This is a genomic window from Streptomyces sp. NPDC048258 (assembly GCF_043201995.1).
Classification (GTDB): domain Bacteria; phylum Actinomycetota; class Actinomycetes; order Streptomycetales; family Streptomycetaceae; genus Streptomyces.
The window spans coordinates 244784-355230 of the sequence record NZ_JBICZH010000006.1; the positions used below are offsets into that span (position 1 = coordinate 244784).

The 110447-nt window shown below is 71.3% G+C and carries 113 protein-coding genes, 12 tRNA genes, 1 other RNA gene and 1 pseudogene (2 of these 127 running past the window's edge); 82 read left to right on the forward strand and 45 right to left on the reverse strand.

From position 1 onward, the window contains the following. The 15 genes from ACGFYQ_RS16875 to ACGFYQ_RS16945 all read left to right on the forward strand — a co-directional run. Window positions 1-74, forward strand: partial view of a S1C family serine protease gene (locus tag ACGFYQ_RS16875; protein ID WP_393744468.1) — the 3' portion only. The gene continues 1477 nt to the left of window position 1, outside the view; the window shows 74 of its 1551 coding nt (coding positions 1478-1551); its start codon lies off the left edge, out of view; the stop codon is at window positions 72-74. A 93-nt stretch (window positions 75-167) separates the two neighbouring features. Then, on the forward strand, window positions 168-1073 hold the full coding sequence (locus ACGFYQ_RS16880) for a LysR substrate-binding domain-containing protein (RefSeq protein ID WP_393744470.1): 906 nt from the start codon (window positions 168-170) through the stop codon (window positions 1071-1073). A 79-nt stretch (window positions 1074-1152) separates the two neighbouring features. Then, window positions 1153-1701 (forward strand): cysteine dioxygenase, encoded by a 549-nt coding sequence (locus ACGFYQ_RS16885; protein WP_393744472.1) that lies wholly within the window; start codon window positions 1153-1155, stop codon window positions 1699-1701. Beyond that, window positions 1701-2747 (forward strand): YeiH family protein, encoded by a 1047-nt coding sequence (locus ACGFYQ_RS16890; protein WP_393744474.1) that lies wholly within the window; start codon window positions 1701-1703, stop codon window positions 2745-2747. The genes ACGFYQ_RS16885 and ACGFYQ_RS16890 overlap by 1 nt, the downstream gene beginning before the upstream one ends. 253 nt (window positions 2748-3000) lie before the next feature. Further along, window positions 3001-3963, forward strand: coding sequence for a trypsin-like serine peptidase (locus ACGFYQ_RS16895; RefSeq protein WP_393744476.1), 963 nt, complete (start codon window positions 3001-3003; stop codon window positions 3961-3963). Between the two features lie 50 nt (window positions 3964-4013). After that, window positions 4014-4098: transfer RNA gene (locus tag ACGFYQ_RS16900), tRNA-Ser, on the forward strand. A 448-nt stretch (window positions 4099-4546) separates the two neighbouring features. Next, the gene (locus tag ACGFYQ_RS16905) at window positions 4547-4984 is read left to right on the forward strand and encodes a DUF6344 domain-containing protein (RefSeq protein ID WP_393744478.1); all 438 of its coding nucleotides are present in this window, start codon (window positions 4547-4549) and stop codon (window positions 4982-4984) included. A gap of 560 nt (window positions 4985-5544) precedes the next feature. Next, on the forward strand, window positions 5545-5856 hold the full coding sequence (locus ACGFYQ_RS16910; RefSeq protein ID WP_393744480.1) for a hypothetical protein: 312 nt from the start codon (window positions 5545-5547) through the stop codon (window positions 5854-5856). A 203-nt stretch (window positions 5857-6059) separates the two neighbouring features. Continuing rightward, window positions 6060-7238 carry an acyl-CoA dehydrogenase family protein gene (locus tag ACGFYQ_RS16915; protein WP_393744482.1) on the forward strand — a complete coding sequence of 393 codons (1179 nt, stop codon included), beginning with the start codon at window positions 6060-6062 and terminating at the stop codon, window positions 7236-7238. Further along, window positions 7235-8161: a bifunctional MaoC family dehydratase N-terminal/OB-fold nucleic acid binding domain-containing protein gene (locus ACGFYQ_RS16920; protein ID WP_393744484.1), complete on the forward strand. Its 927-nt coding sequence runs from the start codon at window positions 7235-7237 to the stop codon at window positions 8159-8161. Before ACGFYQ_RS16915 ends, ACGFYQ_RS16920 begins: the two co-directional genes overlap by 4 nt. Then, window positions 8161-9198, forward strand: coding sequence for an acyl-CoA dehydrogenase family protein (locus tag ACGFYQ_RS16925; RefSeq protein ID WP_393744486.1), 1038 nt, complete (start codon window positions 8161-8163; stop codon window positions 9196-9198). The genes ACGFYQ_RS16920 and ACGFYQ_RS16925 overlap by 1 nt, the downstream gene beginning before the upstream one ends. 15 nt (window positions 9199-9213) lie before the next feature. Continuing rightward, on the forward strand, window positions 9214-9597 hold the full coding sequence (locus ACGFYQ_RS16930) for a MaoC family dehydratase (protein ID WP_393744704.1): 384 nt from the start codon (window positions 9214-9216) through the stop codon (window positions 9595-9597). Beyond that, complete coding sequence (locus ACGFYQ_RS16935; protein WP_393744488.1) at window positions 9594-10760, forward strand: lipid-transfer protein; 1167 nt, start codon at window positions 9594-9596, stop codon at window positions 10758-10760. The genes ACGFYQ_RS16930 and ACGFYQ_RS16935 overlap by 4 nt, the downstream gene beginning before the upstream one ends. Before the next feature lie 135 nt (window positions 10761-10895). Continuing rightward, window positions 10896-11429: a SigE family RNA polymerase sigma factor gene (locus ACGFYQ_RS16940; RefSeq protein WP_393744490.1), complete on the forward strand. Its 534-nt coding sequence runs from the start codon at window positions 10896-10898 to the stop codon at window positions 11427-11429. A 152-nt stretch (window positions 11430-11581) separates the two neighbouring features. Further along, window positions 11582-13231 (forward strand): long-chain fatty acid--CoA ligase, encoded by a 1650-nt coding sequence (locus ACGFYQ_RS16945; protein ID WP_393744492.1) that lies wholly within the window; start codon window positions 11582-11584, stop codon window positions 13229-13231. Here the strand turns inward: ACGFYQ_RS16945 and ACGFYQ_RS16950 are convergent. The 3 genes from ACGFYQ_RS16950 to ACGFYQ_RS16960 form a co-directional block, all read right to left on the reverse strand. Beyond that, a complete protein-coding gene (locus ACGFYQ_RS16950; RefSeq protein ID WP_393744494.1) occupies window positions 13228-13803 on the reverse strand; it encodes an antibiotic biosynthesis monooxygenase in 576 nt (191 codons plus the stop codon). The two genes, ACGFYQ_RS16945 and ACGFYQ_RS16950, sit on opposite strands and share 4 nt — an antisense overlap. Before the next feature lie 13 nt (window positions 13804-13816). Then, window positions 13817-17125, reverse strand: a complete 3309-nt coding sequence (locus ACGFYQ_RS16955) for a PAS domain-containing protein (protein WP_393744496.1) — start codon at window positions 17123-17125, stop codon at window positions 13817-13819. 119 nt (window positions 17126-17244) lie between these two features. Continuing rightward, the gene (locus ACGFYQ_RS16960) at window positions 17245-17670 is read right to left on the reverse strand and encodes an SSI family serine proteinase inhibitor (protein ID WP_393744498.1); all 426 of its coding nucleotides are present in this window, start codon (window positions 17668-17670) and stop codon (window positions 17245-17247) included. Between the two features lie 185 nt (window positions 17671-17855). Here ACGFYQ_RS16960 and ACGFYQ_RS16965 point away from each other — a divergent pair. The 3 genes from ACGFYQ_RS16965 to ACGFYQ_RS16975 all read left to right on the forward strand — a co-directional run bounded on the left by ACGFYQ_RS16965 (window position 17856) and on the right by ACGFYQ_RS16975 (window position 18796). Then, window positions 17856-17946: transfer RNA gene (locus ACGFYQ_RS16965), tRNA-Ser, on the forward strand. A gap of 218 nt (window positions 17947-18164) precedes the next feature. Continuing rightward, window positions 18165-18237: transfer RNA gene (locus ACGFYQ_RS16970), tRNA-Arg, on the forward strand. Window positions 18238-18430: 193 nt separating this feature from the next. After that, complete coding sequence (locus ACGFYQ_RS16975; protein ID WP_393744500.1) at window positions 18431-18796, forward strand: PH domain-containing protein; 366 nt, start codon at window positions 18431-18433, stop codon at window positions 18794-18796. 99 nt (window positions 18797-18895) lie between these two features. On the opposite strand, the pseudogene ACGFYQ_RS16980 reads toward ACGFYQ_RS16975, so the two are convergent. Beyond that, window positions 18896-19166: pseudogene (locus ACGFYQ_RS16980) on the reverse strand (SMP-30/gluconolactonase/LRE family protein); the annotation flags it as partial. A 107-nt stretch (window positions 19167-19273) separates the two neighbouring features. Here ACGFYQ_RS16980 and ACGFYQ_RS16985 point away from each other — a divergent pair. The 9 genes from ACGFYQ_RS16985 to ACGFYQ_RS17025 all read left to right on the forward strand — a co-directional run bounded on the left by ACGFYQ_RS16985 (window position 19274) and on the right by ACGFYQ_RS17025 (window position 28630). Beyond that, complete coding sequence (locus ACGFYQ_RS16985; RefSeq protein WP_393744502.1) at window positions 19274-19708, forward strand: Lrp/AsnC family transcriptional regulator; 435 nt, start codon at window positions 19274-19276, stop codon at window positions 19706-19708. Next, window positions 19705-20592 (forward strand): DUF2797 domain-containing protein, encoded by an 888-nt coding sequence (locus tag ACGFYQ_RS16990; RefSeq protein WP_393744504.1) that lies wholly within the window; start codon window positions 19705-19707, stop codon window positions 20590-20592. The genes ACGFYQ_RS16985 and ACGFYQ_RS16990 overlap by 4 nt, the downstream gene beginning before the upstream one ends. A 169-nt stretch (window positions 20593-20761) precedes the next feature. Beyond that, complete coding sequence (locus ACGFYQ_RS16995; RefSeq protein ID WP_393744506.1) at window positions 20762-21100, forward strand: antibiotic biosynthesis monooxygenase family protein; 339 nt, start codon at window positions 20762-20764, stop codon at window positions 21098-21100. Next, a complete protein-coding gene (locus tag ACGFYQ_RS17000; RefSeq protein ID WP_393744508.1) occupies window positions 21084-21965 on the forward strand; it encodes an amidohydrolase family protein in 882 nt (293 codons plus the stop codon). The genes ACGFYQ_RS16995 and ACGFYQ_RS17000 overlap by 17 nt, the downstream gene beginning before the upstream one ends. A 69-nt stretch (window positions 21966-22034) precedes the next feature. Continuing rightward, the gene (locus ACGFYQ_RS17005; RefSeq protein WP_393744510.1) at window positions 22035-22802 is read left to right on the forward strand and encodes a response regulator transcription factor; all 768 of its coding nucleotides are present in this window, start codon (window positions 22035-22037) and stop codon (window positions 22800-22802) included. Continuing rightward, entirely contained in the window at window positions 22802-24403 is a 1602-nt protein-coding gene (locus tag ACGFYQ_RS17010; protein ID WP_393744512.1) for a sensor histidine kinase, read from the forward strand. The genes ACGFYQ_RS17005 and ACGFYQ_RS17010 overlap by 1 nt, the downstream gene beginning before the upstream one ends. Before the next feature lie 25 nt (window positions 24404-24428). Continuing rightward, the gene (locus ACGFYQ_RS17015; protein ID WP_393744514.1) at window positions 24429-25697 is read left to right on the forward strand and encodes a glycosyltransferase; all 1269 of its coding nucleotides are present in this window, start codon (window positions 24429-24431) and stop codon (window positions 25695-25697) included. Next, window positions 25694-27886, forward strand: a complete 2193-nt coding sequence (locus ACGFYQ_RS17020; RefSeq protein WP_393744516.1) for a glycosyltransferase family 39 protein — start codon at window positions 25694-25696, stop codon at window positions 27884-27886. Before ACGFYQ_RS17015 ends, ACGFYQ_RS17020 begins: the two co-directional genes overlap by 4 nt. Window positions 27887-28009: 123 nt before the next feature. Beyond that, window positions 28010-28630: a TetR/AcrR family transcriptional regulator gene (locus tag ACGFYQ_RS17025; protein WP_393744518.1), complete on the forward strand. Its 621-nt coding sequence runs from the start codon at window positions 28010-28012 to the stop codon at window positions 28628-28630. 7 nt (window positions 28631-28637) lie between these two features. Here the strand turns inward: ACGFYQ_RS17025 and ACGFYQ_RS17030 are convergent, their stop codons facing one another. Both ACGFYQ_RS17030 and ACGFYQ_RS17035 read right to left on the reverse strand, forming a co-directional pair. Beyond that, window positions 28638-30272, reverse strand: coding sequence for an MDR family MFS transporter (locus ACGFYQ_RS17030; protein WP_393744706.1), 1635 nt, complete (start codon window positions 30270-30272; stop codon window positions 28638-28640). Between the two features lie 109 nt (window positions 30273-30381). Next, window positions 30382-30810 carry a MarR family winged helix-turn-helix transcriptional regulator gene (locus ACGFYQ_RS17035; protein WP_393744708.1) on the reverse strand — a complete coding sequence of 143 codons (429 nt, stop codon included), beginning with the start codon at window positions 30808-30810 and terminating at the stop codon, window positions 30382-30384. A gap of 103 nt (window positions 30811-30913) precedes the next feature. Between ACGFYQ_RS17035 and ACGFYQ_RS17040 the strand changes: the two genes are divergently transcribed. Continuing rightward, complete coding sequence (locus ACGFYQ_RS17040) at window positions 30914-31156, forward strand: hypothetical protein (protein WP_393744520.1); 243 nt, start codon at window positions 30914-30916, stop codon at window positions 31154-31156. 122 nt (window positions 31157-31278) lie between these two features. Here the strand turns inward: ACGFYQ_RS17040 and ACGFYQ_RS17045 are convergent, their stop codons facing one another. The 10 genes from ACGFYQ_RS17045 to ACGFYQ_RS17090 form a co-directional block, all read right to left on the reverse strand. After that, window positions 31279-32055 (reverse strand): hypothetical protein, encoded by a 777-nt coding sequence (locus tag ACGFYQ_RS17045; RefSeq protein WP_393744522.1) that lies wholly within the window; start codon window positions 32053-32055, stop codon window positions 31279-31281. Window positions 32056-32105: 50 nt separating this feature from the next. After that, a complete protein-coding gene (locus ACGFYQ_RS17050; RefSeq protein ID WP_362389641.1) occupies window positions 32106-32945 on the reverse strand; it encodes an RNA polymerase sigma factor SigF in 840 nt (279 codons plus the stop codon). Between the two features lie 231 nt (window positions 32946-33176). Continuing rightward, the gene (locus ACGFYQ_RS17055) at window positions 33177-34163 is read right to left on the reverse strand and encodes an RNA polymerase sigma factor SigF (protein ID WP_393744525.1); all 987 of its coding nucleotides are present in this window, start codon (window positions 34161-34163) and stop codon (window positions 33177-33179) included. A 207-nt stretch (window positions 34164-34370) separates the two neighbouring features. Beyond that, entirely contained in the window at window positions 34371-34532 is a 162-nt protein-coding gene (locus ACGFYQ_RS17060; protein ID WP_215014193.1) for a hypothetical protein, read from the reverse strand. Between the two features lie 375 nt (window positions 34533-34907). Then, window positions 34908-35198 (reverse strand): hypothetical protein, encoded by a 291-nt coding sequence (locus ACGFYQ_RS17065; RefSeq protein WP_393744527.1) that lies wholly within the window; start codon window positions 35196-35198, stop codon window positions 34908-34910. A gap of 174 nt (window positions 35199-35372) precedes the next feature. Continuing rightward, window positions 35373-35457: transfer RNA gene (locus ACGFYQ_RS17070), tRNA-Ser, on the reverse strand. 81 nt (window positions 35458-35538) lie between these two features. Continuing rightward, the gene (tadA, locus tag ACGFYQ_RS17075) at window positions 35539-35967 is read right to left on the reverse strand and encodes a tRNA adenosine(34) deaminase TadA (RefSeq protein WP_393744710.1); all 429 of its coding nucleotides are present in this window, start codon (window positions 35965-35967) and stop codon (window positions 35539-35541) included. A gap of 59 nt (window positions 35968-36026) precedes the next feature. Beyond that, entirely contained in the window at window positions 36027-36575 is a 549-nt protein-coding gene (locus ACGFYQ_RS17080; protein ID WP_393744529.1) for a hypothetical protein, read from the reverse strand. 423 nt (window positions 36576-36998) lie between these two features. Beyond that, window positions 36999-37217: a hypothetical protein gene (locus tag ACGFYQ_RS17085; protein ID WP_393744531.1), complete on the reverse strand. Its 219-nt coding sequence runs from the start codon at window positions 37215-37217 to the stop codon at window positions 36999-37001. Window positions 37218-37261: 44 nt separating this feature from the next. Further along, window positions 37262-38203: a universal stress protein gene (locus ACGFYQ_RS17090; protein ID WP_393744533.1), complete on the reverse strand. Its 942-nt coding sequence runs from the start codon at window positions 38201-38203 to the stop codon at window positions 37262-37264. 163 nt (window positions 38204-38366) lie between these two features. Here ACGFYQ_RS17090 and upp point away from each other — a divergent pair, with 163 nt between their 5' ends. Further along, window positions 38367-39002, forward strand: coding sequence for a uracil phosphoribosyltransferase (upp, locus tag ACGFYQ_RS17095; protein ID WP_393744535.1), 636 nt, complete (start codon window positions 38367-38369; stop codon window positions 39000-39002). A 13-nt stretch (window positions 39003-39015) separates the two neighbouring features. Here upp and ACGFYQ_RS17100 read toward each other — a convergent pair whose 3' ends face one another. Beyond that, complete coding sequence (locus ACGFYQ_RS17100; RefSeq protein ID WP_393744537.1) at window positions 39016-39690, reverse strand: LytR C-terminal domain-containing protein; 675 nt, start codon at window positions 39688-39690, stop codon at window positions 39016-39018. A gap of 198 nt (window positions 39691-39888) precedes the next feature. Beyond that, window positions 39889-40185 carry a type II toxin-antitoxin system VapB family antitoxin gene (locus ACGFYQ_RS17105; RefSeq protein ID WP_017240525.1) on the reverse strand — a complete coding sequence of 99 codons (297 nt, stop codon included), beginning with the start codon at window positions 40183-40185 and terminating at the stop codon, window positions 39889-39891. Between the two features lie 88 nt (window positions 40186-40273). Between ACGFYQ_RS17105 and ACGFYQ_RS17110 the strand changes: the two genes are divergently transcribed. Then, window positions 40274-41872, forward strand: a complete 1599-nt coding sequence (locus ACGFYQ_RS17110; RefSeq protein WP_393744539.1) for a helicase HerA-like domain-containing protein — start codon at window positions 40274-40276, stop codon at window positions 41870-41872. 97 nt (window positions 41873-41969) lie between these two features. Beyond that, entirely contained in the window at window positions 41970-42902 is a 933-nt protein-coding gene (gene opcA / locus ACGFYQ_RS17115) for a glucose-6-phosphate dehydrogenase assembly protein OpcA (RefSeq protein ID WP_393744541.1), read from the forward strand. Here opcA and ACGFYQ_RS17120 read toward each other — a convergent pair. Both ACGFYQ_RS17120 and ACGFYQ_RS17125 read right to left on the reverse strand, forming a co-directional pair. After that, entirely contained in the window at window positions 42851-43324 is a 474-nt protein-coding gene (locus tag ACGFYQ_RS17120) for a cupin domain-containing protein (RefSeq protein ID WP_393744543.1), read from the reverse strand. The genes opcA and ACGFYQ_RS17120 overlap by 52 nt on opposite strands. An 89-nt stretch (window positions 43325-43413) precedes the next feature. Further along, window positions 43414-44016, reverse strand: coding sequence for an HhH-GPD-type base excision DNA repair protein (locus ACGFYQ_RS17125; RefSeq protein WP_393744545.1), 603 nt, complete (start codon window positions 44014-44016; stop codon window positions 43414-43416). 107 nt (window positions 44017-44123) lie between these two features. Here ACGFYQ_RS17125 and ACGFYQ_RS17130 point away from each other — a divergent pair, with 107 nt between their 5' ends. Together ACGFYQ_RS17130 and ACGFYQ_RS17135 are read left to right on the forward strand one after the other, a co-directional pair. After that, window positions 44124-44936 (forward strand): VOC family protein, encoded by an 813-nt coding sequence (locus ACGFYQ_RS17130; RefSeq protein WP_393744547.1) that lies wholly within the window; start codon window positions 44124-44126, stop codon window positions 44934-44936. 37 nt (window positions 44937-44973) lie between these two features. Beyond that, a complete protein-coding gene (locus tag ACGFYQ_RS17135) occupies window positions 44974-45393 on the forward strand; it encodes a molybdopterin-binding protein (protein ID WP_393744549.1) in 420 nt (139 codons plus the stop codon). A 12-nt stretch (window positions 45394-45405) separates the two neighbouring features. Here ACGFYQ_RS17135 and ACGFYQ_RS17140 read toward each other — a convergent pair whose 3' ends face one another. Continuing rightward, a complete protein-coding gene (locus ACGFYQ_RS17140; RefSeq protein ID WP_393744551.1) occupies window positions 45406-45852 on the reverse strand; it encodes a molybdopterin-dependent oxidoreductase in 447 nt (148 codons plus the stop codon). 470 nt (window positions 45853-46322) lie between these two features. On the opposite strand from ACGFYQ_RS17140, the gene ACGFYQ_RS17145 reads away from it, so the two are divergent. The 4 genes from ACGFYQ_RS17145 to ACGFYQ_RS17160 all read left to right on the forward strand — a co-directional run bounded on the left by ACGFYQ_RS17145 (window position 46323) and on the right by ACGFYQ_RS17160 (window position 48911). Next, window positions 46323-47177 carry a hypothetical protein gene (locus ACGFYQ_RS17145; protein ID WP_393744553.1) on the forward strand — a complete coding sequence of 285 codons (855 nt, stop codon included), beginning with the start codon at window positions 46323-46325 and terminating at the stop codon, window positions 47175-47177. Continuing rightward, on the forward strand, window positions 47162-47281 hold the full coding sequence (locus ACGFYQ_RS17150) for a helix-turn-helix domain-containing protein (RefSeq protein WP_393744555.1): 120 nt from the start codon (window positions 47162-47164) through the stop codon (window positions 47279-47281). Before ACGFYQ_RS17145 ends, ACGFYQ_RS17150 begins: the two co-directional genes overlap by 16 nt. Before the next feature lie 149 nt (window positions 47282-47430). After that, complete coding sequence (locus ACGFYQ_RS17155; protein WP_393744557.1) at window positions 47431-47772, forward strand: DoxX family protein; 342 nt, start codon at window positions 47431-47433, stop codon at window positions 47770-47772. Window positions 47773-47945: 173 nt separating this feature from the next. After that, window positions 47946-48911 carry a hypothetical protein gene (locus ACGFYQ_RS17160; protein WP_393744559.1) on the forward strand — a complete coding sequence of 322 codons (966 nt, stop codon included), beginning with the start codon at window positions 47946-47948 and terminating at the stop codon, window positions 48909-48911. A gap of 62 nt (window positions 48912-48973) precedes the next feature. On the opposite strand, the gene ACGFYQ_RS17165 is transcribed toward ACGFYQ_RS17160, so the two are convergent. The 5 genes from ACGFYQ_RS17165 to ACGFYQ_RS17185 all read right to left on the reverse strand — a co-directional run bounded on the left by ACGFYQ_RS17165 (window position 48974) and on the right by ACGFYQ_RS17185 (window position 53922). Next, entirely contained in the window at window positions 48974-49750 is a 777-nt protein-coding gene (locus tag ACGFYQ_RS17165) for an SDR family oxidoreductase (RefSeq protein WP_393744561.1), read from the reverse strand. Window positions 49751-49806: 56 nt separating this feature from the next. Next, window positions 49807-50700 carry an RNA polymerase sigma-70 factor gene (locus ACGFYQ_RS17170; protein ID WP_393744563.1) on the reverse strand — a complete coding sequence of 298 codons (894 nt, stop codon included), beginning with the start codon at window positions 50698-50700 and terminating at the stop codon, window positions 49807-49809. 79 nt (window positions 50701-50779) lie between these two features. Beyond that, on the reverse strand, window positions 50780-51202 hold the full coding sequence (locus ACGFYQ_RS17175; RefSeq protein WP_393744565.1) for a PIN domain nuclease: 423 nt from the start codon (window positions 51200-51202) through the stop codon (window positions 50780-50782). Beyond that, entirely contained in the window at window positions 51199-51414 is a 216-nt protein-coding gene (locus ACGFYQ_RS17180) for a type II toxin-antitoxin system VapB family antitoxin (RefSeq protein ID WP_183066302.1), read from the reverse strand. Before ACGFYQ_RS17180 ends, ACGFYQ_RS17175 begins: the two co-directional genes overlap by 4 nt. 78 nt (window positions 51415-51492) lie before the next feature. Then, window positions 51493-53922: a helicase C-terminal domain-containing protein gene (locus tag ACGFYQ_RS17185; protein ID WP_393744568.1), complete on the reverse strand. Its 2430-nt coding sequence runs from the start codon at window positions 53920-53922 to the stop codon at window positions 51493-51495. A gap of 627 nt (window positions 53923-54549) precedes the next feature. On the opposite strand from ACGFYQ_RS17185, the gene ACGFYQ_RS17190 reads away from it, so the two are divergent. The 4 genes from ACGFYQ_RS17190 to ACGFYQ_RS17205 all read left to right on the forward strand — a co-directional run bounded on the left by ACGFYQ_RS17190 (window position 54550) and on the right by ACGFYQ_RS17205 (window position 59244). Next, the gene (locus tag ACGFYQ_RS17190) at window positions 54550-55707 is read left to right on the forward strand and encodes an ImmA/IrrE family metallo-endopeptidase (RefSeq protein ID WP_393744570.1); all 1158 of its coding nucleotides are present in this window, start codon (window positions 54550-54552) and stop codon (window positions 55705-55707) included. Further along, complete coding sequence (locus ACGFYQ_RS17195; protein ID WP_393744572.1) at window positions 55708-56208, forward strand: DUF4411 family protein; 501 nt, start codon at window positions 55708-55710, stop codon at window positions 56206-56208. It begins immediately after the preceding gene. A gap of 679 nt (window positions 56209-56887) precedes the next feature. Further along, complete coding sequence (locus ACGFYQ_RS17200) at window positions 56888-58291, forward strand: helix-turn-helix transcriptional regulator (RefSeq protein ID WP_393744574.1); 1404 nt, start codon at window positions 56888-56890, stop codon at window positions 58289-58291. Window positions 58292-58314: 23 nt separating this feature from the next. Continuing rightward, window positions 58315-59244, forward strand: a complete 930-nt coding sequence (locus tag ACGFYQ_RS17205) for an NAD-dependent epimerase/dehydratase family protein (protein ID WP_393744712.1) — start codon at window positions 58315-58317, stop codon at window positions 59242-59244. On the opposite strand, the gene ACGFYQ_RS17210 is transcribed toward ACGFYQ_RS17205, so the two are convergent. Then, entirely contained in the window at window positions 59241-59669 is a 429-nt protein-coding gene (locus ACGFYQ_RS17210) for a winged helix-turn-helix domain-containing protein (protein WP_266663754.1), read from the reverse strand. The genes ACGFYQ_RS17205 and ACGFYQ_RS17210 overlap by 4 nt on opposite strands. Window positions 59670-60476: 807 nt before the next feature. On the opposite strand from ACGFYQ_RS17210, the gene ACGFYQ_RS17215 reads away from it, so the two are divergent. The 17 genes from ACGFYQ_RS17215 (at window position 60477) to ACGFYQ_RS17295 (ending at window position 71776) form a co-directional block, all read left to right on the forward strand. After that, window positions 60477-60725 (forward strand): hypothetical protein, encoded by a 249-nt coding sequence (locus ACGFYQ_RS17215; RefSeq protein WP_393744576.1) that lies wholly within the window; start codon window positions 60477-60479, stop codon window positions 60723-60725. A gap of 66 nt (window positions 60726-60791) precedes the next feature. Beyond that, window positions 60792-61262, forward strand: a complete 471-nt coding sequence (locus tag ACGFYQ_RS17220) for a transcriptional regulator (protein WP_393744578.1) — start codon at window positions 60792-60794, stop codon at window positions 61260-61262. An 85-nt stretch (window positions 61263-61347) separates the two neighbouring features. Then, window positions 61348-61644, forward strand: a complete 297-nt coding sequence (locus ACGFYQ_RS17225; protein WP_393744714.1) for a hypothetical protein — start codon at window positions 61348-61350, stop codon at window positions 61642-61644. Next, the gene (locus tag ACGFYQ_RS17230) at window positions 61641-61829 is read left to right on the forward strand and encodes a hypothetical protein (protein WP_393744580.1); all 189 of its coding nucleotides are present in this window, start codon (window positions 61641-61643) and stop codon (window positions 61827-61829) included. The genes ACGFYQ_RS17225 and ACGFYQ_RS17230 overlap by 4 nt, the downstream gene beginning before the upstream one ends. Beyond that, entirely contained in the window at window positions 61826-62686 is an 861-nt protein-coding gene (locus ACGFYQ_RS17235; protein ID WP_393744582.1) for a DUF2637 domain-containing protein, read from the forward strand. The genes ACGFYQ_RS17230 and ACGFYQ_RS17235 overlap by 4 nt, the downstream gene beginning before the upstream one ends. Next, entirely contained in the window at window positions 62683-63063 is a 381-nt protein-coding gene (locus tag ACGFYQ_RS17240) for an RRQRL motif-containing zinc-binding protein (RefSeq protein ID WP_393744584.1), read from the forward strand. The genes ACGFYQ_RS17235 and ACGFYQ_RS17240 overlap by 4 nt, the downstream gene beginning before the upstream one ends. After that, window positions 63060-65270 carry a cell division protein FtsK gene (locus ACGFYQ_RS17245; RefSeq protein WP_393744586.1) on the forward strand — a complete coding sequence of 737 codons (2211 nt, stop codon included), beginning with the start codon at window positions 63060-63062 and terminating at the stop codon, window positions 65268-65270. Before ACGFYQ_RS17240 ends, ACGFYQ_RS17245 begins: the two co-directional genes overlap by 4 nt. Window positions 65271-65409: 139 nt before the next feature. Then, window positions 65410-65661: a hypothetical protein gene (locus ACGFYQ_RS17250; protein ID WP_393744588.1), complete on the forward strand. Its 252-nt coding sequence runs from the start codon at window positions 65410-65412 to the stop codon at window positions 65659-65661. Window positions 65662-65685: 24 nt separating this feature from the next. Then, window positions 65686-65883, forward strand: coding sequence for a hypothetical protein (locus ACGFYQ_RS17255; RefSeq protein ID WP_393744590.1), 198 nt, complete (start codon window positions 65686-65688; stop codon window positions 65881-65883). Between the two features lie 33 nt (window positions 65884-65916). Further along, the gene (locus ACGFYQ_RS17260; RefSeq protein ID WP_271244202.1) at window positions 65917-66105 is read left to right on the forward strand and encodes a hypothetical protein; all 189 of its coding nucleotides are present in this window, start codon (window positions 65917-65919) and stop codon (window positions 66103-66105) included. Window positions 66106-66173: 68 nt separating this feature from the next. Further along, window positions 66174-66566, forward strand: a complete 393-nt coding sequence (locus ACGFYQ_RS17265; protein WP_393744716.1) for a hypothetical protein — start codon at window positions 66174-66176, stop codon at window positions 66564-66566. Continuing rightward, the gene (locus tag ACGFYQ_RS17270; RefSeq protein WP_393744592.1) at window positions 66563-66925 is read left to right on the forward strand and encodes a hypothetical protein; all 363 of its coding nucleotides are present in this window, start codon (window positions 66563-66565) and stop codon (window positions 66923-66925) included. The genes ACGFYQ_RS17265 and ACGFYQ_RS17270 overlap by 4 nt, the downstream gene beginning before the upstream one ends. Window positions 66926-66938: 13 nt before the next feature. Next, entirely contained in the window at window positions 66939-67229 is a 291-nt protein-coding gene (locus tag ACGFYQ_RS17275) for a hypothetical protein (RefSeq protein WP_393744594.1), read from the forward strand. Between the two features lie 179 nt (window positions 67230-67408). After that, window positions 67409-68260, forward strand: a complete 852-nt coding sequence (locus ACGFYQ_RS17280; protein ID WP_393744596.1) for a bifunctional DNA primase/polymerase — start codon at window positions 67409-67411, stop codon at window positions 68258-68260. A gap of 3 nt (window positions 68261-68263) precedes the next feature. Beyond that, a complete protein-coding gene (locus tag ACGFYQ_RS17285) occupies window positions 68264-69736 on the forward strand; it encodes an ATP-binding protein (RefSeq protein ID WP_393744598.1) in 1473 nt (490 codons plus the stop codon). 450 nt (window positions 69737-70186) lie between these two features. Then, window positions 70187-70411 carry a helix-turn-helix domain-containing protein gene (locus ACGFYQ_RS17290; protein WP_393744600.1) on the forward strand — a complete coding sequence of 75 codons (225 nt, stop codon included), beginning with the start codon at window positions 70187-70189 and terminating at the stop codon, window positions 70409-70411. 81 nt (window positions 70412-70492) lie between these two features. Next, window positions 70493-71776, forward strand: coding sequence for a tyrosine-type recombinase/integrase (locus ACGFYQ_RS17295; protein ID WP_393744602.1), 1284 nt, complete (start codon window positions 70493-70495; stop codon window positions 71774-71776). Between the two features lie 63 nt (window positions 71777-71839). Here ACGFYQ_RS17295 and ACGFYQ_RS17300 read toward each other — a convergent pair. Next, a tRNA-Ser gene (locus tag ACGFYQ_RS17300) sits at window positions 71840-71927 on the reverse strand. A gap of 107 nt (window positions 71928-72034) precedes the next feature. Here ACGFYQ_RS17300 and ffs point away from each other — a divergent pair. The 6 genes from ffs to ACGFYQ_RS17330 all read left to right on the forward strand — a co-directional run bounded on the left by ffs (window position 72035) and on the right by ACGFYQ_RS17330 (window position 80418). Continuing rightward, window positions 72035-72133, forward strand: an RNA gene (gene ffs / locus ACGFYQ_RS17305) — signal recognition particle sRNA small type. 63 nt (window positions 72134-72196) lie between these two features. After that, window positions 72197-74434 (forward strand): DNA polymerase III subunit gamma and tau, encoded by a 2238-nt coding sequence (locus ACGFYQ_RS17310; protein ID WP_393744604.1) that lies wholly within the window; start codon window positions 72197-72199, stop codon window positions 74432-74434. A 61-nt stretch (window positions 74435-74495) separates the two neighbouring features. Continuing rightward, window positions 74496-75749, forward strand: coding sequence for a phosphoribosylamine--glycine ligase (gene purD, locus ACGFYQ_RS17315; RefSeq protein ID WP_393744606.1), 1254 nt, complete (start codon window positions 74496-74498; stop codon window positions 75747-75749). Between the two features lie 298 nt (window positions 75750-76047). Further along, window positions 76048-77685 (forward strand): hypothetical protein, encoded by a 1638-nt coding sequence (locus ACGFYQ_RS17320; RefSeq protein WP_393744608.1) that lies wholly within the window; start codon window positions 76048-76050, stop codon window positions 77683-77685. A 224-nt stretch (window positions 77686-77909) separates the two neighbouring features. Continuing rightward, window positions 77910-79397 carry a N,N-dimethylformamidase beta subunit family domain-containing protein gene (locus tag ACGFYQ_RS17325; RefSeq protein ID WP_393744610.1) on the forward strand — a complete coding sequence of 496 codons (1488 nt, stop codon included), beginning with the start codon at window positions 77910-77912 and terminating at the stop codon, window positions 79395-79397. 91 nt (window positions 79398-79488) lie between these two features. Continuing rightward, a complete protein-coding gene (locus ACGFYQ_RS17330; protein ID WP_393744612.1) occupies window positions 79489-80418 on the forward strand; it encodes a phosphoribosylaminoimidazolesuccinocarboxamide synthase in 930 nt (309 codons plus the stop codon). Between the two features lie 47 nt (window positions 80419-80465). On the opposite strand, the gene ACGFYQ_RS17335 is transcribed toward ACGFYQ_RS17330, so the two are convergent. The 8 genes from ACGFYQ_RS17335 to ACGFYQ_RS17370 all read right to left on the reverse strand — a co-directional run bounded on the left by ACGFYQ_RS17335 (window position 80466) and on the right by ACGFYQ_RS17370 (window position 84907). After that, window positions 80466-80538 (reverse strand) — tRNA-Gly (locus ACGFYQ_RS17335). Window positions 80539-80560: 22 nt separating this feature from the next. Continuing rightward, window positions 80561-81172 carry a response regulator gene (locus ACGFYQ_RS17340; protein WP_393744614.1) on the reverse strand — a complete coding sequence of 204 codons (612 nt, stop codon included), beginning with the start codon at window positions 81170-81172 and terminating at the stop codon, window positions 80561-80563. Beyond that, entirely contained in the window at window positions 81169-82407 is a 1239-nt protein-coding gene (locus ACGFYQ_RS17345) for a sensor histidine kinase (protein ID WP_393744616.1), read from the reverse strand. Before ACGFYQ_RS17345 ends, ACGFYQ_RS17340 begins: the two co-directional genes overlap by 4 nt. Window positions 82408-82442: 35 nt before the next feature. Next, window positions 82443-83207 carry an ABC transporter permease gene (locus tag ACGFYQ_RS17350; protein WP_393744618.1) on the reverse strand — a complete coding sequence of 255 codons (765 nt, stop codon included), beginning with the start codon at window positions 83205-83207 and terminating at the stop codon, window positions 82443-82445. Next, a complete protein-coding gene (locus tag ACGFYQ_RS17355) occupies window positions 83204-84124 on the reverse strand; it encodes an ABC transporter ATP-binding protein (RefSeq protein ID WP_393744620.1) in 921 nt (306 codons plus the stop codon). The genes ACGFYQ_RS17350 and ACGFYQ_RS17355 overlap by 4 nt, the downstream gene beginning before the upstream one ends. Before the next feature lie 152 nt (window positions 84125-84276). Continuing rightward, window positions 84277-84352, reverse strand: a tRNA-Gly gene (locus ACGFYQ_RS17360). Between the two features lie 77 nt (window positions 84353-84429). Further along, a tRNA-Gly gene (locus ACGFYQ_RS17365) sits at window positions 84430-84501 on the reverse strand. A gap of 88 nt (window positions 84502-84589) precedes the next feature. Continuing rightward, a complete protein-coding gene (locus ACGFYQ_RS17370; RefSeq protein WP_393744622.1) occupies window positions 84590-84907 on the reverse strand; it encodes an Lsr2 family protein in 318 nt (105 codons plus the stop codon). 349 nt (window positions 84908-85256) lie between these two features. Between ACGFYQ_RS17370 and purS the strand changes: the two genes are divergently transcribed. The 6 genes from purS (at window position 85257) to ACGFYQ_RS17400 (ending at window position 91442) form a co-directional block, all read left to right on the forward strand. Next, window positions 85257-85502, forward strand: a complete 246-nt coding sequence (gene purS, locus ACGFYQ_RS17375; RefSeq protein WP_030009438.1) for a phosphoribosylformylglycinamidine synthase subunit PurS — start codon at window positions 85257-85259, stop codon at window positions 85500-85502. A 2-nt stretch (window positions 85503-85504) separates the two neighbouring features. Next, window positions 85505-86185: a phosphoribosylformylglycinamidine synthase subunit PurQ gene (gene purQ / locus ACGFYQ_RS17380; protein WP_393744624.1), complete on the forward strand. Its 681-nt coding sequence runs from the start codon at window positions 85505-85507 to the stop codon at window positions 86183-86185. After that, the gene (gene purL / locus ACGFYQ_RS17385; protein ID WP_393744626.1) at window positions 86182-88431 is read left to right on the forward strand and encodes a phosphoribosylformylglycinamidine synthase subunit PurL; all 2250 of its coding nucleotides are present in this window, start codon (window positions 86182-86184) and stop codon (window positions 88429-88431) included. The genes purQ and purL overlap by 4 nt, the downstream gene beginning before the upstream one ends. A gap of 116 nt (window positions 88432-88547) precedes the next feature. Further along, a complete protein-coding gene (locus tag ACGFYQ_RS17390) occupies window positions 88548-89804 on the forward strand; it encodes a hypothetical protein (RefSeq protein WP_393744628.1) in 1257 nt (418 codons plus the stop codon). Between the two features lie 9 nt (window positions 89805-89813). Further along, window positions 89814-90608 carry a sterol carrier family protein gene (locus ACGFYQ_RS17395; protein WP_393744630.1) on the forward strand — a complete coding sequence of 265 codons (795 nt, stop codon included), beginning with the start codon at window positions 89814-89816 and terminating at the stop codon, window positions 90606-90608. A 36-nt stretch (window positions 90609-90644) separates the two neighbouring features. Further along, the gene (locus tag ACGFYQ_RS17400) at window positions 90645-91442 is read left to right on the forward strand and encodes an META domain-containing protein (RefSeq protein ID WP_393744632.1); all 798 of its coding nucleotides are present in this window, start codon (window positions 90645-90647) and stop codon (window positions 91440-91442) included. 60 nt (window positions 91443-91502) lie between these two features. Here the strand turns inward: ACGFYQ_RS17400 and ACGFYQ_RS17405 are convergent, their stop codons facing one another. Then, window positions 91503-92927: a sulfatase-like hydrolase/transferase gene (locus tag ACGFYQ_RS17405; protein WP_393744634.1), complete on the reverse strand. Its 1425-nt coding sequence runs from the start codon at window positions 92925-92927 to the stop codon at window positions 91503-91505. Window positions 92928-93043: 116 nt separating this feature from the next. Next, a complete protein-coding gene (locus tag ACGFYQ_RS17410) occupies window positions 93044-93139 on the reverse strand; it encodes a putative leader peptide (protein WP_350325720.1) in 96 nt (31 codons plus the stop codon). Window positions 93140-93285: 146 nt separating this feature from the next. Between ACGFYQ_RS17410 and purF the strand changes: the two genes are divergently transcribed. Further along, window positions 93286-94803 (forward strand): amidophosphoribosyltransferase, encoded by a 1518-nt coding sequence (gene purF, locus ACGFYQ_RS17415; protein WP_393744637.1) that lies wholly within the window; start codon window positions 93286-93288, stop codon window positions 94801-94803. Between the two features lie 100 nt (window positions 94804-94903). After that, window positions 94904-95974 (forward strand): phosphoribosylformylglycinamidine cyclo-ligase, encoded by a 1071-nt coding sequence (purM, locus tag ACGFYQ_RS17420; RefSeq protein WP_393744639.1) that lies wholly within the window; start codon window positions 94904-94906, stop codon window positions 95972-95974. A gap of 84 nt (window positions 95975-96058) precedes the next feature. Here the strand turns inward: purM and ACGFYQ_RS17425 are convergent, their stop codons facing one another. Both ACGFYQ_RS17425 and ACGFYQ_RS17430 read right to left on the reverse strand, forming a co-directional pair. After that, window positions 96059-96319, reverse strand: coding sequence for a DUF3073 domain-containing protein (locus ACGFYQ_RS17425; RefSeq protein ID WP_328926452.1), 261 nt, complete (start codon window positions 96317-96319; stop codon window positions 96059-96061). A gap of 290 nt (window positions 96320-96609) precedes the next feature. Next, window positions 96610-97704, reverse strand: coding sequence for a Leu/Phe/Val dehydrogenase (locus ACGFYQ_RS17430; protein WP_393744641.1), 1095 nt, complete (start codon window positions 97702-97704; stop codon window positions 96610-96612). A 207-nt stretch (window positions 97705-97911) separates the two neighbouring features. Here ACGFYQ_RS17430 and ACGFYQ_RS17435 point away from each other — a divergent pair, with 207 nt between their 5' ends. Together ACGFYQ_RS17435 and bldC are read left to right on the forward strand one after the other, a co-directional pair. After that, entirely contained in the window at window positions 97912-98742 is an 831-nt protein-coding gene (locus tag ACGFYQ_RS17435; protein WP_393744718.1) for a hypothetical protein, read from the forward strand. Window positions 98743-99309: 567 nt separating this feature from the next. Further along, window positions 99310-99516, forward strand: a complete 207-nt coding sequence (bldC, locus tag ACGFYQ_RS17440) for a developmental transcriptional regulator BldC (protein WP_003949541.1) — start codon at window positions 99310-99312, stop codon at window positions 99514-99516. 633 nt (window positions 99517-100149) lie between these two features. Here bldC and ACGFYQ_RS17445 read toward each other — a convergent pair. Beyond that, window positions 100150-100223: transfer RNA gene (locus ACGFYQ_RS17445), tRNA-Asp, on the reverse strand. Window positions 100224-100292: 69 nt separating this feature from the next. Further along, a complete protein-coding gene (gene hrpA, locus ACGFYQ_RS17450) occupies window positions 100293-104228 on the reverse strand; it encodes an ATP-dependent RNA helicase HrpA (protein ID WP_393744643.1) in 3936 nt (1311 codons plus the stop codon). Between the two features lie 121 nt (window positions 104229-104349). Between hrpA and ACGFYQ_RS17455 the strand changes: the two genes are divergently transcribed. From ACGFYQ_RS17455 to ACGFYQ_RS17465, 3 genes are all read left to right on the forward strand, one after another. After that, entirely contained in the window at window positions 104350-104763 is a 414-nt protein-coding gene (locus ACGFYQ_RS17455; RefSeq protein WP_393744645.1) for a hypothetical protein, read from the forward strand. A gap of 62 nt (window positions 104764-104825) precedes the next feature. Then, entirely contained in the window at window positions 104826-105533 is a 708-nt protein-coding gene (locus ACGFYQ_RS17460; RefSeq protein ID WP_393744647.1) for a DsbA family protein, read from the forward strand. Next, on the forward strand, window positions 105530-106369 hold the full coding sequence (locus ACGFYQ_RS17465; protein ID WP_393744649.1) for a cytochrome c biogenesis CcdA family protein: 840 nt from the start codon (window positions 105530-105532) through the stop codon (window positions 106367-106369). Before ACGFYQ_RS17460 ends, ACGFYQ_RS17465 begins: the two co-directional genes overlap by 4 nt. 38 nt (window positions 106370-106407) lie before the next feature. Here ACGFYQ_RS17465 and ACGFYQ_RS17470 read toward each other — a convergent pair. From ACGFYQ_RS17470 to ACGFYQ_RS17480, 3 genes are all read right to left on the reverse strand, one after another. Continuing rightward, window positions 106408-106484 (reverse strand) — tRNA-Phe (locus ACGFYQ_RS17470). Between the two features lie 22 nt (window positions 106485-106506). After that, window positions 106507-106580 (reverse strand) — tRNA-Asp (locus tag ACGFYQ_RS17475). A 39-nt stretch (window positions 106581-106619) separates the two neighbouring features. Further along, a tRNA-Glu gene (locus ACGFYQ_RS17480) sits at window positions 106620-106692 on the reverse strand. A gap of 127 nt (window positions 106693-106819) precedes the next feature. Here ACGFYQ_RS17480 and ACGFYQ_RS17485 point away from each other — a divergent pair. The 5 genes from ACGFYQ_RS17485 to ACGFYQ_RS17505 all read left to right on the forward strand — a co-directional run. Next, a complete protein-coding gene (locus ACGFYQ_RS17485; protein ID WP_376657960.1) occupies window positions 106820-107170 on the forward strand; it encodes a metallopeptidase family protein in 351 nt (116 codons plus the stop codon). Further along, on the forward strand, window positions 107167-107646 hold the full coding sequence (locus tag ACGFYQ_RS17490) for a CrcB family protein (RefSeq protein ID WP_393744651.1): 480 nt from the start codon (window positions 107167-107169) through the stop codon (window positions 107644-107646). The genes ACGFYQ_RS17485 and ACGFYQ_RS17490 overlap by 4 nt, the downstream gene beginning before the upstream one ends. Further along, complete coding sequence (locus ACGFYQ_RS17495; RefSeq protein WP_393744653.1) at window positions 107643-108017, forward strand: fluoride efflux transporter FluC; 375 nt, start codon at window positions 107643-107645, stop codon at window positions 108015-108017. The genes ACGFYQ_RS17490 and ACGFYQ_RS17495 overlap by 4 nt, the downstream gene beginning before the upstream one ends. Window positions 108018-108111: 94 nt before the next feature. Beyond that, complete coding sequence (locus ACGFYQ_RS17500) at window positions 108112-108696, forward strand: hypothetical protein (RefSeq protein WP_393744655.1); 585 nt, start codon at window positions 108112-108114, stop codon at window positions 108694-108696. Window positions 108697-108953: 257 nt separating this feature from the next. Next, the coding region annotated (locus tag ACGFYQ_RS17505; protein ID WP_393744657.1) for a DEAD/DEAH box helicase crosses the window boundary (this coding region is incomplete at its 3' end): on the forward strand, window positions 108954-110447 show 1494 of its 2004 nt. Its footprint extends 510 nt past the window's final position.

A 110447-nucleotide genomic window follows, 5' to 3' on the forward strand; every position in this document is an offset into this window, starting at 1 on the left:
AGCTGACCTACCTGCGCGGCGGCAAGCCGACCACGGTCGACATCACCCTCGGCTCGCGCGTCGGGGACAAGTAGCCGCCACGCGGCCGGGACCACTGGCTTGATGCGGAGGGGCCGTGGGCGTAATACCGCCTACGGCCCCTCCCAACGTCCGCTTATGCTTCAGGGGTGTTCGATTCCCGGCACATCCGGACGTTCCACGCGGTTGTCGCCGCCGGGTCCTACTCGGCGGCCGCCAGAGTGCTGGGCTACACCCAGCCCGCCATCACCCAGCAGATGAAGGCGCTCGAACGCGCCGTGGGAACCCCGCTGTTCACCCGGGTGGGTCGAAAGATGCAGCTCACCGAGGCCGGGGAATCCCTCTCCCGGCACGCCGAGACGATCCTCGGCAGCCTCTCCGCAGCCGAGGCCCAGTTGAAGGCGTACGCGCGCCTGCGCACGGGCCGGGTCCGGCTGTGCGGCTTTCCCAGCGGCAATGTCACCCTCGTCCCGGAGGCCCTGAGCGGTCTCGCCAAGGAGCACCCCGGCGTACAGGTGGAACTGCTGGAGGGGGAGCCTCCGGAGTCGCTGCGCCGACTGGAGCGCGGGGAGTGCGACATCACCCTGGCCTTCACCTATCCCGGGCTGCACGAGGAGGTCCCGGAGGAGGTCGCCGAGGTCAGGCTGCTGGAGGACCAGCTGACGGTGCTGCTGCCGACCGGGCACCCGCTGGCCCGGCGCCGCGCCGTGCACCTCGCCGACCTCGCCGAGGAGCGCTGGATCGCGGGCTGCCCGCGCTGCCGGGCCAACCTGCTGCACGAGTGCGCGGAGCTGGGTTTCGTGCCCGACATCCGCTTCTCGAGCGACGACAACCTGGTGGTGCAGAGCCTGGTCGCACAGGGGCTGGGCGTGGCGATGATGCCCGCGCTGGTACTTCCCTCCCTCTCGCTGAACCGGGTCTGCGGGCGGGCGCTCCAGCCCGCCGCACGCCGGCACATCGCCGCCTACGTCTACCGGGACCACCTGCGCATCCCGGCGACGGCCGTGGTTCTCGACGCGCTGAAGCGAGTGGCGGCGAACCGGGTCGGCTGCTGACCGATCCATAAGCGGTGGTTGGGATTTCGGGTCATAACTGTCGTTGGACGTGATGGAACGGCGGCAGCACGCTGCCGATATGACCACCACCACGCCGGCCCGTACGACCACGAGGATGGCCGCCCTCGTCAGTGAGATCCGCAGGGTCGTGGACCGGGGTCTGGCTCCGGACCTGACCGCGTACCTGGTGGGCGAACGCCTCGCCCCGTACCTGGGCGCGCCCGACCTGCTGACCCCGGCGCAGCAGGAAGGCGACCCGGAGCGGTACCGGCAGCACATCCTGCACGCCGAGTCCGACGGCAGCTTCTCGGTGGTGGCGCTGGTCTGGCTGCCCGGCCAGGAGACCTGCATCCACGACCACGTGTCGTGGTGCGTGGCCGGGGTGCACCAGGGCGAGGAGAGCGAACGCCGCTACCGGCTCGCACCGGGAACCGATGCCGCCCGGCTGGTCGTCACCGAGGACGTCGTCAACGGCCAGGGGGAGGTCTGCGGATTCGCCCCGCCCGGTGACATCCACAAGGTGCGCAATTCCTGTCGCACGAAGGCGATATCCCTGCACGTGTACGGAGCGGACGTCTCCCGGCTGGGCACCAGCATCCGTCGTGTCTACACGCTCCCTGTCGACTGATGGCCCTCCTCCACCGCCCTCAGGGTGTGGCGGTCCCGCGTGTTTCACGTGAAACATCCACTCCCTGGCGGGGGTTGGCGGCAGCCGCGGGCGGGGCGCTGGCGGCCTGGTGCATCCACCGGGCGGTGCCGGCCGTCCCCATGCTGACCGCGTCGGTGGTGCTCGGCATCGCGGCGGCGCACCTTCCCGGCCTACGGACGTTCGTACGCGGTAGCGCCCGCCCGGGCCTCTCCCTGGCGGCCCGGCGGCTGATGCGGATCGGCATCGTCCTGCTGGGCCTCGGCCTGGGGCTGGACCAGGTCCTCCGGCTCGGCTGGGCGACGGTGGCCATGGTGGCCGGGGTGGTCGCGGCCACCTTCTTCGGGACCCTCTGGCTGGGCCGCCGCCTCGGACTCCCGGGCGACCAGCCGCTGTTGATCGCCACCGGGTACTCGATCTGCGGGGCCTCGGCGATCGGCGCGGTGAGCGAGGTGTCCGGCAGTGACGAGGAGGACGTGGCGGCCTCGGTGGCCCTGGTGACCCTGTGCGGGACGCTCGCCATCGCGGTTCTTCCCCTGCTGCAAGGGCCGTTGGGGCTCTCCGACCCCGCCTTCGGGCGGTGGGTCGGTGCGAGCGTCCACGACGTCGGCCAGGTGGTGGCCACCGCGCAGACCGCCGGACCGGGCGCGCTCGGCGAGGCGGTGCTGGTCAAGCTGATGCGGGTGGCCCTGCTCGCCCCGCTGGTGGCGGCCGTGGCCTTCGCCGTACGGGCCCGGCGGCGCGGGGTACGCACGGCGTCGGGACGCCGCCCTGCCCCGGTCCCGCTGTTCGTGGCCGGATTCCTGGCAGCGGCGGGCCTGCGCGCCACGGGGACGCTGCCGGACGTGGCGCTGGAGTGGGCGCACACCGCTCAGGAGGCGCTGCTCGCGGCGGCCCTGTTCGGCCTGGGGAGCGCGGTGCACCTGCCGACGCTGGCCCGGACCGGCGGGCGGGCCGCCGTGCTCGGGCTCGGGGCCTGGGTGGTGGTCGCGGGGGTCTCGTACGTGGGCGTGCTGCTCACCGTATGACGCCGGGACGGAAGGGAGTTGGCCAAATCGTGGCCGGAACCGACCGAACGTTCTGACTGCCCGCTGACAATGACGCGCGGCTGTGCCACTCTGCCCGGCAAGCCGCACGGCGCGCACTGCACGGCACAGCGCACACGGCACGGCACACACACAACACGGACAGCACAGCCGATCCGCACCGACCGTTCTTCACCCCCACCCTGCCCTGGTCCGACCGACAGGACCGGACCGGGCACGGCAGAAGGAGTCATGCGTGAATCGTCATCGCACCGCCGCATCCATCCTCTTGGCGGCAGGCGCCCTGATCGCGGGCACTCTGACGGCGGCCACCCCCTCGATCGCGGCGGACGCCCCCGCGTCCTTCCGGCAGCAGCACGCCCAGGACTTCTGGACCGCCGAGCGCATGAGGAGCGCCACCCCGCTCGACGTCACGGCGGCCCCCGGCGCGACCCGGACGCCGGTCGCCACCTCGGCCGCGCCCACCAGCATTCCCCCGACGGCGTCCTCGTCGGCCCTGACGGCCTCCCCCACGGCCTTCCCGCAGGCGGGCGGCGCCTGGACGGGCGCCGGCGCGGTCGTGAAGACCTCGGGTCGGGTCTTCTTCACCATGGGAGACCGGACCGCCTCCTGCTCCGGTGACTCGATCACCAGTGCCAACGGCAGCACGGTCATCACGGCCGGCCACTGCGTGAAGTACCAGGGCGCCTGGCACACCAACTGGGTCTTCGTCCCCGGCTACAACAACGGCAACGCGCCCTATGGCCAGTGGTCGGCCACCAAGACCTTCGCCACCGACCAGTGGGCGGCCAGCGAGGACATGAACATGGACGTCGGCCTCGCCGTTGTCGCCCCGCTGAACGGACAGACCCTCAGCCAGGCCGTCGGAGCCCAGGGCATCCTCTTCAACGGCGGATACAACAAGAAGATGTACTCCTTCGGCTTCCCCGCGGCGGCCCCGTACGACGGCACCAAGCTCGTCTACTGCAGCGGCAACAGCGGCAAGGACTTCCTGCTCACGAAGGACCACAGCCTGGCCTGCAACATGACCGGCGGCTCCAGCGGCGGCCCCTGGTTCCAGGACTTCAACGAGGCCACCGGCCTCGGCACCCAGGTCTCGGTGAACAGCTTCGGCTACACCTTCCTGCCGAACCGTATGTACGGCCCGTACTTCGGCAACGAGGCGAAGGCGGCCTACGACAAGGCGCAGACCGCCTGATCCACAGCCGCCCCCGCCATCCCCACCTGGCCGGTACTCTGTACCGGCCAGGTGGGTTGCCCGAGCGGCCTAAGGGAACGGTCTTGAAAACCGTCGTGGCGCGAGTCACCGTGGGTTCAAATCCCACACCCACCGCACTCAGCCGGGCTCAGGCCCAGCTCAGAAGGGGTGCCACCGATCCGGTGGTACCCCTTCTGGCTTAGCGGTCCCGAGATCGCGTCGGGCGCGCGCAGAGAGCGTCCGTGGCGGTCCCGCCACCGTCCGCGCGCACTGGGCCGGTCGCCGCCCTGGCGGCTGTTGTCCTCCGTCGCAGTAAGGCGGGCGACAACTTTTTCCGGTTGCCGGTCGGTTCCGAGCGTGCACCGCAGGGTGCCCGGGCTGGGCTTGTGTTCCTGACGTCCCTGGGCCCCGGCGATCAAGGGGGCACCGCTGTTTTCGGGGGTGTCGGTTTCGCTCTTTGGGCCTTCCGAGTGGTGTTTGTCGGAAGATCGGCGCGGGTCGTGGGGGCGGTGCGGTTGCGGCCACATCATGACGAATGTATTCAGATCCGCCCGTCGGAACATCTCGAAACGAGGCACCCGTCATGGCTCACCGCAGCATCGTCACGTCGATCTGGACCTCCGTCCTCGCCGCTCTCGTGGCCCTCCTCTCCTCTCTCGGTCTCGCTGGGAAGGCCGCTCCGGCCGCCGCCTCCGTCCCGGCTCCCGCCGGCCCGGCCGCAGCGGTGCGGCGCCCGGCCTTCACGGCCCGGCGGACCTGGCGGGCGATGATGCGGGGAGGTTCGCTCCCGCCGACCATCAAGCAGCGGATCCGCGCCGAGGCGCACGGCAAGACCCCGTCCGTCCGCCGCTCCACCACCGCCGCGGCCATGGGCGCCGGGCCGGGAGCCACTGCCCGAGCCCTGACCCCCGTCGGATCCCCGGTCGGAACCCACGTCGCAGCCACGAACGCACCCACGACCGGAGTCGCCGCCCCGGCCTCCGCCGACGCCGCCCGGGAAGTGCTCGCGCTCGCCGCGTAGGTCCGTACGGCAGTCGCAGGACCCGGTTTCGCCGGCGTACGCGCCGCCACCGGACAGGAACACGTACGCGAGCAGGACCAGGAGCAGGAGCAGGACCAGGAGTGGGAACAGGCGCTTGAGCCCGGTCATGCGTGACCGCGGATCGCGCCGCGCAGCGCCCCCGGAGCGGGGCGCGGATGGATTGCCCCGGCGGACGCATGAGCGCGCAGGGGGCGCGAAGCTTGGCATTGCAGGGCCGCAGGCCCGGGAGACGGTGGGGTTCCCGGACGGCGCGGTCCTTTTCGGCATGTCCGGGACACGTAAGTCTGGTGAAACGGTTCATCGCGTGTGTGGCAGGGATTTCAGCGGGTTCCCAGGGGCCTGACCTGGGGCTCGGGGGCGCGAATGACGTTTATCCGCTGTTGGTCATGCTTGCGGGGGAATCGTCGAGTCCGGGGTGGTTCGCCGGGGATTCGGTGGGCAACTCTGGTCTCGCGACGTCGTCACCACACGGAACGACCGAGGCGGTCGGCCAACTGCCTTGGAGCAATTCCCACTTCGGTTTTCTGGAGGATTCAGACATGGCAAGCATCCGTACCGCCCGCGTCATCGCCGCCGTCGCCGCTTTCCCCCTCGCCGTTGCGCTCTTCGGCGGGGTGGCATCGGCTGACAACGGCTCCTTCGCGAACGACGGATCGAATGCGAGCGTCGCCAGCATCATCGGCAGCGGCGTGGGCGGCAACAACCACGGCAACTCCTCCACTTCGCAGCAGGTGGCGACCGGCTCCGGCGCCTCCAACCAGAACAACACCGCGCAGGTCAACGGCTCGGCCTTCACCGCGATCGACCAGTCCAACTCGAATGTGGCGGTCAACTTCCACCCCTGGTGGTAGCGGCGGCCTGAGTCGCTCCGACTGTTGAGGGCGCCCGTGCGACCGGACCGGCTGGGGTCCGGTAGCGCGGGCGTCCTCGCGCATGCCCGTGCTCCCGCCGAGGTGCCTCCGCGGCGCCCTCCGCCTTCGCGACCTTGACACCACGGGTGAATCTGACGGACAGTCAGGTTTACTCGATGATGTGATGCCGGGAGGCCAGCGCCGTGCACCTCGCCCCGACCGAAGGCCAGTTGCGGCTCCGCGCCGAACTGCGGGAGTACTTCCAGGACCTGCTGCCGGACGGCGTCCCCGAGGACCCGGTCCGCCAGCGCGAACTGTTGCGCCGCATCGGCGCCGACGACCTTCTCGGCCTCGGCTGGCCCGTCGAGTACGGTGGCCAAGGGCGCGGCCCTGACGAGCAGTTCGTCTTCTTCGACGAGGCGTACCGGGCCGGCGCCCCCGTCTCCATGGTCACGCTCAACACCGTCGGTCCGACTCTGATGAAGTACGGGACCCAGGAGCAGAAGGACTACTTCCTGCCCCGGATCCTCAAGGGCGACATCGTCTTCGCCATCGGCTACTCCGAGCCCGAGGCCGGTACCGACCTCGCCTCGCTGCGTACCCGCGCCGTCCGAGAGGCCGGAGAGGGCGGAGACGGCGGCGAGGGAGGCGACTGGCTGATCGACGGGCAGAAGATCTTCACCTCCAACGCCCAGAACGCGGACTGGATCTGGCTCGCCTGCCGTACCGACCCGCAGGCCCCCAAGCACAAGGGCATCTCGATCATCCTGGTGCCCACCGAGGCCGCCGGTTTCTCCTGGACTCCGATCGCCACCGTCGGTGGGCTCACCACCACGGCGACGTACTACGACTCCGTCCGCGTCCCCGCCGGCAACCTCGTCGGCCCCGAGCACGGCGGCTGGGGCCTGATCGCCAACCAGCTCAACCACGAGCGCGTCGCCCTCGCCGCCATCGGCATGCAGGCCGAGGACTTCTGCGAAGCCGCCCTCGCCCACGCCCGCACCCCCGACCCGGTCACCGGAGAGCGCCCCGCCGACCTGCCCTGGGTGCGGTCCCGGCTGGCGGAGGCGCACGCCCGGCTGGCGGCCGTACGCCTCCTCAACTGGCGCCTCGTCCAGGACGTGGGCGGCGGCACCCTCGCCCCCGGCGACGCCAGCGGCGTGAAGTTCCTCGGCACCGAATCCACCGTCGAGGTGTACCGGATGTGCCAGGAGGTGGTGGGCGAGGAGGCCCTGATCCGGGGGCCCGCGGCTTTCGCGGGCGGCGAGCTGGAGCGGATGAACCGGGCCGCGCAGATCAACACCTTCGGAGGCGGCGTCAGCGAGGTCCAGCGGGAGATCGTCGCCATGATGCGGCTCGGCATGAAGGGGAGAAAGCGATGACGGCGTACGCAACGGGCGCAGCCGAGGAAGCAGCCCGCTTCCACGAGCTGCTCAAGGCCTTCGAAGGGCAGCCCGCGGCGACCGCCGGCCGGGGCAAGGACGCGGTCAACGAACCGATGATCCGCCACTGGTGCGAGGCGATGGGCGATGCGAACCCCGCCTACACCGGTCCGGACGCCGTCGCGCCGCCCACCATGCTCCAGGCCTGGACGATGGGCGGCCTCTCCGGCCACACCGACCGGTCGTCCGCCTACGACGAGCTGTTCGCGCTCCTCGACGACGCGGGCTGTACCTCCGTGGTCGCCACCGACTGCGAGCAGGAGTACCTGCGCCCGCTGCGGCCCGGCGACGCCGTCACCTTCGACGCCGTCATCGAGTCCGTGTCCCCGCGCAAGACGACCAAGCTGGGCACCGGCCACTTCGTGACCACCCGCACGGACGTCCGCGTGGACGGTGAGCTCGCCGGCACCCACCGCTTCCGGATCCTCAAGTACGCGCCCGCGGCCCGACGGGAGAAGCCCACCGCCCGGCGGCCCCGCCCGGTGATCAACCGCGACAACCAGGGCTTCTGGGACGGGGTCCGGGACCACAAGCTCCTGATCCAGCGCTGCACCGCCTGCGCCACCCTCCGCTTCCCGTGGCTGCCCGGCTGCAATGCCTGCGCCTCCCCCGACTGGGACACCGTCGAGGCGTCGGGCACCGGCACGGTGTTCAGCTACGTCGTCATGCACCACCCGCCCTTCCCGGCTTTCGCCCCTCCCTACGCGGTCGCGCTCGTCGAGCTCGCCGAGGGCGTCCGGATGATCAGCAACATCACCGGCGTCCCCTACGACAAGGTGCGCATAGGCATGCCCGTCCAGCTGGAGTTCCTGCGCGTCGACGACGAGCTCGAACTCCCCGTCTTCCGCGGGAGTGAGGGCTGATGGACTTCCACCCCTCCGAGGAGCAGGCCGTCGCGGCCGGCCTCGCCGCCCAGATCTTCCGCGACCTCGCCACCCACGAACGCCTGGCCGCCGCGGGCACCGGCAGCGACGCCGAGCTGTGGAAGGCCCTCGCCACCTCCGGGCTGATCGCCGCCGTCCAGGACATCGGCCTGCTGGGCCTGGTCCTGCTGCTGGAGGAACAGGGACGTACCACCGCCCAGGTCCCCTACGCCGCCACCTGCGTGTACGGCATGCTCCCCCTGGTATCGCACGGCAGCGCCGAGCAGCGCGCCCGCCTGCTGCCCGCCATCGGCACGGGCGAGGCGGTGGCCACCGGGGTCTTCCCGGCCCGCGGCCGGATCACCGCCGAGGACGGCCGGCTCACCGGGACCGCCCCCGCGGTGCCCTGGCTGCGCGAGGCCACGCACGTACTGGTCCCGGACGCGGACCGCGCGCTGTGGCTCGTACGGACGGACGCCCCGGGCGTACGGACGTCCCCGGTGGAGACCACCGCCCCCTGGTCGGCGGGCCGGCTGACCCTGACCGGAGCCGAGGCCGAACGCGTCGGGAGCGACAGCGCCCACCAGGATGCCTACGAGGACACGCTCGCCGCCGCCCGTACCGCCTTCGCCGGGCTCCAGGCGGGCGTCTGCGCCGGTTCGCTCGCCCGGGCAGTGGAGTACACCTCCACGCGCGAGCAGTTCGGCCGGCCGCTCTCCACCAACCAGGGGGTCATGCTGCGTGCGGCCGACGCGTACATGGACACCGAGGCGATCCGGGTGACCGCGTACGAGGCGGCCTGGCGCATCGACCAAGGGCTCGCGGCGCGCGAACACGCGCTGACGGCGGCCTGGTGGGCCTCGGAGGCGGGCAAGCGGGTCGTGCACGCGGGCCAGCACCTGCACGGCGGCATGGGCGCCGATCTGGACTACCCCGTGCACCGGCACTTCCTGTGGGGGCGCCAGCTGGACGCGTATCTGGGCTGCGGCAGCGAGCTGCTGGCCGAACTGGGCGCCGTACTGGCGCAGGAGGGCTGAATCATGCTCGGCGCGCTGAGAGTCGGCGAGGAGCTCCCGCCGCTGGAGATACCGGTCACCCGCACCCTGATCGTCGCGGGCGCGATCGCCTCCCGCGACTACCAGGACGTGCACCACGACGCGTCGCTCGCGCGGGAGAAGGGCTCCCCGGACATCTTCATGAACATCCTGACCACGAACGGCCTGGTCGGCCGGTACATCACGGATCACCTCGGGCCGCGGGGCGTCCTGCGCAAGGTGGCCATCCGCCTCGGCGCCCCCAACTACCCGGGCGACACGATGACCCTGACCGGCACCGTCACCGCGGTGGACGGGAACACCGTCGAGATCCGGGTCATCGGCGCCAACGGGATCGGACACCACGTCACGGGGACGGTCACCGCGGAGGTGCCGGCATGAGCGTCCGTACCCGCGACGAGCTCGGCGGCCGCGCCGCCATCGCCGGAATCGGCGCGACCGAGTTCTCCAAGGACTCCGGCCGCAGCGAGCTCAAGCTCGCCGTCGAGGCCGTGCACGCCGCGCTCGACGACGCCGGGCTGACCCCGGCCGATGTCGACGGCATGGTCACCTTCACGATGGACACCAGCCCGGAGATCACCGTCGCCCAGGCGGCTGGCATAGGGGACCTGTCCTTCTTCTCCCGCATCCATTACGGCGGTGGCGCGGCCTGCGCCACCGTCCAGCAGGCCGCCCTCGCCGTCGCCACCGGGGTGGCGGAGGTCGTGGTCTGCTATCGCGCCTTCAACGAGCGCTCCGGGCGCCGCTTCGGCTCCGGCGTCCAGCAGCGCGAGCCCTCGGCGGAGGGCGCGGCGCTCGGCTGGTCGCTGCCCTGGGGGCTGCTGACCCCGGCCTCCTGGGTGGCCATGTCCGCCCAGCGCTACCTGCACACCTACAGCCTCACCCCCGAGGCCTTCGGGCACGTCGCGGTCACCGACCGCCGGCACGCCGCGAACAACCCCGCCGCGTACTTCCACGGCAAGCCCATCACCCTCGCCGACCATGCCGCCTCGCGCTGGATCGTGGAGCCGCTGCGGCTGCTGGACTGCTGTCAGGAGACCGACGGCGGCCAGGCCCTCGTCGTCACCACGGCCGAGCGGGCGCGCGACCTGAGGCACGCGCCCGCCGTGATCACCGCTGCCGCGCAGGGCGCAGGCCGCCGCCAGGAGGCCATGACCTCCTTCTACCGGGACGGTCTCAGCGGGCTGCCGGAGATGGACGTGGTCGCGCGCCAGCTGTGGCGGACCAGCGGGCTGCGGCCCTCGGACATCGACGTCGGCATCCTCTACGACCACTTCACCCCCTTCGTGCTCATGCAGCTGGAGGAGTTCGGCTTCTGCGGGCCCGGCGAGGCCGCCGATTTCGTCGCCGCGGACGCGCTGCCGCTCAACACCCACGGCGGCCAGCTCGGGGAGGCCTACCTGCACGGCATGAACGGCATCGCGGAGGCCGTCCGCCAGCTGCGCGGTACTTCCGTCAACCAGGCCGCGGGGGCCGAGCACGTTCTGGTCACAGCGGGCACCGGGGTACCGACGTCCGGGCTGATCCTCGGCGCCGACGGCTGAGATCCGCAAGCCGCCGGGCTCCGCCTCCTCCACCTTCAGGAGGTGGAGCCCGTACCGGCCCTACAACCTGAGGTGGACCCCCCTTCGGCACTTGCGGCCGATCCCAGGACGTGCGGGCGCTCCTAGCGTGGAGCCATGACCACGCCTGTGTGCACGCTCGCCTCGAATCCGACGCCGTACCCGTCGTTCTCGGCGTACGTCAGGACCCGCGGCACGGTCCTCATGCGCACCGCGCGCTCCCTCACCGCCAACCCGTGCGACGCCGAGGACCTGCTCCAGACGGCCCTCGCGAAGACGTACATGGCCTGGGACCGCATCGAGGACCACCGCGCCCTCGACGGTTATGTCCGGCGGGCCCTGGTCAACACCCGCACCTCCCAGTGGCGCAAGCGCAAGGTCGATGAGTTCGCCTGCGACGAGCTCCCGGAGAACGAGGAGTACCCCGCCGCGGACCCCGCGGAGGCGCAGGCCCTGCGCGACGCGATGTGGCGCGCGGTGACCCGGCTCCCCGACCGGCAGCGGGCCATGGTCGTCCTGCGCTACTACGAGGACCTCAGCGAGGCGCAGACCGCCGAGCTGCTGGGAGTCTCCATCGGCACGGTCAAGAGCGCCGTCTCCCGCGCGCTGGTCAAGCTCCGCGACGACCCGGAGCTGACCCCCGTCAGGTGAGCCGGGAGATGTTTCACGTGAAACCAGAGGATGTTTCACGTGAAACACAGCGTGGTTTCTACCCCTGGGTAGTGACATGCCGACCGGTACGTGCGCAGAATCGGCAGCATCCGTAGCCGCCGCAGCGCCGCAGCGCTCACCGGGAGGACGCTTTGCTGAGCACCATGCAGGACGTACCACTCCTCGTCACCCGCATACTCCGACACGGGATGACGATCCACGGGAAGTCCCAGGTCACGACCTGGACCGGGGAGGCCGAGCCGCATCGCCGCAGCTTCGCCGAGATCGGTACCCGCGCCACCCGCCTTGCGAACGCCTTGCGCGACGAGCTCGGTGTGCAACAGGACGACCGGGTCGCCACGCTCATGTGGAACAACGCCGAGCACGTCGAGGCGTACTTCGCGATCCCCTCCATGGGCGCGGTCCTGCACACGCTGAACCTGCGGCTCCCTCCCGAGCAGCTGGTCTTCATCGTCAACCACGCCGCCGACCGGGTCGTCCTGGTCAACGGCACGCTCCTGCCCCTGCTGGCGCCGCTGCTGCCGCACCTGCCGACCATCGAGCACGTCGTGGTCTCCGGCATCGGCGACCGCTCCGCGCTCGACGGCCTGGACGTGCGCGTGCACGAGTACGAGGAGCTCCTCGCGGGCCGCTCCGACAGCTACGACTGGCCCGAGCTGGACGAGCGCCAGGCCGCCGCCATGTGCTACACCTCCGGCACCACTGGGGACCCCAAGGGCGTCGTCTACTCCCACCGCTCGATCTACCTGCACTCCATGCAGGTCAACATGGCCGAGTCGATGGGGCTGACCGACAAGGACACCTCCCTCGTCGTGGTCCCGCAGTTCCACGTGAACGCCTGGGGGCTGCCGCACGCCACCTTCATGACCGGCATCAACATGCTGATGCCGGACCGTTTCCTGCAGCCCGCCCCGCTCGCGGAGATGATCGAGCGGGAGAAGCCCACGCACGCTGCGGCCGTTCCCACCATCTGGCAGGGGCTGCTGGCCGAGGTCACCGCCAACCCGCGCGACCTGAGCTCGATGAAGCACGTCACCATCGGCGGCTCGGCCTGTCCGCCCTCCCTGATGGAGGCCTACGACAAGCTCGGCGTCCGCGTCTGCCACGCCTGGGGCATGACCGAGACCTCCCCGCTGGGCACGATGGCGCACCCGCCGGCCGGCCTGAGCGCCGAGGAGGAGTGGCCGTACCGGCTCACCCAGGGCCGCTTCCCGGCGGGCGTCGAGGCCCGCCTGGTCGGCCCCGGCGGTGACCACCTGCCCTGGGACGGCGAGTCGGCGGGCGAGCTGGAGGTGCGCGGCACCTGGATCGCGGGCGCCTACTACGGCGGCGCGTCCGGCGAACCCTTCCGCCCCGAGGACAAGTTCAGTGCGGACGGCTGGCTCAAGACCGGGGACGTCGGCGTCATCAGCCCCGACGGCTACCTGACCCTCACCGACCGGGCCAAGGACGTCATCAAGTCCGGCGGCGAATGGATCTCCAGCGTGGAACTGGAGAACGCGCTGATGGCGCACCCCGAGGTCGCCGAGGCGGCGGTCGTGGCCGTCCCCGACGACAAGTGGGGCGAGCGCCCGCTGGCCACCGTGGTCCTCAAGGAGGGCGCGACCGTGGACTACGCGGGACTGCGCGTGTTCCTCAGCCAGTCGATCGCCAAGTGGCAGCTGCCCGAGCGCTGGGCGGTCATCAAGGAGGTGCCGAAGACCAGCGTCGGCAAGTTCGACAAGAAGGTGATCCGCAAGCAGTACGCGGACGGCGCGTTGGAAGTCACCAAGCTGGACTAGCCGCGCGTGAGCCATGGCCGCAGCAGCTTGCTGACTGCGGGCATGGCCACGTAGGTCATCAGGGTGCTGAAGACGACGGCGAAGGCCGCCGTCCGCACCACGAAGTGCAGATCCACCAGGTACGGCCCGAGCACCGCGTTGCCGATCAGCGAGATCGGGAAGATGGCCAGCCCCGAGCTGATCGCCATCTTCCACCGCGGCGGCGCGGGCCGGGTCGTACCCGGCTTGGCGAACCACGTCTCCATGCCGTGCAGTTCACGGCGCACTATCTCCGTGTGGTGGTGGCCTAGGCAGTTGGAGAACCACTGGGCCCGCTCCGCGGAGTCCTGCCAGCGCTGGAACGCCGCCTGGTCGCGGAAGCGGTGGACCAGGAACCATGGCCCGCCCTCGACCGTCGGGCGGAACAGCCCGTATCCGAGGTGGCCCGGGAAGCCCGCGGCCGTCTCCAGGATCCCGTGGGCCCAGGCCTCGAAGGTCTCCTCGTGCCCCGGCTCCACCTGTCGCGCGATCAGCAGGTTCACCTCCCCGTTGTCGGCGGGGACGGTCTGCTCGGTGGTGTTGATGGTGGCCATCGGGCCAGGATCGCTAGTTGGTGCCGATCTTGGCCAGCAGGTCCACGATGCGGCCCTGTACGTCCGCCGTCGTGGCCCGCTCGGCGAGGAAGAGCACGCTCTCGCCCGAGGCCAGCCGCGGCAGTTCGGACGAGTCGATGCCGGCCGTCGTGTAGACGACCAGCGGGGTGCGGTTCAGCTGCCCGTTGGCGCGCAGCCAGTCCACGATCCCGGCCCGCCGGCGACGCACCTGCATGAGGTCCATGACGACCAGGTTGGGCCGCATCCGCGTCGCGAGTTCCACGGCGTCGGTGTCGGCGCCCGCCCGGGCGACCTGGAGGCCGCGCCGCTCCAGCGCCGCGGTAAGGGCGGTAGCGATCTCGTCGTGCTCCTCGATCAGCAGCACCCGTGAGGGGTGCTGCTCGCTGTCGCGCGGAGCGAGCGCCTTCAGCAGGACGGCCGGATCGGCGCCGTATGCCGCTTCGCGCGTGGCATGCCCGAGACCGGCCGTGACCAGTACGGGCACCTCGGCGGCCACCGCGGCCTGGCGCAGGGACTGCAGGGCGGTACGGGTGATCGGCCCGGTCAGCGGGTCCACGAACAGCGCTGCGGGAAACGCGGCGATCTGCGCGTCCACCTCCTCGCGAGAGTGCACGATCACCGGGCGGTAGCCGCGGTCGCTGAGCGCCTGCTGCGTCTGTACGTCGGGTGCGGGCCACACCAGGAGCCGCCGCGGGTTGTCCAGCGGCTCCGGCGGGAGCTCGTCGTCGACGGGCCGCGGTACGGGACTGTTGACGACCTCGACGGCGCCGCCGGGCCCGTCCAGCGGCTCGGGGCCCTCGTCGGAGCCCGCCTCGGGGGCTTCTATGGCGAAGGCCCGGCCCTGGGGGGCGGGCTCGGAGAGCCGGCGCCGACGGCCGGAGCCGGAGCCGGTGGGGTCCACGGAGATGCCCTGGCCGAGGGTGCCGAGGGCGCGCACGCTGATCGGCTGCGCGGCCTGGCCCTCCGCGGGGGTGTCCTGCGGCTGCCGAGCCCCGGGCACCGCGACCTGGCCGGAGGCCTCGTCGGCCTCGGGAGCGGTCCGGGCCGCCGGAACCGGCCATGCCGGGGTGGCGGGCAGCGCGCGACGCCGCCCGGTGGGATGTACGGGGTCCCCTTCGGCCGCTGCCGGAGGCGCGGCGGGGGCTTCGGCCTCGGCGACAGGTGCGCTCAGCGTCCGGCGGCCACGCCGTCCGCCGGGGGCTTCGGCTTCGGCCTCGGCGGGAGCGGAGGCCGAACCGGCCATCGCGGGGGCCTGCGGAGCGGGCGGGGCCGGGGGCGCCGGGGTCGGGCCGGCGGGCAGCGCGAAGCCGCCTTCGGGGGCGATGGGCCGTGCGGGAACCTGGGCGGGAGCGGGCGTCGGCCCGAGCCCGGTCGCCGGCACGGGACCGCCGGGCTGCGCGGGCCCGGCCGCACCCAGGGCCCGCCGCCGTCCGGCGGGATGTTCCGTCAGCGGAACCGGGGGCACCGCGGGTACGGGCGGGAGCGCGGGCATGGCGGTGCCCTGCGGGGGCACGGGCTGCCCGGGGCCGCCCGCACCGCCTCGGCCGCTGCCGTCACCGTCGCGGCCACGGCGCCGCCCGGTCCCGAGCCCCGCCGGATTCACCGGGGACTGCGCGAGCTCCGGACCCGTCTCGCCTTCGCCACCGGCCTCGCCCGCCCGCCGCCGCCCGGACGGCAGTGCCAGTGCGCCGCCCTCGGCGGCCCTGTCGGCGCCGGCCGCGCCGGAACGGTCCTCGTCCTCCAGGAAGGCGTCCACCCCGCGCCGGGCCCGCCGTCCGCCGGAGACCCGGCCCGCCGCGCCCGTGTCGGCCGGGGGCTCCTCCGCCGGCTCCGGCAGGGTGACGGTCCCCGCGCCCGAGCCCAGCGGCAGCTCCAGTACGAACGCGCCGCCGGGCGCGCCCGGGACCTCCACCGTCTGCAGCACGCCTCCGTGCGCGGCCACGATCCCCCGGACGATCGGCTCGTGGACCGGGTCGCCGCCCTCGTACGGCCCGCGCACCTCGATCCGTACGACATCGCCGCGCTGGGCGGCCGCCACCACGATCGTCGAGTCGCTGTACCCACTGCCCTGACGGGTCTTGCCGGTGGCGTCCACCCCTGCGACGTCCGCGATCAGGTGCGCGAGCGCGGTCGCGATCCGGCCCGCGTCCACCTCTGCCTCGATCGTCGGCGCGTGGACGGCGAACTGCGCGCGGCCCGGGCCGATCAGCTCGACGGCGCCGTCGACACCGGCCGCCACCACGCCGTTGATCAGGGTCTTCTTCTTCGTGAGCCGGTCGGCGCCGGAGTCCAGGCGCTGGAAGCCGAGCACGTTGTCCACGAGCGTGGTCATCCGGGAGTAGCCGGCGGCCAGATGGTGCAGCAGCTGATTGGCCTCGGGCCACAACTGCCCCGCGTCGTCGGCGGCCAGCGTGGCCAGCTCCCCGCGCAGCTCGTCCAGCGGGCCGCGCAGCGAGTCGCCGAGGACGGCCACCAGCTGCGCGTGGCGCGCGGCGAGGGCGTCGTAGGGCCGCCGGTCGGTGAAGGTCATGACGGCGCCGACGAGCTGCTCCCCGTCCCGTACGGGCGAGGTGGTCAGGTCGACGGCGACCGGCTGCCCGGCCTTGTTCCACAGCACCTGCCCGCGCACGCGGTGCTTGCGTCCGCTGCGCAGGGTGTCGGCGAGCGGGGACTCCTCGAAGGGGAAGGGCGAGCCGTCGGCGCGCGAGTGCAGGACCAGGTCGTGCAGTTCGCGGTTGCCGAGGTCGGTGGCGCGGTACCCGAGGATCTGGGCGGCGGCCGGATTGACCAGCACCACTCGTCCGTCGGTGTCGGTGCCGACGACGCCCTCGGCGGCGGCCCGCAGGATCATCTCGGTCTGCCGCTGGGAGCGGGCCAGCTCGGCCTCGGTGTCCACCGTTTGCGAGAGGTCCCGTACGACGAGCATCAGCAGCTCGTCGCCTGTGTAGGCGGGCTGCGGCTCGCGGTAGGCGTCGCGTCCGTCGAGATGGGCGCTGGTGACCTCGACGGGGAACTCGCTGCCGTCGGTGCGGCGCGCGATCATCCGCGCGGGCTTGGTCCGGCCGCCCTCGTCCTCGCCGGGCCGGCGCATGGAGCCGGGGATCAGCTTGGAGTCGAACTCGGGCAGGAGATCGAGTACGCCCCGGCCGACGAGCCCGGTACCCGGGCTCTCCATGACCTCGAGAGCGATCGAATTGGCGTTGACGACAGTGCCGTTGGCGTTGACGAGCAACAGCGCGTCCGGAAGAGCGTCGAGTATTGCTGCGAGGCGAGCAGCGCCTCGGGATGGCCTGCTGCTCACGACGAGCTTCCTCCCTGACCACAACTACCGGCATGTCACGGGAGGAGTCTAAGGCCACACTCCCCCGCCGGGGTGGCCGATGTGCGGTGGATACCACTCATCCCGCGCATCCTCCCAGGTCAGGAACGCCCAGGTGGAAGCAGAGGTTCCAACTCGTCCCAGCGGCTGATTTCGCACCCGTTCGTCCGGCGGAAGGTCGAGTCCACGCGCTGCCCGTGCCAGGTCCCGGTGATCTGGGCGGTGGCCGGGCCCCCGTACTGCACGGAGCAGACCTCGTTCGGGGAGACGGGCGCGAAGGGGTCCTTCCCCTTCTTGGCGAGCTGGTCCAGCCGGGCGCAGGACTGCTCCTTCCAGGGGTGGTCGCCGCCCACGGGGTCGCATTCGAGCCGGAACTCGCGGTCCAGCCGGTGGCTGCCGGTGTCGGCCATGGCGATGGTGAGCCGGTCGGGTGTCGCCAGCAGCCGGCCCAGGGGCAGTGGGGGCAGCGGCCCCGCGGCCGCGGCGGCCAGGGCGGAGGTGACGGCGAGGGCGGCGAGACGCAGCATGGGGCACTCCAGGTCGTCCGTACGTCGTACGCCTGACCAACGACGCGGGGCCGCCGATGTTGCGTACCGCGCGGCTTTAAGGCTTTGCCCTCCGCCCGTCCCTCCTAGTACCGTGGGAGCGGATTGGTGAGGGGCCCTGCGCCTGTGTCATCATCTGCACGCACCCTCGTACGCGGGGGTGTGCTGGAGGCGTCGCCTAGTCCGGTCTATGGCGCCGCACTGCTAATGCGGTTTGGGCTTTACGGTCCATCGAGGGTTCAAATCCCTCCGCCTCCGCACCTCATCGAAGCCCCGGTCCTGACGGACCGGGGCTTCGATGCGTTCCGGGGCAATCCGGTCCGATCCGACCTCTGTGCGAACCCATCCGGACGATCTTCATCCGGCTCGTTTCCGCAGGTCAGCGGTGGTTTGGCTAATGGATTTCGCGTCCCGGCGAGGTCCATGTATTGTTGTTCTCGCAAGGCCAACGGGGCGCAAAACCCCGGGAAGCCCAAGCACTCGTAGCTTAACGGATAGAGCATCTGACTACGGATCAGAAGGTTGCAGGTTCGAATCCTGCCGAGTGCACAGCAGGACAGAGGCCCTCAGGAGAAATCCTGAGGGCCTCTGTCGTATGCCCTGACGGGCTGGTCTCCTCCTTCGTGGGGAGGGGGTACCCCGGAAGTAGTCGGGGGTGAGATGGCTCTGGCGGGGGACGCGGGTTACGTCCTGCCCTCGGTACGGTTTTGAAGATCGTTCGAACCGGAAAACGGGGGCTCTCATGGGACTGTTCGGAAACGCGCACAGCGTCGACCCGGCGTCGGCGCAGCGGGACTACGCGCGACTGCTGGGGCAGGGGGAGCAGGTGCATGCCGCGTATCTGCTGATCCGGGACACGATCCTGTTCACCGACCGGCGGCTGGTGCTCGTCGACAAGCAGGGGCTCACGGGGAAGAAGGTGGAGTACCACTCCATCCCGTACCGGAGCATCACGCACTTCTCCGTGGAGACCGCCGGCCACTTCGATCTCGACGCCGAGCTCAAGATCTGGATATCCGGGAGCTCGGCGCCGATCGAGAAGACGTTCACCAAGGGAGTCGACATCTACGAGGTGCAGGCGATCCTGACGCAGTTCGTCGCCCGGTAGCCGGACGCGCCACGGTCCTCAGAGGACCCGGGGAAGGCCGGTCACGGACATCACCAGGCAGTAGAGGGAGGTGGTGGCGGTGATGAAGGGGCGGCTGTCCACCGCGTCGTTGGGGTTGTTGAGCCGCTTTCCGTCAAAACGGTCGGCGATGACGGAGATGCCGCCGTTGGGTTCGGTGCGGGTGGCGCGCCGGCCGCCCTGCTCACAGGTGATCAGGCGGCCTTGGCGGTCCGGGGGGTTGCTGTTGAGGTGTCCGGCCGGGGAGCGGAAGACGGAGACCGCCGGTCGCCTCGTCCCAGCGCAGCATCCGGCCGGTCTTGAAGCGATCGTCCAGGATGTCGTACATGGTGAGGTCGGCTATGGCAGACATTATTCCCCATGGGAGGGTATTGCCGAATTCTGTTCGGTGCGATGGGGGGATTGCAGGATCAGGTACCGTCTTCGCAAGGGCCGACCGGCCCATGGGAGGAAGATCGAGTGGACGACATCGACCGGGCGCTCGTCCTGCGCCTGCAGGAGGACGCCGGCCAGTCGTACGCCGCCCTCGGCGCGGCCGTGGGGCTCTCGGCCGGGGCCACGCACGAACGCGTCCGCAAACTGCGCGAGCGCGGGGTGATCCGGCGGACCACCGTCGAGGTCGACCCGGCGGCCGTCGGCAGCGGGGTGCTCGCCTACGTGATGGTCGACTCCAATGCCTGGATGGGTGAGTCCGCCGCAGCTTTCGCCGCCATCCCCGAGATCCAAGAGGCGCACATCATCGCGGGCAGCGCGTCCGTCATGGTCAAGGTGCGCACGGCCTCGACCGAGCAGTTGCAGGACGTCCTGCGGCGGCTCTACGCGATCGACGGGGTCAGCGGTACGCACGCCACCGTCGTCCTGGACACCTTCTTCGAGCGGCCGCTCCCGCTGTGAGCTGGTGGTGCACCGGGATCCGGTGGAACGACGGCCGCCCCGCCATCGGCTGGTACGGGGAGGGGCGCGGCGAGCGGGCCAGCGTGCTCGCGTACGGGCAGCGGCTGGCCTTCGTCGCCCGGGCGGAGCGGCGCTGCCTCGGCGTGCGGCGGGCCGGGAAGCGGACGCCCTGCCCCACCGGCGCCACCGTGCCCGGTCGCGCCGGGAACGCGCAGTGCCCCGAATGCGCGCGCCTCGACCGGTCGTTCTCGGTGGCCGCCGACACCAATGCCGCCGATCCGCGCACCTACCGCGTCTACCTGGCGTGGTTCGGGCCTGGGATGGTCAAGGTCGGCATCACCGCCGAGGAGCGTGGCTCGGCCCGGCTGCTGGAGCAGGGGGCCGTGGCCTGGGCCTGGCTGGGGCGCGGGCCGCTCATGGCCACCCGGCGCACCGAGGAGCTGTTGCGGGCGGCCCTCGGGGTGCCCGACCGGATTCCGTACGCCCGAAAGCGCGCCGTACGGGCGCAGCTGCCGGCCGCGCCCGACCGGGCCCGGGAGGTCGCCGAGCTGCACGCCCTGGCCGCCGCGCTCCCCGGGTGGCCGGAGTCGCTGGAGCGGGTGGAGTGCGAAGTCGCCGACCACGCAGGACCGTTCGGGCTGGACGGGCTGCCCGCGCCCGCGCGGGTGATCACCGAGATGGTGCCCGGCGGGGCCGTCGTGGGCCGGCTGGCGGGCGCGGCCGGCCCCGATCTGCACCTCGCGGACGGGCTGGTGGTGGACACCCGGCTGCTGGCCGGGTGGGAACTCGCCGCCCCGGGGGACGAGGCCGTGACGACCGTGCCGGTGGCGGTGGTCCCACCCGTCGCCGCGCAGCCGCCGGCCGAGCAGGACGGGCTGTTCTGAGGAGTCTCACCTGGGGCGGTCCCGGGCGGTCCCGGGCGGTGCCGGGCGGTGCCGGGCGGTGCCGGGCGGTGCCGGGCAGGGCCCGTCATGGTCAAAACTTGGATCCCGTTGACCTTCCGGGGCCGATTCCGGTGGACATGCCAGGGGCTCGCCGCCGAGGGTGGTGGGCATGAGCATCCAGCCGGTACCGGCCTTCGAACCGCCGTATGTCATGGCCGTTTTCAGCAATGTCCGCTCCTCCGACGACCGCGGATACCCGGAGACCCTCGCCCGGATGAACGAGATCGTCGCGGAGAATCCCGGCTTCCTGGGCTACGAGTCCGCCCGCACCCCGGGAGGTCTCGGCATCACCGTCGCCTACTTCCGTGACCACGAGTCCCTTGCCGTATGGCGGGAGGACCTGGAGCACCAGGCGGCCATGAAGCAGGGCCGCGACGACTGGTACGAGAGCTACACCCTGCACGTCGCGACCGTCGAGCGGAGCCACGGCTTTGCACGCAACGGCTGAGGCGGTCCGCGCCTTCCGGGAGCGGCTCGGGCTGCCCGGACTGGTGGACGTCCACACGCACTTCATGCCCGAGCGGGTCCTGGACAAGGTCTGGGACTACTTCGACGCGATCGGCCCGCTGACCGGTGTCGAGTGGCCCATCACCTACCGGCACGAGGAGGGGCAGCGCGTCGCGCTCCTGCGGGAGTTCGGGGTCCGGGCCTTCACCGCCATGCTCTACCCGCACAAGCCGGCGATGGCCGCCTGGCTCAACGCCTGGTCCGCCGACTTCGCCGCCCGGACACCTGACTGCCTGCACACGGCGACCTTCTTCCCGGAGGAGGGCGTGGCCGCGTACGTCGGCAGGGCCCTCGACGCCGGGGCCCGGGTCTTCAAATCGCACCTCCAGGTCGGTGGCTACGACCCGAACGACGACCGGCTCGACCCCGTCTGGGGGCTGCTCGCCGAGGCGGGCGTCCCGACCGTGGTCCACTGCGGGTCCGGGCCCGCCCCGGGCAAGTACACCGGGCCCGAGCCGATCGCCCGGCTGCTGGCCCGCCACCCGCGATTGCCGTTGATCGTCGCCCACATGGGCATGCCCGAGTACGCCGATTTCCTCGACCTCGCCGACCGCTACGCAGAGGTGCGCCTCGACACCACCATGGCGTTCACCGACTTCTCCGAGAGGATCCGCGGCTTCCCGCCCGGGGATCGGGGGCGGCTCGCCGACCTGGGCGACCGGATCCTGTTCGGCACCGACTTCCCGAACATTCCCTACCCCTACGAGCACCAGCTCGTCGCCCTCGAACGGCTCGGCCTCGGCGACGACTGGCTGCGGGCCGTCTGCCACGACAACGGAGCCCGCCTGTTCCGGCTCGACGGCTGAGCGGCGTTTCTCAGGAAATTCACAGGTAGGGACAAGATCGCTCTCAGAGGCGCCGTACAGCGTGGCCGTATGACTGCGACGACCACCTCTCACGCGTCCACGTCCACCAGCAACCCCACGGCCCTGGTGCGGCCCGACGGCGGAGCTTGCCGGGTCCTCGTCGTCGACGACGAGGCCTCACTCTCCGAGCTGCTGTCCATGGCCCTGCGCTACGAGGGCTGCGAGGTCCGCAGCGCCGGTGACGGGGCCGGTGCGGTGCGGGCGGCGCGCGAGTTCCGGCCGGACGTCGTCGTCCTCGACATCATGCTCCCCGACATGGACGGGCTCGCCGTCCTGGGGCAGCTGCGCCGGGAGATCCCCCAGGTCCCCGTGCTCTTCCTGACCGCCAAGGACTCCGTGGAGGACCGCATCGCGGGCCTGACGGCGGGCGGCGACGACTACGTCACCAAGCCGTTCAGCCTGGAGGAGGTCGTGGCCCGGCTGCGCGGCCTGGTCCGGCGTTCGGGCGCGGCGCAGGCCGCGCGCGGCGGCTCGGTACTCGCCGTCGGCGACCTGCGGCTCGACGAGGACAGCCACGAGGTGGTCCGCGGCGGCCGGGAGATCCACCTGACCGCCACCGAGTTCGAGCTGCTGCGCTACCTGATGCGCAACCCGCGCCGCGTGCTGAGCAAGGCGCAGATCCTGGACCGGGTGTGGTCCTACGACTTCGGCGGCCAGGCCAATGTGGTCGAGCTGTACATCTCCTACCTGCGGCGGAAGCTGGAGAGCGGGCCGGGGATGGCGCCGATGATCCACACCCGGCGAGGCGCCGGCTATCTGATCAAGCCGGCCGAGTAGTGGCCCTCCGCCTGAAGCGGCCACGCCGCCCCTGGTCCCTGCGGACCCGGCTCGTCGTCTCGGCGGTGGCACTGATCGCCGTGGTGGGCACGGCCATCGGGGCCGTCACCACACTCGCCCTGCGTTCGTACCTGGTCGACAAGCTCGACGAGCAGCTGCGGATCTCGGTCGACATGGCCGCCTCGCCTCCCGGCATGCAGAAGGCGATCAGGGACGGGAAGTCCGTCCTGGGCCCCGGCACCCCGCTGGGTGCCGTCGGCTTCCGCATCGACTCCGACGGCAAGGTGTTCGGGGCCGACCGCAACGTGCGCGCAGAAGACCCCGAGCCCAGCAAGCGCCAGGCTCTCACCGCGGCCCAGACCGCGGTCCTCGCCAAGGCCGTCGGCACGGCCGGGCAGGGCCGCGGCGCACCCGTGAACCTGAGCCTGCCGGGACTCGGGGCGTACAGGGTGCAGTCCGCGCCCGACGGAAGCCTCGTCCTCGGTTTCCCGCTGCACGAGGTCGACTCCACCGTGAACACCCTGATCGCGGTGGAGGTCTGCGTCACCCTCGCCGGGCTGATCGCGGCCTCCCTCGCCGGGCAGGCACTGGTCGGGGTCGCCCTGCGCCCGCTGCGCCGGGTGGCCGCCACCGCCACCCGGGTCTCCGAGCTCCCCCTGCACAGCGGCGAGCCCGCGCTCCACGAGCGGGTCCGGGATGCCGAGGCCGACCCCCGCACCGAGGTGGGCCAGGTCGGCGCGGCCCTCAACCGGATGCTGGGCCACGTCTCGTCCGCACTCACCGCCCGTCAGCAGAGCGAGATGCGGGTCCGGCAGTTCGTCGCCGACGCCAGCCACGAGCTGCGCACCCCGCTGGCCTCCATCCGCGGCTACGCCGAACTGACCCGCCGGGGACGGGAGGAGCCGGGTCCCGACACCCGGCACGCCCTGGGCCGGATCGAGTCCGAGGCCACCCGCATGACCGGCCTGGTCGAGGACCTGCTGCTGCTGGCCAGGCTCGACGCGGGCCGCCCCCTCTCCACCGGCGACACCGACACCGACCTGGCCCCGCTCGTCGTCGACGCCGTCAGCGACGCCCGGGCCGCCGGCCCCGAGCACCACTGGCGGCTGCGCCTGCCCGACGAACCCGCGCCCGTGCGCGGCGACCCGGCCCGTATCCAGCAGGTCCTCGTCAACCTCCTCGCCAACGCCCGGACCCACACCCCGCCCGGCACCACCGTCACCGCGCATGTTTCACGTGAAACTTCCGCCGTCCGGCTACGGGTCGAGGACGACGGGCCCGGCATTCCGCCCGACCTGCTCCCCCATGTCTTCGAGCGGTTCGCCCGCGGTGATGCCTCCCGCTCCCGGGCAGCGGGCTCCACCGGACTGGGGCTCGCCATCGTCCAGGCCGTGGTCACCGCGCACGGCGGACGGGTCGGCGTGCGCAGCGAGCCCGGACGGACCTGCTTCGAGGTCCTGCTGCCCCATGCGCAGACGGACTCACGGGCGCACTCCCGGACGGACGCGCAAGCGCACTCCCGGACGGACGCGAAGGCGCACTCACGGACAGATTCACAGACGGACTCACAGACGGGGCACAGGCTCATCACACAGCGGTGACAGGCCGCCCGGCGAGTGTCGGTACATGCCAATCGACGCCTCTCCCGGGGCCCTTCCGGCCCGCGCGCCCCTCGCGCCCGTGCCCGGCGAGCCCGTCCTCGACGTGGTGATCCCGGTCTTCAACGAGGAGAAAGACCTCGGACCGTGCGTGCGCAGGCTGCACGAGCACCTCACCCGCACCTTCCCCTATCCCTTCCGGATCACCGTCGCCGACAACGCGAGCACCGACCGCACCCCCGAGGTCGCGCGTGGGCTCGCCGCGGCCCTGGACGGCGTACGCAGCACCCGGCTGGAGGAGAAGGGCCGGGGCAGGGCCCTGCGCACCGTCTGGTCCGGCTCCGACGCACCGGTCCTGGCGTACATGGACGTGGACCTCTCCACCGACCTCAACGCCCTGCTGCCGTTGGTCGCCCCGCTGATCTCCGGCCACTCCGACCTCGCCATCGGCACCCGGCTCGCCCGGTCCTCCCGGGTGGTGCGGGGAGCGAAGCGGGAGTTCGTCTCCCGCGCCTACAACCTCCTGCTGCGCTCCTCGCTCGCCGCCCGCTTCAGCGACGCCCAGTGCGGGTTCAAGGCCATCCGGCGGGAGGTCGCCGAGCGTCTGCTGCCCCTGGTGCAGGACACCGGCTGGTTCTTCGACACCGAAATGCTCGTGCTCGCCGAGCGGGCCGGGCTGCGGATCCACGAGGTGCCGGTGGACTGGGTCGACGACCCCGACTCCACCGTCCACATCGTCAAGACCGCCACCGAGGACCTCAAGGGCGTGTGGCGGGTGGGCCGGGCGCTGGCAGTCGGCGCGCTCCCCCTCGACCGGTTCGCCCGCCCCTTCGGCGACGACCCGCGCGACCGCACCGCGCTGCCCGGCGTGGACGGCGGGCTGGCCCGCCAGCTCCTCGGCTTCTGCGCCGTCGGTGCCCTGTCCACCCTGCTCTACCTGCTGCTGTACTCCGCCTTCCGCACCGGAGCGGGCCCGCAGGTCGCCAACGGCGCGGCCCTGCTGCTCTCCGCCGTCGCCAACACCGCCGCCAACCGCCGGCTCACCTTCGGAGTGCGCGGCCGGGACCGGGCCGTGCGTCACCAGGCCCAGGGGCTGGTGGTGTTCGCCATCGGGCTCGCTCTGACCAGCGGCTCCCTCGCCGCCCTCGGTGCGGCCGCGGCCGCACCCGCGCACAGCACCGAACTGGCCGTCCTGATCACCGCCAACCTCGCCGCCACCGTGCTGCGGTTCCTGCTCTTCCGCGCCTGGGTCTTCCCCGAGCGGCGCGACACTCCCGTGAAGGACGACAACCGATGACCACCGCAGCGACTCCGCTCTTCCCGGTCCCCGAGGCCCGGGCCCGTACCGGCCGCCATGCCGCCGACCGGCCCCTCTGGGAACGGCCCGCCCTCGCCGGGCTGCTGGTCGCCACGGCCGTCCTGCTGCTGTGGAACCTGGGTTCCTCCGGCTACGCCAACTCCTTCTACTCCGCCGCCGTACAGGCGGGCAGCGAGAGCTGGAAGGCCTTCTTCTTCGGCTCCTCCGACGCCGGGAACTCCATCACCGTCGACAAGCCCCCGGCCGCCCTGTGGCCGATGATGCTGTCGGTCCGGCTGTTCGGGCTCGGCTCCTGGCAGATCCTCGTCCCGCAGGCCCTGATGGGCGTCGCGACGACCGGTGTGCTGTACGCCGCCGTACGGCGGCAGTTCGGGCCGGCGGCCGCGCTGCTGAGCGGCGCCGCCTTCGCGCTCACGCCCGTCGCCGCGCTGATGTTCCGCTTCAACAACCCCGACGCGCTGCTGACCCTGCTGCTCACGGTCACCGTGTACTGCGTCCTGCGCGCCCTCGACGGGGCACGCACCGACTGGCTGCTCTGGGCCGGTGTCGCGGTCGGCTTCGCCTTCCTCACCAAGACCCTCCAGGCCTTCGTCATCCTGCCGCCGCTCGCCGTCCTGTACGCCGTCTGCGCGCCCACCCGGCTGCGCAGGCGCCTGGGACAGCTGCTGCTCGCCGGGCTCGCGATGGTGGTGGCCGGCGGCTGGTGGGTGGCCGTCGTCGAACTGTGGCCCGCCTCCTCGCGCCCCTACATCGGCGGCTCGCAGAACAACTCCTTCCTGGAACTCACGCTCGGCTACAACGGCCTGGGGCGGATCAACGGCAACGAGACGGGCAGCGTCGGCGGTGGCGGACGCGCCGGCGGTGGCGGCGGTGGCGGCGGTGGCGGCGGCTGGGGTGAGACGGGCATCGACCGGCTCTTCTCGGCCAACATCGGCGGTCAGATCTCCTGGCTGCTGCCCGCCGCCCTGGTCCTGCTCGTGGCCGGACTGGTGGTCACCTGGCGGGCCCGCCGGGCCACCGACTCGCTGGAGGGCATGGCCCGTGCGGCCTTCCTGGCCTGGGGCGGCTCGCTGCTGATCACCGCCGTGGTCTTCAGCTACATGCAGGGCATCTTCCACGAGTACTACACCGTGGCGCTGGCGCCGTTCGTGGCCGCGCTGATCGGTATGGGCGTCGCCGTGCTGTGGGAGGAGCGGGGCTCCCGGGCCGCGCTGTTCACCCTGTCCGGGACGCTCGCGCTGACCGCCGTCTGGTCGTACGTCCTGCTCGGCCGCGCCACCGGCTATCTTCCGTGGCTGCGCTGGGCGGTCCTGGTGGGCGGTCTGCTCGCCGCGGCCGTGCTGCCGTTCGTCGCGCGGGCCGGGCGACGGGTGCTGCTGGCCACCGCGGCGCTGGGGCTGGGCGCTGCGCTGGCGGGCCCGTTCGCGTACTGCCTGACCACCGTGGACACCGGGCACGCGGGCTCGATCGTGACCGCCGGACCGGCGGTGGCGGGCGGCCGGGGCGGACCCGGCGGGATGATGCGGGGCGCCGGCGCGGCCGGTGAGATGCCGCAGGGCGGCCCCGGTGGTGCGCAGCAGGGCGGCCCGCAGGGCGGCAACACCCCGCCGCAGGGCGGCATGCCGCCCGGTCAGGGCGGCCAGGGCGGCGTCCCGGGTGGTGCGGGAGCCCCGGCCGGTCAGGACGGGCGCGGCACGGAGCGCGCCGGTGGTGGCCAGGGCGGGCCCGGTGGCCTGCTGGGCGGCACCCAGGTCGGCGCCGAGGCCAAGGCGGCCCTGCGGGCCGATGCCGGAAAGTACACCTGGGCGGCGGCAGCCGTCGGCTCGCAGAACGCGGCGAGCTACCAACTCGCCTCCGGTGTGCCCGTGATGCCCATCGGTGGCTTCAACGGCAGTGATCCCTCGCCCACTCTGGAGCAGTTCAAGCAGTACGTGAAGGACGGCCGGATCCACTGGTTCATCAGCCAGGGAAGCGGCGAGGGAGGCGGCCAGGCCGGTGGCCAGGCCGGTGGCCAAGGCGGAACATCCGCCGAGGCCGTCGGCGGGATGAGGCAGGGCGGCCCGGGCGGCGGCACCAGCAGCGCCATCGAAAGCTGGGTGAAGGCCACGTTCAAGGCGTCCACGCTGGGCGGAGCCACCGTCTACGACCTCACGGCTCCCACGCCCTGATCCGGCGTCGCACGCGGCGGACGTGACGTCCTGATCCGGCCCGATCGGCAAGGCACCCCCTAGCATCAAGAGGGCGGACCGGGCATTCCGGGCTGATCCACCTGGCGTGAGGAGGGTGCCTCCATGGCGACCGCGGCTGATTCCGGTGATCCGCTCCCGGTCGAGTCCAGCGTGTGGCTGGCCGCCAGGCCCGCCGCACCCGCCAGACGCCGCAGCGAGGCGCCCTCCGGGCTGGACCGGGAGCGGATCACCGCCGCCACCGTGCGGATGCTCGACGCCGAGGGACTGGCCCGGTTCTCGATGCGGCGGCTCGCCGCCGGGCTCGGGGTCACCGCGATGTCCCTGTACTGGTACGTGGACACCAAGCACGATCTGCTCGAACTCGCCCTGGACCGGGCCCTGGGCGAGCTGGCCCTGTCGGCCGGACCGGCGCCGGAGGGCTGGCCCGGCCGGCTGCGGGCGCTGGCCCGGGGCTACCGGCGGCTGCTGGCGGACCACCCCTGGGTGGCCCCGCTCACCGCCGCCTATCCGAACATCGGCCCGCACGCCCGGGCCTTCGACGCCGCCCTCCAGCGGCTGTTGGACGCCACGGGCCTCACCGACCCCGCCCGGACCGGCGCCCACCTGGCCGTCTCGCAGTTCCTGCACGGCTGCGGGGGTACGGCCCGGCGGGCGCCCGAGGGCGACTTCTGTCTCGCCCTCGACGTCCTGATCGCGGGCATCGAGGCGAAGGCCACCGCTTAGGAGGTGACTAGGCCTTGGCCGGCGCCTTGGCGGGCGCGGGGGCGGGCTCGACGGCGGGAGCCTCGGTGGACGCCGCCGCCGGGGCGTGGGCCGCGGGCTTCGACTTCAGCGCGACCTCCTTGATGAACAGGCAGAGCAGCAGCGCCAGCAGCGCGGTGGGGGCCGCGTAGAGGAAGACGTCGCCGACGCCGTGCCCGTACGCCGACTCGATGACCGTACGGAACGGGGCCGGCAGTTTGTCGAGGTCCGGGATGGCGCCGCCGCCCGTGCCGCCGTGGCCGAGCGCCGCGGCCTTCGGGCCGAGAGCGGCCAGGCCGTCCTTCACGTACCCGGTGACCTGGTGCGCCATCACCGCGCCGAGCGCCGAGACGCCCATGGCGCCGCCGAGCGAGCGGAAGAAGGTGACGACCGAGCTGGCCGCGCCCAGGTCCTCGGGGGCCACCTGGTTCTGGGTGGCGAGGACCAGGTTCTGCATCATCATGCCGAGGCCGAGGCCGGTCAGCGCCATGTAGACCGCGATGTGCCAGTACGGGGTGTCGTACCGCAGGGTGCCCAGCAGCCCCAGGCCTGCCGTCAGCAGCACACCGCCGGAGACGAGCCAGGCCTTCCACCTACCGGTCTTGGTGATCACCAGACCGGAAACGGTGGAGGAGACGAAGAGTCCGCCGATCATCGGAATCGTGAGGACTCCGGACATCGTGGGGGACTCGCCCCGGGCCAGCTGGAAGAACTGGCTGAAAAACACGGTGCCCGAGAACATCGCGATGCCCACGAACAGCGAGGCCGCCGAGGCGAGGGTGATGGTCTTGTTGCGGAACAGCCGCAGCGGGATGATCGGGTCGCTCGCCCGGGACTCGACGAGGACGAAGAGCACGCCGAGCGCGACGGCACCGCCGGTCATGGCCAGGGTCGTCCAGGAGATCCAGTCGTACGAGTCACCGGCCTGCGTGACCCAGATCAGCAGCAGCGAGACGGCGCCGCTGATCAGGAAGGCGCCCAGCCAGTCGACCTTGACGTCGCGGCGCACCACCGGGAGCCGCAGCGTCTTCTGCAGGACGATCAGCGCGATGACCGCGAAGGGCACGCCGACGTAGAAGCACCAGCGCCAGCCCAGCCACTCGGTGTCGGTGATGACGCCGCCCAGCAGCGGACCGCCGACGGTGGCGACGGCGAACACCGCGCCGAGGTATCCGCTGTACCGGCCGCGCTCGCGCGGGGAGATCATCGCGGCCATCACGATCTGCGCGAGGGCGGACAGGCCGCCGACGCCGATGCCCTGGACCACACGGCAGGCGATCAGCATGCCGGTGTTCTGGGACATGCCGGCGACCACGGAGCCGAGGACGTAGATCACCAGGGATATCTGGACCAGCAGCTTCTTGCTGAAGAGGTCGGAGAGCTTGCCCCACAGCGGGGTGGCCGCCGTCATCGACAGCAGGGCCGCGGTCACCACCCACGTGTACGACGACTGGGTGCCGCCGAGGTCGCTGATGATCTGGGGCAGGGCGTTGGAGACGATCGTGGACGACAGGATCGCCACGAACATGCCGAGCATCAGCCCGGACAGCGCCTTCATGATCTGCGGGTGGGTCATGGGCGGGGGCATGGGCGGGGGCATGGGCGGGGTTACGGACGGGGGCATGGGCGGGGTCACGGACAGGGGCACGGATGGGGGCGCGGACGGCGTGGTGGGCGTCGCGGTGGACGTGCCGTCGGGCGTCGTCTCCGACTTGGCCATGTCTTTCCTTTGTCTAGAAGCTCGATCGGAGTCGGGCCAGCAGGGTGTTGAGCACGTCGATGTCCTGGGCGGACCAGTCGGCCAGCGCCGTTTCCAGCGCGGCCGTGTACCGGGCGCCCAGCTCGGCGAGGAGCGCGTGCCCGGCCGGGGTGAGCCGCAGGATCCGGCAGCGGCCGTCCCCCGGGTCGGTCTCCCGCCCGATCCAGCCGCGCTCGGCGACGTGGGCGACGTGCCGGCTGGTCACCGAGATGTCGACGGCCATGAGCTCGGCCAGCCGGCTCAGCCGCATCTCCCCGTGCCGGTCGAGCACGGTGAGGACGGCGGCCGCGCCGGGCGGACAGTCCGAAGGCAGGGCGCGGGCGAGCTCGCGCTTGACCGCGCCGATCCCTGTGAGCCGGCTGGCCAGCTCCTCGTACCGAGTGGTCACCGGCCGTCCCCCCATCTTGTTGCTTAGAGCAACCATAGAAGCAGATGGTTGCTACAGGCAAATGAATCTCGGGGGTGGGGCGGTAAAGGAATCGGAAAACCGGCTAGGGTCCTGCCCCATGGCTGACAACCACAACTCACAGGTCCCCGAGGGCAACTACGACCCCGCGGGCAGCACCCAGATGTTCCGTGCCTTCGTCGAGGAGGCCGCGCCGGCCCGGCAGACGCCCACCGGCTCGCGTCGCCAGCGCCGCGAGGAGGAGCAGCAGCAGGCCGCCGGCTCCAAGAAGGGCGTGTGGCTCGGGGTGGGCATCGCCCTCGTGCTCGTCTTCGGCGCCGCCCTGTGGGTCGTCCTGCACTGACACCGTCCCTGGACCCCGTCCCCGGATCCCGTCCGCGGACCCCGTCCCCGGATCCCGTCCGCGGACCCCGCCCCCGGATCCCGTCCGCGGATCCCGCCCCCGGATCCCGCCCCCGCGCGGGCTCAGTTCCAGGTGGCCGTGACCTTCTGGGTGTCCACGTGCATGCCCAGCGGCACCCGCCAGGCCTCCACGCACACCGTGTAGGTCTGGGTCTTCGCGGTCCCGCCCGCGATCGGCGCGGGGAGCGGCTGGGTGGTGGTGATCGTGGCCCAGTCGATGCCGAGGGCGCCGATGATGTGGGTCGCGAAGCTGACCGTGCCCGAACGGGCCGCGGTGGTCCCGGTGTTGGTGAAGGAGACGGTGACCCGCTCGCACCAGCGGTCGGCGGCGGCCGCCCTGACCGGGGTGGACAGCGTCAGCTTCGCCGGGGTCGCCGGGGGCGCCGGAGGTGTCGTGCCGGGCTTGGTGGGCGGGCTCGACGGGCCGGACGGCGTGTTCGGCGAGCCAGGGGTGCCCGGGATGGCCGGGGTACCGGGTGGGATGGTGGACGGCCCCGCACCGGGCGGGATTCCGGGCGCGCGTCCGGAGCCGCCGGGGCCGGGGGTCGTCGCTCCGCCCCGGGCGGAGCCGCCGAGCGGCTCGGACCCGGGCGTACTGGCCGACGTACTGGACGACACGGAGGAGCCGCCCGCCGCGGACGGGCCGCCGAGCTGCTGGAACTCCACCCGGCCCCGCGGCGCCACGTTCTCCCCCGCGCCCCGTTCGGGGCCCGGGGCCGCGGCGCCCACGGCGACATAGCCGTCCCGTGCCGGGCCGCCGCAGCCGGTGAGGCCGACGGCGGCCGTGCAGCACAGGGCGAGGAGGGCAGCCGGGGTGGCCGTACGGGATCCCGTTCGCATCGCGCCAGTTTTACTGACGCTCCGTCAATTGGGAACCCCGCGGCGCCCCGTCACTCGCCGATGAGTCCTACGCGCAGTTGCGCGAGGGTACGGGTGAGCAGCCGGGAGACGTGCATCTGGGAGATGCCGACCTCCTCGCCGATCTGCGACTGCGTCATGTTCGCGAAGAACCGCAGCATGATGATCTGCCGTTCCCGGGGCGGGAGTTTGGCGAGCAGCGGCTTCAGCGACTCGCGGTACTCGACACCTTCGAGCGCGGTGTCCTCGTAGCCGAGGCGGTCCGCGAGCGAGCCCTCGCCGCCCTCGTCCTCGGGGGAGGGCGAGTCGAGCGAGGAGGCGGTGTAGGCGTTGCCGACGGCGAGACCGTCGACCACGTCCTCCTCCGAGACGCCCAGGACGGCGGCGAGCTCCGGCACGGTCGGCGAGCGGTCCAGCTTCTGGGCGAGCTCGTCGCTGGCCTTGGTCAGCGCGAGACGCAGCTCCTGGAGCCTGCGCGGGACGCGGACGGACCAGGAGGTGTCCCTAAAGAATCGTTTGATCTCGCCCACGACGGTCGGCATCGCGAACGTCGGGAACTCCACGCCGCGTTCGCAGTCGAACCGGTCGATCGCCTTGATCAGGCCGATGGTGCCGACCTGGACGATGTCCTCCATCGGCTCGTTGCGGCTGCGGAACCGGGCGGCGGCGTACCGGACCAGGGGCAGGTTCAGCTCGATCAGGGTGTCGCGTACGTACGCCCGGTCGGGGCTGTCCGCGTCCAGGGCGGCAAGGCGCTGGAAGAGGGAGCGGGAGAGGGTGCGGGTGTCGATGGCTTCCGAGCGGTCGGACACTGCCGGAGTCGCGCTCTTGACGAGCGTGAGCACCTTGGAGCTGCCCTGGTCTACGGACATGCCACCCCCTTGAGGTCGCGGACGGTCGCGTGCGGCGCGTCCGTCGGAGGAACGCAGCCTCCACCTGAATACCGGAGGCGGGGCTGCGGCAAACGCGGTTCAAGCAGAATGTCACATGTCGGCAACACGCTGTAGCGCCAAGTCGACATATATCTCCAGCGACAGAAGAGGTCAGAAGGGGATCAGCCCCGTTCTGTCGGGAAACGTGTGGATGATCTCCACTCGTTCCGGTTACGCCTCGATCCTGTTTGCGGATCTCAGTCGGGCGAAGCTCCGGGCGAGGAGCCGGGAGACGTGCATCTGGGATACCCCCAGCTCGGCGCTGATCTGCGACTGCGTCAGATTGTTGTAGTACCGCAGGAGCAGGATCCGCTGTTCGCGCTCGGGCAGTTGTACGAGGAGGTGGCGGACCAGGTCGCGGTGTTCGACCCCGGCCAGCTCCGGGTCCTCGTAGCCGAGCCGGTCGAGGAGGCCGGGCATGCCGTCGCCCTCCTGTGCGGCCTCCAACGAGGTTGCGTGGTAGCTCCGTCCGGCCTCGATGCAGGAGAGGACCTCGTCCTCGCTGATGCGCAGCCGCTCGGCGATCTCGGGGGTGGTCGGGGTGCGGCCGTGGAGGGTGGTGAGGTCCTCGGTGGCGGCGTTGACCTGTACCCACAGCTCGTGGAGGCGGCGCGGTACGTGGACGGTGCGGACGTTGTCGCGGAAGTAACGCTTGATCTCGCCCACGACGGTCGGCATCGCGAACGTCGGGAACTGCACGCCGCGGTCCGGGTCGAACCGGTCGATGGCGTTGATCAGGCCAATGGTGCCGACCTGGACCACGTCCTCCATCGGCTCGTTGCGGCTGCGGAAGCGGGCGGCCGCGTACCGCACGAGCGGGAGGTTGGCCTCGATGAGGGCCCCGCGTACCCGGTTGTGCTCGCTGGTGCCCGGTTCCAGGCCCTTCAGCTGCCCGAAGAGGACCTGGGTGAGGGCCCGGGTGTCCGCGCCCCGGCTGGGCGGTCTCGGGGGGACCGGAGCGGGCGGGGGCTCCTCCTGGGCCGCCTCTTGGGCCGCTCCTTCGCCCTCTCCTCCGCCCTCTCCTTTGCCCGCCCCATTGATCGCACCTTTGTTCGCCTCCTGCCGGGGCTCCTGCCGGGGCTCGTGCTGGGGTTCATGCTGGGGCGGTACCTGGGGGTCCTGCTGGGGTGGCACCTGAGGCGCAGTACTGGCCGGCACGGTCACGCCACCCCTTCAGTCAACTCATCCGTCAAAAGCGGTCATAGCATCACAAGACATGTGCACTGTGTGCAAGCACCGTATATCACCGTGTTGAGGGCAAGTTGGGCATATTGGGGCATTGTGCCTAGTGATGGGTATGCAAAAAGCCCCCCACCCGTCGGAGTGGGGGGCCGGGAAGTCCGGAAGCCGCTTCAGCGTACGGGTTCAGCGCACCAGTTCGGTCATGAACTCGCCGATGCCGGATGCGGCATCCGATATGCCCTGGAAACCTATTCCCACCATCTCGGCCGCCCGCTTGGGCTGGGTGATGATCACGAAGAGGACGAAGACGGTGAGGGCACCCGTGATGAGCTTCTTGGTGTCCATGAGCGGTGACGGCCTCCCCAACCGGTCCTGCAAAGTCGGGTGAGTCTAACCGGTCAGGTTTGGACACTCACCCGCCCTTTAAGGACCAATGACCCGTTACTCCGGGTCCTTTGCCGGGGTGTCGGCGTTTGCGGAGGGCGCAGGATTGGTGCGAGCCCACCGGTTCTGGCAGGAAACCGGTGGGTGAGGGACAGGGCCTCACTGCGGGGTCCGGGCCGCGAGCTTCCCCCTGACCGCGGCTCGGACTGGCAGGTTCCGTCCTCGTCGGGGGAAGTGGCTTGTCCCCCCGATGCCGCTTCCCCCGTCCCACACGTGGAAGGTCCCGACCTCGGTCGGGGCCTTCTTCGCGTTTCCCGCCCCTCGGCGCCGCCGCGGCTACTGCACGGCGCCGAGGAGGTCCGTGAGGGGCTGTACGGGGGCGATCACGGGCGCGAGCTGGTTCGGCAGCTCCATCAGCTGGTTGAGCTGGTTGGCTCCCTCGCCGAGCTTCCCGCCGATCTCCTCGACGGAGGCCGGCTGGGCCCCGGCGGGCATGCCGGGGGCGGCCGTCGGGAGGTCCGGGAGCGTGAGGGGCGCGATGGGCGCGGCGGAGGCGGCGGGTGCGGCGAGGCCCGCGGCGGCCCCCGCGAGGGCGAAGGCGGCGAGCATGCGCTGGGTCTTGGTCATGCCGTGACAACGGCCGAGGGGGCGGGCGGTCACGCGGCTGTCCGCCGGACGGGAGCCGGATCGGAGCCGGATCGGAGCCGGATCGGAGCCGTGCGGGGGCCGTACGGCGTTCGTACGGGAGCTGCACGAACGCCGAAAGCCCCGACCCTTGCGGGGCGGGGCTTTCGATCGGAGCGGTAGTGGAGGGATTTGAACCCCCGATGGGTTGCCCCATACTCGCTTTCGAGGCGAGCTCCTTCGGCCACTCGGACACACTACCGAGATGGATCCTAGCCTAAGGAGGTGCATTCGCCGAAATCGGCATCCCGAGGCGGCTGCCGGCCCCTGCGGGCGGCCGTCGTCACAGGTCGCGGAAGAAATCCGTCAGCTGCCGCGCGCACTCCGCGGCCAGGACGCCGCGGATCACTTCGGGCCGGTGGTTGAGCCTGCGGTCCCGTACGAGGTCCCAGAGCGAGCCGGCCGCGCCCGCCTTCTCGTCGTCCGCGCCGTAGACGACCCGGGCGACGCGCGCCTGTACGAGGGCGCCCGCGCACATCACGCACGGCTCCAGGGTCACCACCAGGGTGCACCCCGGAAGCCGCCATTCCCCGAGCGCGGCGGCGGCCCGGCGCAGCGCCACCACCTCGGCGTGCGCCGTCGGGTCGCCGGTCGCCTCGCGCTCGTTGTACCCGGTGGCGAGGATTGCGCCGTCCGGGCCGAGCACGACGGCGCCGACCGGCACATCGCCGGCCGGCACCGCCCGGGCGGCCTCCTGGAGCGCCAGGCGCATGGAGTCCCGCCAGGGATCCCGTACGGGATCGGTGGTGTGCGCGTCGTGCGTGTGGATCACTAGCGGACGGCCTCCAGGACCTCGGTTGCGCCGAGCGAGTCGGCGATCTCCGAGAGGGCGTCCCCGTCCAGGGTCATCAGTTGTTTGTGGGTCACCCCGAGGTCGTCCAGCAGTCGGGGGTCGCCGAGCGGACCGGCCGGTACCGGCTCCGCGCCGGTCCCGCCCGCCTCGTCCTCGTCGTCGTCCTCGTCGGTGAAGGCGGCGAGTGCTTCCTCCTCGCCGTCCTCGGTGCCGTCCAGGTCCAGTTCGTCGAGTTCGTCGTCCTCCTCGTCGCTGCCCAGCAGCTCTTTGGTCAGCATCGAGCCGTAGGAGCTGCGGGCGGCCGCGGATGCGTTCGATACGAAGTACCGCGGGTCCTCCTCGCCGTCCACGCGGACGACGCCGAACCAGGCGTCCTCCTGCTCGATGAGGGCGACCACCGTGTCGTCGTCGACAGCGGCGGAACGGGCGAGATCGATCAGATCACTGAGGGACTCGACGTCGTCGAGTTCCATGTCGCTCGCTTCCCACCCGTCTTCGGTGCGCGCGAGCAGTGCGGCGAAATACACCGTGACTCTCCCACTGGTCTTAGGCGTGCCGGTTGGAGGTCCCCCCGGCCGGAGGTTGGGGTCGAACGGCTGTCGTGCTCGCCATCCGTACCCCGCCCAATCGGCATCGTGGCAGAAACAGCGGCTTTGCGAGAGGTCTTCCGCGCTTGCGTCGTCCCGTGCCGTGCGCTGCGCGGCTCGGACGGGGGGTGCGGGGCGGCGGTGCCGTACGGGTCCGGGCCCCTGGCCGGGCCCCGTTCCGGCGTCCCTCCGCGCCGGGCGCGCCCCGGCCGTGTCGCGGTGGCCGTCGGGGCCGGGGCCGGGGGTGCGGTGCCGCTGCGCCGGGCTACCCGGGCTCTGCCCGGACCCGCGCCTCCCACGCCGGGCGGGGCTGGATGTGCCGGCGCCAGGGGCGCGGGGTCCGGGGCGGAGCCCCCGGGTGGGCTACCAGCGGAAGGTGCGCATGCGCATCTGTTGGCGCATGCGGGCCGCGCGGGCGCGGCGGGGCTGGACGCGGTCGCGCAGCGCGCGCGCCTCCATCAGGTCGCGCAGGAACTGCGCGCGGCGCGCTCGGCGCTGCGCCGCGGTCTCCGGCGCGTCGTCGCTCGGCTGCGTGTCGGGCATCGGCCACCACCCCAGGCTGGTCGGTCGTTCCCCCTGCACCCACCTTCCCCCGGACGGGCCGTTTGATGCCACCCCCGTGCAGGTCAGACGTCGTCCGACAGTGTCGGGACCACGGCCACCGGGCCGTGCGCGTGGTGCAGCACCGCGTGCGCCACCGAGCCGATCGGCAGCGACATGGCGGTGCGGCGCGGGTGGTGGCGGCCCACCACGACCAGCGCCGCCGACCGCGAGGCGGTGACCAGCCGGCCCGCCGCGTCCCCGGGCACGGCGGCCTGCTCGACCGGGACGTCCGGGTACCGGGTGCGGAAGGGCGCCAGCCGCTCCGTCTGGGACCGCAGCATCTCCCGCTCGGCGGGCACGGCGTCCCCGTCGTCGGCCAGCCCCTCCGGCGGTATCACCGCGAACGGACTGTCGATCACCAGGGTCGGCGCGGGGGGGATGGCGTACGCGGACACCACCTGGACGGTGGTCCCCCGCACGGCCGCTTCCGCGAACGCGAAGGCCAGTACGTCGTCGGGCGTCTCGGCGGCGTGCAGGCCGAGCACCACCCGCCCGGCGGACTGCTCCGCGGTGGCCTCCCCCGCGCTCCGCTCCGCGTGCGGGACCACCACCACCGGGCACGGCGCCGTGGAGGCCACGGCACGGCTGTTCGAGCCGAGCAGCAGGCTGGCGAAGCCACCCCGCCCCCGGGAGCCCATCACCAGCATCCGGGCCTCCGCCCCGATCACCCGCAGCGCCTCGGGGACGGAGCCCTCCAGGGACTCGTACCGGATCCCCTCGGGCAGCTCGGAGCGGCCGCCGAGCAGGGTCCGGATCCGGTCGCCCACCGGGTCGGCGAACTCCTCCGGCTCCGAGGCGTCGTGCAGTGCGGACCGGCGCCCCGCATACAACTGGGCGTGGTCGGGCAGTACGTGGGCGATCAGCAGCCCCGCACCGTGCAGTACCGCCTCGGCCCGGGCCCACTCCAGGGCCCTGAGGCTGTGGTCGGATCCGTCGACGGCCGCGATCACCGGTGCGTTGCTCATCAGTCCAGCGTGCTGGGCGTCCGCGCGGGTCGCATCCGCAGGCCGCTGCGGGCGTGCCCGGGGCTTCGGACACGAAGGAGCCGCGTCAGCGCGTAGCCTTTTGGGTGCAGGTCGCGTCGTGCGGCCGTTTTTGCAGGTCGCAGGCCGAGTTTTGGAGGATGTTGTGCGTTTGCAGGTCGTCGATCACCCCTTGGTGGCGCACAAACTCACCACCCTGCGCGACAAGCGCACCGACTCCGCCACCTTCCGGCGGCTCGCCGACGAGCTGGTGACCCTGCTCGCGTACGAGGCCACCCGGGACGTGCGCACCGAGCAGGCCGACATCGAGACCCCGGTCGGCCCGACCACCGGTGTGAAGCTCTCGTACCCGCGTCCGCTGGTCGTGCCGATCCTGCGCGCCGGCCTGGGCATGCTCGACGGCATGGTGCGGCTCCTGCCGACGGCCGAGGTGGGCTTCCTGGGCATGGTCCGCAACGAGGAGACCCTGGAGGCCTCCACGTACGCGACGCGCATGCCGGAGGACCTCTCCGGGCGGCAGGTCTACGTCGTCGACCCGATGCTGGCCACCGGCGGCACGCTCGTCGCGGCGATCCGGGAGCTGATCAAGCGCGGCGCCGACGACGTCACGGCCGTGGTGCTGCTGGCGGCGCCCGAGGGCGTCGAGATCATGGAGCGCGAGCTGGCGGGCACGCCGGTGACCGTGGTGACGGCCGCGGTGGACGAGCGGCTCAACGAGCACGGTTACATCGTCCCGGGCCTGGGTGACGCGGGCGACCGCATGTACGGATCCGCGGAGTAGTTCTCCGGCTCGATCAGCACTTCCCGGTGGGCGCGGGCGCGGGGTTGGCCAGTACGGCCAGCGCCTTGTCCGCGTCCTCCTTCGTACTCAGCTCCTTGAAGGCGTCGCCAAGGATCAGGTCGATGTCCGCGGTTTCGCGGGCGTCGGTCTGCTGGGTGGCGCCGACGAGCTGGGTGCCCAGTACGGAGAAGGCGGCCTTGTCGGTGGCGGGGGAGCCCAGCAGTATCGCGGTGCCGGGGACCTTCTTGTCGAAGTCGGCCGGGGCGTTGCCGACGTTGCCGATGGCGAAGCCGCGTTTGGCCAGCTCGTCGCCGACGGCCTTGGCGAGCCCGGCGCGCGGGGTCGCGTTGTAGACGTTGACGGTGATGTCGCCGGGCTTGGGCAGCACGACCGCCGGTTTCGCCGTCGCGGAGGCGGCCGTGGCTGCTTCGGGGCCGGCCTTGGAGCCGTCCTTGGCAGCCGTGGTCGGGCAGTCCTTGGCCCCTGCGGCGGTATTCCGTTTGGGGCTGTCGCCCTGGAACACGTCGATGAGCTGCAGGGCCCCGTAGCCGAGCAGGGCCAGCGCGAGGACCGAGCCGAGCACGGCGAAGACGATCCGACGGCGGCTCCGCTTACGGCTCATGCGGGGGTAGGCGGCTCCCGTGACGCGGTACTTTCCGCCCATGCCGGGGGGAGTGAGCATGCTCATGGGCGCAGCGTAGTGCCGCCCGCCGACGATGCCTACTAAATGATCTGCTGATAGGTCAATGGTGACCCGAAAGGCGCAATCTACGCGAAGCGGCGGTCCGTCCCGAGCCCGTCCCCGAGGTCCGTCCGCGGCCCGTCCGCGGTACGTACCGAGGGCCGTACCGAGGGCCGTACCGCGGTCCGTACCGAGGCCGAAGCGTCAGTCCATCTCGAGGACGCGGGCGTGCAGGACCTGCCGCTGCTGCAGGGCCGCGCGCACGGCGCGGTGCAGCCCGTCCTCCAGGTAGAGGTCGCCCCGCCACTTGACGACGTGCGCGAAGAGGTCGCCGTAGAAGGTGGAGTCCTCGGCGAGCAGCGTTTCGAGGTCGAGCTGCCCCTTGGTCGTCACCAGCTGGTCGAGCCGGACCGGGCGCGGCGCGACGTCCGCCCACTGCCGGGTGCTTTCCCGGCCGTGGTCGGGGTACGGCTTTCCGTTACCGATGCGCTTGAAGATCACACGGAAAGCCTACCGGGCCGGGCCCTGCGGGCGCAGCCTCGCAGCGCGGGTGCAAAAGTGGCGGACGGGGTCAATTCGGGAGTGACGCATGAGCGAGAGCACCGACGCCGCCGTCCCGGCGGATCAGACGGGCCCGGCCGGCAAGATCGCCGCGGGGTACGCCTTCACCGGACCCGCGCTCGACCTGGGGGCCCTGCTCTGGGACGGCGCCTGCCTGCCCGGCCACCAGATCCGCATCCCCCTGCCGATGCTCAACCGGCACGGGCTGGTCGCGGGTGCCACCGGCACCGGCAAGACCAAGACCCTCCAGCTCATCGCCGAGCAGCTGTCGGCGAACGGCGTCCCGGTCTTCCTCGCGGACATCAAGGGAGACGTCTCGGGGATCTCCGCCCCGGGCGCGTCGAGCGGGAAGACCGAGGAGCGGGCCGCGGACGTTGCCCAGCAGTGGGAGGCCACCGGATTCCCCGGCGAGTTCTACTCGCTCGGCGGTATCGGCCCCGGCATCCCGGTCCGCTCCACCGTGACGAGCTTCGGCCCGGTGCTGCTGTCGAAGGTGCTCCAGCTCAACCAGACGCAGGAGCAGTCGCTCGGCCTGATCTTCCACTACGCCGACACCAAGGGCCTGGAGCTGATCGACCTCAAGGACCTGCGCGCGGTCGTCGCCTTCCTCGTCTCCGACCAGGGAAAGCCGGAGCTCAAGGGCATCGGCGGGCTGTCCACGGTGACGGCCGGGGTGATCCTGCGGGCACTGACCGCCTTCGAGCAGCAGGGGGCCGCGGAGTTCTTCGGCGAGCCGGAGTTCGACACGAGCGAGTTCCTGCGGACGGCCGCGGACGGGCGCGGGCTGGTCTCCGTACTGGAACTCCCGGCGGTCCAGGACAAGCCGCAGCTCTTCTCCACCTTCCTGATGTGGCTGCTGGCCGACCTCTTCCACGACCTGCCGGAGGTCGGCGATGTGGACAAGCCCAAGCTCGTCTTCTTCTTCGACGAGGCGCACCTGCTCTTCAACGGCGCCTCGAAGGCCTTCCTCGACTCCATCACCCAGACGGTGCGCCTGATCCGCTCCAAGGGCGTGGGCGTCTTCTTCGTGACGCAGACCCCCAAGGACGTGCCCTCGGACGTGCTCGCCCAGCTCGGCAACCGCGTGCAGCACGCGCTGCGCGCCTTCACCCCCGACGACGCGAAGGCGCTGAAGGCGACGGTGCGGACCTTCCCCAAGTCCGAGTACGACCTGGAGGAGCTGCTCACCCGGCTGGGCACCGGCGAGGCGGTCGTCACCGTGCTCAGCGAGAACGGCGCCCCGACCCCGGTCGCGGCGACCCGGCTGCGCGCCCCGCAGTCGCTGATGGGGCCGATCGAGGCGGCCGCGCTGGAGCAGGCCGTGAAGTCCTCGCCGCTGTACCCGCGCTACGCGGAGCCGGTCGACCGCGAGTCGGCGTACGAGAAGATCAGCGCCGAGCAGGCCGCCGCCGAGGCGCAGGCGGAGGCGGCCGCGGCGGCCACCGAGGCCGAGAAGCAGGGCAAGGCGGCGGAGCGGGCCGCGCGCAGCGCCCCGAAGCCGGATCCCTCGCTGGCCGAGCAGGTGGTGGGGAGCGGGCTGTTCCGCTCGCTGGCCCGGTCGATCGGGACGCAGCTGGGCCGGGAGATCTCGCGCTCGGTCTTCGGGACGGCCCGGCGGCGCAGATGACGCGGGGGCGGCCCGGGGGCGGCCCGGGAGCGACGTTCGAGGCGGAATCGAGCGAACCGGGTGCCCGGACAAGGGTGCGCGCTGACAGACTCGTGCCATGCGGACCGAACTCACCGACACCACGTCCAGCAAGATCAACCGGGCCCTGCTCGAAGCCCGCCGGGCCATCGGCAGCCCCACCACGGGACTGGTGCTGACCCTGGTGGTCGTCACCGACGAGGAGAACGCCTACGACGCCGTACGCGCGGCCTCCGAGGCCTCGCGCGAACACCCGTGCCGCATCATCGCGGTGATCAAGCGGACCTCCCGGGGCTCGCACAAGCTCCGCGCGACCCGGCTCGACGCCGAACTGCGCGTCGGCTCGGACGCCGGCACCGGGGAGACCATGCTGCTGCGCCTGCACGGGGAGCTGACCGGTCAGGCCGGCTCGGTCGTACTGCCGCTGCTGGTGCCGGACGCGCCCGTGGTGGCGTGGTGGCCGACCGACGCCCCCGCCGACCTGGCCAAGGACTCCCTGGGCGCGCTCGCGCAGCGCCGCATCACGGACGCGGCCGAGGCCGCCGACCCGGTCGGCGTGCTCGACGAGCGGGCCGCCGGGTACCAGCCCGGCGACACCGACCTGGCCTGGACCCGGCTGACGCCGTGGCGGGCCCTGCTGGCCGCCGCCCTGGACCAGAAGCCGCTGCCGGTGACCGGCGCGACGGTGGAGAGCGAGCCCGACAACGCGAGCGCCGAGCTGCTGGCGCGCTGGCTGGAGGACCGGCTCGGCACGCCGGTGGCCCGGGTGGCGAGCGAGGGCCCGGTGATCACCCGGGTGGCGCTGCAGACCACGGACGGCGAGATCCGGATCGACCGGCCCGCCGGCGCGCTGGCCACCCTGATGCTCCCGGGGAGCCCCGACCGCAAAGTGGCCCTGAAGATCCGCAGCGGTGCCGAGCTGATCTCGGAGGAGCTGCGGCGCCTCGACGCGGACGTGACCTACGGCTCCGCGCTGCGGCGGCGGCCGCTCCAGGCGGCGCTCTCCGCGTAGTGGTTGTCGTACGTCGACGAGCTGTCCTTGATGTCCTGGACGGTGGCCTCGCCCGCGTTCACCCGGCCGAGGAGGCGGTAGTAGTCGAAGCGGCCCATGCCGGGGGTGAAGCCGACGAAGACGCTGGCCGTGTGGCCCGCGGCGGGGGCGAAGGCGTGCTTGACGCCCGGCGGGATCGCGATGAAGTCGCCGGCGTCGAGGGTCTGGATCTCGTCGCCGACCAGGACGTCGAGTCGCCCGGCGGTGACGTGGAAGAACTCGGTGGCCTTGGTGTGGAAGTGGACCGGGGCCCCGGCTGCGCCCTCGTCGAAGGTGGCCGTGTTGCAGGTGAGTTCGGCCGTGTCCGTGAGCAGCGTGATGAGGCTGCCGGGGGCGTCGTAGATGGCTTCGGCGGTGGCGGCGCGGGTCGCGATCTCTGTCATGTCCCCAACTGTATGAGCCGGTCAGGCCGGTGCGCGGGGTCATCCGGGAGTCTGTCAGGTCGGCCGGTCCGCCGTGCCGCGGTGCCGGTTCACGAGCCGCCGGAGGCCTTCGCCGCCTTGGCCGCGGCCTTCATCTCCTGCTTGTGCGCCCGGACCTTGGCCAGGGACTCGGGGCCCGTGATGTCGGCCGCCGAACGGTAGACGTTCGCCGGTCCATACCCGCCCGCGGCCTCCCGCCACCCCTTCGGGCGTACGCCGAACCGCTTGCCCAGCAGGGCGAGGAAGATCTGCGCCTTCTGCTCGCCGAAGCCCGGCAGATCCTTGAGGCGCTTCAGCAGCTCCTCCCCGGTCGTGACGTCGGCCCAGACGGCCGCGGCGTCCCCGCCGTAGTGCTCCGCCAGGTACGCGCACAGCTGCTGGATCCGCTTCGCCATCGACCCGGGATACCGGTGGACGGCGGGCTTCTGCGAGAGCAGCGCGGCGAAGGCCTCGGGGTCGTGGGCGGCGATGACGTGCGCGTCCAGGTCGTCCGAGCCGAGCCGCTGCGCGACCGTCCAGGGCCCCGAGAACGCCCACTCCATCGGCACCTGCTGGTCCAGCAGCATCCCGACGAGCGCGGCGAGCGGGCTCCGGGCGAGCAGCGCGTCGGCCTCCGGCTGCTGGGCCAGCCGGATGGTGATGTCCTTGTCCATGGCTCCAGCGTGCCGCGCGGACGCGTTCCCCGCGCGGCCGCCGCACCGCGCGCCTAGCGTGTGTACGACGACAGGTACGAGTCGAGGAGCCGAGGAGTCGATCGACCATGGTTGAGTTCACCGAAGGCGCGCCGTGTTGGGTGGACGCGATGTTCGCCGACGTGGAGGGCGCCAAGACCTTCTACGGCGATGTGCTGGGCTGGACCTTCGGCGAGGCGAGCAGCGAGTACGGCAACTACACGCAGGCGTATTCCGACGGCAAGGCGGTGGCTGCCGTGGTGCCGCCGATGCCCGGCGCGGACGCCCCCTCGCAGTGGTGCCTGTACTTCGCCTCGCCCGACGCGGCGGCCACGGCCGAGAAGATCACCTCGAACGGCGGAGAGGTCCTGATGGGCCCGATGCAGGTCGGCGACTTCGGCACGATGGTGATCGCGAAGGAGCCGAGCGGGGCGGTCTTCGGCGTCTGGCAGCCGGGTGAGCACAAGGGCTTCGAGAAGATGGGCGAGGCGGGAGCGTTCGCCTGGGCGGAGGTCTTCACCCGGGAGCCGGCCAAGGCGGACGCGTTCCTGCCGAAGGTCTTCCCGTACGGCGCCCAGCAGATGGACCCGGGCGACGACCCCGAGATGGCCGGGATGGACTTCAAGGTCTTCAGCGCCGGCGGCCCCGAGAGCCCGGTGCTGGGCAGGATGAAGATGGGCGACGAATTCCCGCCGGAGATCCCGTCGTACATCCAGGTCTACTTCGGCGTCCCCGACTGCGACGAAGCGGTGGCGAAGACGAAGAAGCACGGCGGGAAGCTGCACTTCGGCCCGATGGACAGCCCGTTCGGCCGCTTCGCGGCGGTGACGGACCCGCAGGGCGCGGTCTTCGCGGTGATCGACATGTCGACGACGGTCGGCGAGATGCCGAAGTTCGGCTGAGTCGCTGGTGCACGGCGACGCAAGAGGTGAACGTCGTATGAGCCTGAGCATCCGCAATCAGATCGCGGGCACCGTCACCGCCGTCACCGCAGGTGAGGCCATGGCGACGGTCAAGGTCCGGCTGGACGGCGGTCAGGAGATCACCGCTGCCGTCACCGCCGATGCCGTCAAGGATCTCGGCATCGCCGCGGGCTCCCCGGTCACGGCGCTGGTCAAGGCCACTGAGGTGGCCCTGGCCACCGGTCCGGTCGAGGGCCTGTCCATCCGCAACCAGATCCCCGGCACCGTCGCGGACATCGCCGCCGGCCCCGCCATGGCGTCCGTCAAGGTGGACGTGAACGGCGGCGGGCTGACCGCCGCCATCACCGCCGACGCCGTCGCGGCGCTCGGCCTGGCGGCGGGCTCCTCCGTCGTCGCGCTGATCAAGTCGACCGAGATCTCGCTCCGGACGTCCTGACCGGAGGGGGAGTCAGAGCCCCAGGTTCGGCGGCGACAGGGCGCCGAACCACACGTGCGTGACCGCGCTGACGTAGCGCGCCCCGCACCGGTCCGACGGCACCACCAGCTGGCTCCCCGCCCCGTCGAGGTCCTCCCCGTCGAGGCGGGTGGCCAGCAGGACCGGGCTGCCGCCGAAGTCGGCGTCCAGCTCGGCCCACGACACGACGGAGTGGTGCCCGTCCCCGCCGCTGATCGCGAGCAGGAAGCGACTTCGGTCCTTTCTCCGCCGGATGTCGAAGGCGGGACTCGCGTCCGCGATCACATCGCGCAGCAACGCGCCCTCGAACACGTGGCGTTGCGGCCCGTTCGTCGCGCAGTCGAACGTGACCTCGGCGCGGTGCTGTGCCCATTCGCGCAGGTCCGCGACGCTCAGGGTCGCCGGATGGTCCAGGTCTCCGTGCAGCATGAGTTCGGCCATGCGTATGTCATGCCCGTGGCCACCCATTCCGGAACCTTATCTGCAAGCTTGACGGCGTGCTGCAACGCGCAGATGCGCGCTATTCAGTTGTTCCCTCCTTGCATCCTCTGCCGCATGGTGTCGCGTGTCACCGGCAGCTCCGTGCTGCGCAGGGACGAAGTCGGCGACGGGCGGGCGGCGGATGGCGCCGTCCTGGCCCTGGAGGAGGGCGGCCCCGTCGAGGGAGATCATCGGCCCGGCGGGGAGGCCGTCGCGGCGGGACGCTGGTCCCGGGCACGGAGAGAGGCGGGCTCGGGACGGCCCGCCCTGGATGATCAACCAAAAGGGAAATCTGGATCGGCGACCTGAGCCGCCGCCCGACCCGCACCTTCGCCCTCCCCGAGAACGTCCGCGGCGAGCTCAGCCGCCTCCTGGACGGCGGGGCCGGGGCCGCCGAACTGCTGGACCGGGCATGCGCGCACCTGGGCCGGGTGAGCGGCTACCTGCTCACCGCGAGCGGCCGCACGGTGGCCCGTACGCAGTCCGCGCCCGCGCTCCCCGCCCGGCAGGCGGCGTCCGCACCCGCCCGGGCGGGGGTCTCGCTGCGCGTCGAGGCCGAGGGTTCCCCGTACGACGCCTGGCGGCTGCACCTCCCCGATCCGGCCGCGGCGCCGCCCCGGGTGCTCCACGAGATCGCCGAGATCCTCGCCCAGTACCGGGACGGGCAGACGCGGCGGACCGCCCGGGAGCGGGCGGCCGGGCAGGAGCTGATCGCCCTGCTGGAGGGGGCCCCGGCCGATCCGGGCGGGCTGGAGGAGGCGCTGGGGGCCGCCGGACTGCCGGCGGGCGGCCCGTACCGCGCGCTGGCGGCGACCTCGGGCGACGCCCTGGCGGAGGCGCTGGCGCACCTGGAGGGGGTCCCGTACGCGGTGGGCCGGTCGGCGGCGGTGCTGTACGAGGACCCGGGCGCAGGCGCGGGCGCGGGGGCGGACGCGACGGCCGGGCTCCGCGCCGCGTGGCCGCTGCTGCGGGCGTGCGGCGGCCCGGAGGCCGACCTGCGGCTGGGCATCGGCGCGCCCGGCACCCGGGCCGAGGAGCTACGCGCGTCACTGACCCAGGCCCGGTTCGCCCTCACGGCCGCGGACGAGGAGGTTCCGGTGCGCGGGGTCGAGCAGTTGGACACCCTGGCGGAACTGCTGGCGGGGGTGCCGCCGGAGGTGCGGACGGTGTTCGGGGCGCGGACGCTCGGGGCGCTCGGGGACGGGATGCTGCGGGAGACCCTGGAGTCTTCCTGGCGAACAACTGCTCCTGGGCGCGTACGGCGGAGGCCATGCACCTGCACGTGAACACCGTGCACTACCGGATCGAGCGGGTGGAGGTACTGACGGGCCGTGACCTGTCCCGGCTGGACCACAAGCTGGACCTGTACGCGGCGCTGCGCTGCCTCTAGCAGGTGCCCCGGGAGTGTCCCGGGGGCGTCCCGGCGGTGCCCCGAGGGGGCAGCGCAAAAAACTTTCCGCGAGCCGGTCACACTGCCGTGGCGCGGCGGGTCATTGGAGTGAGACGCACACAAGGGAATCCACCAGAGGAGCAGATCCCATGTCCACCACCGCTGTTGTCGTCACCCTCGTCGCCGCGTTCATGACCGGTTTCTCGGCGGTCTCGGTCTTCATCGGCGCCAAGTGGGTCGTCGAGCCGCTGGCCGAGTACGGCGTCCCGCGCACCTGGTGGATCTGGCTCGGCACGGCCAAGGCCGCCGGAGCCGCCGGCCTGGTCGCGGGCCTCTTCGTCCCCGCGATCGGCATCGCCGCCGCGATCGGCCTCGCCCTTTACTACACCGGGGCCGTCATCACCGTCCTGCGCGCGAGGTCGTACGCACACGTCGCCTTCCCCGTCATCTACGCGGCCCCCGCCGTGGCCGCCCTGGCCCTCGGCTTCTGAGGGACGGGCGGAGGGTGTCGCCGCACCCATCGGAGGGGTGAGTGTGGGCTGAACCGTTGACGCCTGAGCGAGGCACGTATCCCCCTCGCTACCGCGATCCCCACGATGACCGAGGCGGCCCGAGTGGCCCCCTCGCACATCGTTCGATCCGGTTTCGAGAAGGAGCGGCGCATATGAGCCCCGAGAACAGGACCAGGTCCAGCCTGGGCCCATTGCCGAGGCGGAGCAGCTGGCTGACCGCCGGCACCCTCGCATCGCTCGCCCTGGTCATGACGGGACTCGCCAGTCCCGCGCTCGCCACGGCTCAGAGCGTGCGGGCGGCCGAGACGGTCAAGGCGGCGACCCCGACGGGCGGGGACGACTGCGAGCCGTCGCGCAGGAAGCCGGACCACGGCCCGGGAGCCGCGGCCGTCGAGGCGGGCCCGCGCGGTGGTGGCGGCGACGACTGCGACCAGCAGGGCCCGACGGGCCCCACAGGCCCCAGGGGCCCGAGGGGCGAAACGGGCCCCGCGGGCGCGACGGGTGCGACGGGTGAGGCCGGTCCGGCGGGCGCGACAGGGGCCACGGGCGGGACCGGCCCGGCAGGTGCCACGGGTGCCACGGGCGAGACCGGTGAGACCGGCGCTACGGGTGCCACGGGCGAGACCGGCGAGACGGGTGCCACGGGTGAGACCGGCGCGACCGGTGCTACGGGCGGCACCGGCGCCACGGGTGGCACCGGTGCCACGGGCGGCACCGGCGCCACAGGTGCCACCGGCCCGTGCAACGACATCGACAGCTACATGCCCAACAACACCGAGGCCTACAGCGCCGCGCTCACCGACGGCCACGCCTTCGGCGGCCGGGCATCGGCTCCGGGTCTCCCGCCCGCCTGGCAGGACTTCTCCGACATCGAGGGCTACCCCCTGGGCCGCGCCTGCGGGATCTCCATCGAGGGAGACGCGAACAGGGCGTTCATCAAGGTACTGACGGTGGACGGCCGGGTGTACCAGCTCGCCCTCGCCATCAACGGCCAGAACTTCAGCCCCGTCCCCGGTGCGACCTGGACCGAACTCACGCCGGCCCCGGTCCCCGACTTCCGCCGCTCCAAGGGCGTCCACAAGGGCGACCTCGCCTACTCGGGTCCCCCGAACCGCTGACACGTGGCGGCGGGGGGCCGGGCCGCGGTGCCTCCGCCGGGCACGGCCGGCAGGCCGCGGGGTCAGCGGGCGACCTGCTCGGCGAGATACTGCTCCCAGGTGCGCCTGCCGACCGCGCGGTCGGGGGCGGTCAGGTGGCCGGCGCGCCAGGCGGCGCCGATCCTGCCGGGGACGTGGACGGGGAGGACGACGCGGCGCTTGTCGGCTGCGCGCAGCCAGTCCCTGGCGAGGCCGGCGGCCGGGTACACGGTCGGGCCGGCGAAGTCGGGTACCTGGCCGCCCGGGGCGCCGAGGGACAACTCGACCAGGCGGTCCGCCACTTCGCCCGGGTCGACCGGCTGGCAGCCGGTGCCGGACGGCACGAGGACCACCGGGAGCTTGGACAGTGCCCCGAAGGCGAGGTCGAGCAGCGCGGGGAACTGGGTGGCCCGCAGGTTGGTCCAGCCGATCCCCGAGGCGGCGAGCAGCCGCTCGCCCTCCAGCTTGACCCGGTAGTACGGGTAGGGGATCCGGTCGACGCCGACGATCGAGATGTTGACGACGTGCTCGACGCCGGCCCGCTTCCCGGCTTCCAGCAGGTGCTGGAAGCCGGGGATGTCGTTCTTGAAGTGCCGGATGTCGCTCGCACAGTGGATAACCGTGCGGACGCCCGCGAGCGCCTCGTCCAGTCCGGTGCCGGCGGTCAGGTCGCCGGTGTACCAGGCCACCCCGGAGCCGTCCGGAACCGCGGTCCTGCGGGTGAGCGCGCGGACCGGGCGGCCGGTGCGGCGGGCCCGCTCCAACACCTCGCGGCCGAGCACGCCCGTCGCGCCGGTCACCATGATCGTGTCGTTGGTCATCAGTCTCAGCCTCGCGAGCCTCTCGGGGTCGTTGTCACTGATGAAGAACCGACGGGTCAGGCGTTCTGTGACAGCTCCCGGAGCTGAGTGGCGAGGAAGGCCAGTTTGTCCGGGTTCCGGACGAGCCGGATGCCGGTGATCCCGCCCTCGCCGAGCTCCAGCGCCCCGAACGCGGTCAGCTCGCCGTCCTCCCAGCCGACCACCACCGGAACGCCGTTCGCCTCGGCGAACCCGATCTGTGTGCCGCTCACCCATCGGGAGAAGAGACCGACCAGGAAGCGGGCCACGTTGTCCCGCCCGACCACCGGGCGACGGGCCGCACTCACCTTGCCGCCGCCGTCCGACCAGACGACCACCTGGTCGGCGAGCAGCTGCTCCAGCGGAGCCATCGCACCCTCGGCCGCGGCAGCCAGGAACCGGGCGAGCAACTCGCCGTCCTGCTCCCGCGAGGTGGTGAACCGCGGCCGACCGTCGGCCAGGTGCTGCTTGGCCCGACGGTAGAGCTGGCGCGCGTTCGCCTCCGAGGAGTCAAGGACGCCCGCGATGTCCCGGTGGCTGTAACCGAAGGCGTCACGCAGCACCACGGCGGCCCGCTCGGGGGCCGACAGTCGCTCCATCATCGTCAGCACCGCGAACGACACCGCGTCCCGCTGCTCCGCCGTCTCCATCGGCCCCAGCACCCCGGCATCGGTCCCCACCGGCTCCGGGAGCCAGGGCCCGGGGTACTCCTCGCGCTGCGCCCGGGCGGAGGTGAGCCGGTTCAGGCACAGGTTGGTGACCACCTTGGCCAGCCACGGGCCCGGCGCGGCCACCTGACCGGGTTCTGCTCCGTGCCAGCGCAGGTACGCGTCCTGCACGGTGTCCTCGGCCTCGGCCGCCGAGCCGAGCATCCGGTACGCCAGCGAGAACAGACGTGGCCGGTGGGTCTCGAATTCCTGCGTCGTGTCCATGACCCCAACTGAGACGGAAACCGGGACTGGACGGCACCGGACGGAGGCGAATGCAACCAGAACTGCAACCACTGCCGACTTATTTGCCGGGCTCCGGGCCGTACCACTGGAGGAGCTGGCCAGTCACTGCCGCGATGCACTCGAAGTCGTGGTCGCGATGAAGGAGGGTGAGCCCTTGCAGCTCGGCTGTCGCGGCGACGACGAGGTCGACGGCACCGGCGCTTCGGTGCTTTCCCTGTTTGGTCAGGGCGTCCTGGACCTGCCAGGCGCGGTCGTAGGCGCGGTCGTCGACGGGAACCCGGCCAAAGATCAGCCGCATGTCCTCGATGCCGCGCGCCCGGTCGGCTGCCGACCGGGCGCTGTAGAAGAACTCCAGCTCGGTGATGGGGCAGGTCGCGATGAGGCCGGCAGCTGCCGCCTGGTCCCAGCCGTACTGCTCCGCATCCCCGCGCATGAAGCGCGCGAGCGCGCTGGTGTCGATCAGGAACTGCGCCGCGTTCACCGCCGGTAGTTCCTCTTGTTCTCGAACAGCTCCAGGTCGAAAGCGCCCTCGTCGGCCGCGGCGCGGAGCCGGGTGAGCGCCAGGGCACGGCGCCGGTTCTCCAGCACCTCGCGCAGGGCGGTGTTGACAGTCTCCTTCTTGGTGCTCGTCCCCAGGGCTTTCGCCACGTCGGCGACCAGCTCGTCGTCCAGATCGATGACGGTCCGACTCATGTACACCTCCTGGATATCAACTGTGGGTTCAAGTATATCTCGCGAGGTGCATTTCGTTGCCTTCGGACCGCTCGGGCCCTATGCGGGCATCACGCCGTGGATCCGGGAGAGGGTGAAGGCGCGTTCGGCGTCCCGCAGGTGGCACCAGGCTTCGAGATAGGGCGGGTCGAGGGTGAGGCGGTCGAGGGTGCGTACGGTGCGGCTTCCTGAAGTGGAGACGTAATCGACCGTGACGGCCGTACCGGTGTCGATGGCATGGGCCAGCTGGCGGACATCGCTGTACGACAGCCGCTTCGCGTACCCGGCGACGATCTCTTCGGTGTCCGTGCCGAAGGGGACTCCGCCGGGCCCGAACGGGTCGGGTTGCGGTGTGGTCGGCGGGGCGGCCAGGAGCTGGGCGGCCAGGGCGTTCAGGTCGGCCGCGGGGGCCTCCGCCGCGCGGGGAGCCGCCGTGATGCGGAAGCCGGACTGCGCACGGGCCTTCCATGGGGCCGGTACGGGTGCGGCGGCCCGCTGGGGCCGGGTCTTCTCGACGCGTACGGTTCCGTCGGCCGTCTCGGCCACGGGAGCGTAGCCCTCGGCTCGAAGCGCGGCGAGGGTCTGGTCGAGTGGGCTGCGGCTGACCAGGACCGTCGGGGCGAGCCGTCGCAAGCCGAGCTTGGCGAGCTTGCTGTGGACGGCGATTTCGGCCAGGAGCGCGGGCTCCTCACCGTGGATGACGCAGGCGGCGGGGGCGATGCGTACGCGGCCGTGGCTGCGAGCGGTGTCGGCGATCAGATACGCCAGGGGCTGGGGCAGGGGCCCGACGGCGATGGCGGACAGGTCGGCTGTGATCTCGTCCGAGGTGCGTCCGGAGTCCAGGGCGCGGCGGATGCTGTCGGCGCTGAACCGCCACACCGAGGCCGTGCCGCGGGTTTCCCGGTCCGCGGCGGAATCCAGGAGCGCGTCCAGTCGCGCGGTCGGTGTTCCGGCGACGACGGCGGTGAGGTCGACGCCGATCCGTGCCGTGCCGGTGGCCGCGGGCAGCAGGCGTCGGCATACGGCGGCCAGTTCGTCCGTGTCGTCGGCTCGTAGGGCGCTGCCGAGGGGCGACAGGGCGCCGCGGGCGAGCACGCCGAGCAGTTCGGCCTCGCGGATCGCGGTGGCGAACGGTGTTTCGCCCTCGGGTGTCGGGTCGGCGAGCGGGCGGTGCCATGCCGCGAGCATCCCCAGGTCCGAGGAGGCTCGCGCTCCCTGCCCTGCCGGGAGGTGTGCGGCGGCGGCGAGCACCCCGTGCCGGGTCTGCAAGCAGCCGCCACAGGGCGGCGCCCCGGAAACTGCGGGGAGTGCTTTGTCGTCCTCGTCGCGCGCCTGGGAGGGGGTGAGGGGCAGGTTCCGCCATGCCTGGAGCAGCGCGGCGAACTGTTCCGAGGGTTCCTGCGCCGCCCAGGGGTCGTATGCCTTGGTGGGGGCGACGCGGTCGCCGTCCCGGGCCAGGAGCCCTGCCGCGTAGGCGGCCTCCAGCGTGATGCGTACCACGGCGTCATCGGCTTGGGCGGCCTTGCCGATGCGGGCCAGTTCACGTGCGCCGACCCCGCCGGACTTCAGCCTGGCCGGCGGCGCCGCCGAGCATGCCGACAGGACCGAGGCGGCATGCGCTGCGAACGCCGTGGCTGCGGCTGCCGTCTCCCGGTCCACCTCCGCCGCGTTGACGGACACCACTTGCACGGCGGGCGGTCCGGGTTCGAACGGCGCGTGCCAGGCGGGCCCGCGCAGTGCGAGTGCCACCTCGACGGGCATCCGGGCGGGGCCGTACCAGCGGCGGTCCCGGATCAGAAGCCCTCGGTCCAGCGCCCATCGCTCGCCCGGTTCGGAGTCGGCGCCGGGAGCCCCGAACATGATGGACCCGGGCTGCGGCGACGCGGACTTCGCTCGACGCTCCAGCAGCTTCCGGGCTGCCGCAGGAGCCTTCGCGACCACCGAGGCAATCCCTTCCGGATCGCTGTGGTGTGCGACAAGCGCTGCCATGCGCTGCTGCTTGGTGCTGGGCGGCTTGACGCCCAGCGCCCCCAACATTCCGCGCAGCTCGTCGGAGGTCATGTCCGCCAGCAGCTCCGCCAGTGGTGCGTCCAGCCCGAGCGGCGCCTCCCACGCCTGCCGCAACGGTGCGGCCATGTGGAGCCTTCCGCTGTGGTCCGGCCAGACCAGCGCGTGGCTGGCCAGTCCTTCCAGGATTGCCTCCAAGGCGCGGCCGGCCTCGCCGGCTGTCGCTCCCAGCAGCTTCGCCAGGGCCTCGCGCGACGCGGGCGCCCCCAACGCTGCCACGGCCTCGGCCACCTGCAAGTCGGGCAGGGTGAGCAGGGGCAGCGCGAGTGCCACCGACCCCGGCCGCTGAAGACGGTCCGCCAGCTCCCCCACCGAGCGCGGCTCCGGAGGGGACACCGTGTCCTCCCGTGCCGCGAGCACGCGTGCCAGGCGAGGGCCGTCGAGACCGCGCAGCCAGACTGTCAGCGTTGATCCGGACGCCATGGAGAACCCCTCCTCAGATCAAGGAACGCGCCAAGTCGGACCTCGGCCAGGCCGGCGCCGGGCCCAAGGATGGCCCATCCGGTGGGCCTGGGTGTGTCGCATGGCGGAAGGTTCCCGCCCACGGGTGTCGTCGAGCTGCGGTACACGCCCTGCCCACCCGCCGAAATATCCTGAAGTATCCGGCGTAAAGGCAACCAAAACTGCGACCACGGAACGCAGAAGGCCCCGGCCGGTTTCCCGGTCGGGGCCTTCAAGTGCCCGGTGAGGCACTGGCGGAGGATACGAGATTCGAACTCGTGAGGGGTTGCCCCCAACACGCTTTCCAACTGTCCGCATGGCCGTACGGGGCGGTTCACGGGCGTACACGCGGCAGACCAGGTGGGTCGCCTGAACGTGCGTGAACCACGGCGGCTGTCAGCGCACTGGACAAAGACCAGGACAACGAGCAGACCGGGCAGGAGTGCTTGGGCCGACAGTTCGTCGAGGCCCTGAGGACCTCATCATCGTGCGTCTTGCGTACGCCCTCTAGGAAGCACGGTCCAACATCAGTAGCCTCTCCACTACTGCCAGTGGGTGTCTACTCACGTCGGGCAGCCCTGACCTATGGTCGTAGGGGAGGTGAGTCGCGTGGTCGTACGTGTCCGAGTTGAGCCGGCGCTGTTGCAGTGGGCTGTGGATCGCGCGGGCTGGTCGGCCGCCACTATCGCGAGTCGCGCGCCGCGATTCCACGAGTGGGTAAGCGACGATGTGCGTCCTACGTTGAAGCAACTGGAGAGTTTCGCCAACGCCACGCACACACCATTCGGCCTCCTGTTTCTCTCCGAACCTCCGGAAGAGCCGATTCCGATCCCTGACATGCGCACTCTCGGAAACCGTAGGATTAGTCGCCCCTCCGTGGATCTCCTGGACACCATTTATTCTTGCCAGTCGCGACAGGAATGGTATCGCGAGTATGCCACGGCTCAGGGATTTCCTCCGGTTTCGTTCATAGGGGAGGCGACCACTTCCAGTAACCCCGATGATGTGGCCGCTAAAATTCGCCAGATTCTACGTTTTGGACTTCCTGATCGTCGAGCGTTCAATTCTGGGGAGGATGCCCAAAGGAAGCTGATCGATAGGATCGAGGACGCGGGGGTCCTTGTAATGGTCAGTGGTATCGTCGGTTCTGATACGCATCGAAGGCTGAATGCGGAAGAGTTTCGCGGGTTTGCGTTGGTAGAACCTGTCGCGCCCTTGATCTTTGTCAACGGCGCGGACACTAAAGCGGCTCAACTGTTTACCATGGTCCATGAGCTTGCTCATGTCTGGCTTGGTGAAAGCGCCCTTTCTGATGCGGCAATGGCGCGACGTAGCGATCACGATGAAGAGCTCTGGTGTAATCGAGTAGCCGCTGAGGTTCTGGTGCCTCTAGTGGCGATCCGGTCCGACTATCGTGGTGTGCTGAACCGGACCGAACTGGACCGGCTTGCGCGCCTCTACCGCGTCTCGACCCTGGTTGTCTTGAAGCGCCTGCACGATGCGGGTTTCCTGTCTTGGGGCGATTACCAGGAGCGTTACTCCGCAGAGCTGTCCAGGATTATGGCAATTTTGACGGCGAAGAGGGCTGAAGGGGGCGGTGGTAACTACTACAACACGCAGCCTCTTCGTCTGAGCCGCCAATTCACGCGTGCTGTCATTTCTGACACGGTCGAAGGTAAGACTCCCTACAGGGAGGCCTATCAGCTGTTGGGTACAAAGAAGCATCAGACGTTCCAGAACCTGGTTGCGGAAATCGGAGCCGCTTGAATGTATCTGGTTGACGCTAATGTGCTGATCGAGGCGAAAAATCGGTACTATGCATTCGATATCGCGCCTGGTTTTTGGGCGTGGCTCGATCATGCGCATGAGAACGCTATAGCGTGCAGTATCGAACCGGTTCGGGATGAGCTGATGCAAGGGGCTGATGAGCTCGCCGCTTGGGCTCAAGCGCATCCGGATTTCTTTCGCCCCATAGATGCTGATGCAACGCAATACTTCGGCCCGTTGACCGTGTGGACTCAGTCGAGGCCGTTTACGGCTGCTGCGACACAAGAGTTTCTCACAAACACCGCTGACTTCTTCCTGGTGGCTTACGCGCGGGCGCATGGCCATACCCTCGTGACTCTGGAGCAACCGCGTCCCGACGCGCGGAAGCGGGTGCTCATACCGGATGCGTGCAACGCGTTGGGGGTCATTTATTCCAATACCTTCGGCATGCTGCGAAACGCACAGGCCCGCTTGGATCTGAGTCTCGGCACTGCGGCTTGATCAGGCTGCGAGGTGCACAATTGGCGTCGCATACCGAGGAATCTCTAGCCTGCCGCGCTTAGCGCCGTGTCGAGGATCAAGTCTTCGAGTCGGAGAGCCGCCCGCTGATGCTCGCCATCGCGGGCCACCGATTCGACCTCTGCAGCGCCAGTTGGGTTGGGGCTCCCGCCGCCTCAGCTATCCACCCGCCGGGAGCCACTTACGGTGGTCTCGCCGGAGCTTGAGCCCCATCGGAGGTATGTCGGTACAGGTGCAGGCCGTTGGGGCTCGGACTCATGCCTTCGGGCGACCATGGCAAAGATTGAGACCAGATCAAACAACATCAGCTACGGCCGTCCCGAGCAGCCTCCCCACGTCCACCGAGCCAAGCTCGGAAGCGACTACCGCAATGAGGCAGTGAACCTTCTACGGGACCGCTTCGCCCGAACTATTGCCGTCACACCTATGGAGTTGGAAGCCCATGATTGTTGCGCCGCTGGCGCCATCCCTCTGCACCCGGTGCGGCACGAAGTTAAGCCGAAGTAACACCGATACCGTGTGCAGCCCCTGTCGCAGAGCTGTCGGCCCTATAGCCGCTGGCAGCCAACCGCAGGCTCTATCGACTGAGCCGTCCTCGCCGCACTGGCTTGCCGGAGACACGGAGCGGAGCGCCCCTCCCGACGGCTCGAACCTCTCCGATGTGCTCAAGGCGTATCGGGCGCTCCACAAACTCAAGCAACAGGATCTTGCCGACCTGCTCGGCTACGACCAGTCGTACGTGTCCTTGCTCGAACGGGGTAAGCGGACCATCCGGGACATGGTTGAGCTTCGTAGGCTCGCCACCGCACTGGCGCTACCTGAGGAAGAGCTCGGCTTGCTCCCGCCTGCCGAAGCCGTGGTCACGGTCGCCTCCGTTCATGACACGGGCGAGCGGAGCCCACTTGCCGCGGTCGATGACCAACGTCGCTGGCGCATGACGCGTCGTGAGCTCAACCGGCACCGAGCCGACCTTACTCAGGCCGCCGCGCGCCTATACCCGGACGTTCTCCGCGCCGGAAAGAGCCCGGTGCTCACCCGTGAGTCTTGGATGTGGCCCGAGCCAGTCGACTTCGCGGACATCGAGTTGTCCTGGCTCACCCAGACGCGTCCGCCTGAGGTGAGCGGGCGGGAGAAGGAGTCGGAGGGAGTCCGGCCGCTCGCGGCGAACGGCACAAAGTTCGATCGCTACACCCAAGCCATCAGGATGATCGACCGACCGTCCCTGTTCGTGAACCGTCCGAGTTTCCGCCTGCTCGATGTCGCCCAAGCGGACGGCCGGCCGAAGTTGTCGTTCGGGTACACGACTTACTTCGACATGGCTGACGTCTGTGAGGGCGTGGCGCACGAACTGGCGAGCGCCTGGCTGAAGACCGGCAGCGACCCCGCGTGGATTGGCGATCCAAGTTGGGCGGAACTTCCCTTCAGGGCTCTGGTTGGAGACCCCTTTGACCTGGCTCACCGGCCGTTGCTGCCGTCGATCGACACCCTGACTATCCGGCTGGGCCCCGAGGGAGCATCGTTCCCACTCCACCACCGGTCCGCGAGCAACGTTGCGTTGGCCGGCGGGAACTACCACGTCATGCCAGCGGGGGTGTTCCAGCCGTCTTCGGTGATGCCCTGGGATCAGTCGAACGACTTCAACCTCTGGCGCAACGTGCTTCGCGAGTACGCGGAGGAGTTCCTCGGCGACCCCGAAGCAGACGGCAGTAGCGGCGAGCCGATCGACTACGACGGTACGGAGCCGTTCCGAACGCTCAACCAGGCTCGCCGAGAAGGCAAGGTGCGCCCGTTCTGCTTCGGGATCGGCCTGGACCCGCTCACGCTGGCGGGGGAGATTCTGAGCGTGGTCGTCATCGAAGCCGACGTCTACGACTCCGTCTTCTCCGGCATGGTGTCGCGGAATTCCGAAGGCGCGGTCGTGGCTGGCCGAGCCGGTGGCAGCGGCACCGGGATCGAGTTCACCGAGCCCAACATCCGGCGCCTGCTGGACAATGAACCTCTGGCATCCGCCGCCGCCGCGTGCCTCGACCTGGCGTGGCAGCATCGCGGGCTCATCCTGGGCTGAGAGGCAGATCAGTGCGCGTACTTGTGACCGGCGCCTACGGGTTCGTAGGCAACGCGGTTGTACGACGGCTCGCCGAAGTGGGACACGAGGTCGTGGCACTCACGCATCGGCCAGCGGGCGCTCCCCTCCCGGAGCTGCCGGTTTCGCAGGTCGTCCGCGGCGATATCCGGGACAAGATGGCTCTTGCCGCAGCCCTCGACGGCGTCGAGGGCGTGTGCCACCTCGCGGCTCTCACCCGGGTTCGTGAATCCTTCGACCGTCCGGAGGAGTACCAGGACGTGAACGCCGGCGGCACCGTGGCACTGCTTGATGCACTGGCCGCCGCATCCCCGAATCTGACCCCGAGGGTCATCCTGGGTTCCACCGCGGCGGTCTACGGTGCACCCGAGCGGCAGCCCATCAGTGAGGACACGGTGCCCGCGCCGAGCAACCCCTACGGCGTTTCGAAGCTGGCCGCAGACGATGCGCTTCGGGTCCGAGCCGAGGCGGGCGAGATCGAGGCTGTGAGCCTGCGCTGTTTCAACATCTCGGGGGCTGTGTCGGGGGTGGGGGACGCAGATGAAAGCCGGATCATCCCGAAGGCCGTGGCGGTTGCGGCCGGCCGTTACGCGCACCTTGAAATGAACGGCGACGGCGACGCGGTCCGGGATTTCGTCCACGTCGACGACTTGGCTCGCGCTTACGTGCTGGCCCTTGAAGCCAGCACGTCGGCCCCGTACCGGCTCTACAACGTCGGTGCCACTGCGGCGAGCATGCGCGAGATCGTGGCCACCGTTGAACGGGTAACCGGAAAGCCGGTGCCGGTAGTGCACCGCCCGCCTCAGCCTGAGCCTCCGCGGCTGGTCGCCGACATCTCCCGGATCACGACTGACCTGGGATGGAAGCCCGAGCGGTCCAGCCTTGAGGCACTGGTCGCCGACGCCTGGTCGGCAGTCTCAGGCAGCGATCGCTAAGGCTTGGTCAAGCGGTCCTTGACGCTTGCGGGCAGGCTATCGAAGGCCTCCCGCCAGTGCTCAAGGGCCGCTTCGCCGTCTGCGGAACCGGTGCCGCTCTTGCCCAGTGACTGGCGTAGCGCTGCCTCGACCTCCAGGCCTGCCAGCAGAAGCGGCAGGGCCCAATCCGCCGCACCGCGCGAGTGATCCGCGAGTCGAGGCGGAAACTGAGCGAAGACCCCCTTGCCCTGGTGCCCCACGACGTATCCCTCCGCTCGAAGCAGAGACACCGCGTTCTTCACCACGGTGCTTGAAGCGCCGGAACTTGCGATCAACTCCTGTGCCGATGGCAGCGCGGCGCCCGTGGCCAGCTTGCCGCTGCGGATCCGTTCACGCAGGTCATCGGCCAGCTGAAGGTACGCCGGCTGTCCTCGGAACTCGGTCATCGGGATAGTCCTCCAGTCAGGGTTGTTGTACCTAGTACACCAGTCTCCCCGCATCCATTCCCTTCAGGTAGGCCGAGCCACTTGCCAACATGGTGCACTAGGTGCACCATGTTTGTTGTGAGGCCAACACATCTGTGGCAGGCCTCATATGACAAGCCGTCATTCGATTCCGGAGCTCAACGCGCAGAGGCTTGTCAACAAGCAGGGCGCCCCGGAAACGGTGGCCCAACTGCTGATCAACGTCTCAAGAGGGGCCTTCTTTGGGCTGCTCTGAGCTGCACGAATGCACCGCTGACAACTCCACAGCGTGATCCACCGCAGCAGGACGGCCGTGACCGCACCAGCCGAGGCGAGTGGAGACCAGCCGACCGAGAACGGGCCCGCGTCACAACCGGGCCCTACACCCCAGCAGGGGGACACGCCATCGGCTCTAAAGAACCACCCGGCCGACATTGGGCCGCCACGACATCCGGAGACAGGGACCGCCTCCGGATCGAGCGGAACCGGGTGAAGCCCGCTCCCACAGACATTGACCGCCTACAGAGGAGTTGTCGTGAGCCGCTCAAGACCGTCGGCGGTCGCCGCACTGGACCGGTGCGGCGGCCTTGCCCTTCGCGTCACGCTTCACCGCCCTGCGAGACGGACCCGGGCTCCCCGCCCGTACTGCTCGCACGGCTCTCACCCTTTCGCAGCGCTCGCAGCGCTGCGGCCGGTTGCCTCCCCCGCCCGTCCGGCGCCCTTGGCGCTGTACGGGCGGGGCTGAGGGGAGCCGGACTTCCGCCTCCGTCCCTGATTCGGGAGGACCGCATGAGCATGTCTGACGGGGAGTCCCTCCCCGACCCGAGCACCGTCTCCGCCTCCGAGCTGGGCCGGATCCTGCGAAGTCTCGCGGGGCTGGCCGATGAACTGGCCGCGCCGCTGGTGGTGGAGGAGTTCCGGCTCGCTCAGTACCGCCGTGTCGCGGCTGTGGCCGAGTGGGTCACCAAGGCGGCCGACAGCCTGCACTACTGCCTGGACCGGCAGACCAACCCCGACGAGTACGGCGACGACGACTAGCGCAGTCCGCGACCCGGCCGCCGGCAAGTCCCTTCACTGCTTCGCTACCTTCCCTCTGGAGTCCTCATGCAGGCTGCAACGTTCGCTGCCGTGTTCGCCGCCCTGTACGTCGCTCACAGCGTGGGTGACCACTGGGTGCAGACCTCCCGCCAGTCGGCCGACAAGGGCAAGCCCGGCTGGACCGGCCGGCTGGCCGACGCCCGCCACGTCGCCACCCTGACCGCCACGAAGCTGGTGGTCCTCCTGCCTGTCGCCATGCTGCTGGGCCTGCACCTCACGGCCGCCGGCCTGGTTGCGGGACTCGGTGTGGACGCCGTGACGCACTGGTGGGCGGACCGCCGCTCCACCCTGGCCCGTCTGGCCAAGGCGCTCGGCCTGGAGGGCTTCTACAGCCTCGGCACCCCGGCCCACCCCGCCGCCCCGGTCACCGCCTCGGGCGGCCCAGCCGCGCACCTGGGGACCGGCGCCTACGCACTCGACCAGTCCTTCCACCACCTGTGGCTGCTGGTCGCCGCGCTCCTCATCGCCACCGTCTGAGCTGTTTCACCTCCGGGGCGGTCGCCTCTCGCCAAAGACCGCGACCGCCCCGCGCCCGTCCCTTCGACATCAGGAGAGAAAGATGATGCGTACGTACATCGGCGGCCAGGAGGCCGTCAGCGTCAACGAGTTCATCGAGCTGGCCTTGGGTACCCCGCTGGAGTTGTGGCTCGGCGTGGAGGGCGAGAGTGCCGAGGAGCGCGCGGCCCGCCTGGACGCGGCTCGCGACATCCTCAGTGAGAACCCGGACCTGCCGGATGACGTGAGCCGGGTCGCGGCCCAGGTGATCGAGGCGAACGCGCCGGAGCTGTTCAACGTCGTCCCGCTCGTCCGGCTGGCGGCCCGTCGCCGGACTCGCTCCCGCAAGGGGGCGGCGGCATGAGCGCCAACCCTCGCCGTGCCCTGGACCAGTATCTGATCTGGGCTGGTTCGCTGGCCGTGCTGGTGGGCGTGCCGGGCGCCGTAGCGCTGCACGACGCGTGGCTGCTGGTCGCCGCCGGGATCGGTTGGTGTGTCCAGCATGTCGGCTGGGCCCGCCACAACCGCCGGATCGGCGGTGCGGCATGAACCGCACCGCCAAGGGCCTGTTGGTCGCCGCACTCGTTGGCGTGGTCGGGATGGCCTTTCGCGTCTCCTGGAACGCTCAGCGGGACGTGGCTCGGACGGTCGGCGCGGACGGCACGGCCGCCCTGCTCTACCCGTTCGTGGTCGACGGCCTGATGGCCCTGGCCCTGGTTGCCACCCTGGTGCTCACCGGCAGGGACAAGACGTTCGCGCTGCGGGTGCTGGCCGGATACACGGTCGCTTCGCTGGTTCTCAACTACGTGCACGGTCTGGTTCCCGAGCTGCACGGCGGTGGACGGGTTCAGTTGGCTGACTGGGACCCCGCCAACTGGCTGCTCGTGTTGCTGGCGACCTCGCTGCCGGTCGGGTCCATCTTCTTCGGCTCCGACCTCGTGGCGAAGGTGCTGCACCACCGACCGGCCCCGATCGCAGATCAGGATGAATCAGAGCAGCTCACCGTAAATCGGTTGGGGTCTGACCTGCACGAGTCGACCCCCGCAGCCCCGGCTGAGGCGACCGAACTCCCCGCCATCGAGTCGGCCGACCCGCAGTCGGTCACCGGGCCCGTCGAGCTGCCGCAGTCGGCCCCGGCTCTGGCAGTCGCCGCCTTGCAGCATGCCCCGCGTCGGGCGACCGGGCGGGTACCGGAGTCGGCCCGCACACCCCGACCGACCCGCACGGCAGATGAACTCCTCGGCGAGGCGCGGTCGGCTACCGCCGACTGGCCGGACGTCGAGCTGACGGCGGAGGCGATCCGCAAGGCGGTCCGCACCTCGTCGGCCAACGGCCGGACCTTGCGCGACACGCTCAAGGCCGAGCGCGCCGAGCAGATGACCGTGATCGGGGCGGTGGCCGGATGAGCTTGATGTTCGCCCGCTGCTTCGACCCGACCGGTGCCCTCCACGGGATACCCACCTTCCCCTGGCGATTGGCCCCGGATGGACTCGCCACCCGCCGCCAGCTCCGCGCCCTGGGGCTGCGGCCCGGCGGTCAGGGCATCGCTGGTCAGGTCCTGGGTCCGCGCTTTCGGCGCGGCCCGCTGACCGCGTTCTTGTATCGCGTCGACCGGGCCAAGCCGGTCCGGCCGATGACCCCGGCCAAGACCGCCGCGCTGGCCAAGGCCAACACCGCCCGCCGCACCTGCCCCGAATGCCGCCGCGACGCCGGATACGTCATCCCCGCCCAGCTCGGCGTGTGCATCCCCTGCGCCTACCCCGAAGGAGTCGAACCGTCGTGACCGAGATCAACCCGTTCCCGCACCAGGCCGAACCGGACGAGCACACGGCCAAGGTGATGCCCTTCCCTAAGAAGACTCCCGGACCCGATGCCCCCGGTGTGGGGGAGGTCCGGCCCGGTGAGTGGCAGGCCGAACTCCCCAACACCGACGACGACTCGGACGACATCGCCGAGGGTGCCCCGGTGGACCCGCCCCGCACGGTCTACCCGCCGTCGGTTGCGGAGTGGATGCAGGCCCACGACAAGACCCGTCAGCCGGTCCTGCCCGCGTGGGTGAAGCTCCCCGACCAGCGGGCGGCCGTGCGCCGCTGGGCGGTCCGGCACTACTCCACCCTGGTCGGCTACCACGCGCTTCGGCTGCCGCTGGTCTACACGCCGAAGATCCTCGCCTACGCCCCGCGCGGTGCGTGGCGCTGGTCGGCTGCGGCCGGGCGGTGGGTGTTCGACGCCGAGGGCAAGAACCTGCGCCTCGCCGCCGTCCGCGCCGAGGACGCGGGTGAGTACCTGAGTCTGTCCCGGCAGCGCAACGACCGCGTCCGTCTTCGCGGGATCGTGGCGGCCGTCGCCGGGTTCGTCGGCCTGGCCGCCGCCCTGACCGTCTACGTCATGGCCCCGTCGTGGATGCTTCTGCTGTCCATGGCCGCGCTGACCACCACGCTCGGTGTGGTGGGGGCGCCGGCGGACAAGCCGCTCATCGACCGGGCGAAGGTCACGTTCCGCAAGCGGCGCCTGTCCTCCGACATCATCACCCGCGCCTTTGCCGCAGCCGGTCTGACCGTCAAGGACCAGGGCATCGCCTTCCCCCGGCCGATCGGCCGGGATGGCGACGGGTGGCGGGTCGTGGTCGACCTGCCCTACGGCAAGACGTTCGAGGACGCGCTGAAGAAGCACGTGCCGCTTGCCTCGGGCATCGACATCTCGCCCACGCAGCTCTTCCTGGACCGCGACGAGTCCAGCGCGCGCCGGGTCTCGATGTGGATCGCCGACCGCGACCCGCTCGCCGTCCCGGCCGGCCGCACGCCGCTGCTGGGTGCGACGAGGGTGGACTTCTGGAAGCCGTTCCCGTGGGGTGTGGACGAGCGGGGCAACCCGGTCATGGCCACGATGCTGTGGCTGTCCCTGCTGGTCGGCGCCGTACCGAGGCAGGGCAAGACGTTCTCCGCCCGCTCGATCGTGCTGGCCGCGGCGCTGGACCCGTACGTGCGGATCATCCTGTTCGACGGGAAGGCCTCGCCGGACTGGCGGTCCTTCGCGAAGGTCGCGCACCGGATCGGGTTCGGCATCGTGCCCCGCAACGGATTCGACCCGGTAGAGCACCTCATCAACGCCCTGATGGAGCTGAAGGCGGATGTCGAGGACCGCTACCACCGGCTCTCGGAACTGCCCCTGCACATCTGCCCGGAGGGCAAGCTCACCCCGGAACTGTCCCGGGACAAGAAGCTCAACATGCCCCTCACCCTCGTGGTGCTGGACGAGGTGCAGGAGTACTTGCAGCACCCGGTCCACGGCAAGACGATCCTTGACCTGCTGGTCTACCTCGCCCGGGTCGCGCCGGCCGTCGGGGTGTCGGTCATGAACTCCACCCAGAAGCCCGACGACCAGGCCTGCCCGTCCGTGCTGCGTGACCAGCACCAGGCCAGGTTCTCCCTGCGGGTCGGGTCCTGGCAGGTCTCCGACGTTGTCCTCGGCGCCGGCTCGTACTCCGAGGGCCTGGATGCCTCGCGCCTCCTGAAGTCCCACAAGGGTGTGGGCCTGCTCAAGGGCATGAGCGACGACTCCGGGATCGTGCGTACCTACCTCGCTGATGGCCGCGACGCCGACAGCATCCTGACCCGCGCCCGGACCCTGCGCGAGGAGGAAGGCACCCTGACCGGCGACGCCATCGGCGAGGTCGCCGCGGCCCGCAGCGCCGACGCGATCCTCGATGACATCGCCACCGTCCTAGGCCGCTCCGAGGACAAGGTGTGGTCCGAGGTCATCGTGGACCGCCTCGCCGAACTTGCCCCCGGCACCTACGGCCCGTGGGCCGAGCTTGAGGGCCGCGCGAAGGCCGACCAGCTCGGCACCGTCCTCAAGCCCTTCGGCATCAAGACCGACCAGGTGTGGGGCAAGACCGACGCTGGCAAGGGCGCCAACCGGCGCGGCATCGAGCGACAGCACATCCTCGACGCCATCACCAAGCGTGACAAGAACCGGCCCGCGAAGTAGCCGCGAAGGCCGCTAGGGCTAGCAACCCATGTCGCTAGACCTAGCAACCTCGCTAGCGACCCAAACCGCACCTGATCAGGTCGCTAGCGTCTAGCGGCCCACCTGCGAAAACCCCGGAAACACGCCCAGGAGGGCCCTCATGAGACTTGCCTTGCTCGCTAGCGCCTGCCTACTCGTCGTCACCCTCGGTTACGGCATCAGGTGCTGGCTGTCCCCGTTCGGCGTCTGCCGCAAGTGCGACGGCGTTGGCCAGCTCCTCAAGTTCGACCGCAAGGGACGACCCAAGCGCGGCAAGGTCTGCCGCCGCTGCCATGGCCACGGCATACGCGTCCGCGTCGGCCGCCGCCTCCACAACCGCGCCGCCCGCATCCACCGCGCCGGAACCCGCTAACCCCACACCCAAGGGAGCACCGTCATGGCCCGCGAGAAGTTCGCGCTCACCGACAAGGACCCGCACAGCCTCGGAGAACTCGCCCGCGTCGTCTACCTCGGCGCCAAGGCCGTCCGCCGCCAGCAGCGCGGCAAGTCCACCAAGCGCATCGAGAACGAGATCGACCGCATCCGCGAGCAGGCGCAGGCCCGCGAAGACGCCCGCGCGAACCGCCGCAAGTAGACCCTCCTCCAACCCCGAGCAAGGAGGCCTCCCTTGGCCGTCACCATCACGCTCGTCGCCCTCTTCGGGCTCCTCCTCGCACTGCTCCTGCGCTCCAAGACCCTCGGCGTCGGCTCCGCCTTCGTCGCCGTGATGTTCGGCTTCTACCTCGCCTCTACCGGCGCCGCCCCCGCCGTCACCGAAGTCATCAACTCCCTCATCAACGCCATACCCGACCTGTAGGAGGCACCCCCGTGAACCACCACGACCCCGCCCTCTGGGAGACCACCGAGGTCCACCACCCGGTCCTCATGGCCCCGGCACCGCTGGTCCTCCAGCAGCCGCACCTGATGCCGGACGTCCAGACGATCCAGCTCCCGAACGGCCGCATCATCACCGGCTACGCCATCGCCCCCACGAAGGCCCCCGAGCCCGTCGCGGAGCGGCCGGCCATCAACCCGCTCGCCGTCAACGTCGCCCTCGGCGGCATCGGCTTCGCCGCGGCCTGCGGCGGGCTGATGCTCCTGACCACCTTCATCGCCGCCGTCGCCGCGCTGATCCAGCAGCTCATCATCCTGGCCGCCGTCATCTTCGGCGGCTTCATCGCAGTTCAGGTCCTCGGCAGCAACCGCGGCCACGGGCGGACGGGGACGGTCGTCAACATTCGCCGGGCTGTCATCAAGCGAAACCACTTCCACGGATGATGCGCCACTGGCCGGCGCCCAAGGCCGCGTATGCCACCGCGCCGAGCATCATCAGCGAGATCGGGTGGACCGCCCGCGGTGTCCGGGACTGCCTACACGGCATCGCCGTTCGAGAGTTCTGGCTTCGCAAGGCCGCGCTCCTAGACCGCATCGCCCTCACCGACGACGACCCGGTCAACGGCGACGCCGCCACCCTCGCGGTCGAAGCCGCCCGCCGCCTGATGGAGATCGACGACGCCGCCGGGCTCGGCCCCAGCGGCTTCGCGGACGGCCCTTACACCCCGGACCACCCGGACAGCATTCGCGAGCCCCGCGGCTACGTCCGCCAGGAATACGCCCTCTGGCACCGCCACCACTGAGGAGACAGCTGTCATGAGCCCCAACCCGACGCTCAGCACCACGCAGCACCCCACGATGCACACGCAGGTCGACGGCGTGAAGTACCGGCCCGAGGCCATCACCGTGATCTCGGCTCTGTCCCACATCCGCAGCGCCCGTAAGAGCCCCAAGAACGTGGACGCGGTGAACGTCTACGCCTTCACCGGCCGCGACGGCATCCCGCTGCATGTGGTCTACATCCACCACACCCCTGGCCGTTGGCACGGCGTGAAGGACGTCATCGACGTCTACGAGATCCCCACCGCTGCGCTCACCGACCTGTAGCTGTGCCCGGGGCGGTCGCCTCTCGCCAAAGACCGCGACCGCCCCGGCTCTCCGTCCCTTCGACAGAAACAGGAGACCACCAGCATGACCCACCCCATCGACATTCCGCGAGAGGCCACCGTCCGGCCCCCTCACCTGATGGCATTGGCCGCCGACTGCAGCGTCCTCAGGAGCGCGGCATGAGCGTGCCGATGAACACACAAGGACACCTGCGGACCGCGCTCTGGCTCGCGGAGATTGGCCTGCCCGTGCTGCCACTGCGGGCGGGGAAGGAGCCATTCGGGAACTGCCCGGCCTGCACCCGCTCGGCGTGCGGGGACCGGCCCCACATGAAGGCCGCCGGCCCCTGCCAGTGCCCGGCTCCCTGCCACGCCTGGGGCGCCGCCACCACCGACCCCGACGTCCTTACCGGCCCGGCATGGGCCCGCGCCTGGCGTCAGGCCGGAGCCGTCGCCTACCACCCGGGCGGCGCCGGTCTGACCGTGGTCGACCTGGACGACGCCGAAGCCGTCGCCTGGGCCCGACAGACTCTTCCCGCCACCAAGGTCGTGCCGACGACCCGGGGCGAGCACTGGATCTACCAGGGCGCCATGCAGTCGAAGAACGGGGTCCGCCCCGGGGCCGACGTGAAGTCCACGATGTCCTACGTCCGCTGGCGCGGCTGCGGCTCCGGAACGATGGCCGCACTGCCGGACGCCGTGCGCGTGCTCGTGGTGAAGGAACCCACCGTCCGACACACCCGCCCCGCCATCGTGGCGGTGCCGGCCGGGGGCGGGCAGTGCCCGCACCGCTCGCCCGTCTACCTGGAACGTGGCATCGCCATGGCCGAGCAGCGCATCACCGCGGCGGCCGAGGCCATCCACACGACCGTGTACCGCACGTTCCTCGCCGTACTGTCCGCCCATGGCCGGTGCGGCTGCCTCACCGAGACCCACATCGGGCGCCTGTTCACCGCCGCGCAGGCCAAGGGTGAATCGGCCCGGCACTGTGAGGTCGCCTGGGTCAACGCCCGTACCGCGCTGGGGGTGTGAGCCGTGTCCGACGACGAGAAGGCCTCGGGCCGGGAGGTCATCACCGGCTACGCGCAGGCGAACTTCCGCTACTTCCGCACGCCCGACGGGACCGTGTACGCGCAGAGGAACGGCATGCCCGTCGCCCGGCCGATCCGCTCCCAGGGCACCACGGGCAGCCACCGCCAGGAACTCATGGTCGGCCTCTACGAGGAAGGACGCGGCGTGTTCAACAGCACCGCTCTGAAAGAAGCCCTCGACCTGATCGAGGCGCTCGCGCTGACCAAGGAGGTCCAGCCCGTGCACATCCGCATCGCACCCGGCTTCGACGGAGCCACCTGGCTGGACCTGGGCCGCAACGATGGGCAGTCCGTCCGGATCCACCCCACCGGCTGGGAGATCACCGTCCCCGACCCGCACGAGGTCCGCTGGCGCCGCACCCAGCTCACCGGCGAACTCCCCCTCCCCACCAAGGACACCGATGGCAAGGGCATCGACCTCCTCCTGGGTCTGTGCAACTTCGCCAACGCCGCCACCGAGTGCCTGGCCATCGCCTGGCTCATCGGCTGCCTCGGCCCGTCCGTACCCGTGCCCGCGCCGTTCCTCACCGGTCCCCAGGGCGCCGGCAAGTCGACCGGCGGCCGGATGCTGGTGCGGATCATCGAGGGTATGAGCGGCGACCTGCGCCGCGCCCCCAAGGACGAGGAGAACCTGATCGCGGCCGTCGCGGCTGGGTGGGTAACCGCCCTGGACAACCTCTCCCACCTGGCCCCGGACCTGTCCGACCTCATGTGCTGCATCGTCACCGGCGCCGAAACCATCAAGCGCGCCCTCTACACCGACGGCGACGTCGTACGGGCCCGCTACCGCCGGCCGCTCCTGCTCACCGGAATCGACGTGGGTGTCATCCGCCCCGACCTCGCCGAACGTCTCCTTCCCCTGCGCCTGGAACGCCCCACCATCCGGCGCACCGAGGCTGAGCTGTGGGCGGAGTTCGAAGAAGCCCTCCCCGTGGTCCTGGGCTCGCTCCTCGACTTGACCGTAAAGGTCCGCGCTGTGCAGGTCGACATCCCCACCGACCTGCGGATGGCCGACTTCGCCCACCTGTGCGCGCAGCTCGACGCGGCCACCGGCCTCGGCGCGCTCGCCGCCTACCGTGCCAGCCTCGACGACCTCAACGACGACGTCATCGAAGGCGACCTCCTCGCCCAGACCGTCCTTAAGCACGCCGCCACCCTCGCACCTGGGACGGACGCCCGGATGACGTCCTCGGAGTGGCTCCACGCCCTCACCCAGCTCTACGCGGGGGAGGAGCTGCGTCCCCTGCCTAAGGGCTGGCCCACCACCGGCAAGGTTCTCTCCGACCGGCTCAAGCGCCTCCAGCCCACCCTCGCCGCCCGCGGCGTCCTCATCGACTGGGGCCGCACCAAAACCGCCCGCTACATCGAAATGACCCGCCCCGCCCGCCCCGGCCCCGAGCAGCACGCGGCCTTCTGACCCGGCCCCCTCGGGCCTGCGGCACAAGCAAGAGGAGCACCCCCGGCGACGCCGCCGGGTGCTCCTCTTGCTCTTCCGGCGGCTCGCCGCCGGGCTGGAAGGTCGTGCCGCGCAGCGGCCCCTTCTTTCGCTCTTCAGGTCTGTCGCACTACGACAGACACCACCCTTCTTGTCCGAAGAGAAGAAACCTGCGTCACCCCCGTCACGACAGGCCGAAAACGGCTCACGGCCTGCGGATCCACCGGTGACGCAGACCGCCGACGCTCCGTCATTGCCCGTCACCCGTGTCACCAGGTGACGGCGGCCACCGTCACCCGATGACACCAACCGCACTGGCCGTGTCATCGGAAACCGCAGGTCAGGCGCCGGAATGACGTGAATGACGCGATGACGCAGAAATCCGCACCTCGGACAGGAACCCGGCCTTAGACCCGGTTAAGGAGTGCGCCCATGCACGACACCGATATCGCCGTACCCCTCGCGGCAGACCCGACGCTGGTCCTGCTGACCGTCGAAGAAGCCGCCCGGCGGCTCCGCGTCGGCCGGACCACCTGCTTTCGCCTCATCCGCACCGGGGCCCTGGAGTCCGTCACGATCGGCGGGCTCCGCAGGGTCCCGGTTGACGCGCCGGCCGCGTACGTGACCCGTCTCCGCACCGCCCACCGCGCGGCTTGACGACGCCGGGACGGCGGCACTGGCGCCAAGGCAGTCCGCCGTCCCGCCCACACCCGACTCACCCGAGACAGGAGCCTGCCTGTGGCAGAGAGCAAGAAGAAGGGCACCCGCCGCGCCAACGGGGAGACCGCGATCTACTTCGGCAAGGACGGCCGCTGGCACGCCCGCGTGCCGATGGGCTACCGGGACAACGGCGAGCCGTACCGCAGGCACATCACACGGCTCTCCGAAGACCTCCTGATGGCCGAGGTCAAGAGGTTGGAGAAGCAGCGCGACCAGGGGACCGCCCAGCAGCCCGGGAAGCTGTGGACGGTCGAGAAGTGGCTGTGGCACTGGGTCGAGAACATCGCCAAGGAAGTCGTCAGCGAGAACACCTACGACGGCTACGAGGTGGCCGTCCGGGTCCACCTCGTTCCTGGCGTCGGCAAGCACCGGATCGACCGCCTGGAGCCGGAGCACCTGGAGAGCCTCTACCGGCGGATGAAGGCGAACGGCAGCAAGCCCGCCACGGCTCACCAGGCCCACCGGACCGCGCGTACCGCCCTGGGGGAGGCGGTACGGCGCGGGCACGCGGCGAAGAACGCCGCGGCGCTGGCCAAGCCGCCTCGGGTGGAGGAGCCCGAAGAGGAGATCGAGCCCTACTCGGTCGAGGAGGTGCAGAGCCTGCTCATCGAGGTGAACAAGCGCCGGAACAGTGCCCGCTGGATGCTCGCTCTTGCGCTCGGCCTGAGGCAGGGCGAGACGCTGGGGCTCCGGTGGGCTGACGTGGACCTGGAACACGAGTACCTGAAGCTGCGCCGGAACCGGCTGCGGCCGAAGTACGCGCACGGATGCAAGGAGGCTGATCCGTGCGGCCGGAAGGCCGGGTACTGCCCCCTGCGCGAGCAGGTGCGGCGCGAGACGAAGAACACCAAGTCGCGGGCGGGGCGCCGTGCGGTGCCCCTGCCGGGGCCGCTCGTTCGGATGCTTCGGGCGCACAAGGAGGTCCAGGCCCGCGAGCGGAAGGCCGCCGGCGACCAGTGGACCGAGTCGGAGTACGTGTTCACCAAGCCGCTCGGTGGCCCGCTCAGCCCGAACACGGACTACCACGACTGGAAGAAGCTGCTCGGGGATGCGGGGGTGAGGGACGCGCGCCTCCACGACGCACGGCACACCGCCGCGACCGTGCTCATGCTGCTCGGCGTTCCGGACCGCGTGATCGACCAGATCATGGGTTGGGAGCCGGGAACGTCCGCCCGGATGCGCGCGCGGTACCTGCACGTGCCCGACGCCATGCTGAAGGACGTGGCTCAGAAGATCGCGGAGGCCATCTGGGGCCCCTCGGAGAAGGGTCTCGTGGACAAAGACCAGGACAACGAGGCCTGAGGAACGACGAAGGGCCCCGCTGCAAGCAGCGGGGCCCTTCGACATATTGCCCGGTGAGAGCAATGGCGGAGGATACGAGATTCGAACTCGTGAGGGGTTGCCCCCAACACGCTTTCCAAGCGTGCGCCCTAGGCCACTAGGCGAATCCTCCGCCGCAAACAATACAAGACGTTGAGGGGTGCTCGCGAACGTGATCGTCTCCGGGAGGGCAGGTCGGGGCCGGGCTCGATTCCAGGGGCGTCCATCCGCTAGGGTGGGCTCAGCCCCTCACGTGGCGCTATCTCACCCAACTCCCCCAGGGCCGGAAGGCAGCAAGGGTAAGTGGGCTCTGGCGGGTGCGTGGGGGGCGCTTTGCGTTCCGGGGGCCTTGGTGGCGCCGGCGGGCCGCCGTTGTCGGCGGGCCCGGATAACCTCATAGACGTGTCGTCCCTTGCGCTGTACCGCCGCTATCGCCCCGAGTCGTTCGCCGAGGTCATCGGGCAGGAGCATGTCACTGCACCGCTGATGCAGGCCCTGCGGAACAACCGGGTCAATCACGCGTACCTGTTCAGCGGGCCGCGCGGGTGTGGAAAGACGACCAGCGCGCGCATCCTCGCCCGCTGCCTGAACTGTGAGCAGGGTCCCACCCCCACCCCGTGCGGGGAGTGCCAGTCCTGCCGTGACCTGGCCAGGAACGGGCCGGGGTCCATCGACGTCATCGAGATCGACGCCGCCTCCCACGGTGGTGTGGACGACGCCCGTGACCTGCGGGAGAAGGCCTTTTTCGGGCCCGCCTCCAGCCGCTACAAGATCTACATCATCGATGAGGCCCACATGGTCACCTCGGCGGGCTTCAACGCCCTGCTGAAGGTGGTCGAGGAGCCGCCGGAGCACCTCAAGTTCATCTTCGCCACCACGGAGCCGGAGAAGGTGATCGGGACCATCCGGTCCAGGACGCACCACTACCCCTTCCGGCTGGTGCCGCCCGGCACCCTGCGGGACTACCTGGGCGAGGTCTGCGCGCGCGAGGGCGCCAAGGTCGAGGACGGCGTGCTGCCGCTCGTCGTGCGCGCCGGCGCCGGGTCCGTGCGTGACTCGATGTCCGTCATGGACCAGCTGCTCGCCGGCGCCGCCGACGACGGTGTGACATACGCCATGGCGACCTCGCTGCTCGGGTACACCGAGGGGTCCCTGCTCGACTCCGTCATCGACGCCTTCGCCGCCGGTGACGGGGCCGCCGCCTTCGAGGTCGTCGACCGGGTCGTCGAGGGCGGCAACGACCCGCGCCGGTTCGTCGCCGACCTGCTGGAGCGGCTGCGCGACCTGGTGATCCTGGCCGCCGTGCCCGACGCCGCGGAGAAGGGGCTGATCGACGCCCCCGCCGATGTGGTGGAGCGGATGCAGGCCCAGGCGTCCGTGTTCGGGGCCGCCGAGCTGTCCCGGGCCGCCGATCTCGTCAACACCGGCCTCACCGAGATGCGGGGCGCGACCTCGCCGCGGCTGCAGCTGGAGCTGATCTGCGCCCGCGTGCTGCTGCCCGCAGCCTTCGACGACGAGCGGTCCTTCCAGGCCCGGCTCGACCGGCTGGAGCGCAGCGGGGCCGCTGCCTTCGCCGCCCCGCCCGCCATGGGCTACGTGCCGGGCCCCGAGGCACACGGCATGGCCCCCGCCGGTCCCGCCGGGGGCGTCGCCGCCGCGCGTGCCGCGGTACAGGCCCCCGTACAGGTACAGGCCCCCGCGCCGGCGGCGGCTCCCGCCCCGGCGGCGGCTCCCGCGCCGGTCGCCGCTCCCGAGCCGGTACGGGCTCCCGCGCGGCCGGAGGCGCCGGTGCAGGCCGCCCCTGCCCCGGCCCCCGCCACGCCCGCCCCCGCGCCCGGGGCCTGGCCCGGAGCCGCACAGCCCGGCAGCGGCGCCCCCGGTGCCTGGCCGGGAGCCGCCGCCCCGGCCACCCCGACCCCGGCCGCCCCCGCCCCCGCGGCCCCGGCCCCTGCCACCCCCGCCGCCGGAGCCTGGCCCAGCGCGGCCGCCCCCGGCCAGGGAGTCCCGGCCGCGCCCGCCCCCGCCCAGCCGGCCCCGACTCCCGCGGCCGCGGCCCCGGCCGCGCCCTCCCCCGGCATGGCCGCCGGCGCCGGGCAGGTCCAGGCGATGTGGCCGAGCGTCCTGGAGGCCGTCAAGAACCGCCGCCGCTTCACCTGGATCCTGCTGAGCCAGAACGCCCAGGTCACCGGCTTCGACGGAACCACCCTCCAGCTCGGCTTCCCCAACGCAGGCGCCCGCGACAACTTCGCGAGCAGCGGCAGCGAGGACGTGCTCAAGGCGGTCCTGGCCGAGCAGTTCCAGGTCAACTGGAAGATCGACGCCGTGGTGGGCGGGGGCGGTGGATCACCGGCTCCGCTCCAGACGTCCTCGTACGCCGCCCCGCCCGCGGCCGCCCCGGCCTACAGCCAGCCGCCCCAGGCGCCCTCCGCCCCCGCCCCGCAGCAGCCGCAGCAGCAGCCGCCCCAGCAGTCGGCCTCCGCCCCGCAGCCCCCCGTACAGCAGGCGCCCCCCCCGGTCGCGCCCGAGGACGACTTCGCGGAGGAGGACGATCCCGACCTCGTCGAGAGCGCTCTGACCGGACACGACCTCATCGTGCGCGAGCTCGGAGCGACCGTTGTGGAGGAATACACGAATGAGTAGCCCCTCCTAGTTGGGGTGGCCGCACGAAACCGGCCGCGCCGTCCGGGCTAGTCTGAGCAGCGTGAAGGTCCTCGTCATCGGCGGCGGCGCCCGCGAACACGCCCTGTGCCGCTCTCTGTCCCTCGACCCCGACGTCTCCGCGCTGTACTGCGCTCCCGGCAACGCCGGCATCGCCGAGGTGGCCGAGCTCCGCCCGGTCGACGCCCTCGACGGCGATGCCGTCGCCGCTCTCGCCACCGAACTCGGCGCCGACCTGGTCGTCGTCGGCCCGGAGGCCCCGCTGGTCGCCGGGGTCGGCGACGCCGTGCGCGCCGTCGGCATCCCCGTCTTCGGCCCGTCCGGCGAGGCGGCCCAGCTGGAGGGCTCCAAGGCCTTCGCCAAGGACGTGATGGCCGCGGCCGGGGTCCCGACCGCGCGCAGCTACGTGTGCACCACCCCCGAAGAGGTGGACGCGGCCCTCGACGCCTTCGGCGCCCCCTACGTCGTCAAGGACGACGGCCTCGCGGCCGGCAAGGGCGTCGTGGTCACCGAGGACCGTGCCGCGGCCCGCGCCCACGCGCTCGGCTGCGACCGCGTGGTCATCGAGGAGTACCTCGACGGCCCCGAGGTCTCGCTCTTCGCCATCACCGACGGCGTCACCGTCCTCCCGCTCCAGCCCGCGCAGGACTTCAAGCGGGCCCTGGACGGCGACGAGGGCCCCAACACCGGCGGCATGGGCGCGTACTCCCCGCTGCCCTGGGCCGACCCGAAGCTGGTCGACGAGGTCATGGAGCTGGTCCTCCAGCCGACCGTCGACGAGCTCCGCCACCGCGGCACCCCCTTCTCCGGCCTGCTCTACGCCGGCCTCGCGATCACCAGCCGCGGCGTGCGCGTCATCGAGTTCAACGCCCGCTTCGGCGACCCCGAGACCCAGGTGGTCCTGGCCCGGCTGCGCACCCCGCTGGCGAGCGTGCTGCTGAACGCCGCGAACGGCACCCTGGACGCCGAGCCCCCGCTCAGCTGGCGGGAGGACGCGGCCGTCACGGTGGTCATCGCCTCGCACAACTACCCCGAGACCCCGCGCACCGGCGACGTGATCGAGGGCCTGGCCGACGTGGCCGCCGAGGACGGACCCGACGCGTACGTGCTGCACGCCGGGACCCGGCGCGAGGGCGACGCGGTCGTCAGCGCGGGCGGCCGCGTGCTGTCGGTGACGGCGACCGGTTCCGATCTGGCGCAGGCCCGCGAGAAGGCGTACAAGGCGGTGGCGCGGATCCGGCTGGACGGCTCGCAGCACCGTACGGACATCGCCGCCAAGGCGGCCGAAGGCCGCTGACCAGCTGCTCGGCCTGACCCGCGGGCCCGGTGCGCACGAGGTGCGCCCGGGCCCGCGGGCGCGTCTGTGCGCGTTGGCGTGCGAGTGCCTTCATCCGCGTTCGAACGCACCCAGCTTTACCCAAAGCCATTCCATCGGGTGATCGTCACCCGGTCTGCCTGACGGCCGGGCGTGCCCCAACTAGGGTGCGGCGCAAGCATTCCGGCACTTGGCCCACCGGCATTGCGATGTCAGTGGCGGGTGTCACAGTGGGGGAGTGAGCAAAGCCGCCGCAGGGCAGAGGGGGTGAGGTCCGGCCGTGTCCGGAACCGGTTCGATCATGGAAGTGGGCGTGCCGTCCGCGCGTTCCCGCGCCCTGGCCGTGCTGCGTGTGCGCAGCAGGGCCCTGGCCGTCGGGCTGCTGCCCGCCGCCCTCGCGGTGGTGCTGGTGACCGCCCGGATGACGGGCCGGCTGGCCGGTGACCCCTGGCCCGTGGTGACCCTCGCCGTGTGCGCGGTCGCCGCGCTGGTGCTGCTGGTCGGCGGGATCTTCACCGCCGTGGTGCTGCGGGCGAGCCCCGCCGTGACGCCGACAGTGGCGGTACCGGAGGACTCCGCGCCCGATCTCTACCGGCTGGTGCGTGACCTGGCCGACCGGATGGACGTGCCGCCGCCCTCCGCGATAGCCCTGACGCCGGACTGCGACAGCTGGCTGGAGGACCGCACGCACGCGGCCCACCGCCGCGGCGGCATATCCGCCGGCCCGGAGTCCGAGCCCGGCGCTGCTCCCGTACTGGTGATCGGCTCGCCCTTCCTGTGGTGGATGCGGGTCGCGGAGCTGCGGGCGGTCCTCGCGCCGGTCGTCGCGGGTACGGGACCCTCCGCGCATCCGGACATAGCCGACGCGCGCGGCTTCGTGCGCGGCCTGGACGCCGCCGTGGACGTGGGCGGCAGGCCCGGCCTCGGCTGGATCGCCGGGCCCGCCCGGCTGCTGCTGCGGCTGTGCCGGGTGGATGCCGCCGAGATGGAGCGCGGGGTGGCCGCGGCCGCCTCGGAGCGTGCACAGGGTGTGGACTACGGGCTGCGGATCGTCGCCCAGGAGCAGGTCGGCCTCGCCTACGCGGGCTGGGACCGGCTGCTGACCCGGGTCGCGCTGCCCGCCTGGCGGATGGGCCGCTGGCCGGCGCACCTCGACGCCGGAGTGGTCTCCGCGCTGACCGAGCTGTCCCGGCGGGACCGGCTGGCCGAGGGGTTCACCTCGCGGCTCGGCGAGCGCCCCGCCTGCGACCTGCTGGAGCAGCCGGGGGCGATTGACGAGGCGGCCTCGCTGCTGGCCGCGCGGCTCTTCCACGGCGGGCCGGCCGAGCCCGGGCCGGACTGGTCCCCGGTGGACTGGGCGGCGTATCCGGAGGAGGTCGTGGACCGCAAGTGGCGTACGGAGGCGGCCCGGCTGCACACGGCGCTGGACTCGCTGGCCGCTCCGGCGGGACTGCCGGTCGGCTCCGCCGGTTCGGGCGCCGCGGGCGGGCCCACGCTGGAACGGGTGCTGGGCTATCTCACCGACCGGGTCGGCGAGGGTGCCGCCGGGGAGGCGCTGGCCGGACGTCTCAGCGGCGACCTGGCCCGCGAGGAGCGGGCCGCCGGTCCGGCCGCCGGGACCGGGAAGGCGCGTGGCGCGGACGCCGTACCGCTGTTCCCGCTCCAGCCGCCGCGCAGCGGCCGGGACCTGCTGGCCGACCACGTGACGGCGATGGTGTGCTGCGCGGCCGTCGACTCGGCCGGGGCCGCACCCGGCCTGGACTGGCTCGACGGCCCGATCCTGCTGATCGGTGGCGACCGCCGCTCCGACCTGGCGCCGCGCGTGCTGTGCCTGGTCGAGGACGGGGACCCGGGGCCCCTGCGCGACTGGCTCGCCGACCTCGGCGTCCGCCCGGAGAAGCCGGTCCGCCTGGTCTGACGGCTCCCCGCCGCGGCCCCCGACAGGCGGCCCCGCCCCGGCCCCGGCAAGCTGCGCCGGGCTGCCCCGGCAGGCCTCCCGGGAGGGCTACGGATCGCACAGATAACCGGACCCCAATGTTCCAGTCACGTCAATTCGCGACGAACGGTGACGAACTGCGTGCGTTATGTGATGTGCTGGGCTCGATGCACGCCCGTTCGGGGGAGCGAGGGAGGGGAGCGGTCATGGGAGCGGACCAGATCCGGCGTTGGGAGTCAGGTGCGCTCGCGCACGCGGTGACGGACCCGTTCGGGCAGGGACCCCTGCCCTGGTTCCGGGGCAGCGAGCTCTACTTCGACGACACCGGCCAGGTCGTGCCCTGGTACGTGGACCCGGCCGCCGCGGCCGCCGGCACCGGCCAGATCCCCCGCGCCCGGGGCACGGGCGGCCCCCGCACGGCCGACGACGTGCACCGCCAGATCAAGGGCTTCGCCTCCACCGGCGCCGTGGCCCCCGGCGAGGCCATCGACTTCCACATCACCGTCGACCCGCCCCAGCAGTTCTCCGTCGACGTCTACCGCATCGGCCACTACGGCGGCGACGGCGCCTCCAAGATCACCACCAGTCCCCGCCTCTCCGGCATCGTGCAGCCCGCCCCCCTCGCCGCCGACCGCACCGTCTCCTGCCACCACTGGTGGCTGTCCTGGCGCCTCCAGGTCCCGTCCTACTGGAGCATCGGCGCGTACGTCGCCGTCCTCACCACCGCCGACGGCTACCGCTCCCACATCCCCTTCACGGTCCGCGACGACCACCCCGCCGACCTGCTGCTCCTGCTCCCCGACATCACCTGGCAGGCGTACAACCTCTACCCGGAGGACGGCCGCACCGGCGCCAGCCTCTACCACGCCTGGGACGAGGACGGCCGGCTGCTCGGCGAGCAGGACGCGGCCATCACCGTCTCCTTCGACCGCCCCTACTCGGGCGCGGGCCTGCCCCTGCACGTCGGCCACGCCTACGACTTCATCCGCTGGGCCGAGCGCTACGGCTACGACCTCGCCTACGCCGACACCCGCGACCTGCACGCCGGCCGCGTCGACCCGACCCGATACCGCGGCCTGGTCTTCCCCGGCCACGACGAGTACTGGTCCGCCCCCATGCGCCGCACCGTCGAGCGCGCCCGAGACCACGGCACCTCGCTCGTCTTCCTCTCCGCCAACACCATGTACTGGCAGGTCGAGCTCGGCCCCTCGCCCTCCGGGGTCGACGACCGGCTCCTCACCTGCCGAAAACGCCGCGGCCCCGGCCGCCCCAGCCTGTGGCGCGAGGTCGACCGCCCGGAGCAGCAGCTCCTCGGCATCCAGTACGCCGGGCGGGTCCCCGAGCCCGCGCCGCTGATCGTCCGCAACGCCACGCACTGGCTCTGGGACTCCACCGGCGCCGGGGAGAACGACGAACTGCCCGGCCTGGTCGCCGGCGAGGCCGACCGGTACTTCCCGCGCACCCAGCTCCCCGAGCACCAGGACCGGATCCTGCTCGCGCACTCCCCGTACCTCGACAGCGAGAACCACCGCCGCCACCAGGAGACCTCGCTCTACCGGGCGGCAAGCGGCGCGCTGGTCTTCGCGTCCGGCACCTTCGCCTGGTCCCCGGCGCTCGACCGCCCCGGCCACGTCGACGAGCGCGTCCAGCGGGCTACCGCCAATCTCCTCGACCGGATCTGCAAGAGGGACTGACCGCCGCCGGGGAACGACACCCCCTGGACGGGGCAGACGACCCGGTACGGGAGAATGGGTTTGCGCTCGTACAGACCCACAGGGAGACCCCGTGTCCGGATTCGTCGAAAAGCCCGAGCCGGTTGAGGTTCCCGGCCTCGTCCACCTCCACACCGGCAAGGTGCGCGACCTCTACCGCGACGAGGACGACCGCCTCGTCATGGTCGCCAGCGACCGTATGTCCGCCTTCGACTGGGTGCTGCCCACCGAGATCCCGGACAAGGGCCGCGTCCTCACGCAGCTCTCCCTGTGGTGGTTCGACCAGCTCGCCGACCTCGTGCCGAACCACGTCATCTCCACCGACCTGCCCGCCGGCGCCCCCGCCGACTGGGCCGGCCGCACGCTCGTCTGCCGCAACCTCGACATGGTCCCCGTCGAGTGCGTGGCCCGCGGCTACCTCACCGGTTCCGGACTCCGCGAGTACAAGGAGACCCGTACCGTCTGCGGACTCGCCCTCCCCGAGGGCCTCGTGGACGGCTCCGAGCTGCCCGCCCCGATCTTCACCCCGGCGGCCAAGGCAGCCGTCGGCGAGCACGACGAGAACGTCTCCTACGAGGAGGTCGCGCGCACGGCCGGCGCCGAGACGGCGGCCCTGCTGCGCCAGACCACCCTGGCCGTGTACAGCCGAGCCCGGGACATCGCCCGTGAGCGCGGGATCATCCTGGCGGACACCAAGTTCGAGTTCGGCTTCGACCCGAAGGACGGCACGCTGGTCGCCGCCGACGAGGTGCTGACCCCGGACTCCTCCCGCTTCTGGCCGGCCGACCTGTGGGAGCCGGGCCGCACCCAGCCCTCCTTCGACAAGCAGTTCGTCCGCAACTGGCTGTCCTCCCCGGACTCCGGCTGGGACCCGAAGGGGGAGCTCCCGCCGCCGGCCCTCCCGCAGGAGATCGTCGAGCGGACCCGCGCCAAGTACGTCGAGGCCTACGAGCGGCTCACCGGCCTGACCTGGACGGCGACGACCGGGATCACCCCGGCCTGAGACACGAAGAAGCCCCCGGTCGAGGACCGGGGGCTTCTTCCCTGCAGAGCGGACAACGCGACTCGAACGCGCGACATCCACCTTGGCAAGGTGGTGCTCTACCAACTGAGCTATGTCCGCAGGCGCCGTAAGGCGAGACCTACTATACCCAACCTCGCTCCCGTGCGAGACGCACTGCCGTGTGCCGGTTCTCGGCACCCAGCTTCGTCGCCGCCGACGACAGGTAGTTCCGTACCGTCCCCTGCGACAGCCGCGCCCGCTCCGCGATCTCCACGACCGGCGCCCCGTCCGCCGCGAGTTCCAGCACCTCCGCCTCCCGGGCGGTCAGCGGCGAGTCCCCCGCGCTGATCGCGTCGGCCGCCAACTCCGGGTCCACATAACGCCCTCCGGCGTGCACGGTCCTGATCAGCTCGGCCAGCCGCTGCGCCGAGACGGTCTTCGGCGCGAAGGCCCGTACGCCCGCCGCCAGGGCCCGCTTCAGGTGGCCGGGACGCCCGTGACTCGTCACGATCATGGTCTTGCAGTCGGGGAGTTCGGCCCGCAGCGATGTGGCCACACTCACACCGTCCGCCCCCGGCATCTGCAGGTCCAGCACCGCCACGTCCGGCCGGTGCGCCCGAGCCATGGCGAGGGCCTCGGGCCCGGAGGCCGCCTGGGCGACGACCAGCAGGTCGTCCTCCAGTGCCAGCAGGGCGGCGAGCGCCCCACGGATCAGGTGCTCGTCGTCGGCGAGCAGTACGCGTACGGGGCTCACGCCCGCACCTCCAGTCGTTTCACGTGTCCGCCGGGTATCTCGGCGCGCAGCCGGAAGCGGCCGTCGGCCGCCGGTCCCGCCTGCAGGGTTCCGTCCAGTACCGCGAGCCGCTCGCGCAGCCCGGCCAGCCCCGAGCCGGGCGGCCCGGCGGGCGTCTCGGGAGCTCCGTCGTTCTCCACGACCAGGGTCGCCGGGCCGGCCTCCGGCGCCGTCAGCCGGATCACGCAGCTGTGCGCGTCCCCGTGCCGCAGGACGTTCGTGGTCGCCTCGCGCACCACCCAGCCGAGTGCCGACTGGACCTCGGGCGGCAGCTCGTGCCCGGCCGCGTCGAAATCGACCCTGCAGTCCATCCCGGCCGCCCGCAGCACCCCGCGCGCGCCCTCCAGCTCCACGGCGAGGTCCGCCTCCCGGTAGCCGCGCACGACGTCGCGCACCTCCCGCTGGGACTCCTGGGCGATCCGCTGCACCTCGATCATCTGGTCCACGGCCTCCGGCCGTTCGCGCCGGGCCAGCTGGACCGCCAGCTCGCTCTTGAGCGCGATCACCGCCAGATTGCGGCCCATCACGTCGTGCAGGTCCCGGCCGAAGCGCAGCCGCTCCTCGGCGACCGCCAGCCGCGCCTGGATCTCGCGGGACCGGTCCAGTTCGTAGACCGTCTTCAGCAGCCATGCCGAGAATCCGCAGGTGGCGCTGAAGAGCAGATTGCCGATCAGTACCCCGACCGCGTAGCCCAGCGCCTCTCCCGGCGGCAGGCCCAGGGCGAGCACGGCCACGGCCGTGCCGGCGGCCACGGCCGGGGCGACGCACCAGATGAGCTTCACGGACCGCAGGGACAGGACCAGCGATCCGGTGGCGAAGCAGGTCAGCCCCGAGACCAGCGACGGCGCCGCGGCCGGGTCGAGTCTGCCGGTCGCGCGCAGCGCGAGGACGGCGAGCGTGGCCGCGCCCGTCGCGAGGGCCGTGGCCACCGCGAGCCGGGTGGGGCGTTCGCGCCGGCCCACCACCCAGTGCAGGGCCCTGGAGGAGTGCACTGCGCACAGCGCCGCGTGGACGCACGCCATCAGGAAGAGCGAGACCGGCACCAGCGCCGAGGACCGCCCGGCGGCGCCGGCCAGCGGGGCCAGCCCGATCCCCAGGAACTCCATGACCACGAAGAAGTGGAACGACCAGCGCGTGTACAGCTCGACCTTCCCCGCGGTGCTGCGGTTCCTCCACCACCCCTTCAGTTTCGGCATGTTGCCCGTCCCCCCTGCATCCTTCATTCTTCCCGCTAGCGGCGCGGTTCCCAGCGGAACCACCGCTGGACAGCAAACACGGTGATCATGATCCAGGCCAGTGTGGTGAGCGCGGCCCCGAGCAGCTCACCGGCCTCGACCCCGCCGCTCCAGCCGGCCCGGACGAGGGCCATCACCCCGCTCACCGGCAGCAGTTCGCACACCGAGGCCACCGTGTCCGGCAGCGAGTCCACCGGTACGGACAGCCCCGAGCCGAGCACGGTGAGCAGGAACAGCGGCAGCGTGGTGAGGCCGGCGCTCTCCACGGTGCGGGTGAAGGAGGCGGTCAGCGCGGCCGCCCCGGCCAGCAGCACCGTGCCCGCGAGGACGGCCAGGGCGAGCAGCGCGGGGTTCCGCGGCATCGGCGCGCCCAGGGCTGCCGCCCCGGCCACCGCGAGGACGGTGATCTGGCAGGCGGCGAGGACGCCGGCGGGCAGGGCGGTCCCGGCCAGGATCTCCAGGTCGGCCGCCTCGCCGGTGCGCAGCCGCTTGAGTACGAGCTCCTCGCGCCGGGCCGTGTACGCGGACACCAGGTTCACGTACACGACGAGGAGCAGCACCATGCCGGTCCCGCCGGTCAGCGTGGCCTCGCCGAGGGCGGCCGCTCCCTCCTGCCCGTCCAGGGTGGAGCGCAGGACGAACACCGTGAGCAGCGGCATCAGCAGGGCCACGCTCAGCGCGGCCCGGTTGCGCACCAGCAGGGTGAGCTCGGAGCGGCCGAGCGCGGCGAGCCGGCCGGGGTTCGGGGTCGGCGTGTTCACCGGGCTCCCGCCGTCTCGCGCCGGTTCCGCGCGATGTCCAGGAAGACGTCCTCCAGGGAGCCGGACCGGGCGTCGATCCCCTCCAGTTCCACACCGGAGTCGTGGGCCCAGCGCAGCAGTTCGGCCAGAGCCGTCTGGAGCCGCCCGGTACGGATCTCCACGCGCTGCCCGTACGCCGCCGCGCGCAGCGTCAGCGGGAGCCTGGCCGCAGGCACCCCGGCGGGCAGCGTGAAGCGGATCCGGGCGGGGCGGCCGGCGGTCACCTCGGCCGGGGTCCCGGCCAGGACGAGTTCCCCCTCGTGGAGGATCGCCAGCCGGTCGGCGAGCTCCTCGGCCTCCTCCAGGTGGTGCGTGGTCAGCAGCACCGTGGTGCCCTGGTCCCGCAGTTCCCGTACCAACGCCCAGGTGTCCCGGCGCCCTTCGGGATCCATCCCGGTGGTCGGCTCGTCCAGGAACAGCACCTCAGGTCTCCCCAGCAGGGCCAGCCCCAGGTCGAGGCGCCGCCGCTCACCACCGGACAGCTGCTTGACCCGTACGGAGGCACGCGCGCCCAGGCCGACCGCGCCCAGCACCTCCGCCGCCGGGCGGGCGCCGGTGGTCACCCCGCTCCACATCCGGACGGTCTCGGCGACCGTCAGGTCCGAGGGGAATCCGCCCTCCTGGAGCATGACCCCGGTGCGCGGGCGGACCTCGGCCCGGCGCGTGTACGGGTCGAGGCCGAGGACGCGGACCTGCCCGCCGCTCGGCCGCGCCAGCCCCTCCAGCAGCTCGACGGTGGAGGTCTTGCCCGCCCCGTTGGTGCCGAGCAGGGCGAACATCTCGCCCCGCGCCACGGAGAAGGAAACGTCCCGCACGGCTTCGAAGCCCCCGGCGTAGCCGCGGCGCAGCCCCCGGGCGTCGATCACGGTGTCAGTCATGACCCCAGCCTCGCGGCGCCCGGACGGGCCCGGCAGTGCGCGCCGTCATGATCCGCGATGACATTTGTCAGGGAAGGTCCAAAGCCGCAAAGGCCGGGGGGCGGGGAAACGCGAAGAAGGCCCCGGTCGTAATGACCGGGGCCTTCTCCCTATGGAGCGGACGACGCGACTCGAACGCGCGACATCCACCTTGGCAAGGTGGTGCTCTACCAACTGAGCTACGTCCGCATGTACTGCGTGCACTGCCTGGGCAATGCGTGCATCACTCTACCTGATCCACGGAGGTGGTCGGTAAACCGATGCAGAGCGGGTGACAGGGATCGCACACTGCGCCTTCCCCCTGGAAGGAGGATGTTCTACTACTGAACTACACCCGCACGACCTTCGGGACTGTGACCTGCGGTCTGGCCCCTCGGCGTGATCCACACATTAGCCGACGCAGGGGGGTGGATGGCAAATCGGCCCTCAGTGGGCCGCGTTGTAGGCCTCGTAGATCTTCTTGGGGATGCGGCCGCGGGGCGGCACGTCGTACTGGTTGGACCGGGCCCAGGCCCGGACGACCGCCGGGTCGGGTGCGAGGGACGTGTGCTTGAAGGCCTTCCCCGAACGCGACTGGCGTCGGCCGGCGGCCACGAACGGCTCCAGGCCCTTCCGCAGTTTCTTTGCGTTCGCCGCATTGAGGTCGATCTCGTACGACTTACCGTCCAGAGCGAACACGACCGTTTCCGCCGCTTCTCCGCCATCGATGTCGTCGGAGAGCGTGACTACTACGCGCTGCGCCACGGATATCGGTCCCTTCGGTGCGACGCCGCCACCTGCTGACGTGCGGCGATGTCGCCTGTGTGGATGTTTCGGAGCAATGCATCTTTCCGCCCCGTTGTGAAGCGGCAAAATGCCGCCTCACGGGATGATTCCTTTGTACCCCGATTCCCATTGCATTGCGAAGCCCAGTTAATTCTCTCCGCGTGTCCCGCCGCAATCCCGGACGCGTGGTTTTCCTGGTGATTTTGCGAAGCGTTGGTGAAGCGAAACCGGCCGATGATCACGACCTGAGGATATCTACCCGCGTAGAAATTTCGGCCGGGTACGCTGAGGGAACCGCCTTCGCACCAACCACACACGGGAGTGCCCGATGGCACGCGTCGTAGTCGACGTCATGCTCAAGCCGGAGATCCTCGACCCCCAGGGCCAGGCGGTGCAGCGTGCACTGCCGCGCCTGGGCTTCGAGGGAATCGCCGACGTCCGCCAGGGGAAGCGCTTCGAACTGGAGGTGGAGGGACCGGTCGACCAGGCCGCCCTCGACCGCATCCACAAGATGGCCGAAACGTTCCTCGCCAACACCGTCATCGAAGACTTCACCGTGAAGGTCGAGGCCTGACGGTGACCACTCGCATCGGAGTCGTCACGTTCCCCGGAACGCTCGACGACCGTGACTCGCTGCGCGCCGTCCGCCTCGCGGGGGCCGAGCCGGTTTCGCTCTGGCACCGCGACAAGGACCTGCACCAGGTCGACGCGGTCGTCCTCGCGGGCGGCTTCTCCTACGGGGACTACCTGCGCGCCGGGGCCATCTCCCGCTTCTCGCCGGTGATGGAGACCATCATCGAGCAGGCCAAGGGCGGCATGCCCGTCCTCGGCATCTGCAACGGCTTCCAGGTCCTCACCGAGGCCCACCTGCTGCCGGGGGCGATGCTCCGCAACAACCACCTGCACTTCATCTGCCGCGACCAGAAGCTGCGGGTGGAGAACGCGGAGACCGCGTGGACCGGCGACTACACCGCCGGCCAGGAGATCTCCGTACCGCTCAAGAACATGGACGGCCGCTACGTCGCCGACGAGCGCGTGCTCGACGAACTGGAAGCCGAGGGCCGCGTGGCCTTCCGCTACGTCGACATGAACCCGAACGGGTCGCTGCGCGACATCGCCGGCATCACCAACGCCGCGGGCAACGTCGTCGGCCTCATGCCCCACCCCGAGCACGCGGTCGAGCCGCTGATCGGGACGGGCGGCACCGACGGCCTCCCGTTCTTCACGTCGGTCCTGAAGAAGCTGGTCAGCGCATGAGCCTCGACACCGTCAAGAACGCCACCGAGACCCCGGACGCCTCCCAGCCCTGGAAGGAGCTCGGCCTCAAGGAGGACGAGTACGCCCGGATCCGGGAGATCCTCGGCCGCCGGCCCACCGGCGCCGAGCTCGCCATGTACTCGGTCATGTGGTCCGAGCACTGCTCGTACAAGAGCAGCAAGGTCCACCTCGCCCAGTTCAGCGAGAAGAAGCCCCAGTCCGACGCCATGCTCGTCGGCATCGGCGAGAACGCCGGCGTCGTCGACGTCGGCCAGGGCTACGCGGTCACCTTCAAGGTCGAGTCGCACAACCACCCGTCGTACATCGAGCCCTACCAGGGCGCGGCCACCGGCATCGGCGGCATCGTGCGCGACATCCTCGCGATGGGCGCCCGCCCGGTCGCGGTCGTCGACCCGCTGCGCTTCGGGGCGGCCGACCACCCCGACACCAAGCGCGTCCTGCCGGGCGTGGTCGCGGGCATCGGCGGCTACGGCAACTGCCTGGGCCTGCCCAACATCGGCGGCGAGGTCGTCTTCGACGCCTGCTACCAGGGCAACCCGCTGGTCAACGCCGGCTGCATCGGCGTGATGAAGCACGAGGACATCCACCTCGCCAAGGCCTCCGGCCCCGGCAACAAGGTCATCCTCTACGGCGCCCGCACGGGCGGCGACGGCATCGGCGGCGTGTCCGTACTGGCCTCCGAGACCTTCGACGACACCAAGCCGACGAAGCGCCCGGCGGTCCAGGTCGGCGACCCCTTCCAGGAGAAGCTCCTCATCGAGTGCACCCTGGAGATCTTCAAGGAGAAGCTGGTCGCGGGCATCCAGGACCTCGGCGGCGCCGGGCTCTCCTGCGCCACGTCCGAGCTGGCCTCCGCCGGTTCCGGCGGCATGCGCGTCGAGCTGGACACCGTTCCGCTGCGCGACGCGACGCTCTCACCCGAGGAAATCCTCATGAGCGAGTCGCAGGAGCGCATGTGCGCGATCGTCGAGCCGCAGTACGTCGACCGCTTCATGGAGATCTGCGAGAAGTGGGACGTCATCGCCACCGTCATCGGTGAGGTGACCGACGGCGAGCGCCTGGAGATCTTCTGGCACGGCGAGCAGATCGTGGACGTGCCCCCGGGCACCGTCGCCCACGAGGGCCCGGTCTACCACCGCCCGTACGCCCGCCCGTCCTGGCAGGACGCGCTCCAGGCGGACGACGCGAACAACCTGCCGCGCCCGGCGACTTCGGCCGAGCTGCGCGCGCAGGTCCTCGCGCTGGTCTCCTCCCCGAACCAGGCGTCGAAGTCCTGGGTCACCGACCAGTACGACCGCTTCGTGCAGGGCAACACCGTCCTGTCGCAGCCCGAGGACGCGGGCATGGTCCGCATCGACGAGGAGTCCAACCTCGGCGTCGCCATGGCCACGGACGGCAACGGCCGCTTCGCCAAGCTCGACCCGTACACGGGCGCGCAGCTGGCGCTGGCCGAGGCCTACCGCAACGTCGCCGCGACCGGCGCCAAGCCGCTGGCGATCTCCGACTGCCTGAACTTCGGCTCCCCCGAGGACCCGGACGTCATGTGGCAGTTCGCCGAGGCCACGCGCGGCCTGGCGGACGGCTGCCTGGAGCTGGGCACCCCGGTGACCGGCGGCAACGTCTCCCTCTACAACCAGACGGGCGACATCGCCATCCACCCGACCCCGGTCGTGGCGGTCCTCGGTGTGATCGACGACGTCAACCGCCGTACGCCGATGGCGTTCGCGGAGGCCGGCCAGCTGCTGTACCTGCTGGGCGACACGGCCGAGGAGTTCGGCGGCTCGGCCTGGTCCCAGGTCGTCCACGACCACCTCGGCGGCATGCCGCCCAAGGTGGACCTGGGCCGCGAGAAGCTGCTCGGCGAGATCCTGATCTCCGCCTCGCGCGACGGCATGATCGACGCCGCGCACGACCTGTCCGACGGCGGCGTCATCCAGGCGCTCACCGAGTCCTGCCTGCGCGGCGGCAACGGCGCGCGGATCGTGGTCCCCGAGGGCCTGGACGCCTTCACCTTCCTGTTCTCCGAGTCCGCGGGCCGCGCCATCGTGTCCGTCCCGCGCAGCGAGGAGCTCCGCTTCACCGACATGTGCGGCGCGCGGGGCCTCCCCGCCACCCGCATCGGTGTGGTGGACGGCGAGGAGATCGAGATCCAGGGCGAGTTCACCCTCCCCCTGACCGAGCTCCGCGAGGCCCACGAGGCCACGATCCCGGCCCTGCTGGCCTGATCCGCTCCACCAGAGCCCCCGCCCGGTCTTCCGGGCGGGGGCTCCGGCGTTCCCGTTGGTAGCGTCGTCGCAGTCGCAAGACAGTGACAGGACTGGGGTGGGGGATGTTCGAACCGATGAGGCCGTCCACCGGCGGCCCGCTGCCGGATCGCGGACGATGGCGCAATGCGGTCAATTTGCTGCTGTGCATCGCCGGTGTGGGCGGTGTCGTCCTCGGCGGCTGGGCCCTCCACGGCTCCTACCAGTCGTGGCAGCACCGCGGGGAGAGCCGTACCGCGATCCGGGAGGCCTGTGCCGACCTGATCGAGGCCGACGAGGCCGATGAGGTGATGCGGCTGGACGGCGGCCGTGACCGGGTGCGGCCGAGCGCGGTCAAATCCAGGAGGCAGCTGGACCTGGACCAGCTGCCGGACGAGTGCGTACTGGTGGCCGCGCAGGAGCAGGACGGCAAGACCGTGTGGTTGGTGCACTTCGGCCTGAAGGTGCACTCGCTCCCCCAGCAGGGCCTGCATGTCCTCGACCCCGACGACGAGGCTTTCGACCCCGGGATCCACCAACGTGCCGGCGAGGACGTCACCGACCAGGTGGGCGATCCGCTGCCCTCCCCCCTCGGCGACGGCAGTGCCGGGGCCTACTCCGCCCGGACCGTCTCGGTGACAGCCGGCTGTGTGCAGCCCGTGGTCGGCAAGACCTCCTTCCGGGCCTCTGCGACCGCCCGGTACGGCGACCCGACCGACAAGGAACGCAAGGCCCTCGCCTTGATCGCCCGAACAGCGGCGGTCAAAGCCGCGGAGCGCAGCGGTTGCGCCGTCACCCCGCCCGAACTGCCCACCGCTCTGCCCGCGCAGGGGCGCACCCTCGGCCCCGCCGAGCAGGGCACCGGCAGTTGCGCCTGGTACGCGGCCTTCCTGCGCGGCCGTCAGGACCGGGAGCGGCTGCCCGACAAGGCGCTCGGCGTGCCGGTGTCGGAGCACGGCGGGAGCGAGTCCTGCGTGCTGGCGCTGGACACGGACACCCGCGGCGGCATCCATGCCCGGCTCGTCGCGGACGGCGTGAAAGCCGGGGGCCCCAGCGACCGCTGGACCAACCCCTGGTGGCTGCAGACCTTCTCCTACTTCGGCGACGACGCGGCCGGGACCGAGGTGCGGCCCTTCACCAAGAAGGGCACCCCGATCGCCCCCGGCCAGGCGGGGCGGGACTTCCTGGTCCTGTACGCCTCGGCCACCTGCCAGGGCCGCCCCGCCGTCCTCGGCATGACGACGGCCTACCGGTACGACGAGGTGCTCGGCCCGCGCCTCGACGAGGTGTTCACGGCGTACGCCACCGAGGCCGCAGCGCGGCGCGGCTGCACCGAGCTCACCCTCCCCGGATAGGGTCGCCGCATGCCGCCCGGGAAGAGGAAGCCGCGTACGTACGACCCCGCCAAGATCCGCGCGGCGGTCACCGCGCAGTTCGGGCATGTCGCCGACGCCGTGCGCGAGTTGACCCCCGAGCAGCTGGCGCGGCCCAGCGGGCTCGGGGACTGGAGCGTCGCCGACCTCGCCGCGCACATCGCGTGGATCGCGGACTCGCTGGCGAGCGGCCTGGCCCGGCCGCCCGCCGTCGTCGCCGAGATCACGGCCGCGGAGTGGCCCTTCGCCACCGCGTCCCTCGCCGGGAAGATCTCCGAGGCGGCCAGGGAAACCGTGAGCGGGGCCCCGCTGCCCGAGCTGTTCGACCGCGCGTCCGCCCGGCTGGCCGAGGCGCTGGCGGCGAACCCGGGCGGCGACCGGGTGCTGACCCTGTGGGTCGGCGACATGACCCTCGCCGACTTCATGGTCACGCGGACCGTGGAGCTGGTGGTCCACACCGACGACCTGAACCGGGCCGCCGGACTGGACATCCCCATGGAGCGGCAGGCCCTGGCCGCCTGTACCCGGCTGCTCGCCGACGCCCTCGCGCTCAAGGCGCCCGGCGGCGCGGTCGAGGTGCGGATCCCGCCGTTCGCCGTGGTCCAGTGCGTCGAGGGCCCCCGGCACACCCGCGGCACCCCGCCCAACGTCGTGGAGACCGACCCGCTGACCTGGATGCGGCTCGCGACGGGCCGTACCGGATGGGCCGAGGCCCTCGACGAGGCGCTGGTCAGCGCCGGCGGCGAGCGGGCGGACCTGGCGGCGCTGCTCCCGCTGATGAGCTGAGCGGAACCGCCCGGGCGCCGGCTCCGTCCCAGCATCATGCGTACTTTCCGGAACCTACCGACGGGCCTGGCGCTCGTCCTCGCGCTCGCCGCGTGCGGCGGCCGGTCCGAGGACGGCGCCGCCCGCACGCTCCCCGACCCCGTCGGCCCCTGGGCCGTGGAGTCCCTGACCACCGGCGGCCGCACCCTGCACGCGCCCGACGCCGCCCGCGTCGACATCGGGCAGGACGAGGCCAAGGGCAACTACGGCTGCAACGGGTTCACGGCGAAGGTGGTCCTCGACGGAACCTCCGCCCTGACCGTCACACCCGGCGCGACGACCACCATGGCCTGCGAGGACCAGGCCTTCGAGACGGAGTTCGCCAAGCTGTTCACGGGCCGGCTGACCATCGACCGGGGCCCCGACCGGCTCACCCTGAAGACCGCCGACGGGAGCACCATCGCCATGACCGCGAAGCCCCCGGCCGCGGACGCCCCGCTCATCGTGACCGAGTGGACCGTCGACTCCCTGGTCAGCGGCGCCACCGTCTCCTCCGTTCCGGCCGAGGCGGCCGGCCGGGCGCGGTTCACGATCGCGGCCGACGGCGCGGCGAGCGGCAGCCTCGGCTGCAACCGGTTCAGCGCCAAGGCCACCGTCGACGGTCCCACGGTCACCTTCGGGCCGCTCACCACCACCCGGATGGCCTGCGAGGGCCCGGCGGGCGAGGTCGAGCGGACGCTGACCGAGCTGTTCGGCAGCGGCCCGCTCACCTGGAAGATCCAGGACCGGACCCTGACGCTCACCGCCCCCGACGGCAAGGGCCTGACCGCCGGGGCGGCCTCCGCCGCGGAATGACCGCGGAATGACCGCGGAATGACGGGCACCGGCGGGTCCTGGACCCGATCACGGCAAGGGTCAGGACGGGTAGGGGAGCAGCCCCGCGTTCACGGACTCCCGGGCCGCCCTCAGCTCCGCCAGCCTGGCCGGTTCCACCGCGGCCTTGTCGGCCTGCTCGCGGATGTCCCCGGCCAGATGGAACAGCTGGTCCTTGCCCGCCTTGCCGCGGTAGTACTTCCAGTCCCCGCGGCGCAGCGCCCGCTCCCCGCGCACCCGCCAGAACACGTCGCGCTCGGCCGGCTCCTCGCCGCGCAGCAGGTACCCGGCCAGGCTCACCCCGTCCAGCGGGTACGCCCGGTGCGGGCGGGTCCCGGCCACCTCCAGCAGCGTCGCCGTCCAGTCCGGGCTGAAGACGGGGACGTGGCTGACCTGGCCGCCGTCCAGCCGCGCGGGCCAGCGCACGATGTTCGGCACCCGGATGCCACCCTCCTGGAGGGAGGCCTTGTTGCCCGACAGCGGCCAGTTGTACGAGAACCGCTCGCCGCCGTTGTCGCTGGAGAAGACGACCAGGGTGTCGTCCTCCTGGCCGGAGCGCTTCAGTGCCTTCAGCACCTCGCCGACCGACCGGTCGAGGTCCTCGACCATCTGCTTGTACTTCTCGACCGAGCCGCCGTCCTGGTGCCACAGGGCCCGTCCGTCGCCCGCCCTGATCCGGCGGACGATCTCGGCGCTCTGCTCCGTGTCGCCGTCGGCGATCCAGGGCCAGTGCGGGGTGGTGAAGTTCAGGTTCAGCAGCCACGGCTTGCCGTGGTGGTCGCGGGAGACGTACTCGCTCGCCCGCTCGGTGATGATCCGCGTGTAGTAGCGCAGGTCCTTGTACTCGGCGTCGCCCTCGTAGAGGTCGTACTCGCCGCCCAGGCCCAGCTTGGAGTAGTACTCCAGGGCCCCGCCGAAGTTGCCGAAGAACTCGTCCCAGCCGGACTTCGTCGGGCTGTAGTCGGGCAGGTAGCCCGCGTGCCACTTGCCGATCAGGGCCGTGGAGTAGCCGGACTCCTTCAGCAGCGAGGCCAGCGTCGGGTGGGTGGGTTCCAGGCCCGCCGACCGGTCGGCGATCGGCTCGGCCAGCCCGCCCTTGGTACGGGCCGGGTAGCGGCCCGTGTACAGGCTGAACCGGGTCGGCGAGCAGGTCGCGGACCCCGAGTAGGCGTCGGTGAACCGGACGCCCTGGCGGGCCAGCCGGTCCAGGTTCGGGGTCTCGATGTGCGGGGACCCGTACGAGGACAGGTCCGCCCAGCCCAGGTCGTCGCCCAGGATGAACAGGATGTTCGGGCGCCGCGAGCGCCGGCCGCGCGCGGCCCGGAACTCGCGCTCCTCGGCCCCCGCGCGCCGGTCCTCGGCGGCCTCCGCCGGGCCCGCGCCCAGCCCCACCGCCGCGGCCGCCGCGGTCACTCCGACGGCGCCGCCGAAGGCACGCCGGGTCAGCTTGTCGTCGTACGAAGACACAGGTACTCCAAGGCACGGCCCGCCCACCCGCCCCCGGCGGGGCGCGGAACGGCGCGCGGCACGGCGGGGCAGGGCTGGGCGGAGCTGAAATGAGAGAAAGGGAGAAAGAGTTGTGGCTACGCGGAACAGCGACAGATGGCGCTCGCGACACGGACCAGGTCTACGTGGCGGCGCTCGACGAGGGTGACGGAACGGTCACCGAGAGGCTGCATGGGGCGAGAGCCTGTACGAATGCGCTTGTAGCTGTCAACAAGGTGATCGAATACCGAGACGGGGCGTCCGGTCACCCTCTGTGCTGTGAGATTTCCCGGCCGTCCCCAATTCGGACCAGTGGTCGATCTCGCCTACACTCGGAAGCGTGCCTCGTGGTGATGGACGACTCAACCACGACCTGCTCCCCGGCGAAAAGGGCCCCCAGGACGCTTGCGGCGTCTTCGGTGTCTGGGCTCCGGGTGAAGAGGTCGCCAAGCTCACCTACTTCGGACTGTATGCATTGCAGCACCGCGGACAAGAGTCCGCGGGAATCGCTGTGAGCAACGGTTCCCAGATCCTCGTCTTCAAGGACATGGGCCTCGTTTCCCAAGTCTTCGACGAAACCTCTCTCGGCTCGCTCCAGGGTCATATCGCGGTCGGTCACGCCCGCTACTCGACCACCGGAGCCTCCGTCTGGGAGAACGCGCAGCCCACTTTCCGCGCGACCGCCCACGGCTCCATTGCCCTGGGTCACAACGGCAACCTGGTGAACACCGCCGAGCTCGCCGAGATGGTCGCCGACCTCCCCCGTCAGGACGGCCGTGCCACCCAGGTGGCCGCCACCAACGACACCGATCTGGTCACCGCCCTCCTGGCCGGCCAGACCGACGAGGACGGCAAGCCCCTGACGATCGAGGAGTCGGCCACCAAGGTCCTCCCGAAGGTCAAGGGCGCCTTCTCGCTCGTCTTCATGGACGAGGGGACCCTCTACACCGCCCGTGACCCGCAGGGCATCCGCCCGCTGGTCCTCGGCCGCCTGGAGCGCGGCTGGGTGGTCGCGAGTGAGACCGCCGCCCTCGACATCTGCGGCGCCAGCTTCGTCCGCGAGGTCGAGCCGGGCGAGCTCATCGCGATCGACGAGAACGGTCTGCGGACCTCCCGGTTCGCGGAAGCGAAGCCCAAGGGCTGTGTCTTCGAGTACGTCTACCTGGCGCGCCCGGACACCGACATCGCCGGCCGGAACGTCTACCTCTCGCGTGTCGAGATGGGCCGGCGCCTGGCCAAGGAAGCCCCGGTCGACGCCGACCTGGTGATACCGACGCCGGAGTCGGGCACGCCCGCCGCCGTCGGATACGCCGAGGCCAGCGGGATCCCGTACGGCTCCGGCCTGGTCAAGAACGCCTACGTCGGCCGGACCTTCATCCAGCCCTCGCAGACGATCCGCCAGCTCGGCATCCGGCTGAAGCTCAACCCCCTCAAGGAAGTCATCCGGGGCAAGCGCCTGGTGGTCGTCGACGACTCGATCGTCCGCGGCAACACCCAGCGCGCGCTGGTCAAGATGCTCCGCGAGGCCGGCGCGGCGGAGGTCCACATCCGGATCTCCTCGCCGCCGGTGAAGTGGCCGTGCTTCTTCGGCATCGACTTCGCCACCCGGGCCGAGCTCATCGCCAACGGCATGACGGTCGACGAGATCGCCACGTCGCTCGGCGCGGACTCGCTCTCGTACATCTCGCTCGACGCGATGATCGAGGCGACCACCATCCAGAAGCCCAACCTCTGCCGTGCCTGCTTCGACGGCGAGTACCCCATGGACCTGCCCGACCCGCAGCTCCTGGGCAAGCAGCTGCTGGAGACCGAGCTGGCCGGCGGAACCGACGCCGCCGACGCCCTCCGCCGGCCGTAACGGCCCGCACCTCCCGCTCAACCTGCGCCGGGCCCCTTCTTTCAGGCTTTTCCGGGGGCCCGGCACCACAGCAGTAACGACACGAAAGCTCTCTCCTGTCATGACAGAGAAGACCACCGGTGCCAGCTACGCAGCCGCAGGCGTGGACATCGAAGCGGGAGACCGCGCCGTCGAGCTGATGAAGGAGTGGGTGAAGAAGACGCAGCGCCCCGAGGTCCTCGGCGGCCTCGGCGGCTTCGCCGGCCTCTTCGACGCCTCCGCCCTCAAGCGCTACGAGCGCCCGCTGCTCGCGTCCGCCACCGACGGAGTCGGCACGAAGGTGGACATCGCCCGCCAGCTGGGCGTGTACGACACCATCGGCCACGACCTGGTCGCGATGGTCATGGACGACATCGTCGTCTGCGGCGCCGAGCCGCTCTTCATGACCGACTACATCTGCGTCGGCAAGGTCCACCCCGAGCGTGTCGCGGCGATCGTCAAGGGCATCGCCGAGGGCTGCGTCCTCGCCGGCTGCGCCCTGGTGGGCGGCGAGACCGCCGAGCACCCGGGCCTGCTGGGCCCGGACGACTTCGACGTGGCGGGCGCCGGAACCGGTGTCGTCGAGTACGACCGCCTGCTCGGCGCGGATCGCATCCGTACGGGTGACGCCGTCATCGCGATGGCTTCGTCCGGCCTTCACTCGAACGGGTACTCGCTGGTCCGGCACGTCCTCTTCGACCGGGCCGGGATGTCCCTGGAGCAGGAGATCGCGGAGCTCGGCCGCACCCTCGGCGAGGAGCTCCTGGAGCCCACCAAGATCTACTCGCTGGACTGCATGGCGCTCACCCGTACGGCCGAGGTGCACGCGTACTCGCACATCACCGGCGGCGGTCTGGCGGCGAACCTGGCCCGGGTCATCCCGGACCACCTGCACGCCACGGTCGACCGCGCCACCTGGGCGCCGGGCGCGATCTTCGACCTGGTCGGCAAGGCCGGTCAGGTGGAGCAGCTGGAGCTGGAGAAGACCCTGAACATGGGCGTCGGCATGATGGCCGTGGTCCCGCAGGAGTCGGTGGACGTGGCCCTGACCGCGCTCGCCGACCGGGGTGTCGACGCGTGGGTCGCGGGAGAGATCCTGGACCGCGGCGACCGTACCGAGGGTGCGACCCTCACCGGTTCCTACGCGAGCTGAGCAGCACTGAAACCCGGCCCGGGGCGATGCCCTGGACCGGGTTTCAGTCTTTGACCCTGTTGTGCAGACGCTCTCGAGAAAGCGTCAAGCGCCGCGACGCTGTGCCGACGGACCGGACTCCTCGTCCTCGTCGTCGTCATCGCTGTTGTACAGATCCGCGTACTTGGCGTACGGGTCGTCGTCGTCCAGATCGTCATCGACTTCGACCGGCTCGCTGACAGGCAGCGGATCCGTCGGCGATGCGCCCAGCTCATTGGCCAGACGCGAGAGGTCAGTCCCGCCGCTGTTGTACTTCAGCTGGCGGGCGACCTTTGTCTGCTTGGCCTTGGCCCGGCCGCGCCCCATGGCTCGACCCCCTCGGTGACGGGGCTCGACGGCCCCAGAGTCTGACACGCGTTCATGGTTCGGAGCGGGCTCTCCGTGGAGAGACCGTCCGTAGGGGTTTAACGGTACCTGCTTCCGCGGCCATACGGTACGCCGCCCGCATGACGCGCCCCGGTGCAGAACCAACAAGGCGCCCCGTCCTCGCTGGTCAGCTGCGATTTTAACGCTTTCCTGGCCCGCGACCCGCCGAAGTGCAGTGAGTTCCGTCTCGCCGCACCCCGGCGGGCGCACCCGGGAGCCCCGGGAGGTGCCTAGACCGCGCGCGGGGCGCGGGCGTCCGCCATCCGCTGCTCGGCGATCCGGTCGGCCGCGGCGGCCGGCGGAATGCCGTCCGCCTTCGCACGTGCGAATATGGCCAGCGTGGTGTCGAAGATCTTCGCCGCCTGGGCCTTGCAGCGGTCGAAGTCGAAGCCGCGCAGCTCGTCGGCGACCTGGATGACCCCGCCCGCGTTGACCACGTAGTCGGGCGCGTAGAGGATCCCGCGGTCCGAGAGGTCCTTCTCGATGCCCGGGTGGGCGAGCTGGTTGTTCGCCGCGCCGCAGACGACCTTGGCGGTCAGGACCGGCACCGAGTCGTCGTTCAGGGCGCCGCCCAGCGCGCAGGGGGCGTAGATGTCCAGGCCCTCGACGCGGATCAGCGCGTCCGTGTCGGCGACCGCGGTGACCTTGCCCGGGTGCTTGTCGAGGATCCGGCGTACGGACTCTTCCCGCACGTCCGTGATCACGACCTCGGCGCCGTCCTCCAGCAGGTGCTCGACCAGGTAGTGGCCGACCTTGCCCACGCCCGCCACGGCGACCTTGCGGCCGCGCAGGGTCGGGTCGCCCCACAGGTGCTGGGCGCTGGCGCGCATGCCCTGGAAGACACCGAAGGCGGTGAGCACCGAGGAGTCGCCGGCGCCGCCGTTCTCGGGGGAGCGGCCGGTCGCCCAGCGGGTCTCGCGGGCCACGACGTCCATGTCGGCCACGTAGGTGCCGACGTCGCAGGCGGTCACGTAGCGGCCGCCGAGGGACTCCACGAACCGGCCGTAGGCCAGCAGCAGTTCCTCCGTCTTGAGGATGTCCGGGTCGCCGATGATCACGGCCTTGCCGCCGCCGAGGTCGAGACCGGCGAGGGCGTTCTTGTACGACATGCCGCGCGAGAGGTTCAGCGCGTCCAGGACGGCCTCCTCGTCGGAGGCGTACGCGTGGAAGCGCGTACCGCCGAGGGCGGGGCCCAGAGCGGTGGAGTGGATCGCGATGACGGCCTTCAGGCCTGTGGCTCGGTCCTGGCACAGCACGACTTGCTCGTGGCCGCCCTGTTCCGTACGGAACAGGGTGTGCAGGACGCCGTCGGTCATTTCGGTCACGGTGGTGACTCCCATGGAAGAGATGCGGCGGAATGACGCCCGCCCTGCGGGTGGGGGAGGGCGTGCTGGGAGCAGCGTAAGACCTCCGGGGCGCGCGTAGTCGACCTGTCCGGGGATCGGAACTCTCCCGGAGTACGAAGGCCCCTCGGAGTACGCCCGGGCGGCGCGGGGGAGGAGGAGGGCGTGAGCGAAACCCCGGATCCCCTGCTGCCCTCCGCGCGCTCGGCGCCGACCGTCCCGTACGCCTCCTACCTGCGCGTCTACGAGCCACTGGCGGCCTTTCCCGAGGAGGAGCGCACGCACTGGGCCGACTACGCCCGGCGCGGGACGGCCCCGACGGCCCAGGACGAACTGCGCAGATCGCTGGCCGACTTGGTACGGGTGCCCGTGGTGGGGGTGCCGGCGCACGAGAGCGCGGACGCGTTCACGGCGGAGGTCGACGGGGTGCTGCTCGTCTGCCCGTGGCGCACCCGGCTCCGCGGCTGGCTGGCGCTCCAGGAGCTGGTCGAGTGGTTCCCGCGCCCGGTGCTGGACGCGGCGCTCCCGCCGGCGATGCGCAGACAGGTGTCCGAGGAGTACGAGCGCTGGCGCGAGCGGAACCCGGACGCGCGCCCCTGGATCCGTACGGGGGTGTGGCAGGTGCCCCTGCGCTGGTTCGTGCTCGTGTCCGACGAGGAACGGGAGTATGTGCCGGGCGAGCGGCTGCGCTACCGGACGCCGATGGTGCAGGCGCGGAGGCGGCTCGCGCGGGCCCTGCGGACCCTGCGCGAGGCGGAGGGGTACGGGATGCTCGCCGACGGCCTGGTGGAGGTCGGGAGCTGGCTGGAGGAGTTCCACCCCCGGTCGATGGTCGAACTGGACTACGGCGGGCTGCTGCACGCGCTGTCGGCGGACCGGCTCGAGGCGGACCGGTCGGCGGGGGAGCTGGCGGCGGGCATCGCGGCCTTGCGGGCGGGGGACACGGCGGGGGCGGCCGAGGCGTACGGGGAGCTGGCGGAACGCTGGCGGGCGGTCCGGGAGAGACTGTTCGCGAATTAGTTCCCGAGGGCCGAAACTGGTTCCGGCAGGCCGCGCGGCACCCGTACGGACCCCCGCGTATCGGCTGAACGGTCATAAATGGCTGATCAGAGGCTTGATCATGGCATTCGGGACGTAGTGCCAGGACCTACGTCCCGATACGGGCCATTGGCCCAAGCGTGACGGACCGCACTAACTACACCCTTGCGCCCTTCCCCTACCCTCGTGCCAAAATAGGACAAGGAGTCCGGGGAGGGTTCCTTCCGCCCAACTAAGGGCGGAATGCTCGGCATTGCGCTCTACGGGGGGTCTGACGACTCCTGATCGCCCTGTGACTGATCGTCACAGTGGGGTGACTGTCCGTTATGGGACGGTCCATCGGCTTCCGCCGCTGATGAACACCTCGGAGGGCAATTCCGTCGGTTTGGCCCTTAGGGCTGGACGGATGGTGTAGTTGTAGTGCCGAGGACAAGCCGTTCGTCCTATAACCGACTCGGCCCGCGTATGTCCATTTCGGGCAACGCGGGCCAAGGTGCAGAATTTAGAGGAAAGAACCGAGATGGTTCGGTTCTCCCGAGGAGGCCGCTCATGACCGCTCGCACCCCTGATGCCGAGCCGCTGCTGACCCCGGCTGAGGTTGCCACGATGTTCCGCGTGGACCCGAAGACGGTCACCCGCTGGGCCAAGGCTGGCAAGCTCACGTCCATCCGCACCCTGGGTGGACACCGCCGTTACCGCGAGGCTGAGGTTCGCGCCCTGCTCGCGGGAATTCCGCAGCAGCGCAGCGAGGCCTGAGGTCGCGCAAACACCCCGCTTTAACGGGTCTATATCGGGTCCCCCAATCCGATGAAACCCACATAGCTTCATACGACCGGACCTGCCCCAACAGGACCTCAGTCGTTCGATCGCGCTGGACTCCGCCGGGTCCAGCGCGATCTTTTTTATGCCCAGGTCAGGGCGGTGTCGGGGGATGGCAGCAGGGCCTGCGAGGTAGGTGCCATTGCACATATTAAATCGAGCGGGCGTATGGGTGTGATAAAAGTGCATGTCTCAAAAACCCGTGCGGTGACTCCCGTCACAGATGATCACTCTTGTATTACCGGTAGTGCTCCCCGTAAGGGGGACGCGTTCCCCACGGCGCATCATGCAAACGGGGGAATCTCGGCGGGGGTGGCGGCTGACGCGACGCGGCGACGGAACGAGGCCGCCGGATCGCCCGGTGACGGTGACGGTGACGGTGGCGTGCGGCGCGGCAGGCCGCCAGGGGCCGCTGCGGCCACTGTGGCCGCCGGGTGTGGTGTGGCGGGGTGGCGGGCGGCCCGAGGGTGGCCCCGAGGCCGTGCGGGCCGCCCAAGGCGGCCCAGGGGGTTTTCCCACCAACGCGTCAGGGCCCGTATCCCCTGGGGGATACGGGCCCTGACGTTTCTGCGAACCTGACGGGACTTGAACCCGCGACCTCCACCTTGACAGGGTGGCGAGCTAACCAACTGCTCCACAGGTCCTTGATTTGCGGCCGCTCGGCGGCTGCGAATCAGACTGTACCGCAGCTCAGGGGGTGCAGTCGAACCCGATCACCGGGCCGAGGGCGGGGCCGCCGCGTCCACCGCCTTCACGATCCGCTTGTCGGAGACCGGATACGCCGTCCCGAGCGCGTGCGCGAAGTAGCTGACCCGCAGTTCCTCGATCATCCAGCGGATGTCGGTGACCGCCGCCGGCACCGGCCGCCCCTTCGGCAACTGCTCCAGAAGCCAGGCGTACTCGTCCTGCATCTCGTGGACCTTCTCCATGCGCGTGGTGTCGCGCTGGACACCCGTGGGCATCTGCTGGAGCCGCCGGTCGACCGCCACCAGGTAGCGCATGAGGTCTGGCAGCCTGCGCAGCCCGGTGAGCGTCACGAAGCCGGCCGGCATGAGGGCCGCCAGCTGCGTCTTGACGTCCTGCAGGTTCGCCACCAGGGCGAGGCTGCCGGTGGCCTTCAGACGGCGCTCACAGGCCTGCCAGGCGGCCAGCACCTGCTGCACCTGGCCGACCGTACGCACGGTCGTGTCCACCAGGTCGGCGCGGACGGCCTCGTAGAGCTTCCGGAAGGCCGCCTCGTCCCAGGCGGGGCCGCCGTGGTCCGCGATCAGCCTGTCGGCCGCCGCGGTGGCGCAGTCGTCGAACAGCGCCTGGATGGAGCCGTGCGGGTTCCTGGACAGGGCCAGCTTCTGCTGGTTGGTCAGGTGGTCCGAGGCGAACTTCGCCGGATTCACCGGAATGTTCAGCAGGATGAGCCTGCGGGTGCCCAGCCACATCGCCTGCTGCTGCTCGGCCTCGGTGTCGAAGAGCCGTACGGAGACGGTCGTGCCCTCGTCCACGAGCGCCGGGTACGCCTTCACCGGCTGGCCGGCCCGACGGGTCTCGAAGACCCGGGTCAGCGTGCCGATCGTCCAGTCGGTCAGCCCGGTGCGCTCCACCGACTCGCCGCCCGCCCGCTCGGCGGTGGCCGCGGCGGCCTTGGACAGGGCCTGGCGGGCCTTGGGCTTCAGGCGCAGCCGCAGGGCCTCCAGGTCCTTGTCCTCGGCGAGGTTCTTGCGGCGCTCGTCGACGATCCGGAAGGTGATCTTCAGGTGGTCCGGGATCCGGGTGAGGTCGAAGTCCTCGGCGGAGACCGGGACGCCGACCATCCGCTGGAGCTCCCGCGCCAGCGTCACCGGCAGCGGCTCCTGGAGGGGGACGGCGGTGTCCAGGAAGCGGCCGGCGAAGTTCGGCGCGGGTACGTAGTGCCGGCGGATCGGCTTCGGGAGGGACCGGATCAGCTCCGTGACGACCTCTTCCCGCAGCCCCGGGATCTGCCAGTCGAAGCCCTCGTCGGTGACCTGGTTCAGCACCTGGAGCGGGATGTGGACGGTCACGCCGTCCGCGTCCGCGCCCGGCTCGAACTGGTAGGTCACCCGGAACTTCAGCTGCCCCTGCCGCCAGGTGTCCGGATAGTCGGCCTTGGTGACCCCGGCTGCCTTCTCGGTCAGCAGCATCTCGCGCTCGAAGTCGAGGAGTTCGGGCTCGTCGCGCTTCTTGTGCTTCCACCACGAGTCGAAGTGCGCCCCGGAGACGACGTGCTCGGGGATCCGCTGGTCATAGAAGTCGAAGAGCGTCTCGTCGTCGACCACGATGTCGCGGCGCCGGGCCCGGTTCTCCAGCTCCTCCACCTCGGTGAGGAGCTTGCGGTTGTCGGCGTAGAACTTGTGGTGGGTCCGCCAGTCGCCCTCGACCAGCGCGTTGCGGATGAACAGCTCGCGCGAGACCTCGGCGTCGATCCGGCCGTAGTTGATCTTCCGCTGGGCCACGATCGGTACGCCGTACAGCGTGACCTTCTCGAACGCCATCACGGCCGCCTGGTCCTTCTCCCAGTGCGGCTCGCTGTACGTGCGCTTGATCAGGTGCTGCGCCAGCGGCTCCACCCACTCGGGCTCCACCTTGGCGTTGACCCGGGCCCACAGCCGCGAGGTCTCCACCAGCTCCGCCGACATCAGGAACTTCGGCTGCTTCTTGAAGAGCGCCGAGCCCGGGAAGACCGCGAACTTGGCACCGCGGGCGCCGAGGTACTCGTTCTTGTCGGTGTCCTTCAGGCCGATGTGCGAGAGCAGGCCGGCCAGCAGGGAGATGTGGACGTGCTGCTCGGGGGCGTCGGCCTCGTTGACGTGGATGCCCATCGTCTTGGCGACCGTACGCAGCTGCGAGTAGATGTCCTGCCATTCGCGGATCCGCAGGAAGTTCAGGTACTCCTGCTTGCACATCCGGCGGAAGGAGGACGAGCCGCGCTCCTTCTGCTGCTCGCGCACGTAGCGCCACATGTTCAGGAACGAGAGGAAGTCGCTGGTCTCGTCCTTGAACCGGGCGTGGTTCTGGTCGGCCTGGGTCTGCTTGTCCGAGGGCCGCTCGCGCGGGTCCTGGATCGACAGGGCCGCCGCGATGACCATGACCTCGCGCACGCAGTTGTTCTTGTCGGCCTCGACGACCATGCGGGCGAGGCGCGGGTCCACGGGGAGCTGGGAGAGCTGGCGGCCCATCTGCGTGAGCCGCCTCGACGGATCCTTCTCCGTCGGGTCCAGGGCCCCGAGCTCCTGGAGCAGCTGCACGCCGTCACGGATGTTGCGGTGGTCCGGCGGGTCGATGAAGGGGAACTTCTCGATCTCGCCGAGGCCGGCCGCGGTCATCTGGAGGATGACGGAGGCCAGGTTGGTGCGGAGGATCTCGGCGTCCGTGAACTCCGGACGGCCGTCGAAGTCGTCCTCGGAGTAGAGCCGGATGCAGATGCCGTCGCTGGTGCGGCCGCAGCGGCCCTTGCGCTGGTTGGCGCTGGCCTGGCTGATCCGCTCGATGGGCAGGCGCTGCACCTTGGTGCGGTGGCTGTAGCGGGAGATGCGGGCGGTGCCCGGGTCGATCACGTACTTGATGCCCGGGACGGTGAGGGAGGTCTCGGCGACGTTCGTCGCGAGGACGATCCGGCGGCCCGTGTGCTGCTGGAAGACGCGGTGCTGCTCGGCGTGCGAGAGGCGCGCGTAGAGGGGGAGGACTTCCGTGAAGCGAAGGTTCCGTTTGTTCAGGGCATCCGCCGTGTCGCGGATCTCGCGCTCGCCGGAGAGGAAGACCAGGACGTCACCGGGGCCCTCGGACTGGAGCTCGTCCACGGCCTCGCAGATCGCGGTGATCTGGTCGCGGTCGCTGTCGTCCCCCTCCTCTTCGAGCAGGGGCCGGTAACGGACCTCGACCGGATACGTCCGCCCGCTGACCTCGACGATCGGCGCGTCCCCGAAGTGCCGGGAGAACCGCTCCGGGTCGATGGTCGCCGAGGTGATGATCACCTTGAGGTCGGGGCGCTTCGGCAGCAGCGTGGCCAGGTAGCCGAGCAGGAAGTCGATGTTCAGCGACCGCTCGTGGGCCTCGTCGATGATGATCGTGTCGTACGCGCGCAGCTCGCGGTCCGTCTGGATCTCGGCGAGCAGGATGCCGTCGGTCATCAGCTTCACGAAGGTCGCGTCCTGGTCCACCTGGTCGGTGAACCGGACCTTCCAGCCGACCGTCCGGCCGATCTCGGACTTCAGCTCCTCGGCGATGCGCTCCGCGACCGTGCGGGCGGCGATCCGGCGGGGCTGGGTGTGCCCGATCATGCCCCGGACGCCGCGGCCAAGCTCCATGCAGATCTTGGGGATCTGCGTGGTCTTGCCGGAGCCGGTCTCGCCCGCGACGATCACGACCTGGTGGTCGCGTATCGCCTCGGCGATCTCGTCCTTCTTCTGGCTGACGGGCAGGTTCTCGGGATACGTGACCTCCGGCATCCGCGAGGCGCGCCCGGCCAGTCGCGCGGCGGCCTTCTCGGCCTCCGCGGCGATCTCGTCGAGCACGGCCTGCTTGGCCTCGGGCTTGCGGATACGGCGGGCGCCCTCGAGGCGGCGGCCGAGGCGGTGCGCGTCGCGGAGGGAGATCTCACCGAGAAGCGTCTGCAGGGCGGCGAAGGAAGTAGACATACCTGGTCGAGGATCTCACCCGGGGCCGCCGGGTGGCGAACGCATTTGTGAGGCGGACCCGTACCATTTCGGGACGACTCCCCCAGTATCCGAGCAGTACCCGAGTGAGAGGCCGCCCACCTTGTACCGCCCCCACCGCCTCCGGCGCCTCCTGGGCACCGTGCTGGCCGTGCTGGCCGTGGTGGTCGGCCTGGCGGCGGTGGCCTCCGCGGTGATCCCGGCCGTGCCGCCGACGGCCGCTGCCCCGGGCCCGATCCCGGCGCGGGCCGCGGCCGGCCCGGCCCCGGACGCCGCCCAGCGGCACGTGGCCGCGGTCGCCGAGGGGGGTGGGCCGGCGTGCGCGCCGGTGGCTCCCGGCCACGGCGGTACCCCCGCCGTCCCCACGCGGGCCGGGGGCGAGCACGCGCAGGTCCCGCCGGCGCGGCTGTGCCCCGAGGGGGCCCGGCCGTACGGGACGACGCCCGTACGGGTCCTCGTACGCGGGCCCGACCGGTCGGCGCCCGGCCCGGTGGAGCTCTCCGTGATGCGGGTCTAGGAGGACCGGTTCACCCTGCCGGTCCGCCCCACCCTTCCGCATTCACCGGAGTACGCACCCGTATGTCTTCCTCCTCCCGCAAGCCCCTCCTCGTCTCCGCCGGGGTCGCGGTCGCCGCCCTCACCCTCGGTGTCGTCTCCTGGCAGGCCACCGCCCCCGCCGACAAACCCTCCGGCGGCTCCGCGGCCTCCGCGCCCCGGAACGACCCCGCCGCCGGGCTGAAGGCACTGGCCCGCCGTGAGGCCGGCGACAAGCTCGCCGTCGGCAGCGCCGACGCGCCCGTCGTCCTGATCGAGTACTCCGACTTCAAGTGCGGCTACTGCGGCAAGTTCGCCCGGGACACCGAGCCCGAGCTGATCGAGCGGTACGTGCACGACGGGACCCTGCGCATCGAGTGGCGCAACTTCCCGATCTTCGGCGCCGACTCCGAGGCCGCCGCCAAGGCCGCCTGGGCGGCCGGGCAGCAGGACCGGTTCCGGCAGTTCCACGAAGCCGCGTACGCCGACGGCGCCAAGGAGAAGGGCTTCGGCGAGGCCCGCCTCCTGGAGCTGGCCCGGCAGGCCGGCGTCCCCGACCTGGAGCGCTTCAAGAAGGACATGGCCGGGGAGCAGGCCGCCGCGGCCCTGCGGAAGGACCAGGACGAGGGCTACGCCATCGGCGTCACCTCCACCCCGTCCTTCCTGGTCAACGGGCGGCCGATCGCCGGCGCCCAGCCGATCGGCGCCTTCACGGCGGCCATCGCCCAGGCCAGGGCGGCGGCGGGGAAGTGACCGACATCGGATACCTGGCCGCCCTGCTGGGTGGCCTCCTCGCGCTGCTCAGCCCGTGCAGCGCCCTGCTGCTGCCCGCCTTCTTCGCGTACTCGATCGACTCCACGTCCCGGCTGCTGGCGCGGACCGGGATCTTCTACGCGGGCCTCGCGAGCACCCTGGTACCGCTGGGGGCCGCCGGCTCGTACGCCGGCAGGTTCTTCCACGGCAACCGCGACGCGCTGGTCCTCGCGGGCGGCTGGCTGATCATCGCGCTCGGGCTCGCCCAGATCCTCGGCCTGGGCTTCGCCTCGAAGCGCGTCTCTGAGCTGTCGGGACGGATCCGGCCGACGACCGCCCTGTCGGTGTACGCCCTCGGCGCGGTCTACGGCCTGGCCGGTTTCTGCGCCGGCCCGATCCTGGGCAGCGTCCTGACGGTGGCGGCGGTCAGCGGCAGTCCGGTCTACGGCGGCCTGCTGCTCGCGGTGTACGCGCTGGGGATGGCCGTACCGCTGTTCGTGCTGGCCCTGCTGTGGGAGCGGTTCGACCTCGGCAGGCGGCGCTGGCTGCGCGGCCGGGCCTTCCGGGTGGGCCGCTTCGAGCTGCACACCACCTCGTTGCTGTCGGGTCTGTTCTTCATCGCCCTGGGCGCGATGTTCCTGGCCTTCGACGGGGCGAGCGCCCTGCCCGGGCTGTTGGACGTGGACGACTCGTTCGCGGTGGAGCAGCGCGTCCGGTCCCTGGCGGACGCGGTCCCCGACCGGGCGCTGCTCGGGCTGGTCGTGGCGGGGGCGGCGGCCGTCGGGCTGGCGCAGTGGCGCCGCAGGACCCGGGCGGCGGCCACCGAGGAGGAGTAACAACAGAAGGCCCCGTCCGGGGGACGGGGCCTTCTTGATGGTGGCTGGGGCCGGGGTCGAACCGGCGACCTATCGCTTTTCAGGCGATCGCTCGTACCAACTGAGCTACCCAGCCACGAAACCGTTTCCGGCTTCAGCGATCCTGACGGGACTTGAACCCGCGACCTCCACCTTGACAGGGTGGCGAGCTAACCAACTGCTCCACAGGACCTTGCAGTGTGCGAGACCAAGTCTTGCACACGGTAATGCGTACCCCCAACGGGATTCGAACCCGTGCTACCGCCTTGAAAGGGCGGCGTCCTGGGCCACTAGACGATGAGGGCTAAAGGCCCGCCTGGGCGCTTTCCAGCGCGTCGGGGACGTGAGAAGCATATGGGATCCGGGGAGCTATCGCCAAAACGGTTTCCCCCACGCAAGCCGGAGGCGCCCCCGCCGGAGGACAATGGCCCGGTGCTGGAGATGACGCGCGAGGAGTTCGAAGAGCTCGTCGCAGAGGCCCTGGACCGGATCCCGCCGGAGCTGACGCGGCTGATGGACAACGTGGCGGTGTTCGTCGAGGACGAACCGCCCGCCCACGACCCCGAGCTGCTCGGTCTGTACGAGGGGACCCCGCTGACGGACCGCGGCGAGTGGTACGCCGGGGTGCTGCCGGACCGGATCACGATCTACCGGAACCCCACGCTGCGGATGTGCGAGGACCGGGAGAGCGTGGTCGCGGAGACGGAGGTCACCGTGGTGCACGAGATCGCCCACCACTTCGGGATCGACGACGACCGCCTGCACGCCCTGGGCTACGGGTGACCCGGCCGGTCCCCGGCGGCGAGGCGATCGACCCGGACGTCGACCTGCACGTCCCCGCGCAGGCCACCGAGCCCCAGGGCCGGGTGCTCGCGGCGGTGGCGGCGGGCGGGGCGCTCGGCTCCTCGGCGCGGTACGGGATCTCCCTGCTGTGGCCGGCCGGGCCCGCGGCCTTCCCGTGGGCGACCCTCTGGATCAACACGGTCGGCTGCGCGCTGATCGGCGTACTGATGGTGCTGATCAGCGAGGGCGGCCGGGCGGCGCCGCATCCGCTGGTGCGGCCCTTCGCCGGGGTCGGGATCCTCGGCGGCTTCACCACCTTCTCGACCTACGCGGTGGACTTCTCGCGGCTCCTGGGCGAGGGGGAGGCGGGCACCGCGCTGGCCTACGCCGGGCTCACGGTGGCCGCGGCGCTCGGCGCGGTGTGGGCGGCGGCCTCGGTGACCCGGGGGGCGCTGCGCCGGCGGGGACGCGGGTGAACTGGCTGCTCGTCGTGGCGGGCGCGGTCGTCGGCGCGCCGCTGCGGTACCTGACGGACCGTGCGGTGCAGACGCGGCACGACTCGGTGTTCCCGTGGGGCACCTTCGTGGTCAACGCGGCCGCCTGCCTGGTGCTGGGGGTGCTGACCGGCGCGCTGCTGGCCGGGGCCGCCTCCTCGCGGCTGTACCTGCTGCTGGGGACGGGGCTGTGCGGGGCGCTGAGCACGTACTCGACGTTCTCGTACGAGACGTTGCGGCTGGCCGAGCGCGGCCGGCGGTTCCTCGCGGCGGCGAACGTGGCGGCTTCGGTGCTGGTCGGGCTGGGCTCCGTACACCTCGGGTCGCAGGTGGCGGGGCAGCTGTTCGGCTGAGGGCGTGTCTCTTGCGGGGCAAAGGGAGTTGGGCACATTGACCCGCTCATGCGGACCGCTCACCCTCAGGCTCCGGAGGTACCCCGTGCGCCAGTTGTCCGCTTCCCTCCGACTGGCCGTCACCGCGCTCGCGGTCGCGGCGACGGCCGGCTGCATGAGCGTCGGCGACGACGCGGCGAAGCCCGGGGCCTCCTCCTCGGCGGACCGCAAGGGCGGCGCCGACGCGGGCGTGGGCTCCACGGCCGGCAAGGGCTCCGGGATCCACGGCAACGGGCACGGCACGAAGGACGGTACGGGGAGCCAGGACGGCAAGCCCAAGGAGGACGGCAAGGCGTCCGGCGCGACCGGGGGCTCGCCGAGCCCGGGCGCGACGGGCGCGAAGCCGGAGGTGCCCTCGCCGTCCGCGGGACCGGGCGGCGGGGCGGGCGGCCAGGGCCCGCAGCAGCCCTCCGGGGGCGGGTCGGGCGGCTCGGGAGGGTCGGGCTCCGGCGGATCCGGCGGATCGGGTGGCTCCGGAGGTCCGGGCGGCTCCGGTGGCTCCGGTGGTTCGGGCGGCGGCCAGCCGTCGGCCAGCCCGGTCCCGGACCCGCCGGCCACGACGCCTCCTGTGACGGAACCCACGTCGCCGCCTGCGAGCCCGCAGCCCGACCCGAGCACCCAGCCCGGAGCGGAGTCCTAGCGCCGGCACCCCGTTCCACCCGCCCCGGGTTCGGGTTGTTTTCGCAGGTCAGGGCTGTCGTGGTCGAGGTGATTTGCCAGACCCGGGGGAGGGTGCGTATGGTTATAGATCGTTTGATCCCATTGCCCGGCGCCGAATCCGAAGAGCGCCGTGTGGCGCGTACTCTCCCTAGCCGTGGCTGACCGCATTGAGGCGGTCGATTTGCGATTCACGGAGTTTGGGCGCGTGCCGAGACTCCGGAAGGTTTCGCATTTCGCATGTCCATTTCCAGTTCTGACCGTGCCGTCATGCCCGAGAACGACTCCCACGAGATCGTCGACGCCGTAGAGACCCTTGTGGTCGACGAGGCGATCGAGGCTCTTGAGGCCGACGTCACGACCGACGAGTCCGACGAGTCCACCGACTCCGTCGAAGACTCCACCGACGACTTCGACGGCGACGACGACGCCGACGCCGAGCCCACGATCACCTTCGGCGACCTCGGTCTGCCCGACGGCATCGTGCGCAAGCTCGCGCAGAACGGCGTCACCGCCCCCTTCCCGATCCAGGCCGCGACCATCCCGGACGCCCTGGCCGGCAAGGACATCCTCGGCCGTGGCCGCACCGGCTCCGGCAAGACCCTCTCCTTCGGTCTGCCGACCCTGGCCTCGCTGGCCGGCGGCCACACCGAGAAGAAGAAGCCCCGCGCCATCATCCTCACGCCGACGCGTGAGCTCGCGATGCAGGTCGCGGACGCCCTCCAGCCCTACGGCGACGTGCTCGGCCTGAAGATGAAGGTCGTCTGCGGCGGTACCTCCATGAGCAACCAGATCTTCGCTCTGGAGCGCGGTGTCGACGTCCTCGTCGCCACCCCCGGCCGTCTGCGCGACATCATCAACCGCGGCGCCTGCTCCCTGGCGAACGTCCAGGTCGCGGTCCTCGACGAGGCCGACCAGATGGCCGACCTGGGCTTCCTGCCCGAGGTCACCGAGCTGCTCGACCAGATCCCCGGCGGCGGCCAGCGCATGCTCTTCTCCGCCACCATGGAGAACGAGATCGGCACCCTCGTCAAGCGCTACCTGACCAACCCCGTCACGCACGAGGTCGACAGCGCGCAGGGCAACGTCACGACCATGACGCACCACGTCCTCGTCGTGAAGCCGAAGGACAAGGCGCCGGTCACGGCCGCCATCGCCGCCCGCAAGGGCCGCACGATCATCTTCGTGCGCACCCAGCTGGGCGCCGACCGCATCGCCGAGCAGCTCGTCGAGGCCGGCGTGAAGGCCGACGCGCTGCACGGCGGTATGACGCAGGGTGCCCGTACCCGCGTCCTCGCCGACTTCAAGGACGGCTACGTCAACGCGCTCGTCGCCACCGACGTCGCCGCCCGCGGCATCCACGTCGACGGCATCGACCTGGTCCTGAACGTGGACCCGGCCGGCGACCACAAGGACTACCTGCACCGCTCGGGCCGTACCGCCCGCGCCGGCAAGTCCGGTGTCGTCGTCTCCCTGGCCCTGCCGCACCAGCGCCGCCAGATCTTCCGCCTGATGGAGGACGCGGGCGTCGACGCCTCGCGCCACATCGTCCAGGGCGCCGGCGCCTTCGAGCCCGAGGTCGCCGAGATCACCGGTGCGCGTTCGCTGACCGAGGTCCAGGCCGACTCCGCGAACAACGCCGCCAAGCAGGCCGAGCGCGAGGTCGCCGAGCTCACCAAGCAGCTCGAGCGCCTGTCGCGCCGTGCCGTGGAGCTGCGCGAGGAGGCCGACCGC

Excerpts from the sequence above, each read along its gene's own strand:
- ACGFYQ_RS16885 (WP_393744472.1), top strand. The coding sequence starts at position 1,153 with ATGACCACCACCACGCCGGCCCGTACGACCACGAGGATGGCCGCCCTC.
- ACGFYQ_RS16890 (WP_393744474.1), top strand. The coding sequence starts at position 1,701 with ATGGCCCTCCTCCACCGCCCTCAGGGTGTGGCGGTCCCGCGTGTTTCA.
- ACGFYQ_RS16905 (WP_393744478.1), top strand. The coding sequence starts at position 4,547 with ATGGCTCACCGCAGCATCGTCACGTCGATCTGGACCTCCGTCCTCGCC.
- ACGFYQ_RS16910 (WP_393744480.1), top strand. The coding sequence starts at position 5,545 with ATGGCAAGCATCCGTACCGCCCGCGTCATCGCCGCCGTCGCCGCTTTC.
- ACGFYQ_RS16920 (WP_393744484.1), top strand. The coding sequence starts at position 7,235 with ATGACGGCGTACGCAACGGGCGCAGCCGAGGAAGCAGCCCGCTTCCAC.
- ACGFYQ_RS16925 (WP_393744486.1), top strand. The coding sequence starts at position 8,161 with ATGGACTTCCACCCCTCCGAGGAGCAGGCCGTCGCGGCCGGCCTCGCC.
- ACGFYQ_RS16935 (WP_393744488.1), top strand. The coding sequence starts at position 9,594 with ATGAGCGTCCGTACCCGCGACGAGCTCGGCGGCCGCGCCGCCATCGCC.
- ACGFYQ_RS16940 (WP_393744490.1), top strand. The coding sequence starts at position 10,896 with ATGACCACGCCTGTGTGCACGCTCGCCTCGAATCCGACGCCGTACCCG.
- ACGFYQ_RS16950 (WP_393744494.1), bottom strand. The coding sequence starts at position 13,803 with ATGGCCACCATCAACACCACCGAGCAGACCGTCCCCGCCGACAACGGG.
- ACGFYQ_RS16960 (WP_393744498.1), bottom strand. The coding sequence starts at position 17,670 with ATGCTGCGTCTCGCCGCCCTCGCCGTCACCTCCGCCCTGGCCGCCGCG.
- ACGFYQ_RS16975 (WP_393744500.1), top strand. The coding sequence starts at position 18,431 with ATGGGACTGTTCGGAAACGCGCACAGCGTCGACCCGGCGTCGGCGCAG.
- ACGFYQ_RS16995 (WP_393744506.1), top strand. The coding sequence starts at position 20,762 with ATGAGCATCCAGCCGGTACCGGCCTTCGAACCGCCGTATGTCATGGCC.
- ACGFYQ_RS17005 (WP_393744510.1), top strand. The coding sequence starts at position 22,035 with ATGACTGCGACGACCACCTCTCACGCGTCCACGTCCACCAGCAACCCC.
- ACGFYQ_RS17015 (WP_393744514.1), top strand. The coding sequence starts at position 24,429 with ATGCCAATCGACGCCTCTCCCGGGGCCCTTCCGGCCCGCGCGCCCCTC.
- ACGFYQ_RS17020 (WP_393744516.1), top strand. The coding sequence starts at position 25,694 with ATGACCACCGCAGCGACTCCGCTCTTCCCGGTCCCCGAGGCCCGGGCC.
- ACGFYQ_RS17025 (WP_393744518.1), top strand. The coding sequence starts at position 28,010 with ATGGCGACCGCGGCTGATTCCGGTGATCCGCTCCCGGTCGAGTCCAGC.
- ACGFYQ_RS17030 (WP_393744706.1), bottom strand. The coding sequence starts at position 30,272 with ATGCCCCCGTCCGTAACCCCGCCCATGCCCCCGCCCATGCCCCCGCCC.
- ACGFYQ_RS17035 (WP_393744708.1), bottom strand. The coding sequence starts at position 30,810 with ATGGGGGGACGGCCGGTGACCACTCGGTACGAGGAGCTGGCCAGCCGG.
- ACGFYQ_RS17040 (WP_393744520.1), top strand. The coding sequence starts at position 30,914 with ATGGCTGACAACCACAACTCACAGGTCCCCGAGGGCAACTACGACCCC.
- ACGFYQ_RS17045 (WP_393744522.1), bottom strand. The coding sequence starts at position 32,055 with ATGCGAACGGGATCCCGTACGGCCACCCCGGCTGCCCTCCTCGCCCTG.
- ACGFYQ_RS17050 (WP_362389641.1), bottom strand. The coding sequence starts at position 32,945 with ATGTCCGTAGACCAGGGCAGCTCCAAGGTGCTCACGCTCGTCAAGAGC.
- ACGFYQ_RS17060 (WP_215014193.1), bottom strand. The coding sequence starts at position 34,532 with ATGGACACCAAGAAGCTCATCACGGGTGCCCTCACCGTCTTCGTCCTC.
- ACGFYQ_RS17065 (WP_393744527.1), bottom strand. The coding sequence starts at position 35,198 with ATGACCAAGACCCAGCGCATGCTCGCCGCCTTCGCCCTCGCGGGGGCC.
- tadA (WP_393744710.1), bottom strand. The coding sequence starts at position 35,967 with ATGCGCCTGGCGCTCCAGGAGGCCGCCCGGGCGGTGCCGGCCGGCGAT.
- ACGFYQ_RS17090 (WP_393744533.1), bottom strand. The coding sequence starts at position 38,203 with ATGAGCAACGCACCGGTGATCGCGGCCGTCGACGGATCCGACCACAGC.
- ACGFYQ_RS17100 (WP_393744537.1), bottom strand. The coding sequence starts at position 39,690 with ATGAGCATGCTCACTCCCCCCGGCATGGGCGGAAAGTACCGCGTCACG.
- ACGFYQ_RS17110 (WP_393744539.1), top strand. The coding sequence starts at position 40,274 with ATGAGCGAGAGCACCGACGCCGCCGTCCCGGCGGATCAGACGGGCCCG.
- opcA (WP_393744541.1), top strand. The coding sequence starts at position 41,970 with ATGCGGACCGAACTCACCGACACCACGTCCAGCAAGATCAACCGGGCC.
- ACGFYQ_RS17120 (WP_393744543.1), bottom strand. The coding sequence starts at position 43,324 with ATGACAGAGATCGCGACCCGCGCCGCCACCGCCGAAGCCATCTACGAC.
- ACGFYQ_RS17125 (WP_393744545.1), bottom strand. The coding sequence starts at position 44,016 with ATGGACAAGGACATCACCATCCGGCTGGCCCAGCAGCCGGAGGCCGAC.
- ACGFYQ_RS17130 (WP_393744547.1), top strand. The coding sequence starts at position 44,124 with ATGGTTGAGTTCACCGAAGGCGCGCCGTGTTGGGTGGACGCGATGTTC.
- ACGFYQ_RS17135 (WP_393744549.1), top strand. The coding sequence starts at position 44,974 with ATGAGCCTGAGCATCCGCAATCAGATCGCGGGCACCGTCACCGCCGTC.
- ACGFYQ_RS17140 (WP_393744551.1), bottom strand. The coding sequence starts at position 45,852 with ATGGCCGAACTCATGCTGCACGGAGACCTGGACCATCCGGCGACCCTG.
- ACGFYQ_RS17150 (WP_393744555.1), top strand. The coding sequence starts at position 47,162 with ATGCACCTGCACGTGAACACCGTGCACTACCGGATCGAGCGGGTGGAG.
- ACGFYQ_RS17155 (WP_393744557.1), top strand. The coding sequence starts at position 47,431 with ATGTCCACCACCGCTGTTGTCGTCACCCTCGTCGCCGCGTTCATGACC.
- ACGFYQ_RS17160 (WP_393744559.1), top strand. The coding sequence starts at position 47,946 with ATGAGCCCCGAGAACAGGACCAGGTCCAGCCTGGGCCCATTGCCGAGG.
- ACGFYQ_RS17165 (WP_393744561.1), bottom strand. The coding sequence starts at position 49,750 with ATGACCAACGACACGATCATGGTGACCGGCGCGACGGGCGTGCTCGGC.
- ACGFYQ_RS17170 (WP_393744563.1), bottom strand. The coding sequence starts at position 50,700 with ATGGACACGACGCAGGAATTCGAGACCCACCGGCCACGTCTGTTCTCG.
- ACGFYQ_RS17180 (WP_183066302.1), bottom strand. The coding sequence starts at position 51,414 with ATGAGTCGGACCGTCATCGATCTGGACGACGAGCTGGTCGCCGACGTG.
- ACGFYQ_RS17185 (WP_393744568.1), bottom strand. The coding sequence starts at position 53,922 with ATGGCGTCCGGATCAACGCTGACAGTCTGGCTGCGCGGTCTCGACGGC.
- ACGFYQ_RS17195 (WP_393744572.1), top strand. The coding sequence starts at position 55,708 with ATGTATCTGGTTGACGCTAATGTGCTGATCGAGGCGAAAAATCGGTAC.
- ACGFYQ_RS17210 (WP_266663754.1), bottom strand. The coding sequence starts at position 59,669 with ATGACCGAGTTCCGAGGACAGCCGGCGTACCTTCAGCTGGCCGATGAC.
- ACGFYQ_RS17215 (WP_393744576.1), top strand. The coding sequence starts at position 60,477 with ATGAGCATGTCTGACGGGGAGTCCCTCCCCGACCCGAGCACCGTCTCC.
- ACGFYQ_RS17220 (WP_393744578.1), top strand. The coding sequence starts at position 60,792 with ATGCAGGCTGCAACGTTCGCTGCCGTGTTCGCCGCCCTGTACGTCGCT.
- ACGFYQ_RS17225 (WP_393744714.1), top strand. The coding sequence starts at position 61,348 with ATGCGTACGTACATCGGCGGCCAGGAGGCCGTCAGCGTCAACGAGTTC.
- ACGFYQ_RS17230 (WP_393744580.1), top strand. The coding sequence starts at position 61,641 with ATGAGCGCCAACCCTCGCCGTGCCCTGGACCAGTATCTGATCTGGGCT.
- ACGFYQ_RS17235 (WP_393744582.1), top strand. The coding sequence starts at position 61,826 with ATGAACCGCACCGCCAAGGGCCTGTTGGTCGCCGCACTCGTTGGCGTG.
- ACGFYQ_RS17240 (WP_393744584.1), top strand. The coding sequence starts at position 62,683 with ATGAGCTTGATGTTCGCCCGCTGCTTCGACCCGACCGGTGCCCTCCAC.
- ACGFYQ_RS17250 (WP_393744588.1), top strand. The coding sequence starts at position 65,410 with ATGAGACTTGCCTTGCTCGCTAGCGCCTGCCTACTCGTCGTCACCCTC.
- ACGFYQ_RS17255 (WP_393744590.1), top strand. The coding sequence starts at position 65,686 with ATGGCCCGCGAGAAGTTCGCGCTCACCGACAAGGACCCGCACAGCCTC.
- ACGFYQ_RS17265 (WP_393744716.1), top strand. The coding sequence starts at position 66,174 with ATGGCCCCGGCACCGCTGGTCCTCCAGCAGCCGCACCTGATGCCGGAC.
- ACGFYQ_RS17270 (WP_393744592.1), top strand. The coding sequence starts at position 66,563 with ATGATGCGCCACTGGCCGGCGCCCAAGGCCGCGTATGCCACCGCGCCG.
- ACGFYQ_RS17275 (WP_393744594.1), top strand. The coding sequence starts at position 66,939 with ATGAGCCCCAACCCGACGCTCAGCACCACGCAGCACCCCACGATGCAC.
- ACGFYQ_RS17280 (WP_393744596.1), top strand. The coding sequence starts at position 67,409 with ATGAGCGTGCCGATGAACACACAAGGACACCTGCGGACCGCGCTCTGG.
- ACGFYQ_RS17290 (WP_393744600.1), top strand. The coding sequence starts at position 70,187 with ATGCACGACACCGATATCGCCGTACCCCTCGCGGCAGACCCGACGCTG.
- ACGFYQ_RS17325 (WP_393744610.1), top strand. The coding sequence starts at position 77,910 with ATGGGAGCGGACCAGATCCGGCGTTGGGAGTCAGGTGCGCTCGCGCAC.
- ACGFYQ_RS17345 (WP_393744616.1), bottom strand. The coding sequence starts at position 82,407 with ATGCCGAAACTGAAGGGGTGGTGGAGGAACCGCAGCACCGCGGGGAAG.
- ACGFYQ_RS17355 (WP_393744620.1), bottom strand. The coding sequence starts at position 84,124 with ATGACTGACACCGTGATCGACGCCCGGGGGCTGCGCCGCGGCTACGCC.
- purS (WP_030009438.1), top strand. The coding sequence starts at position 85,257 with ATGGCACGCGTCGTAGTCGACGTCATGCTCAAGCCGGAGATCCTCGAC.
- purL (WP_393744626.1), top strand. The coding sequence starts at position 86,182 with ATGAGCCTCGACACCGTCAAGAACGCCACCGAGACCCCGGACGCCTCC.
- ACGFYQ_RS17390 (WP_393744628.1), top strand. The coding sequence starts at position 88,548 with ATGAGGCCGTCCACCGGCGGCCCGCTGCCGGATCGCGGACGATGGCGC.
- ACGFYQ_RS17395 (WP_393744630.1), top strand. The coding sequence starts at position 89,814 with ATGCCGCCCGGGAAGAGGAAGCCGCGTACGTACGACCCCGCCAAGATC.
- ACGFYQ_RS17400 (WP_393744632.1), top strand. The coding sequence starts at position 90,645 with ATGCGTACTTTCCGGAACCTACCGACGGGCCTGGCGCTCGTCCTCGCG.
- ACGFYQ_RS17410 (WP_350325720.1), bottom strand. The coding sequence starts at position 93,139 with ATGCAGCCTCTCGGTGACCGTTCCGTCACCCTCGTCGAGCGCCGCCAC.
- purM (WP_393744639.1), top strand. The coding sequence starts at position 94,904 with ATGACAGAGAAGACCACCGGTGCCAGCTACGCAGCCGCAGGCGTGGAC.
- ACGFYQ_RS17425 (WP_328926452.1), bottom strand. The coding sequence starts at position 96,319 with ATGGGGCGCGGCCGGGCCAAGGCCAAGCAGACAAAGGTCGCCCGCCAG.
- bldC (WP_003949541.1), top strand. The coding sequence starts at position 99,310 with ATGACCGCTCGCACCCCTGATGCCGAGCCGCTGCTGACCCCGGCTGAG.
- hrpA (WP_393744643.1), bottom strand. The coding sequence starts at position 104,228 with ATGTCTACTTCCTTCGCCGCCCTGCAGACGCTTCTCGGTGAGATCTCC.
- ACGFYQ_RS17460 (WP_393744647.1), top strand. The coding sequence starts at position 104,826 with ATGTCTTCCTCCTCCCGCAAGCCCCTCCTCGTCTCCGCCGGGGTCGCG.